This window comes from uncultured Halopseudomonas sp. (assembly GCF_963977355.1).
In the GTDB taxonomy this organism is placed as follows: Bacteria; Pseudomonadota; Gammaproteobacteria; order Pseudomonadales; family Pseudomonadaceae; genus Halopseudomonas.
The window spans coordinates 1-100,023 of sequence record NZ_CAXBOV010000017.1 but is presented as its reverse complement, the minus strand read 5'-3'; the positions used below and the strand labels follow the sequence as shown (position 1 = coordinate 100,023).

Below are 100,023 nucleotides of genomic sequence, written 5' to 3'. Positions count from 1 at the left end.
GCATCGCTTGGCGGATATCCACCCGCCAGTGGCTGGCATCGCATGCCATTACCCCAATTAAAGGAGCTCACCCCATGAATGCACAGGCCCCTGTTCCGGAGGAAAAGGCCGTGACTGCCTCCCGTGTGAGTCGTCCACGCTGGTGGGTCATTCGCGGCAGCATGAGTGGTCGCACCACTGGCATATTGGCTGCTGTCGGGCTTATTGCCCCCTTTGTGGCCTGGTGGTTGTACACCCTCATGGGTTTTGCTGACCCCCTGTTCATGCCGGGGCCGGGAGCCGTTGCCGAACGGCTCTGGCACTGGGGTACCGATGAGGGGCTGCTCAACGATACCGCCATCAGCGTATATCGGGTGATGGTCGGGTTTCTGATTTCGGCCCTGATTGCCCTGCCATTGGGACTGTATCTGGGCACCTACCGCCCGGTGCAGGCCACCCTGGAGCCATTGATCGACTTCATCCGCTATATGCCGGCGGTGGCCTTCATACCGCTGGTCATGCTCTGGGTTGGTATTGGTGAGAGTTCGAAAATCCTGATCATTTTCATAGGCACTTTTTTTCAGATGGCTCTCATGGCTGCCGAGGATGTCCGGCGCGTACCCATGGCGCAGATCGAGGCGGCGCAGACGATGGGTGCCAGCCGTAGCGAGATCATTCGTCTGGTGGTGCTGCCCTCCGCCCGCCCGGCCCTGCTGGACACCCTCCGCATTACCTGCGGTTGGGCGTGGACCTATCTGGTGGTCGCCGAACTGGTCGCATCCAACTCGGGCCTTGGTTACGCCATCCTGCGTGCCCAGCGCTACATGCATACCGACAAGATCTTTGCCGGCATTCTGCTGATTGGCCTGATCGGTTTGCTCACCGATCAGGCATTCCGCTGGATCGGTCGCCGCGCATTTCATTGGCAGAAGAGGTAAACCCATGGACCAGCCATGTATCCGTATCCGTGACGTCGGCAAGACCTTCCAGACCCGTGAACAGAACATCCAGGCGCTGTCTGAGGTCAATCTCGATGTGCGTCCCAATGAGTTCATTACCTTTGTCGGTGCCTCCGGTTGTGGCAAGTCCACACTGTTGCGCATCCTCGCCGGCCTCGAGACCCATAGCAGCGGCGAAATCCTGCTGCACGACCAACCTATTGACGGCCCCGGAGTGGACCGGGCCATGGTGTTCCAGCACTACAGCCTGTACCCCTGGCTGACGGTGATGCAGAACATCCGCTTTTGCCGCCAGCTAAAGGTGATTTCCGACACTGTCTACAGCCAGTCCGATGTCGAAACCGCCAGCGGCAGGGCTGATGCACTGCTCAGTCTGATGGGCCTGCAGCCTTTTGCTGATGCCTACCCCAGCCAGTTGTCGGGTGGCATGCAGCAGCGGGTAGCGATCGCCAGGGCACTGATGCCCAGGCCGGACATCATGCTGATGGATGAGCCCTTCGGCGCCCTCGATGCACAGACGCGGGAGGTCATGCATGACCTCATACGCCATGTGCACCGGCTGGAAAAAAGCACCATTCTGTTCGTTACCCACGATGTCGAGGAAGCTATTTACCTGGGCAGTCGGATCGTACTGATGGCGCCGCGGCCGGGACGCATCGACAGTATCTACGAGGTCCCGCTGCCGGCTGAGCGCCATCAGGATATGAAGCTCGAGCCTGCGTTTATCCAGCTCAAGCGTGAGATTCTGACCAGGATTCGTGAAACCTCAGGTGTACAGACGGATCTGGAGCAATTGCAACGCTTGACCCGTGGTGCGCAGGCCTGAGTTTCAATCCTCGGGTGTGAAATAAAAAAATATCTCGCCACCCCTAGCCAAATTCTGTCGTTAGGCTATAAATAGCGTGTTTTTTACCGTTGGAGTGGCTGGAATGAGTGACGACGATTTAGAGAATGACGAGATCGAGCGCGAGGACGATAGCGACGCCGACGATTCGAACGATACTGATGATTTGCCAGTCGCTGATCATGATGATGGCGACGATGAGGACAGTGATGCGCCCGTAGCCAAGTCGCGCAAGAAGGCTGCAGCGCAACCTGATGCAGTGGAAGGTCTGTCACTTGAAGCCAAGGAACGGGAGCGGGAAATGCTTGCTCGCCAGATGGAAGAGTTCATGGCACGCGGCGGCAAAATTCAGGAAGTCGGCGCCAACGTTGTCGCCGACCCGCCGAAGAAGCCTGAAGGCAAGTACGGCAGCCGTCCGATCTGAGGGTGTGTCCCGGGCTTCGACCCAGGCTCAGGTAGGCAGGGCTGTCAGGGTTTGTAGTTGCTCAGCCAGGCAGGTATCTCGCTCAGGCACTGCACTTCACCACTGGGCCGCGGCTGATCCGGCCAGTCCAGCATGAGGCGGTTGAACCACAGGGTGTGCAGTCCCACGCCCTGTGCACCCTGGATGTCATCCACTGGATGATCGCCGATATGCAGTGTGTGTTCAGGTTTGGCTCCAGCGCGCTCCAAGGCATGGAGAAAGGGCGCGGGATCGGGTTTGCTCAAGCCCACTTCGTCGGCTGACACAATGACACTGAAGTAGCGCTCCAGCCCCAGGCGGCGCACGTCGGCATTGCCGTTGGAGATGGTCGCCAACTGGTATTTTCTGCTTAACTCATCCAGCAAGGCTTCTGCATGGGGAAAGAACTCCAATGCATGGCGTGCCTCCAGAAACACCTCGAAGCCTCTCTGAGTCAATTCCTTCGCCTGCTCTTCCCCATAGCCCGCACGCCTTAGGCCGAGTTCCATAACTGCCACGCGAAAAGCGGTTACCCGGTGGCGCAGGTCTGGATCGGCTGCCAGCACGTCGTGACGCAAGGCTTTGCGTGCCTCACTGTCGAGCTCCTGGGTGAAACGAGGTGCATGTTCGTCAAACCAGCGTAGCAGCGTTTTTTCGGCGGCCAGGACTACCGGCATGGTTTCCCAAAGGGTGTTATCCAGATCGAAAGTCAGAAGTTGAATCATGAGTCGCTCGTTTTGCGCTTGGCGCGAGGGTGGGCCTTGTCGTAGACCTGGGCCAGATGCTGGAAATCCAGATGGGTGTAGATCTGTGTCGTGCCGATGTCCGCATGGCCGAGCAGCTCCTGCACAGCCCGCAGGTCTCCAGAGGACTCCAGCACATGACTGGCAAAGGAGTGTCGCAGCATATGCGGATGCAGATTCTGCCCGATGTTTGCGACCCCCCAGCGGCGCACGCGTAACTGAATGGCGCGGGGCGTCAGGCGTCGGCCCCGTTGGCCAATGAACAGAGCCTGCTCGGCGGTACTGCTCAACGTACGCACCTTGAGCCAGCGTTGCAGGGCTTCACGTGCCATACGCCCCACAGGCACCAGCCGCGTCTTGCTGCCCTTGCCCAGCACGCGGACCTCTCCCTGGGCCAGATCAAGCTCATGCATGTCCAGTCCAGCCAGTTCGGAAAGCCGCAAACCTGATGAGTAGAACAACTCGAGCATCGCGTGATCGCGCACCAGAAGCCAGTCGTCGTCGCTGTTGTCATTCAGTAGCTGGGCTGTGAGGTCAGCATCCAGAGCCCTCGGTAATTTGCGCGGGGAGCGTGGCGCACGTATGTCCAGTGCCGGGTTGTGCTTGCTCAGCCGTTCGCGGATCAGGTACTGATAGAAGGTGCGCACCGCACTGAGCAGGCGCTGCAGGCTGCGTCCGGATAATCCGGCCTGGTGCCGCTGGGCAACGAACAGCCTGAGGCGCGACCCGTCCATATCGGGCCAGCGGGCGATTTTTTGTGCATCGAGGAAATCGCGCAGGCCCTCCAGGTCGTGTCGATATGCTTCGAGCGTACGTGGCGAAAGCTGCCGCTCGCGCTGCAAATGGCCAAGAAAAGCCTCAAGGTCAGGCTGCAGCGTGCTCGGGTGCATCCCTACGACCTGACTTCGTCGGCTACCGGGCGCTGGCGCAGGAGTACGCGGGCCAGTGCATCGGCGATGTAGCCCAGAAACAGGGTGCCGGTAGCGTTGCGGTAATGGTTGACGTCCCGGCTCCCCAGAGCCAGCACGCCGTGCAGGCCCTGATGCTGGATAGGTGCGATCGCGGTGGAGGCAACGTTGTTGGCCTGCTCACCGAACAGAAACGCCAGTTCATTGGGGCGCAGCACACCACTCAGTGTCTTGCCACTGTCGAGCAGGTGTCCGATAGCATCACGGGCCTCGGCGTGGCTCACGGTGCGGGCATTGGGGAAGCGCTGGGCTTCGCTGAACAGGATCAGGCTGACAAAGGGCACCTGGAAGTCGTCGCGCAGACTGTCCTCGATACTGGCGATGACCTGTTCCAGGCTCTGGGCTTCCAGCAGATCGAGTATCAGGCGACGACTTTTCTCGAACAGGCGATCATTTTCCCGGGCGACATCCATAAGTTGTCCCAGGCGGTGTCGCACGTCGATATTGCGCTCGCGCAGCAGTTTGACCTGCCTTTCTACCAAGGAGACTGCCTGGCCGGACTGGTGCGGGATAATCAGATCCGGCAGCAGGTCGTCGTATTCGGCGAAGAACGCCGGATGTTGGCGCAAGTACTCGGCGACCGTATGGGCATCGAGCAGTTGAGTCGGATGTGCAGGCTTGTCGGTCATAGGCGTATCTGTCCCTCGAAAACACGGGTAGCTGGGCCGGTCATCATCACCGGTTCGCCGGGTCCGGCCCACTCGATCTGCAGGTTCCCGCCGGGCAGTTCGATGCACACCGGAGAGGTCAGGTGGCCCATGCGAATCCCCGCGACGGCCGCCGCGCAGGCGCCAGTGCCGCAAGCACGGGTTTCGCCAACGCCGCGTTCGAACACTCTCAGGCGAGCGTTGTGGCGGTCGATCAGCTGCATGAAGCCGGCATTGACCCCGTTGGGAAAGCGATTATGACGCTCGATCAGGGGGCCCAGTTGGTTCACCGGGTAGGTGTTAAGGTCGTCAACCAGGGTCACGCAATGCGGGTTGCCCATGGATACTGCGGCGACCTGCAGAATCTGATCCTCAACGGCCAGTTCGTATGTAAGCGATTCAACTTGAGCCTGGAACGGAACCTGCGCTGGCACGAACCGGGGTGGCCCCATGTCGACGGTTACCTGGCCGTCTGTCTGGACACTCAATGCGATAGGGCCGCCGGCAGTCTCGACCCGGATATCAGTCTTGGCGGTCAAGCGCTTGTCCAGTACGAAGCGGGCGAAGCAACGTGCGCCATTACCGCACTGCTCCACTTCGCTGCCGTCGGCGTTGTAGATGCGATAACGGAAATCCATATCCGGATCGCCCGGTGGTTCCACTACCAGCAACTGGTCGAAACCGATGCCGGTGTAGCGGTCACTCCACTGGCGGATGAGCCGTGGATTGAGCTGGGCATGCTGGGTGACCAGGTCAATGACCATGAAGTCGTTACCCAACCCGTGCATCTTGGTGAATCGCAGCAGCATCTCAGGCCTCGGGTAACAGAGATTCCCCAGCGAAGAGTTCGCTGAGGGTTTCACGGCGGCGGATCTGATGGCACTGGCCGCCATCGACCATTACCTCTGCGGCACGCGGGCGAGTATTGTAGTTCGAACTCATCACGAAGCCGTATGCTCCGGCCGAGCGCACGGCCAGCAGGTCTCCCTCGGCCAGGGCAAGCTCGCGGTCCTTGCCCAGGAAGTCGCCAGTCTCGCAAACTGGACCAACAATATCCCATTGCAGCGCAGCCACATCAGTACGCGGGTGCACGGCGTCGATACCCATCCAGGCACTGTACAGCGCTGGCCGAATCAGGTCGTTCATTGCCGCGTCGATAATGGCGAAATTCTTGTGTTCGGTCGGCTTGAGCAGATTCACTCGGGTCAGCAGTACGCCGGCATTGGCCACAATGGAACGCCCTGGCTCGAACAGCAGAGTCAGATCACGGTCACCCAGATGTGCTTTTACCTTGGTCAGATACTCGGCCGGTGAGGGCGGCGTTTCATCACGGTAGGTCACCCCAAGTCCGCCGCCCAGATCCAGGTGCTTAATATGTATGCCTTCTGCAGCCAGCTGGTCGACCAAGGCGAGCAAGCGGTCGAGAGCATCGACCAGGGGCGTGTCGTCGGTCAACTGGGAGCCGATGTGGCAGTCGATACCGCGGACGTCAATGTTCGGCAGCTCGGCAGCGCGCCGATAGACTTCGGGTGCGCGGGCAATATCGATTCCGAACTTGTTTTCCTTCAGACCGGTCGAGATGTACGGGTGGGTCATCGCGTCCACATCGGGGTTGACCCGCAGCGATACGGGCGCCTGTACGCCCAGTTCTGCGGCGACGGTCTGCAGGCGTTCCAGTTCGGCGGTGGATTCCACGTTGAAGCAGTGGATGCCTACCTCCAGGGCGCGGCGCATCTCTTCGGCCGTTTTGCCCAGGCCTGAAAAAACAATGCGCGACGGTTCGCCGCCTGCTGCGAGTACGCGTTCCAGCTCGCCACCTGAGACGATGTCGAAACCTGCACCCAGCCGCGCGAGTGTATTCAGCACGGCCAGGTTGGAATTGGCCTTGATAGCAAAACAGACCAGATGCGAAGTGCCGGCCAGCGCCTGATCCCAGGCCAGCCAGGCCTGTTCTATCGCGTGGCGCGAGTAGACGAAACAGGGTGTGCCGTGGCGTGCGGCAATATCAGACAATGGCAGGTCTTCGGCGTACAGTTCGCCATTGCGGTAGTCAAAAGCTGTCATGTTATAGGCTTCGTTTGCGGATATACGGGGAGGCAGCGGATGAGTCGATCAGCGCTCGGAGGGCTGCTGGATCATGGCTTCCTCGGCTTCGTTGCGTGGCTCGTCGATTTTTTCGGCGGGCATGTACAACGGGCCTTTCTGGCCGCAGCCAGCGAGAACGAAAAGTGCGAAAAGCACGACAATGGAACGCTTCATAATGAAATCCTTGTTGAATTACAGGCAATATACGGCAGTATACCCAGCCGCCCGGTCTGACGCATCCGAACCGGCGCTGGATGACCGGAGAAGAGAACAGGTATGCATGAACTGAGCGAAGAAGATTTCAACCGTCAGGTCGATTTGTTGCAGGACAGCATCGAGCACGCGCTGGACGCGAGCGATCTGGATCTGGATATGGAGGTGATCGACGGATCATTGGTGCTGATCCTTGCCGAAGGCCCGCGACTGGTGGTCGGGCGTCAGCCGGCTTCGCGGGAGATCTGGCTCACGGCGCCGGATTCGACGCGGCATTTTGGCTATTTTCCGGACCAGGGCTGGCTCCACGATAGCGATGATGAGCCCCTGGAAATAGTACTGAGCCAACTGCTCAATGAGCTGACGGGTGAAGAGCTGGAACTGGATCTGGAGGAAGAATAGGTGTCAGTAATCGGTCGCCAGCCGTCCCCCTGTGTGCGCAAGTGCTGTCTCGATGGCGAGCAGTGCCTGGGCTGCGGACGGCTGATGCCGGAAATCCTCGAATGGGCAGCAGCAACCGATGAGCGTCAGCTGCAAATAATCGACAATGCCCAGAAACGTTTCAAGAGCCGCGCTGCCCTTCTCACCCCTCGCCAGTAATCAGTTGCGTGCAATCCCCATTGCCGCGTTCAGCGCATCCTCGAGTCGTTGCCGGTAACGCAGGTAATGCACCGTCTGCATGCTGCCCGCAGGATCGACCGCAGAAAGGTCCAGGTCGGTGATATAGCATGGATAGTTTTCCGTTCCAGCACGTTGATGGAGAATGTGTCGCGCTGCCGCGCTAAACAGATCGGCGTCGTGGTCGAGTTCGGAAAATTCCTTTTGCCCGCAGAAAATGCTTACCTTCAGGCTCTGGTCATTGCCGGGCTCGGCAATCGCCTGTACCGCGTAGTAATCGGTTTCAATACCCTGGCTGGGCACACGCTGGGCCTCGAGCCGTAGCGGCAAGCCCTCAGCGGCCGGGCGTATTGCATAGAGCGACAGGGGTTCTTCGCGCAGGCTCACCTCAAGGCTCTGGTTGATCTGTCTGCGCAGCCGGATGCTATGCAGAAAACGCAGCAACGGCAGCAGTAGTGTCTGCTCGTCACGGCATGCCTGCCGGGTACGCCACAGGGCGCCAAGCTCATCCAGCACGCTTATCTCTGCCTGGCGGTCCGGTAGCAGGCGGTAAAAGACCTGGATCTCTCCGGCTCTGGCCTGCTGGAGCATCAGGGCGGTGTCCTGTCCCTGCAAGGCGAAGCGGTCCAGCGCCAGGGGGCTGTAGCTGGTGCGACCAGTGCCCAGGTAGCGCATCAGCCGCTCCCGGTCGGCCAGGTGGGTAATGTCGATCTGTCCTTCCTTGCGCTCAAGGATCTGGAAGCTGTTCTGTATCTGCAATAGAAAGCGTGACGGGGGTTCGGCGAGCAATTGCCGAGTAGCGTCCTGGAACAGCTGTTCTACCCGCTCGGCAATGGCGCTGGAGCGATTGCGGCAAAAACAGACCACCTGCAGATCCGGTCGATGCTGGTGTTCATGGGCCTTGTTCAGGTAGTCGCACAGGGCCTGGATACAGGCCTCTTCACCCTCGAAGCGGCTGACCTGCAGCTCGTTCCAGCTATTGAGAGTGACCTGGTCGATACTCAGAATCAGATTGTCGCGCAGTCCCGAGTAACCCAGGGCGTCGGTATGGCTGCTGATCAGATGCACATTCTTCTGGCTGGTGACCGGGAGCGGGTCGAGCCCCACATTTACCAAAAGCAGCGCCTGGCACGGCTGGCTGGGACGCGATAGCGCGGTTTCAGTCAGTACCGGTAGCGGCAGAGGAAATTGCTGGCGCAGACTCGCCAGGAGGTTATTCAATTCGAACTCGCTCAGCGCGCTGTCACCGGGGTGCACTGCGATACGCGTGGCCGCATCAACCAGACCGTTGCGGTGCGCCCAGGCGATCAGCTCGATCAGATGTCGGGTGTATTTGAGCGGTACATGGTCAGCCAACTCCGGTTGGCTCAAGGTGCCGCGATAGAGATGCCAGCGGCTCTGTTCCAGCCCGCCGCTGCTGCGTTGCGCCAGGGTCAGCAAGGGTTCGCTTAGATCAGGGGCGATCCCCGGGTTGATGACCTCAATCTTGCCTGCCTTGCGTTCAAAGGCAGCATATAACCGGCGGCCGAGCAGGGACAGGTCGCGGCTGTTGACCTGGTTTATCACGTCATTGCTGCGCCCGAACTGGGACAGAAACCGGTAACTGTGGGTCAGCTCGCTGACCAGTTGCTGGCGTTCGCGGGTCACTTCGCCAACCCGCCATGCCTGACGGTTATCCATCTGTTGCAGTTGCCGTGTGTCCCAGTGCCACTCACGCACCAGCTTCTCCATCAAGCTGCGCTTCCAGCCCAGGGCGCCGGTGCGCCGACTCAGACGGACGTCAGCCTTGATGTAAAGACACCGGCGCACCAGCTCGAGTCGTTCGGTTTCCTGACGTTTCAGCAGATAGCGCTCTATGCGTCGATAAAGCATGACATAGGGATCCAGCTCGTCCAGATCCAGGTGGTTGGCATATACCGCATGCTTGAAATCCAGGCTCAGGCAGCGCACATCGGGGTGTTCGCTGGCATAGACCTCGGTCAGCAACAGTTTGAGTACCGATTTGTAAGGCGACTCGATACCCTTGAAAAGCTGCCAGAGGCCGGCACCGACATACTCACCCGCTGGAATACGCGCCATATGCCCCAGATCCAGGCTTTCCTGCGCGCGGATAAAGCGTTTGTCGATCAGCTGTCGGGTGTAATCGACGTAATGCTTCTCTTCATAATCAGGGACCAGCCACCATAATGGATAGCGCCCTCCCAGCAGGATCGCAGTGCGATAGAACTCGTCCAGCAACAGGTAATGCTGGGTGCTTCCGCAGTCCTCGATACTCAGTGCGTTGTCACGGTAGCCCAAACTGAAGGTCGCAGGATTGACCAGATGAAAATGCGCCTCGCAACTCTGTGTTGCTGCCCAGTCGGTGATCAACTGACATTTTGCCGCCAGCTCAGCGACGGCCCCTGCGGCCAGGTTTGGCGAGTGGCAGACCCAGATATCCAGGTCGCTCTGATCGGACTGGGCGATAGTTCCGCCACTGCCCATCAGAAATAACGAATGGATGTCACCGGTGAAGCCGGCGGGATGCCGGCGATAGCTGAAGCTACGGGTCAACGCCTGGGCACCGTGCAATACATTGGGCTCGGGAACGTAGCCAGCAAGTCCGTGGGGAGTGGAACGGGAAACATAGCCGGGCAGGAGCGGATGGTTGACGTCAAACAGCAGAGGTATGAGTTGCAGGACATTGTACTGGCGCGAGGCTAGTGCCTGCAGCACGCGCTGCAGGCGACTGTGGTTGATTCCCATGAAGCGCTTGCGCAGGGTGGTCAGTGCCTTGCGGTCGATACCTTCGGCTATCTGCGGCTGAATTTCTCCACTCAGGGCCATGATCGCGGGTCCACTTTCAGTCGGCGCGCAGAATCGTCAGCAACGCCTGGCTGTGTTCTGCCGCATCCAGACCCAGGCTGGTCAGGTAGCCTCCATCGGGCTGAGTGGTCAGTCCGCGGGAGTGCAGACGCTCGGCAGCAGCAACGACTTCCTGTGCAGCTTCGTGGCGGTGGATCTTCAGGCCCTCCTTGGAGGTAGCCAGATTGAACTGGTTAAGCAGGTTGATTTCGGTGATCTCATCGGGTTTCAGCATTGTGTCGCTACCTCTTCTATGGATTCAGCTTCTTGTTGTTCAGTCCCCAGTCTAGCCGTAAAAGAGCGTGAAAAGCATAGGCAATCTTAGTTGTTGATGGTCACCAGGTTCTGCGCTGTCGTTGCATCGCCACTGCGTTCGCATTCACCGGGTTTATGCCACTGGATATTTTGTCGGGCCAGGGCTAAAACGGGTGCACAGAAAAACAACATTCACTCTGCAGGAGACTTTTGCATGCTCAAACTTCACGGTTTCGCCGTCAGCAACTACTTCAATATGGTCAAGCTGGCATTGCTCGAAAAGGGCGTGGATTTCGAAGTGAACGTGGTGCACCCCAGCCAGGATGAGGCGTTTCTAGCCATCAGCCCGCGCGGTAAGGTGCCCAGCCTGGAAACAGAGCACGGTTTTGTCAGCGAAACCAACGTGATTCTGGAGTACATCGAAGAAACCCAGGGCGGCAAGGCACTGCTTCCCAAGGATGCCTTCGAGCGCGCTACCGTGCGTGCGCTGACCAAGGAAATCGAGTTGTATATCGAGCTGCCTGCGCGCAGCTGTTACGCGGAAGTGTTCTTTGGTGGGAAGGTTGATCAGCAGGTGAAAGACAAGGCCAAGGCTGATCTGCTTGGTGGTATTGCTGCGCTCAAGCGCCACGCCAAGTTTGCGCCTTATGTGGCTGGCAGCGAGATGACCATAGCCGATCTGATGTTCATCTACAGTATCGATCTGGCCAGCGCCGTGGCGAAGAAACTCTTTGGTCTTGATCTGCTGGCGGACCTGCCTGAAGCGCGTGCGCTACAGGCCAAGCTGGCCGAAAACCCGAATGTGCAGAAAGTCGAAGCGGACAAGAACGCCGAGATGGCAGCGTTTATTGCTGCTGCCCGCGCCAAACGTTGATGCTGTAGCTCATCCCCGGCAGTGGCCGGGGATGAGAATCCTCAGTTCAGAGCATGTCTTTGAAGCGATCATCCTTGCGAAACACCAGGGGCTGAGAGAAGCCCGGGATGCGGATTTGCGCATCACCTAGCTGAATCTCGCTGTCGTTGATCATATTCTCGCCAAAATTGTAGATGACATCGAGCTGACCCTTGAGCGCCTTCTGATCGTAGGCCCGAGCTTCTGCGCGGGTGTTTTCCCTCCGTTCGCAGTAGTCGGCATAGGCGGCGTTGCCATAACGCTTGTGCAGCATGCGCTCGACTACGCTGGGCGCCAACACTACGCAGCTGGCATTGTTACCGCCAAAGCCCTTGGAATTGATAAAACAGACTTCCAGTGGATCGTCGGCCCTGCTCGCGTCGCGGGTGCTGATCCTCAGGTGTTCGCAGTGGACATCGTCGGCAACGGCGTCAATGGTCTTGATGCCGGGGATGATCTGATATCTGAAGGTGCCCAGCGCAGAAGCCATTTGGTCGGCACTGGCGCTGGCCAGGGAGTGCCCGACATAGGCTTTGACTGCAGTGAGCGGCAAGTCGCTGATATTGAAAGCGCCGGCCACACGGTCGAGCAACTCTGATTCCGTAACTCTGTTGGCCGGGGTGCTCGAGCCATGGGCGTGGACGAAACTGCGCTTGCGCACGCCCTCTTCGCCGACGATCTGCATGGCACTGAAAATGGCCTTGGACATGGTCAGATAGTTGCCCGGCCCCGGTGCGGAAATGGATTTCTTGAAGCCGTCCGCATTGATGAACACATCGGGCACTGCACCATGGATGTCAGCCCCCAGTTCCATCGCGAGCTCATCATCCATCAACAGGAAGAACTGCGCTGACTCGGCCAGGGTGAAGCCGCAGTTGTGACTGAAGGGGCGGCTTGCCCGGCGGAAGTCGACGTCGGGTTTGCCTTCGATATTGCGCAGTCCGTCCTCGGTCGCCAGGGCGCCCATCGCGCCATAGCCTTCGATACACTCCTGGGTGACGGGCGCCTCACCATTGCCCACCAGGACGACGCGGGCACGGCCGCTGGTGATCATTTCGGTGCCCTTCTGCAGGTTGTACAGAAAGCTCGCGCAGGCCCCGGTAATGGCGCCAGTGGTGCCGACACTGCCGAGAATGTAGGCGTTGATGAAATCCGCCGGCATGCTGTTCAGGCCCAGGGCCAGTTGTTTGGCGCTGACTCGGTTGCCCTTGAGGCGCGACTGCATCAAGCCGCCGAAACTGTTTTCGTCCAATTGGCTCATGGCGCTACTGGCGAACACGGCGATCTCGTCGGGCTGGACGCTGTCGACAATGCGTTGCCAGGGTAGTCCGCTGGAGCGAAGCGCATCGGTCGCCGCGACGATGGTCATTTGCAGGCCGCGCGGGTGGAAACGCGAGGCGTAATGCTCGGAGGGCTCAAAGCCGCTGGGCAATTGTCCTGCGGACTTCACCGGTAGCGAGCGGTAGCTATCCACCTTGATGTCACAGCCGTCGTATACCGTGACCATTACCTCGGTATCGTTCAATGGCTCGATAACCCAGTCGGTAGGTAGCGGCTCGGGGAGTTGCTTGGCAAGGGTGATAAAGGAGAAGGGTTTGCCTGCTTCACCGGTGATTGTCAGGTTTTTTTGCCAATGAGCGGCATCGACATCCAGGTGGCGTTTTTCGATACGCCTTACCAAGGTGCCTTCCAATATTTGCTCGCCAAAACGGGTCTCGATATCGGCTGGGGTCAGTGGCTGATCGTCGGTATCGAGATACTGATCGTTCTCGACACGCACCAGTTTCATCAATACCGCCAGACCGGCCAGGGTCTCCTGGCGCTCGTCGACGGGCAGGGATTCAATCACCGTGCGGCGAAATCCATGGTGGAAGGAACTGCGACCGGCGGCGTTGTAGCCACCAAATCCGACTATGACCGGCAAACGCGACATCTGGCATGACTCCTGACAGGTACCAGGCGCCTGTGCCCGCTCGCGGCGGGCAGCTCTGGCGGCAGATTGCCAACCAGGACGCTGGTGTGTTCTTCGAATGCTTATGCTGACGAGAACTGTAACCGCTGGGTCACTTTTAGACCATGGCGATTTCCTGCTGAAGGGGTGTGGCCTTCTGTTTGATGCGCCTCAGCTGGTTGCGGGCTCGAAGATCACGTACACCTTGCGAGTGCGCTCGATCACTTCCCAGCTACCGACAAAACCGGCAGGAATAACAAAGCGATCGCCCGCTTCCAGCTTGCGGCTACCGCCCTGATCGTCGTGCAGGATGGATACGCCTTCGAGTATCTCGCAGTACTCGTGTTCACTGTAGCTCACCTCCCAGTGACCCGGGACGCACTCCCAGGTGCCGCTGGAGAACTGGCCGCAAGGGCTGCTGTAGTGGTTGCATACCGATTGCGCCGGATCGCCGGAGCGTACTTTTTCGGGGGCCGGCCGGTAGTGCTCGGCCTCGGTGGGCGCGGTGGCAAAATCAATGATGTTGTTGATAGGCATGGGTATTTCTCCAGGCTATTGGCGCCGGCATCAGGCGCTGCCGACCCTGTGCCAGGGTCGGTCCGGCAAGAACAGAAAGCACTACTTCATGGTCGGGATGCTGAATTCGGCATCAGCGCGGATGCCGGTCGGCCAGCGGGAGGTGATCGCCTTGCGCTTGGTGTAGAAGCGCACACCATCGGGGCCGTGCATGTGCAGCGGACCGAACAGTGATCGCTTCCAGCCGCCGAAGCTGTGGAAGGCCATGGGTACCGGAATCGGCACATTGACGCCAACCATGCCAACCTGAATCTCGTTGCAGAACTGCCTGGCCGCGTCGCCGTCGCGGGTGAAGATCGCTGTGCCGTTGCCGTATTCGTGCTGATTGATCAGCTTCACACCAGTGGCGTAATCGGGTACGCGCACAATGCACAGCACGGGTCCAAAGATCTCTTCGCGGTAGATGGTCATGTCTGCGGTTACCCTGTCGAACAGGCAGCCGCCCATGAAAAAGCCACCTTCCAGGCCGGGCACGCTGACGTTGCGGCCATCGACCACCAGCTCGGCACCTTCGCTTACGCCCTGGTCAATATAACCACGAACCTTGTCACGGTGCTGAGCTGACACCAGCGGCCCCATCTCCATCCCGGCGCTCAGGCCATTACCAATTTTCAGCGCCTTGACCTTGGGCGCCAGTGCCGCAGCCAGGCGATCAGCGACCTCATCGCCTACTGCGACCGCGACGGAAATAGCCATGCAACGCTCGCCAGCACTGCCGTAGGCGGCGCCCATCAGGGCGTTGACGGTCTGATCCAGATCAGCATCGGGCATCACCAGCATGTGGTTCTTCGCGCCGCCCAGGGCCTGCACACGCTTGCCGTGGGCACAGCCGGTGGCGTAGATATATTCAGCAATTGGGGTTGAACCCACGAAGCTGACGGCCTGTACGTCGGGATGGGTAAGCAATACGTCGACCGCTTCCTTGTCGCCGTTGACCACGTTCATCACGCCATCGGGCAGACCGGCTTCAGTGAGCAGTTCGGCCAGGCGCATGGGCACGCTGGGATCCTTCTCCGACGGCTTCATGATGAAGGTGTTACCGCACGCGATGGCGATCGGAAACATCCACATGGGCACCATCGCCGGGAAGTTGAACGGTGCAATACCGGCGCATACGCCCAGTGGCTGATTGACCGACCAGGCATCAACACCGCCACCAACCTGCTCGGTATGCTCGCCCTTGAGCAGGTGTGGGATGCCGCAGGCAAACTCCACCACTTCCAGGCCGCGGGTCAGCTCACCCTTGGCATCGTCGAATACCTTGCCGTGTTCGCGGGTGATCAGCTCGGCCAGCTCATCGGCATGGGCCTCGACCAGCGCCTTGTACCTGAACAGCACGCGTGCACGGTTCAGGGGCGTTGTGGCTGCCCAGGCTGGCTGCGCTGCCTTGGCGACCGCGATGGCCTGTTCAACTTCGCTGACGTTGGCCAGGGAGACGCTGCCGCGCTGCTCGCCCGTAGCGGGTTCGAAGAGGGGCTGAGTGCGCTCGCTGGGGGCGGTGCGCTTGCCATTGATAAAGTGAGTCAGTTGCAGGGTCATTGGGTCACCGGTGCTATAAAAAGTATGTAGGTCGTATTTGTTCGAAACAGTGTGCTGCGGCGTGCTGTACCAGCCATTGCGGACACGCAGCAAGTACATCCCTGTAGCTCGACGGTGGCATCCCTGCCACCGACGGTCCGCCATAGCTGATCCAGCACACCCTATTAATCTCCGAGTGTGCGTCTGGCGATTATGGCGTTCGCCGAAGGACGTCACCCAGGGTATTGATGATCCGGTCGATATGGCTCTTTTCGACAATCAGCGGCGGCGCCATGGCGATGATGTCACCGCTGTTGCGTACCATCAGACCGTCCCAGAAGCAGCCCTCGAATACATCGTAGCCACGTTTTCCGGGCGCGCCGTCTCGGCTGGCAAGATGTACCGCGCCGACCATGCCGGTGTTGCGAATATCGATCACATTGGGCAGGTCTTTGAGGCTGTGCAGTCCTTCCTGCCAATAGATTTCCAGATCCCGGATACGCGTCAGCAAGCCATCGCGAGCATATATGTCCAGCGTCGCGAGCGCTGCCGCTGCTGCTACCGGGTGGCCTGAATAGGTATAGCCATGGAATAGCTCGATGATGCCGTCGGGGCCATGCATGAACGCATCCTGAATCTTGTCGCTGGCGAACACCGCGCCCATCGGGATCGCGCCATTGGTCAGGCCCTTGGCCGTGGTCATGATGTCCGGCGTGACTTCCCAGCGCTGTGAAGCGAAAGGCGAACCGACGCGGCCGAAGCCGGTGATCACCTCGTCGAATATCAGCAGGATGCCGTGCTTTTCAGTGATTTCACGCAAGCGCTTGAGGTAGCCCTGGGGCGGCAGAATGACCCCGGCGGACCCTGACATGGGTTCGACTATGACGGCAGCGATGTTCTCCGCGCCGTGCAGGTTAACCAGACGCTCGAGATGGTCGGCAAATTCGACGCCGTGTTTCGGCAGGCCACGGGTAAAGGCGTTGCGCTCCAGGTCCAGGGTGTGGGGCAAGTGGTCGACACCGGGCAGTTGTACACCAAAGGCCTTGCGGTTGTTGACCATACCGCCGACCGATATGCCGCCGAATCCGACGCCGTGATAACCCAGTTCACGACCGATTAGCCGGGTGCGAGTGCCCTCGCCGCGGGCGCGGTGGTAGGCCAGGGCAATCTTCAATGCTGTGTCCACCGACTCGGAGCCCGAGTTGGTGAAGAACACCCGGTTCAGACCCTCGGGAGCTAGCTCCACCAGTCGCTCGGCCAGTTGGAATGGCAGCGGGTGGCCCATCTGAAAGGTCGGGGCGAAATCCATTTTGGCGATCTGCTTGCTGACCGCTTCGGCGATTTCCTTGCGCCCGTGGCCGGCGTTGCAGCACCAGAGCCCGGAGGTGCCATCAATTACCTGTCGGCCTTCTACGTCTGTGTAGTACATGCCCTCAGCGCTTTCGAGCAGGCGCGGACGGTCCTTGAACTGGCGGTTGGCAGTGAAGGGCATCCAGAATTCCTCAAGACTGAGGTCCTGCTGACTGGCGGGGGTATAAATGCTGTTCATGGGGTCGTCCTGGCGTTGCTTGAGCGGAGTACTTGGCAGAGTGTAGATCGATCTTATGTCAAAAATAACAAACGAAAAACCCTGTCAGCCGCAATAAAGCCAAATTTTGTCAAATATATTGAATTTCGTTGCTAATAAGCTGGCCGGGGTGAAACCCGGCCATCTCGAGCTAGCGCCACTGGTACTGCACGCCGAGGCCCACCAGCCATTGACGGTCAGGGGCGGGTTCATAGTATCGACCGCCTGGGCCGTTAACGATCAGCGAGCCGATGTATTCCTTGTCTCCCAGGTTGTCTATGCGGACGAAGGGATCGACTGTCCAGTTGCCAAACTCATGCGTGTAACCGGCGCGCCAGTTGAACACGGCATAACCGGAGGCGCTGTTCTGATTGTCATCAGTGGCATAACGCTCGCTCAGTGACTGGGCTTCCAGCGCGGTGATAAAACCGGTCCCCGGGGGCTGCCAGCTCAGTTCGGCGAACAGACTGTGACGGGGTACGCCGGGCAGGTTCTTGCCGGAGAGGTCTTCGCCGCCGCTAGTCGTGTAGTTGTCAAAGCGAGCATCAAGCAGGGTGTAGGCCAGGTAAGCTTCGATGCCGTGGTCGAAACCCTGCTCAACGGAGAGCTCGACGCCTCGGCGGGTAGATTGGCCAGCATTGACGAAGGTGCTGCGACCGGTGCTCACCTGGTCAGGACCGGTGACGATCTCGTCTTTGACGCGGCTATGGAACAGGGCGAGGTTGATGCGCGTCTGTTCACGGCGCAGCTTCAGACCGACCTCGGCATTACGTGACTCGGCGGGCTGCAGGCCGAAATTAAGACCGCTGCCCTGTTGCTGATAGGCCAGCTCCTGGAAGGTCGGTGTTTCAAAGCCCTGACCAAGCGCCGCATAAACCGTCAATGCCGGACTCAACTGATAACTCAATCCTAGTGCGGGATTGGTCTGGCGATAGTCCACTCCGCCGCTGTCGTCCTGACCGTCGGCTAGATAATCATCCTCGGACTCGAACTCCACCCGGCTGTGGCGCAGGCCGGCGGTCAGTGTCCAGCGTGGATCGAGCTGCCAGGTACTGATCAGATAGGCTTCCTGGCTGTCGACAGTATTGAATTCGTCCCGCTGCTGAGGCCCCTTGTCGCCAAAGTCGTTGACGAAGCCGTTGCGTTGCTCGCCCTGGTAGTCGTAGGTCAGGCCCGCAGCCAGTTCAACCGGCAGACCGAACAGTTGCGTCTCGCGTTGCCAACCCAGCTCGCCGCCGCCAAAGCGACGATCCAGTTCGATAACGCCGCCGCCGGAAAATTGGCCGCCCCCGGGGAATGCAAGAAACTGCTCCACATAGCGCTCGCCGCCGTAGACCATCAGGGTTAGCTTGTCGTCATTGCCCAGGCGCCTTTGGTAATTCAATCCGGCCTGGTTGTGCCTTACGGTTTTGCGGGTATCGAAGGTCTGGGTTCCAGCTACAGCCTGACGCCGGTCTTCACGCACCTGCGCCTTGGTCAATCCTAGCGGGTCCTGGGTTTCAGGCTGGTCGAGGCTGTTGATCAACAGGGTGAGGCTGGAAGCGTCATCGATATCCCAGCCCAGGCGCAGGTTGGCAATGTCGCGGCGCGTTTCGCTATGGTCCCGGTAGCCGTCGGTTTCCAGGCGCGAAATGTTGGCGGCAATATTCAAATCGCCATGCTGACCGCCGTAGCGCAGCCTTGAGCGGCGCAGGTTATCCGGTCCTATCGCGGTACGATTTTCCAGCGTCGGGTAAAAGGCACCTTCATCGGTGAAGCCCTGGATAATGCCCCCCGAGGCATTGCCGTACAGGGTGGTCAGCGGACCGCGCAGCACTTCGATGCGTTGCATGCCGTCCAGATCGAACAGCGATGGCTGACCCTGGCCGTCCGGCATGGTCAGCGGGATGCCATCCTGTACCAGCCGCACACCTCTTACGCCGAATTGAGCCCGCGCGCCGAAGCCGCGGGAGGATATTTGCAGGTCCTGGGCGTAGTTCTGACGGTTGGCGGCAACAATGCCGGGCACTCGTTGCAGGGTTTCGGAGAGGTTGGCGCCGAGGCTTTGCGGGCTGATCTGGTTGCCGCTGACGGTGCTGCGGGCCAGGGGAACACGCGTATCCTGCTCGGCTGCCTCGCTACCGAGAACCACCTGTGCGGGTAGACTGAGGGGTGAATCCTGTGCCAGAGAGAGTGTCGGGAACAGGCAGCTTAGGGCTGTGGCGCATGCGCTCAGCTTGGTCGGGAAGGTTTTTATCATAAGGCCGCTTTTATCGTTTTTGACTGGTTCTGGCTACCGAAGATGATGCTGACGGCAGTATAGGCCTGCGCCGCGGCCGGTTTGAACTCAGACTGCCATGCAGTTCCCGGAATATTGAGTCAAGGCTTTGCCTGGGCAGTTGCGCGAGGCCCAGTTAACAAAGCGTTCGGCTATATATCGGTTGAATCGGCACCAGGTCCTATCAGGACATATATGTCTTCCTGTGCTTATCGTGCTTTTTGCCCTTGTGCAATTGAGGAGCTGGTCCTGGTTGGGGCTATTTACTTAACGATTGACCTTTAAGTGCTGGACTACTTTGATCCAAAAGTAATTCTGCGGTACTCTGGATCTGCTTTAAGCTCTTCGCGGCCCATTCTGAAACGTCTTGGGGCGCTTAAAGCAAATTATGGTTTTTAAAGATCGGCATAATTGATTACTACTGTAATATTTAGACTTTATGGCAAAATGCATTCCGTTTCGGGTGCAGCCGGGAGCCAAACATGTACATGATGCACGACCTCTATCTTTCCCTGCGCCGTCTGCAGCGGGCCAGCGAGATACACGCTAAACGCCTGGGCCGTCACAGTGGCTTGACGCCCATTCAGCTGTTGATCATGCACAGCATCAAAGCGATGGGCGAAGGCACTCTGGGCGATCTGGCGAAACGTGTCAGCGTTTCCCAGGCGACTCTCAGCACCATCATCGACCGCCTCGAGAGCCGAGAGTTGCTTCAGCGAATCCGCAGCAAGAGCGACAAGCGTAAGGTGCATCTGGCATTGACCGCCAAAGGGGTGGATGCAATCCAGTCCGAGCCTGCGTTATTGCCAGCCGAGTTCCTGGATCGATTCGGCAAGCTGGCAGATTGGGAGCAACTGATGCTGCTCGCCAGTTTGCAGCGCGTTGCGGGTCTGCTCGAAGCGGATCAACATGGTCCGGCAGAGCTGTTCGATAGCGAGACAGCGGCCTGACTCCATCGCCGGGTTCACATCGGTAACGCTCTATTGAGTCGAAATGGGCATGGAAGCCTGTTCGAATCTGTCTCCCCTGACTCTTCTGTCTCGTGGTTAATTCAATCGCCACAACGCCCACCAGCTTTTTTTTTCAGCCCTATTGCCTGTTCCCTTCGCGCGCCTTAGCATGTTTGAAATTTCAAACATCTATGTTGTAAATGCGTTACGCCTGCCGTCACGCTTTACCCTGCAAGGAGCCCACATGCAACTGCAATTCCCAGAGCTTTTCCGTCAGCAAGCCCACATCGACGGGCGTTGGTGCGAAGCTGACAACGGTACGCGTACCGAGATTTTCAACCCGGCCAACTCAGAGCGTCTGGGGAGTGTGCCAAACATGGGCGCTGCGGAAACCCGCAGGGCCATTGAGGCCGCAAGGGCAGCTCAGCCAGCGTGGCGCAAGCGCACTGCCAAGGAGCGCTCCGCAGTGTTGCGCAAGTGGTTCGAACTGATGATGACGCACCAGGAAGACCTGGCGCAGATCATGACTGCCGAGCAGGGCAAGCCACTGGCCGAGGCGCGCGGAGAGGTTGGTTATGCGGCCTCCTTTATCGAGTGGTTTGCCGAGGAAGCCAAGCGTATCTACGGTGACACCATTCCCGGCCATCAGGCGGACAAACGCATCATCGTGCAGAAAGAGCCGGTAGGCGTTACCGCAGCCATTACGCCCTGGAACTTCCCGGCCGCCATGATAACTCGCAAGGCGGCGCCCGCTCTGGCGGCCGGCTGCGCGATGGTACTCAAGCCTGCACCTCAGACTCCCTTCTCGGCATTGGCGCTGGTTGCGCTGGCCGAACAGGCCGGCCTGCCCGCTGGCTTGTTGAGCGTGGTAACGGCGGACGTTGAACAGTCCATAGCCGTCGGCGGTGAGCTGTGCGCCAATCCGATAGTACGCAAGCTGTCGTTTACCGGCTCCACTGGTGTGGGCATCAAGCTGATGGAGCAATGCGCGCCGACGCTGAAAAAGCTTTCTCTGGAACTGGGCGGTAACGCACCTTTTATCGTGTTTGATGACGCTGATCTGGATGCGGCAGTCGAAGGCGCGATGATTTCCAAATATCGCAATGCCGGACAGACCTGCGTCTGTGCTAACCGCATCTATGTGCAGGATGGCGTGTACGACGCTTTTGCCGAGAAGCTGGTTGCCGCGGTAAACAAGCTCAAGGTCGGTAATGGTGCCGACGATGGCGTGACTACTGGCCCGTTGATCAATGCGGCCGCCGTAAACAAGGTGCAGCAGCATCTTGCAGACGCCACCAGCAAGGGTGCACGCGTACTGGTCGGCGGTCAGCCCCATGAGTTGGGCGGCTTTTTCTTTGAGCCCACGGTCCTGGCGGATATCGACAGCAGCATGCTGGTGGCACGTGAGGAAACCTTCGGGCCTCTGGCACCACTGTTCCGATTCAACGACGAAGCCGATGTGGTTCGTCAGGCCAACGACACAGAATTCGGTCTGGCTGCCTATTTCTATGCCCGTGACCTGAGCCGTGCCTTCCGGGTAGCCGAGGCGCTGGAGTACGGCATGGTTGGAATCAACACGGGACTCATTTCAACCGAGGTAGCGCCATTTGGCGGGATGAAATCCTCGGGTCTGGGCCGTGAAGGTTCCAAGTACGGCATCGAAGAGTACGTGGAAATCAAGTACCTGTGCCTGGGCGGAATCTGACCCGGGATTTCATCTGACTGTGTGTGAGGTGAGTGATGAGCAAAAGCAATGAATCCTTGATGCAACGGCGGCATGCCGCGGTCGCACGGGGTGTGGGTCAGATTCATCCGGTTTTCGTCGAGCGTGCGGAAAATGCCACTGTGTGGGATGTTGAAGGGCGCCAGTACATTGATTTTGCCGGAGGTATTGCCGTGCTCAATACCGGCCACCGTCATCCCAGGGTAATGGAGGCGGTTAAGCGCCAACTTGAGCATTACACTCACACCTGTTTTCAGGTACTGGCTTATGAGCCTTACGTTGCACTGTGCGAAAAACTCAACGCGCTGGTGCCGGGCGATTTTGCCAAGAAGACCTTGCTGGTGACCACTGGCTCCGAGGCGCTGGAAAATGCCGTCAAGATCGCCCGCGCTGCCACCGGCAGGGCCGGCATAATTGCATTCACCGGTGGTTACCATGGTCGCACCATGATGACCCTGTCGATGAATGGCAAGGTCGCGCCCTATTCGTCCGGTATGGGGCTTATGCCCGGCGGTGTCTACCGCGCTCAGTTTCCCTGTCCGCTGCATGGTGTGAGCGATGCAGATGCGATTGCCAGTATCGAACGCATTTTCAAGAATGACGCCGAGCCGCGGGACATCGCTGCCATAGTGATCGAGCCGGTGCAGGGTGAGGGCGGATTTCATGTGGCCAGTCCTGCATTCATGGGGCAGTTGCGCGAGCTGTGCGACCTCCATGGCATTGTGCTGGTGGCTGATGAGGTGCAAAGCGGGGCAGGACGCACTGGTACTTTCTTTGCGATGGAGCAAAGCGGTGTTGCGCCGGACCTGACGACCTTTGCCAAATCCATTGCCGGCGGCTTCCCGCTGGCTGGGGTGTGCGGCAAGGCAGAACTGATGGATGCCATCGGCCCAGGCGGCCTGGGTGGAACCTATGCCGGCAGTCCGGTGGCCTGTGCAGCAGCCCTGGCGGTGCTGGAGGTGTTTGAAGAAGAAAATCTCCTGGCCCGCAGCCGTACGCTGGGCGACATGATCGGTTCGCGCCTGCGGGCTATTGCGCAGGACGACAAGCGGATCGCCGAGGTTCGCGGTTTGGGAGCCATGATGGCCTGCGAGCTGTTTGACGATAAATGCCGGCCGGACGCGAACCTGGCGGCACAGCTGGTCGCTCGTGCACGGGAAAAGGGGCTTATCCTGCTGTCCTGCGGTCAGTACGGCAACGTTATCCGCATACTGGTACCTCTGACCGCCACGGATCTGGAAGTGCAGCAGGGTATGGATATCATCGATGCCTGTTTCAGGGAGCTTTAAGATAAGCGGCAAGCGGATCAGGCTCTGTTTCTGACGCTTGCCGCTGCACTTCAAGCGCTAGAAGGTCGAGAGCCCGGTGAACTCCATGAAGCGATACAGTCCGTAGCGCCAGCGTGAATGGTCGGCATAATCTTCGTAGGCTTGGCTGTAAAGCTGCCCGTCGGGATTGCTCCAGTTGCGTTCGAACAGGCTGCGGGCGCGCTGCATCACCGGTGCCTGCGCGCTTGCTACTACCCGCGCGCTGGTTTCCAGATTCAGGTTGTCCAGATTGCGCCGGGTAAAATTGGCCGAGCCGATAATCATTTCGGCGCTACCATCGGTTCGCTCCAGCTGGATCCATTTACGGTGGCACTGCTCGCCGCGGGTGGCACACCAGCGCACGTGAATACCAGCCTTATGCAAGTCCCAGCCTGTCTGGCGATTGGGTATGCCGCCCTTTTCGCGTCCGAATGCATCCTTGTTCGGGTCCAGCGTCGCGCGCACCTTGACGCCGCGCTCGCTGGCGCGAACCAGCGCATCAATGGTCGGTCGATGCGCCAGATAGAAGACTTCCATATCCAGTCGGTCTCCAGCAGTAGCGCTGTCTATCAATGCCAGTAATGCATCGCGAATCTTGCCTTCCGTCATAACCTGTACCAGAGGGCCCTCAGGGTTCTCGCGTGCAGGTGGAGGCGGTGGCATTTCAATTGCTGGCCTGTGCCCAGAGAGCATCATGACCGGCACCTCCGTGGCCAACAGATCCAATGCGGCATCGCCGCGAAATACCAGAGCGTTGTTGCTGTGGCGACTGCTCGCATCATGGGGATTGGCCGAGGTGACCAGGCCTGTCCAGGTATCGCCTTCATCAACAATCAGGGTCTTTCGGTGATTGGCGCGGAAATTGAGCAGTGCCAGATAGCTGCGCAGGGTGACCTTGCCTGCGCCGACAGGGTTGGGAAGCCAGCCACCTTCGGTGCTATTACCCACATGCCGACAGCAAAGGTGCCACAGGCCGGACCAAAGCGGGTTGGATGCCGGCAAGTCGGTTAGATTCGACATCACCACGTCGACCCCTGCCGCCCTGAGTTTGTCCAGGTGGGCGGCGTTCAGGCCCCCGTAGAGGGTATTGAACGGATCGGTAATCAGTACGATGGACATATCGGGATGTTGCTGCCGCGCGGTCATCAGTGCGCCACTCAATTGCGCGGTGAGCGGTTGGTAGCTGGATTCGCCGGCAAACTCGTTGTAGAGGAACATGTCCACGACGATTAGTTGCCGCGCCTGGGCTATCAGTCGCAGAATTTCATTGAAAACCTGCTGATCACTGACTCGCTCATCCCCATTGACGACAAAGGTGCGATCATCGAGCAGCTCAAGTCCCTGGGCTTCACGAAGCGGGGCACTGACAGATAGGCCCTCCGGCATCGGCTTGTAGGCCTGGAACAGCCCCATCAGAACCCAGGCGAACAGCACGGCGAGCAGCACCCCTAGCAGCGGATGGCTATGGGTTGAGCAACCGCGATTGCCATCCACGGCGGAAGTCGGTTGATCAGTCTGCGTCGAAGGATCTGGCATCTGGAGCTCGTTATTGTTTTGTTGATGGGGCCGGCATATGAAAAGAGCTGCTAACCTGCGGGTAGCCGACGGTAGCGTGTGCCGTCACAGGCGGCAGTATAGGTTACTGGCTGAGGCCCTTGCCACCGGGGCAGGTATTTGCAGGCAGGCTTGATCAGGAGAGTTGCTTTCATGCGTTGGGGTGTTCGTCTGTTGGCAGTCCTTGTCGTGCTATTACTGGCGCTCACGTCTGCGGCGGTGTTGCTCGTGCAGCAGCGCCTGGCTGCAGCGGGTATAGACCAGCTCGACTGGGCGGGTGTCGGTTGGTCAGAGGGGGCGCTGCAGCTTGGCCGCCTTTCAGGGCGGTATACCGATGCTAGTGGTGCGCAGCTGGAGATCCACTCCCGGGGCCTGAGCCTCACCCCTGGCTGGTCCGCAGGGCCGAGCCTTGAGGCGTTCAAGGCAGAGCAATTGCAGCTCGAGTGGCAGCCGACCGCGGCACCACCGACAAGCCGCCCCCTGACGATGCCTGATGTCCAGCAATTGGCTGAGACGCTGCAATGGTTGCCATCACGCTCGCTGGCGATTGAGCAGATTGCTATCGGTGTACCCTGCGGCGCAGAGCACTGCACGCTTGACGGGGCTTTGACGATCCAGCGCCAGGCTACGGACGACTTTCTGGTTGATCTGTCGCTGCTGGCAGAGGAAGGCAGTATCCGCCTGCGGGGCAACTTGAGTAACGATACAGAGGGTTTGCAAGCGGATCTGGATTTTCGGCTCTCGGATCAGCAGGTTGCCAAGCTGCAGGCACAATGGGTGTACGGGGAGTCAGTGCCGCATTCACAGGGCGTGTTGACTGTGCCTGAGTGGCCACAGGCAGACTGGCTGCTGGCCTATGTTGAGCCCTGGCTGGGTGGAGCGCAGTTGCCCGTCGACTCCCTGCCTACCGGACTGCGTGCGGAGATGCGCTGGCGGATGGAGCCGACGCAGCGGCCTCAGACCCTTGCCGATATGCTCTCGGGGGAGGCCGAGCTCTACGCGACGGCGACGCTGGCCGAGCCATGGCAGATACCTGGTCTGGGCGAGATACAGGGCGAATTGATTCTGGACCTGCTGGGCGATGCGGGCCTCTGGCAGTTACGTGAAGGCACGGGGCTTCTGCAACTGGAGGCGTTGGCTATTCCTGCCCTGGCGACTCTGCCAGTAAACGTGCGTCCACAGGGTATCAAGGTCAATGTAAAGGCTCGGGCCGACAGCCAACTGGCCTGGACCAACAATCTGCCACTGGACGTTCAAGTGCAGGTAACGGGTCCGCTTACTGCGAAGTTGATGGGGGCCATGACCCTTGCCTCGCAACCGCAGTGGCAAGCGCAGTGGGATGCCTTGCAGCTGCGTGCAGATGCGCCGAGTTATCAACTGGATACACTGCAGCTGGAACAACTGACCTTCGATGGAGCCTTGTCCGGCCGCATGGATGCCGAGGAGTTGGCTCTCAAGCTGGGTGATAGCACGTTTGTGACGTTGGGCGGTGCGCGGGTGCAAAACATGATCGTGCTCGGTAATGTGCGTGCTGATCTTTCAGGACTCGCGCTGCATATGCCCCTGTCCGATCTGGCTGCGAGTCTGGCCAATGGTCCGCTGGGCATCACTGCCGGACGTGTTGATCATGACTTGCTCAAGTCACAGGGCTGGAAGGTGCAGGGCACGCTTGCACGCGATGAAGCCGGATTGCGCTGGGAGGGAACGGCAGCCTCTGCCAGCGGACTGGGGCTCGATCTGGCGTTCAACTGGCCAAATAGCGAGCCCTGGCGAGCTGACATAGAGCTTGAGCCTACCTTCCTGCGGGCTGGTGATCCCCTATCGGCAACCCTGGCCTTCTGGTCGAAACTGCTTACTCTCAACAATGGCCGGCTGCAGGGCCAGATCAATCTGCGGGGCAGTCCACAGCTGGAGCGAGCCAACGGTCGGCTGACGCTTGATAACGCAGCCGGCATCTATGACCGCACGGCTTTTCAGGGTCTTAGCACCGGGATCAATATCGATCTTGCGGGAGACAGACTGCAGCTCGATATGCCAGCGCTGAAGCTCGATGCCCTGGATCCGGGAATACCCATGGGCCCGCTGGGCGCCAATCTTAACTACGCTGCCCATATGGAGCGACTCGCAGCCGGACTGTTGAGGGTTGAGCAGGCGCAACTGGAGGTGCTCGGCGGTCAGATAAGGTTGGAGCCCGCCGCGCTGGACCTGACCGAAGAGCGTCATGCGTTGGTGGTGGACATCCGCGGTTTTGAGCTTGACCGTCTCTTTGAGGTTTACCCGGCAGAGGGTCTGCGCGGACGTGGCACCCTGGACGGACGCATACCCTTGTCGCTGATCGATGGCGAGCTGGTTATCGAGGAAGGGCAGCTTGGCGCCCGTGAGCCTGGCGGGTTTCTTCAGTATCGCTCGGCTAAACTCGAGGACCTGGCCGAGAGTACGCCGGGTATGCGGCAGGTAGCCCAGGCACTGGACGATTTCCATTATGATCTGCTCAAGGCCGATGTAACTTACCGCCAAGGGGGTATACTGGTATTGGGTCTGGAGTTGCAAGGGCGTAACCCGGCCTTGCAGGAGGGCCGTCCGATTCACCTGAATATTCGACTGGAAGAAGACATCCCCGCGCTGCTGGCAAGCCTGCAGCTCAGCGGCAAGGTAAGTGAAGTCATCCAGGAGCGGATCAGGCAGCGGCTGCTTCAGCGGCGAGCGGATCCATGACATTCATCATCCGAAGGAATCACCAGTATGCGATCGCATCTGTTAGCGGTTACGGCACTGACGATCGGGTTATTGGCGGGTTGCACCCCAACCGTCAAGGTCCAGGCTCCCACAGAGCCAATCAATATCAATCTGAACGTGAAAATTCAGCACGAAATTTACATCAAGGTGGATCGTGAGCTGGATGATATGTTCAGCGAATCCAGCGGCTTGTTCTAGAGGACGATGACATGCGCATGAGTTTCCGATTTCTGTTATTGGCCGCAGCGCTGGTGCTTGCTGCCCCAGCCTGGGCCTTTAGCCTCAACCAGGCGATGGGTGCGTTACCGCAAGCCAAGTCGGCCGGCCTACTGGGCGAGCGCCCGGATGGTTACGTGGGTGTGGTCACTGCTGAAGGTGATGCAGCGGAGATTGCCCGGCTGATCAACGAGGCACGTAAAGCCGAGTATCAGCGGCTTGCGACCGAGAACGGCATCAAGCTGCGGGACGTCGAGGCGATAGCTGGCAAGAAGGCACAGGAGCGTACTGAGCCAGGCCAATATATTCAGCTCAATGGTGTCTGGATGCCCAAGTAGGGGTTCAGTCGGCCGCGGGCAGCCAGTTGACGTCACCGTACCAGCCGGTGACCGGCTGGCCGCTGTCATCGCAGTCAGTCATGATTGCCAGGCCGTCGATGGTGTCTAGTTCCACACCATGCAGTTTCTTGAAATCCTCACGTACATTGCGTCGTTCGGTAAACACCCGCTGCTCGGACTGTTCTGGAGCGCCGCTGCGCAGTGCAAGCATCTGCGCCTGGCTGGCATAGGCGTTGTTCCATACTTCGCCAACGGCCTGATTGCTCGACCATACGTAATTGACTGCCTTGGTTCGCCACGCCAACAGCCCACCATCCTTTACCACGTAAAGCCGAACTGGATAGTCGTCACCGCTTTTCCGTGTTTCATCGGTGCCATTGAATACATTCTCAATCGCCCAGGACCACTCCAGAACTGGTGTCTTGCGCAAATCGACGGATTGCTCGAGATAAAGCGCTGACGCTGCGTTTCGGCATTGTGCCTGGAGCAGGGTCTGGCCGGCGTATTGACCAAGTCGGTACTCTGTCGGGTCGGCAAAGTCCCGGCGTTCCCATTTGAGCATGTCGGCCGGTGTCATGACTGGCATGGCATGGGCAAGACCGGTAAAGAGGCATGTCGACAGAAGTAGCTGCCAACCTGGCAGACGGGGAAGGTCAATCATTGCCGGACTGTTCGCTGGGTTTTTCAGGCGCACTCTTATGCGCCTTTGCTTCTTCCTCGGCGCGGAATTTCTCCCAGTCTTCCCAGTCGTGAGGGGTGCCGGCATGGGGGCGACCCGGGTGCAGGGCGCGCTCGAGTGACTTGCCGCGCAGGCTGGTATCCTTGAGGTCGTCATCGTCCCCATCTAGACCGTACTTCTTGAGAAATTCGTCCGCGCGCATTGGGTACTCCATCGGCTTGGGCTGTAACACCAGTATGCGCGCCTGGCGGATACTTGTGGGTGCAAGCTGTTTCAGGGTCTGTCCAGATCCTCGCTATCAGTTGGCGTCATCGATCAGGGATGCCAGGCGCAGTCGCTCATTTGGAGCAAACCGCTGGGAGGCCAGATCCTCAATCGCCTGTTGCTTGTCGGCTTCAGCCAGCCCGGGGTGTTCGATAATGGATCGGCGCTCGGCACTGAACTCTTCTACCCGCTGATGCCATTGCTGGCGCTGAGTATCCAGGGTTTCGAGCCGGCCGGTTGCTTCGGGGCCCACCAGTGACATGCGCAGTTCGCGGATCTGTGCCGCGTCGGCACCTTCTGATTGCAGGACCTGCGTCTGTTCGGTCAACACCTGATGGATCTGCGGCACCAGAAGGTCTTGCATATCCTCTGGCAGGCCTTGGCGAAGGCTTTCAATCATCGCGCCCTTGTCTTCAGCGGGGATGTTGGCATCGTGCATGATGGCCAGGCGCGCCAGACTGAACTGGTCAAATACCTCATCGGCCGCAAAGAATGCTTGGTGCGCCTCGGCGCTGAATATCCCGGCACGTAGCCGCTGTACTGCATCACCGCGGGCACGTAATCCATCAATGTCGGCTATTACCGGGTAGGCTTGCTCAAGCTCGACCAGCGCTGTCTTGTACTCAATGTAGTCATCCAGCAAGGCCAGAGCCTGGCTTAATGCGGGCTGTTGTAACTGGCCACGCAAATGCTGACGAATGTTGGCAGTGGCCTGATCGAAACTGACTTCGCCCACCGTAGTGTAAAAATAATCGAAAAGATGACGTATCTGTTCAGTGATCAACAGGTTTCCCTGTTGATCGACCTCTAGTAGCCCGTCCACTTCGGTTCCCTGTTGCGAGACGACCGTGGTGCCAGACGGCAGAGATTGGTCTGGCTGCGTTGCAGGTAATAGCGGCGCTGCAGGCATGGATGTCAGGGGCGCAGCGTTGGTTGCGACCTCGCTAACGGGTTCGTCAGGCGCCAGGTAATGCCAGCCGAGAAGCAAAGCAGCGACCAGAAAGGGCGCATAAATAAGGAATCGCATCGACTCTCCGCACAGTCTTGAATGATAGAGAACAGCGGCCGGCCCGGGCTGAGCCGGTCGCTATTTGCAGGCCTACAGAATTACAGGCCTGCGTTGCGCAGCCGGTTGGCGTGTTGTCGGTAGACCGATACCGGGTTGGTCTCGAAGATGCTGGTCAGGCCGAACATCTGGTTGACCTCATCAAGGTGATTCATCCGGTAGTTGTCGCGGATTACCATGCCCAAATGCGAGCTACAGCGCCCCACCAGGCCGTCATTGGCTTCAAAGCCGAAGGTCAGCGAAGTGGCCCCAAGCAGTGCATCCGAGACGTCAAACACGTTGGTCAGCGGGCTGGTGCCGCCCCATGAGTAGTACCGCACGCCATTCACCGAATAGGCACCCTGACCACAGGCACTGGTTGGCAGGCCCTGAGGGAAGCGGGCGTTGAAGCGTGCTGCCCCCGCCGAGTTCAGAGACTCCAGTGTGCCCAGGGCATTTTGTGGACTGGTTGTATTGCTGCCGGACAGGAAGTTGATCAGCGAACCCAGGCCGTTGACGATGCCGGCCAACATGGCTTCACCAGCAGAGCCTTCAGGCACATTGCGGATAAAGTCTGCTGCCTTGGAGCCCTTGTGTGGAGCGCCTACGCTGGTAACCGATGCAACCAGATCGGGCCGCACTGCCGCAACATAACGGATGGTCGGGCCACCGTGGCTATGGCCGATCAGATTGACCTTCCTTTTGCCAGTGATGGCGACGATGTCTTCCACCTGGGCAAGCAACTGCTCTCCGCGTTTCTCTGAGGTGTCGAGCTGGCTCACCGTCGTGCTGTACACGCTGGCCCCACTTCTACGCAGGGCAGAAGGAATCCCATACCAATAGTTCACACCCAGCAGCTTGTCGAAACCGAGCATGCCGTGGGTGAGCAGAATGGGGTATTTGGTCTGGGTGTAGCCCGCTGCCTGCGCCTGGCCACAAATGGCCACGGTGGCAACGATACCCAGGGCGATGGATAGCCGGGTTTTTCTGTGCATTGATTGTGTCCTGTGTCTTGAAGCATTGTTTTTCTTGTAAGCGACAACATCTGACATATCGCCAAAGCAGAATAGACACTGGGTTGAGGGAGCAGAAGATGAAGCAACCACAGATACGGTGATGACTGATTAGTGTTTTTTTTGACTTATTGGTCGTCGGCTCTGGCTCAGCACCATTCATCGAATTTATCCGATGAATGGTGATTCAGAGTATGGCTTGCAACCTCTGATGGGCCCGATCAGCGCCCCAGATAACGCTGCAACAGCGTCTCCCACTCCGGCGATTCTGTTACCCGCAATACCTGTTGGGCGATCGCCGCCCTGTTGGGGCTTTCGTTGGGTAATGCGAAAGCATAGAGCTGTTGTTCGAAAACGGCTGGCAGGATATCCAGGCGCTGGTTGCCAAGCTGTTGATTGCGATATTGCATAAGCGCTCTGTCGTAAACCACAGCATCAACTTCCTCACGCGATACAGCCTGCATGGCGGCTGTCAGATCCGGATAGACCTCGTGACGGATTCGCTCCTCCTTGAGATATCGGGCGCTGGCGGTGTTGGCAATTGTCGCCACGGTATTGCCGGGCAGATCAAGAGGCCCTTCAATTTTCCGCTGCAGGTTGCTGACTGTCAGCGAGGAGGTGATGGCGGCGGTGAAGCTGGCCACCATGATCAAGCCTGCGAACATCCATACCAGGGCAATCAAGCGTCCGGGCAGGGATGTGGGTGCCTTGTCGCCGTAGCCAACCGTAGTCATGGTGACCGCTGCCCACCAGAAGCTGGAGCCGATACCCTCGATAGTGGTACCACCGAACTGTTCAGGGTTGCGGCGGCGCTCGACCAACCACAGCAGCACACCGACAAAAAGCAGCAGCAGACCCAGACTCCCGATGAGACTGGCAAACTGCCAGCTAAATAGCGCACGGAAACTCTGCCAAAGTCCCCCGGAAGGGTTGTGAGGCACACCTATCGAGAGTCCTGTCTGGTAGAACGGATGGGTAAAATCGAAGCGTTCCTCGCGGTCAGCGGTCATGGTCAGCGCGCCCACCGCGATATCGACAGTGCCGGATTCCACACCTTCGAGAAGTTGGTCGAAGCTCAGCTCGACGAGCTCGTAATCCTGCTCCATATCCTCGGCTATGCTGCGCCACAGATCGACGCTGATGCCCTCCCAGTTTCCCTCGGCGTTGGTCATTACAAAGGGTGGGACCGGGGTGATGCCAACACGCAGCGGAGCACCGTCGCTCTGGGCATTGACGGGCAGGGAAAGACTGATCAGAAGAGTGAAAATAGCGAGCAGAAAGCGGTTATGCAGCATAGTCGGATTCCTTGTGGCTTTGCGACAGCATAGCAAACCGACCCTGACTGACCACAGCAGGTCGAAGTGTCTCGCGCACTAAGGTCGCTCTAAACACTATCGAGCCCCTGGATATGAAACAGGTGGGCGGGCACGAAAACAGTCGTCTACTTCTCGGGTAACATGATCACGGGGTTTCACCGCGCACAATCTGATAATCTCTTGCCACCGTTATATGGCCACACAGGAGCTGGATCATGCTCGAGAGCACTTTTTTGAACGGATATGGATTCTGGCTGCTGTTTGGCTTGGCTTTGCTGGCCTCCGAGTTCTTTTTTCCTGGTCTGATCGCCGCTTTTTTCGGCATTGGAGCGTTGCTGGTTGGCTTGCTGACGCTGATGGGCGTGGTGGAAACCACCGCGGCGCAGTTGATCCTCTTCATTGGTTTCAGTCTGGTGGCTCTGTTCGCTTTGCGCCGGCACTTCAAGCGCTGGCTGCAGGGAACCGAAGAAGATCTTTCTGTGGCTGATCAGGATGATGCTGGATTTATTGGCGCGCGTGTCGAGGTGATGCACGATTTCGCCGACGGGTTTGGCGATGTTTTGCTCAACGGAGCGAAATGGGACGCCGAATCAACTGAACAGCTGCGTGCGGGAGAGCATGCCTGGGTCGTTGGCCACAACGGCATTGTGCTGAAGTTGAGTCGCCAGCACCCTTGAAACCGATTGTATTGATACCCCTATTGTTATCCCCTTTCACACCCTGAGGAGCACTTTATATGGATATAACCACTATTATTTCACTGGCGATTCTCGCCCTGGTCGTCATTGCACTGGCCAAGACAGCGAGGATCGTGCCCCAGCGTTCGGCGTTCATCGTCGAGCGACTGGGCAAGTATGCCAAGACACTGGAGGCCGGTTTTCACATACTGGTGCCCTTTGTTGACCGTGTCTCTTACAAGCACACGCTCAAGGAAGAAGCCATCGACGTGCCCAGCCAGGCGTGCGTGACCAAGGACAACATTCAGGTAGTGGTCAACGGCGTGCTCTATCTGCAGGTAGTCGATGCCAAGCTGGCCAGCTACGGCATCAACGATTATCGCTATGCCGCTACGCAGCTGGCACAAACCACGTTGCGCTCGGTGGTCGGCAAGATTGAACTGGACAAGACCTTTGAGGAGCGTGAAACCATCAACACTCAGGTTGTGCTCGCGCTGGATGAAGCGGCCAAACCTTGGGGCGTGAAGGTGCTGCGTTATGAAATTGCCGATATCGAGCTGCCGGCCACCATTCTCGATGCGCTGGAAAAGCAGATGCGGGCCGAGCGGGAGCGACGCGCCGTGGTCGCCCAGTCTGAAGGCGAGCGGGAAGCCAAGATCAATGTATCCGAAGGTATGAAGCAGGAAACGATCAACCTGTCAGAAGCCGATAAGCAGCGCCAGATCAACGAGGCCGAAGGCCGTGCCCGCGAGATCGAGCTTATTGCCGAGGCAACAGCCGAGGGCCTGCGCCGCGTAGCTGAGGCGATCAATACCCAGGGTGGCAAAGACGCGGTTGCGTTGCGTGTGGCCGAGCAATACGTGCGCGAATTCGGCAAGCTGGCGAAGACCAACAACACCATGATCCTGCCGGCTGAATTGAGCAATATCGGCGCCGCGGTAGCAGCGATTACCAAGACCATGGAAACGGTCAAGTAAGCATGATCTGAATTCGCCCGTTGGGCCAGACGTGTTGAAACGAGAAGCCCCGCTATTGCGGGGCTTCTGCGTTTCAGCCTCAGGCGGCAGACGCGCTGCGCCGATCCTTGAAGCCCTCAAGTACCGACATCAATGCCGGAATGACCAACAGTACCAGGGCAGTGGAGAAGCCCAGGCCGAATGCGATAGAGGTGGCCATGGGAATAAGGAATTGCGCTTGCATCGACGTCTCGAACAACAGGGGTAGCAGGCCGCCGATGGTTGTCAGCGAGGTCAGCAGGACCGCACGCAGGCGCTGCACCACAGCTTCGTTCAAGGCTTCGTTGATGCCCAGTCCGGACTTGCGCTGGTGTTGATAGAAGGTGACTAGAATGATCGAGTTGTTGACCACGATACCTGAAAGGCCGAACAGCCCGAACAGCGACAGAATGGTCATGTTCAGGCCCATAACCCAGTGGCCGAGCAAAGCGCCGACCAGGGCCAGGGGAATGACCGCCATGACAATCAGTGGTGTACTCCAGGACGAGAATACCCAGACCAGCACGGCATACATGAGCATCAGGCCGATGATCAAACCGGTGCGCATATCCGCCAGGGTGTCGCGCTGATCGGCCGAGCGGCCTTCAAAGCTGTATCTGACGTTGTAGCTGGTGGCCAAGGCAGGCAGATTTTCCTGCAGGCTGGCCAGTACTTCGCCAGCGGTGGTCTGAGTGGGATCCAGGTCTGCGGTTACTTCCACCGCGAGCCGACCCTCGGCGTGCCGTAGCGCGTCGAAACCCTGGCGGCTATCAAATTCTGCAACCTGATTGAGGGGCACGAAACGTCCGTCGTCCAGCCGGATTGCCAGATCATTCAGGCTGGACAAGTGCTCGCGTTCTCCGCGGGGCAGTTGCACACGCACCTCTATTTCATCGGACTGTTGCTGGTAGATCTGTGCAAGACGACCGTCATAGGCTGCGCGCAGCTGGCGACCCAGACTCTGGGTGCTCAGCCCCAGGGACTGGCCATAGGGCGTCAGGCTGTAAACCAGTTGTTCGCGGCCCCATGGCATGTCGTCCTGGGTGCTGATGACCCCTTCGATACTGCCCAGCATGACCCCGACTGCTTCCGCAGCATTCTTCAGTTGGGTAGGGGTGTCGCCGGTCAGTCTTACATTCACGTCCTTGCCGGGCGGACCTGATGTTCGCTCGGTGATGACCAATTGGTCGATCCCGGCGGGCATGTTGATCCGCCCGCGCCAGGCGCGTATGAATTCGCTGTTACGTATTTCGCGATGATCCGGCGACACCAGCTCTACCAGGATAGAGCCGAGTTGATCCCCTGTGCGCCCTGCGCCAGAAGATCCGATAGCTTCGCCGCGACGAACGATCGCGTTTTCGATCACGCGTGTGTCGAATGCCTCCTCGGTGGCGTTAAGCGTTTCCTGCAGATGATCGACAAAGCGATCTACCTCTGCCCGAGGTGTGCCAGCGACGAAATTGGCGTTGGCATAGATGACCTGTGGTTCGGGGGTGGGGAAGAAGCTGAAACCGATTCGTCCGCCGCTGATCAACCCGATGGTCAGGATGATGCTCACCAGGGCGCAAGCCAGCGTGGCGCCCCGATGCCGGAGCGTGAGCTGAGAGAAACTGCGGAAACGACCTTCGCGAAAGTGGTCAAAGTGACGATCAAAACCCTGGCGGATAGCATCCACCCGACGGCCACTGCGTTGCAGCAGACTGGTCCCGGTGCTGGCGACTGCCGGCTTGAAAGCCGATCGCAGGTGGTGGGGCAGGACGACAAAGCATTCCAGCAGCGAAGCGATCAATACGCAGATCATCACCACCGGAATATCACCCAGAATATTGCCAAAGATGCCGCCCACTACCAGCAGCGGCATGAATGCAGCGACGGTGGTCAGCGATGACGCTACGACCGGCCAGAGCATCCGGTTGGCGGCGCCCTCCGAGGCATAATCAGGGTTTTCCCCGCTGCGAAAGTGCGCGTCGGCATCCTCACCAACCACGATGGCATCATCAACGATGACGCCCAGGGCCATGATCAGCGCAAACAACGAAATCATGTTGATGGAGCCACCAATCAGCCAGAAAACGCCCAGTGCGGCCAAAAATGCGGTCGGAATACCCACAGCCACCCAGAGGGCGACGCGGCCAGGCAGGAACAGATAGAGCAGCAGCAGGACCAGCACCAGCCCCCCAATCCCGTTGCTGACCAGCAGCCCAATCCGGTCGTTGATCAATTGCCAGGCCTGATCATAGACATTGATGCTGATACCGGGCGGCAGAGTGGGTTCTATTTCCTCCAGCCAGTCATTGAGTATCTGGGCCGACGCCAGCGAGTCGCCATCTTCGGCTCGCTTGAGGGCCAGTTCCACTGCGGGGTAGCCCTTGTGGTTCAGCTCTACCTGGTTGCGTCTTGCTTCCTGACGTACGTCGGCTATGTCGCCCAGGCGGACGTAATTTATTCCGCCCAACGCAACGGGGAGATTGGCGAACTCATCGGGGCCGCGCCGCTGTTCGATGGCGCGCAGCTCTCGGGCTGCATCCTGCTCGCCAGCAAGGCCGGCCGGTAGATCGCGTGATTCTGCCGCGACGCGATCGGCTATCTGATCCAGTGACATGCCCAGTTGTTGCAACTGCTGGTTGGGGACCTCAATGCTGATCTGTTGCTCGGGCAGGCCGTAGATTTCTATGCGGTCAATACCGCGGCTGAGCAGTTCACGCTCATAGCGATAGGCCAGGGAGCGCAACTCATGGTCGGTGTAGGGACCGTAGACCAGCAGAGTGGCGATGGAGTCGTAGCGAGCCACGCGCGACACTTTCGGCTCTTCGGCATCGGCAGGCAGGTTACGGAACTCGTCGACCCGTTGGCGGGTATCGTCCACCGCAACGATGGCGTTTACGTCTTCGGTGAACTCCAGAGTAATGCTGGATATGCCCTGGGCCGATGTTGAGGTCATCGACTTGAGATTTTCCAGGCTGCGCAGGCGTTGCTCGAGGGGCTGGGTGATGGCCTGTTCGACATCCTCGGCCGGGGCTCCGCTCCAGACGACCTGAACCGTCACGAAGTCCAGCGCGAAGGTCGGAAAGAACTGGATGTTCATACGCATCAGACCCAGCACGCCAGCCATCAGCATGATCAGCATGACGAGGTTGGCAGCTACCTTGTGACGTACAAAGAAGCCGATCGGGCCTGTCCTACGGCTCATTGTGCGGACTCCGTCGCACTGTCCGGGAGGGTGTCGACTTTAAGGCCCTGCATCGCGTTGGGCAGGTGGGTGGTGATGATCCGGGTGCCGGGCGCCAGTTCGGTGGCCCTTACCAGTAACCAGCGCTCTCCGTTATCCATCAGCGTCTCGCCAATGCGCTCCACTTCGATATGAGACATGCGGCCTTCTTCCAGCGCATACACTGTGTTGTTGCCATACAGTGCGCTGTAAGGCACGGCAACGCTCTCCGGAGCCGCGGGCTTGGGTACGCTGATCGCCAGCAGATTGCCCAGGCGCAGCCCGGGTGCGGGCTGGTCGAGCACGAAAAGCGCCTCCACCCCGGTGGCGTCAGCCTGTCCGGCAATGCGCTGCAGGGTCATGGTCAACTCCGAGTCTGTTTCCAGGGTTTGGGCAACCAGTTGCTCCCCCGCTGCCAGGGCTCGGGTGAAATCCATGGCGTGGATCTGCGGCAGGGTGGCGCGAAGCTCAAGACCCTCAATCGGATAGAAGTCCAGCAGGGCCTGGTTGGCGTTGACCTGATCCCCCGGTGCTACCTGCACATCAGCAACAACGCCAGCAAAGGGCGCGGTATAACGGCTGCGGGTTGCATCACGCTGCACTGCATCCAGGGTTGATTGCGCGCGCTCGACCCGGGCCTGCAGGGCGGCCTTTCGAGCTTCATGGCTTTGGATGCTGCGCTGGCGAACCGCTACGGTGAGTGCGGCACGTTCACTCAGGTCCTCAGCGCTTTCCAGTTCGGTGCGCGAAACCAGTTTACGCTCGACCAATTGTTCGACCCGGCCCAGCCCCCTGCGAGCGTTGTCCAGAATGCGCTGTTCCAGGGCCAGGGCCTTGCGGTCACTGGCATGTTCGATCTGCTCCCGGTCAAGCTGGGCAAGGGCGTCAGCCAGATCCGCCTGGGCCTGACGGATCATGGGTTCGATGTCTCTGTCGTCAAGAGCCACCAGTAATTCGCCCTGCGCTACCGTCTGCCCGTCGCGTGCCGGCAGTTGGTCGATACGGCCGGCCATAGGTGCAACCACGGTGAAGCGGCGAGGTGACTCCAGTTGGCCATACAGCGTGAGGCTCGGTTGGCGCGCCTCGGGATCTACCACCATGGTCTCGACGCGCCAGGTGCGTTCCTGCGGAGTAACCGGCTCTGGTTCCGATCGGGTAGCCTTCAGGAGAATGAAGCCGATAACGCCGACAACGATGATCAGCAGGGGAACAAGGCGCTTACGCATGGCGGGTCTCTGCGATGTATGTAGCTGCCCTGTATAGCCTGCACAGGCGGTCCACGGCAAGGGCAAGGATTGCAAAAGAGTGTTGCTCGTTCCCTGTCGGGATATGACTCGATATATGTCGGGTGGATAGGTGTTCCCGCGCAGCAATACAGGCGGTAGCTTTGACACATAAAGACAATAGTGGGGGAGAGTAATCGTGAATACCGATATGCGCTGGTTGAAGTCCTACCCGGATACCGTGAAGTGGGACGCCCCGCTGGCATTGCGGCCGGTCTGGGAGCTGCTGGAATTGGCGGTCAGGGACCATCCGGACAAGCCAGCCATCGATTTTCTCGGTCACAAGCAGACCTATCGCGAACTCGACTCACTGGTAGCGCGTTTCGCCCGTGGACTGCAGCAGCTCGGCGTGCGCCCCGGCGTGCATGTGGGCATTTATCTGCCTAACTGCCCGCACTACTTCATCGCTTTTCTCGGTGTGTTGCGTGCAGGGGGCACTGTCGTCAATTATTCCCCCCTGGACGCTGAGCGCACTCTCGCGCACAAGATCGAAGACAGTGAAACCGATATCATGGTGACCCTGGATCTGGCGGCGTTTTATCCGAAGATGGTGACGCTGCTCGATAGCACCCGGTTGAAGCAGTTGGTGGTAGGACAGCTGACCGAGTTCTGCGCGGACGCCACAGAGTCCCAGGCAGGGCAACTCGGGCCATCAGCCGAGGTTGCCTTCAACGATGCCTGTCATGCGTTCAGTGCCCTACTCGATAATGCCGGCGATTACACGGCCTATCCCATTGATGACCCCACTACTGCCCTGGCAGTACTGCAATATACCGGTGGCACAACCGGCGCACCCAAGGGCGCGATGCTGACCCATGCGAATATCACCGGCTCCTGTGCGCAGCTGGAGGCCATTCTGGATAGTTCGCTGGAGGCTGGCCAGGAACGTGTGCTGGCGGTACTGCCGCCATTTCATATTTATGCGCTGATGATCAACATGATTTTCAGCCTGCGATTGGCCTCGGAGGTCTACCTGCACCCGCGCTTCGACGCGGAAACCGTGCTGCGCGAGATCGCCGACAGCCGCATCACCACTTTTCCCGGTGTGCCTACCATGTTCATTGGTCTGCTCGCCCATCCGCTGACCAGCCAGTTGGATCTGACCTCGTTGAAAATGTGCAACTCAGGTGGCGCGCCATTGCCGATTGATGTGCAGCAGCGCTATCAGGATGTGGCTGGGTGTGCCCTGCGCGAAGGCTGGGGCATGACCGAAACCACTACCAGCGGTACCTTTACTCCCAAGGAGGCCGAACCGCATCCGGGTTCATGTGGTCTCCCGGTCCCCGGCTCGCGCATCCGCATAATGCCGCTGGATGGCACGGATCAGGAATTGCCGGTCGGCGAACGCGGTGAAGTCTGCATCGCCGGACCGAACGTGACGGCCGGCTACTGGAAGCGCCCGGATGCGACAGCTGAAGCCATGACCAAAGATGGCTTTCTTCGTACCGGCGATGTTGGCTACATGGACGAAGGCGGCTGGGTGTATATCGTGGACCGAACCAAGGACATGATTCTGTGTAGCGGCTACAACGTCTATCCGCGAACCATCGAGGAGGCTATCTACGAGCACCCATCGGTTGAAGAGGTCTCGGTGATTGGTGTCGACGATCCCTACCGTGGCCAGGCCCCCAAGGCTTTCATCAAGCTCAAGGCAGGTGCCCAGGGGTTTGATTTTGCCGAGCTGCAAGAGTTTCTCGGACCTCGCCTGGGCAAGCACGAACGGCTCCAGTCTATGGAGATTCGTGATGCGCTGCCGAGAACGCCAGTCGGTAAACTTTCCAAGAAAGAGCTGGTCGAAGAGGAGCGTCAGCGCTCAGGAGCTGCCAGCGCGGGTTGACCGCCTGGTTGTATGACACCCCTGTGCGCTGTAACCGCAGCGCCCTGTTATCCGAGTCGGCTTTATCGGATAATGCGGCCCTCAGTTCCTTGCCAGGGTGTGTCCGCTCATGTTGTTAGCTCTACTTGCCGTTGTTGCTGGTCTGATCCTGTTGGTCTGGAGTGCCGACAAGTTTGTTGACGGCGCGTCGGCGACCGCCACCCACGCGGGAATGCCGCCGTTGCTGATTGGTATGCTGATTATCGGCTTTGGCACTTCCGCTCCCGAGATGGTGGTCTCCGCGCTTGCCGCCTCCCAGGGTAATCCAGGCCTTGCGCTGGGCAACGCCTACGGATCGAACATTACCAATATCGCATTGATTATCGGGCTCGTGGCGATCATCAGCCCCATCAGTGTGCATTCACAGGTGGTTCGCAAGGAGTTACCAATCCTGCTGGTAGTGACGCTGCTGGGTGGATATCAATTGATTGATGGCAGCCTCAGCCGTAACGATGCGTGGGTGTTGCTGGGGGCGTTCTTTCTCCTGATGGGTTGGTCTATCGTTGAAGGCATGCGCGGCAAGGCAGATACGCTGGCGTCGGACTACGACACCGAGCTCAAGTCCAATGCCATGCCATTGCGTCTGGCGCTTATCTGGCTGGTAGTGGGGCTGGTACTGCTGATTATCAGCTCCAGGGTTCTGGTCTGGGGTGCGGTCTATATCGCCCAGAGCCTGGGCGTGAGTGATCTGATTATCGGTCTGACCGTTGTCGCCATTGGCACTTCCCTGCCGGAGCTGGCGTCGGCCTTGGCGGCGATTCGCAAGAATGAGCACGATCTGGCACTGGGTAACGTGATTGGCTCAGGGCTTTTCAATACCCTGGCTGTTGTTGGCATAGCGGCGGGCATCATGCCGCTGGCAGTGGAGTCGGTGGTGCTGTATCGCGACTGGGTTGTGATGTTCGCACTGACCGTGGCCCTGTTGTTGATGGCCATGACCAGGAAAAAGCATGAGGGTCGAATCAATCGGCTTGAGGGCGTCGGGCTGGTCACTGCTTACGTCGGTTACACCGGTTATCTGGCCTGGACAATCATTTCCGCGGTTTGATCGGGCCCCGAGTACTGTCGGTCGGATCCATTGGAGCTATATCAGTGTCGCCATGTATTATGGCGACAAAACCCGCAGACCATTGCCGAGACCTATGACAGAAGCCTCCCGCGCACGACCCGTACACAAACCGCGTCCTATGGTAGACCTGCTGGTCAGTATCGTAATCCCCTCGGTTATTCTGATGAAATTCAGTGGTCCCGATCAGTTGGGCGCCAATCAGGCTCTGGTGCTGGCTCTGGCGTTCCCCTTGGGCTGGGGATTGTTCGAGCTGATCCGCTATCGTAAATTCAACTTCATCGCGTTACTGGGTCTGATCAGCGTGTTTCTGACTGGTGGCATCGGACTGATGAAGCTGGACCCCCAGTGGCTGGCCATCAAGGAGGCCGCCGTGCCAGGGCTTATCGGCATTGCTGTACTGGTCTCGACCAAAACCAAATACCCGCTTATCCGCACCATTCTCTACAACCGCAAGGTGCTCAACGTTGATCTGATTCATGATCGTCTGGCTGAGCGCGGCCTGGTGGACATTTTTGAGCTGAGGCTGCTCAAAGCGACCTATTTTCTGGCCAGCACCTTCTTCTTTTCGTCTTGCATGAATTACATAGTGGCGAAATGGATTGTGGTCAGTCCCGCAGGAACGGCGGCTTTCAATGAGGAATTAGGCCGGATGACGCTGGTCAGTTACCCCATGATCGCGATTCCCACCATGATTATGATGATTCTGATCATGGTCTACCTCTGGCGCACTATCCATGGTCTGACCGGGCTGAAGATGGAAGAGATCATGGTGCAGCAGGAGAAAAGCTAGAGGTAGAGTCTGAAGCTGAAGGTGGTTCGATTGATGTAGCGCTCCGAATAGGAGCGCTACATGTCCTGGCCAGGTTTGATCTTTTCCAGTTTTCAGCTGGTTCAGATCGCTTCCAGCGCCTTACGCAGGTTCCCGACCGTCCGCTCGATATTGTGCAGTTTGTCCAGGCCGAACAGGCCGATGCGGAAGGTCTTGAAGCCAGCGGGCTCGTCGCACATCAGGGGTACACCAGCTGCAGTCTGCAGGCCGTGGGCGCCAAATGCCTTGCCGTTCTGAATGCTGTCTTCGGTGGTGTAACTGACCACCACACCCGGAGCTTCGAAGCCTTCACCGGCAACGCTCTGAAAGCCCTTCTCCTTGAGCAGAGTGCGCACTGACCGGCCCAGCTCCAGCTGTTCCTGCTTGACCTTGTCAAAGCCGTATTCGCGGGTCTCCAGCATGGTGTCGCGGAACTGCATAAGCGCATCGGTGGGCATAGTTGCGTGGTAGGCGTGACCGCCGTTCTCGTAAGCCTGCATGATGTTCAGCCACTTTTTCAGGTCGCAGGCAAAGCTGTTGCTGGTGGTACCTTCGATGCGCTCCAGCGCCAGGGGGCTAAGCATGACCAGTGCGCTGCAGGGAGACGCGCTCCAGCCCTTTTGCGGGGCGCTGATAAGCACATCCACGCCGCAGTCGCGCATGCCGACCCAGACAGTGCCAGAGGCAATACAATCAAGTACGAACAGACCACCTACCTCGTGCACTGCATCGGCTACTGCGCGCAGGTAGTCGTCAGGAAGTATTATTCCTGCGGAGGTTTCTACATGGGGTGCGAACACCAGATCAGGCTTGCTGGCGCGAATCTCTGCGACCACTTCTTCAATCGGAGCTGGGGTGAACGGGCTCTGGTCGCCTGGCTGGGTCTGCCGTGCCTTGAGTACGATCTCTTCTGAAGGCAGGCGCCCCATCTCGAATATCTGACTCCAGCGGTAACTGAACCAGCCGTTACGCAGCACCAGGCAGCGCTTGTCCTGGGCGAACTGGCGGGCGACCGCTTCCATGCCGTAGGTGCCGCCGCCGGGAACTACCACAACGCCCGCCGCCTGGTAGACATCTTTCAGGGTGCCGGAAATGTCGCGCATGACCTGCTGAAATGCGGCAGACATGTGATTGAGCGAGCGGTCAGTAAAGACCACGGAATATTCGAGCAGGCCATCGGGGTCAATGGCGGGAACCAGGCTGGACACGGATAATTTCTCCTTCGGATGCTTTGGTGGCACCGGTCGCCAGCGACCGGTGCATTTAAAGCCCCTATCCTAACCTGATTTGACGACTCATTCTCGGGTCAGGTGGAAGACGAAGTCCGTTGGCTTGCCCTTGATATCGCCCAGGCCTATGACCACGTTGTCGTTGACCTTGCGAAAGTAATCCATGATCGGCTGGGTGTCATATATGAGCGCAGCAGAAGTAACGCCGTTGTACTTGATCTCGCGCATCTGCGCGCCACCGAGCTTGTCGAACGTCTGCACCTTGCCCTCGGCATCGGTCACCAAAAGGGGTTCCACATCGGTGGTGGAGTTGAAGCGCTTGCCATACCAATTGATCGGATCGGGCATGGCGCCGCCGTCAAACTTGCCACCTTTCCAGGTCCCAAGCATGAATTCGGTATCCACCGGCTCCAGTTGCTCGAAGAGCGGCAGTAACGTTTCTGCCGGATAGGCCTCGCCGCTGGCGATCATTTCCAGCCAGCGTTGCTCGACCTCTCCAGCCATGACGGTGCTGATTGTGCCAGCGCCCAAGGTAACGCCAAGTACAAGGGCGCTGAGGGTGTTTTTCTTGTTGCACTTGCAGACTGTGCTCATTGCTTTTCTCCACGGTATGGTTGGCGTGGTACAGCAGGGCTCAGCCGGTACACAGGCTCCAGCAAGCGTCTCGAGCAGCGTCAATATCGCCTTGGTCAAGATTGATCAGGCCATCGCGTTCGGCTTTGATCAGATTGACGAAGGCACCCCATATCAAGGCCATCAATACCTCGGCGCGGATGTCCTTGCGGTAGATCCCCTGTTTCTGCAGGGATCGATAGTGTTCGAGAAGTGGCGCTCTGGTCTCGCGATCCAGGGTGCGGCTGTCATCATCCAGATAAGGACGATGATCCTGCAGCTCCATGAAGCGATACGACGCGGGTGCTTCACGGGTATAAAGCACCATCCTCTGCCACACCACCGCAAATTTATCGTAGGGCGTCAGGCTCGGTTCCAGCTCCGAGTAGAGGCGTTTGTGCAGATTGACTTTCTCTTCTCTGAACAGTTGATTTACCAACTCTTCCTTGCTGCTGAAGTATCGGTAAATTGTTCCCGTGCCCACACCAGCCTCTTCGGCCAATGCCGGCATCGGAACACCGTTGACACCACCTTCGGCAAAGACCTTCAGTGCTGCCTGCAATATGGCGGCACGTTTGTCCTTGATTCTGGGTCGAGGTACTTTGGATGCTTTCGAATAAGTATTCATTTGCCTATGTTATCCGGTATTGCCCTCCTGTACATAGTTCTCATTACTGAATGAAACGTCCGGAAAACGGTCGCTTTTGATAGTCTGCCGCTCACATTCGAATGAACGTTCATTCGAATGAGTCTAGCTAATGCCTACACGGCTGACAAGCGCTGTTTAGATTGAGATGGGAGACAAGAAAAAAGGCGCCTTTGGGCGCCTTTTGCATTCTAGGAGGATCTGCGACTGCTGATCACGGATTGCCAGGTGACGTGCTCGTCATCCTCGGGCGGCGGTGTACGGCTGCGCTTGTCGGCGCTGCGCACCAGGAACCAGGCGAGCAGGGTGAACAGCCCGACGGCAAGCAGAATGACGCTGGCAATGGCATTTATTTCCGGCTTCACACCCAGGCGTACCGCAGAGAATACTTCCATCGGCAAAGTAGTCGCGCCTGGACCCGAGACGAAGCTTGCAAGAACCAGGTCGTCCAGTGACAGGGTGAACGAAAGCAGCCAGCCGGCAGCAATAGACGGTGCAATCATCGGTACGGTGATCAGCAGAAAGGTTTTCCATGGTGGTGCACCCAGATCCATCGCAGCTTCTTCGATGGATTGGTCGAGTTCGCCCAGACGACCACTGACCACGATAGCCACATAGGCGGTACAGAAGGTGGTGTGCGCTATCCAGATGGTCATGATGCCGCGTTCGGCCGGCCAGCCCAGCAATTGTGCCATGGCAACGAACAGCAAGAGCAATGACAGACCCGTGATCACCTCGGGCATGACCAGTGGTGCGGTGACCAGGCCGGAGAACAGCGTGCGGCCGCGGAAGCGCTTGATCCGGGTCATCACGAAGGCTGCCAGTGTGCCCAGTGCAACCGCCGCGCAGGCGGTGTAGAAGGCAATCTGCAGGCTGCGTTTTACTGCATTCATCAACTGGGTGTTATCCAGCAGGCCGACATACCAGTGCACCGACCAGCCGCCCCAGACCGTCACCAGTCTTGATGCGTTGAACGAGTAGATGACCAGGATGACCATCGGGATGTAGATGAACGCGAGACCGACCCAGAGAGCCACTGTGGAAAAATCGGGACGCTTGCTCATGCGTTTTTCTCCATGGCCCGTGACTGGTTGTAATGGAAGAAAATGATCGGAATAAGCAGAATTGCCAGCATGATGATCGCCAATGCTGCGGCTACCGGCCAGTCTCGATTATTGAAGAACTCCTGCCATAGGATCTTGCCAATCATCAGGGTTTCGGGGCCGCCGAGCAGCTCGGGAATCACAAATTCGCCCACCACGGGAATGAACACCAGCATGGAGCCAGCAATGATGCCGGTCTTCGACAGCGGCACGGTGACCTTCCAGAATGCCTTGAGCCGGCCGGCACCCAGATCCATCGCCGCTTCCAGCAGGCTGTGGTCATGCTTGACCAGGTTGGCGTAGAGCGGCAGCACCATGAACGGCAGGTAGGCATAGACCACGCCGATATACACGGCGGTATTGGTGTTGAGAATTTCCAGCGGTGAGCTGATTAGTCCAGTCCACATCAGAAAGTTGTTGAGCAGTCCGTTGGTACTGAGAATGCCCATCCATGCATACACGCGGATCAGGATCGCGGTCCAGGTCGGCATCATCACCAGCAGCAGGTAAACCAGTTGCTTCTCCCGCGGAGCGCGGGCGATCGCCAGTGCCATCGGGTACCCGAGCAGCAAGCAGATAATGGTGGAGATCAACGCGACCTTCAGTGAGCCCAGATAGGCCGCAAGATACAGGGAATCCTCGGTCAGGAAGATATAGTTTCCCAGGTTGATCAGGACCGTAAGTGACTGCTCGGCATAATCGAACAGGGGACTGTAGGGCGGAATCGAGATGGCTGCCTGGGAAAAGCTGATCTTCAGCACAATGGCGAAGGGCAGCAGGAAGAACAGGAACAACCATAGGTAGGGAACGCTGATAACCCAGAATCGTCCGCGTGGCAGCAGCCGGGAGAGTGTGGTTTTCATGACTGCAAGATTACCCCGCTATCGTCATCCCAGCTGATGTAGACCTGGTCTTCCCAGGTCATGCGTGGCAGCCGGCGTTCGGAGTTGGCAAAGAAGGTCTGCACGATATGGCCGCTGGCAAGCTTGATGTAGAACACCGAATGGCCGCCCAGATAGGCAATGTCGTGGATTTCTCCATGGGCCCAGTTATATTCGGATTCGGGCTTTTCCACTGTTACCCAGACTTTCTCTGGACGCAGGGCGTAGGTGATATTCTTGTCCTGCACCCGTGTGGTGATGCCGTGGCCGATGTAAATCGGTCGATCCAGCTCCGCACACTCAATGATCGCGTGGTTTTCCATATCCGCGACCAGTTGGCCTTCGAAAATGTTCACGCTACCAATGAACTCCGCGACATGTCGGCTGGCAGGGCTCTCGTAGATATCCATCGGCGATCCCACCTGGGCAATCCAGCCCTGGTGCATGATGGCAATGCGCTGGGCCATGGTCATGGCCTCTTCCTGATCGTGGGTCACCATGATGCAGGTCACCCCCACGCGCTCGATGATCTCGACCAGTTCCAGCTGCATCTGCGAACGCAGTTTCTTGTCCAAAGCGCCCATGGGCTCGTCCAGCAGCAGCACCTTGGGACTTTTAGCCAGGGAGCGGGCCAGGGCAACGCGCTGACGCTGGCCACCGGATAACTGGTTGGGCTTGCGGCGGGCGTACTCGGTCATATGCACAAGCTTGAGCATCTCCGCCACCCGTGCACTGATCTCGGCACGGCTGAGTCGGTCCTGCTTGAGTCCGAAAGCAATGTTCTGTTCAACCGTCATATGCGGGAACAGGGCATAGGACTGGAACATCATGTTGATTGGACGTTCGTAGGGCGGTAGGTCGGTAATGTCCTGACCGTCGAGGAACACACGACCCTCACTGGGCCGCTCGAAACCGGCAAGAATGCGCAAAAGGGTCGATTTGCCCGACCCCGATCCGCCCAACAACGCGAAGATTTCACCGCGGTTGATGGTCAAGCTCACATCGTCGACGGCCAGGGCGTCGTCGAAGCGTTTGCTCACCCGATCAATGCGTACAAATTCGTCCGGCTCGGCCTTGGCCATGGCCTGTTTCATGGCTCCTGCTGCACCAACCATAGTCATCTCCGCGATTACAATTCAGTGGCCCGCCTAGCTATGCATACGGGCTGATTAATGTGGGGTATTGCCGAAAAGGGGCTGCCTGTAGCAGCCCCTTCTGGATTACTGGCCGGACTTGATCCGGTTCCAGGAACGGGTAACGGTGCGTTGCGCTGCCAGTGGCCGCGGCTCGGCAATATACAGCTTGTCCATCACTTCTTCGGTCGGGTAGATAGCTGGATCATTGAGGATTTCTTCATCGATCAGCGTATTTGCCGCCTTGTTCGGGTTGGCGTAGGCAACATAATCGGTAATTGGTGCAACTACCTCGGGCTGTAGAATGTAGTTGATAAAGGCATGGGCGTTGGCTGGGTTAGGAGCATCCTTGGGTACCGCCATCATGTCGAACCAGAGCTGGGTGCCTTCCTTGGGAATGGTGTAAGCAATGTTCACACCGTTATCCGCCTCGTCAGCGCGATCGGCAGCCTGAAATACGTCACCGGAAAAGCCCACTGCCACGCAGATATCACCGTTGGCAAGGTCGCTTATGTAGCGCGATGAGTGGAAGTAGCGCACCGAGTCACGCACGCTCATTAACAGCTCCTCGGCCTTTTTCAGGTCGTCCTTGCTGGTGCTGTTTGGGTTCAGACCCAGGTAACCCAGGGCGGATGTCATCATGTCGTCGCCTGAATCGAGCATCGAAATACCGCAGCTGGACAGCTTGCTCGCGACTTCGGGATCAAATACCAGGTCCCAGGAGTCCACGGGTGCGTCTTCGCCGAGTATGGCTTCGACCTTGTCGACGTTGTAGCCAATGCCGTTTGTACCCCACATGTAAGGTATGGCGTACTTGGTGCCCAGGCCAACGGTTTCCAGCTGAGTCAGCAGTTTGGGATCCAGGTTTGTCATGTTTGGCAATTTGCTGTGGTCCAGCTCCTGGTACACGCCTGCCTGAATCTGTTTGGCAAGGAAGTGGTTGGAGGGAACTACCACATCGAATCCCGAGCGACCTGTCAGCAGTCGGGCGTCAAGCACTTCATTCGAATCATAGACGTCGTAAGTGACGTCAATGCCAGTCTCCTTTTCGAAGTTGGCAACGGTGTCTTCGGCAATATAGTCAGACCAATTGAAGATCTTGAGCTCACCGGCATCCTGCGCGCTGACCGCGGTACTGAGCAGACCGGAAGTGGCGAGAGCCAGTAGGGTCATTTTTATTGGCATTTTCACTGGAACTGTCATGACTTCTCCTCGTGCAGACGCGAATCCAAATGGATCTGGTCTGTTATCTTGCTGGAGGCCGGCGCCCAATGACGCCGGCCGGTGGTGAATCCTTTTAGTCGTATCAACGACCGGACTTGATACGTGTCCAGGCGCGAGTACGAACCCGTTCGATATTGGCTGGCAGCTCCGCCAGTGTGAAGAGTTTATTCAAGGTTTCGTCGCTCGGATAGACACCCGGATCGTTCAGCACTTCCTCGTCGACCATGGGCAGGGAAGCCTTGTTGCCATTGGCGTAGGCGACGTAGTTGGTAACGTCTGCGATGACCTCGGGACGCAGTATGTAATCGAGAAAGACATAGGCGTTGTCCACGTTCTTGGCGTCGACGGGCATAACCATCATATCGAACCACATCGCGGCGCCTTCCTTGGGAATGGCGTACTTGACCTCTTCGCCATTGCCCGCTTCATCAGCGCGTGCTGCAGCCTGCAGGATGTCACCCGACCATCCGACTGCCACGCAAATGTCGCCGTTGGCCAGATCGGTGATGAACTTGGATGAATGGAAGTAGCGAATATGTGGACGCACGCTCTGCAGCAAGGCTTCAGCCTGCTCGTAGTCGTCCGGATTGGTGCTGTTGGGGTTCAAGCCCTGATAGAAAAGTGCAGAGGGAATAATCTCGGCCGGGGCATCGAGAAAGGCTACGCCACACTGCGAGAGTTTTTCCATGTTCTCAGGCTTGAACACCAGGTCCCAGGAGTTCACCGGTGCATCTTCGCCAAGCACGGCCTTGACCTTGGCTTCGTTATAACCGATGCCGGTGGTGCCCCATAGATAGGGAAAAGCGTACTGGTTACCCGGGTCGTTGGTTTCCAGTGCCTTGAGCAGCACCGGATCGAGATTGTCCCAGTTCTTCAGGCGGCTGCGGTCCAGGGGCATGAAAGCGCCGGCCTTGATCTGCTTGCCGAGAAACTGGTTGGACGGCACGACGATATCGAATCCGGAACTGCCGGACAGCAGCTTGGCTTCAAGCACCTCATTGCTGTCGAACACGTCATACACCACCCGGATACCGGTTTCTTCCTGGAATTTTTCCAGGGTATCCTCGGCGATGTAATCGGACCAGTTATAGACGTTGACTACGCCCTCTGCCGATGCGGTAGTACTCAAGGCCATGACGCAGGCCGCGGCTAACAATGTCTTGCTGTTGGATTTGCTCATTGCCGACTTCTCCGTTGCGTTGTTATCCATGCGGCCCGGGTCGCATTGTCGTGAGTTCCGTCAAGCCTGGCGTGGAGAGACCTCCACGCCGAGCTGCTCGGCGGTCATATCCAGGGCTTTCCAGGCCTTGGCGACCAGCTCATCGATTTCTGCCGGCTTGATGATCAGGGGGGGCGACATGATCATAGTGTCGCCGACTGCCCGCATCACCAGTCCGTTGCGTACGCACATGTCACGGCAAATACTGCCGGCCATGCCCTTTTCTGCAAAGCGCTCTCGGGTGGCCTTGTTGCTGACCAGCTCGATTGCGCCGAGCAGACCCACACCGCGTACTTCGCCCACCAGAGGATGATCCGCCAGCTGGGCAATTTTACTCTGCAAATAAGGTGCCGCTTCCTGTTTTACATAGGCGACAATTTTTTCGTCGCGCAGGATCTCCAGATTTTTCAGGCCGACGGCAGCGGCAACTGGATGACCTGAGTAGGTGTAACCGTGGAAGAACTCACCGCCATGCTCGATTAGTGTTTCAGCGACACGTTCACCCACAATTACGCCGCCCATGGGCAGGTAGCCCGAGGTCATTCCCTTGGCGATCGGCATCAGGTCGGGCTTGAGGTCATAATGCTGACTACCAAACCATTCTCCGGTGCGGCCAAAACCGCAGATGACTTCGTCGATCACCAGCAAAATGTCGTAGCGCGCGAGAATCCGCTTGATCTCCGGCCAGTAGGTATCTGGCGGGATGATTACACCGCCAGCGCCCTGGATCGGCTCCGCAATAAATGCTGCGACCTTGTCCTCGCCCAATTCCTGAATCTTCGCTTCCAGCTGCTGTGCCGCCCAAATGCCAAACTCGTCGGGCGTCATGTCGCCGCCCTCGCCAAACCAGTATGGCTGGGGAATGTGCACAATGCCTGGAATCGGCAGGTCGCCCTGTTCATGCATGACAGACATGCCGCCCAGGCTTGCGCCCGCTACCGTGGAGCCGTGGTAGCCATTGATTCGTCCGATGATGGTCTTCTTGCCGGGCTTGCCCTTGAGATCCCAGAAGCGTCGGACCATGCGCAGTACGGTGTCGTTGGATTCCGATCCCGAACCGGTGAAAAACACGTGGTTCATGTGGTCGGGGGCAATCCCGGCAATGGCCGTGGCCAGCTTGACGGCCGGTGGGTTGGCGCACTGGAAGAAGCTGTTGTAATAGGGCAGCTCGAGCATCTGCTTGTACGCTGCATCAGCCAGCTCGGTGCGGCCGTAACCGATATTCACACACCAGAGGCCAGCCATTCCATCAAGCACCTTGTTGCCGTCGCTGTCCCAGAGATAAACGCCCTCGGCGCGCTGGATAATACGTGTGCCCTTTGCACCCAGATCCTTGTGATCGGTAAAGGGGTGCAGGTAGTGGGCGTGGTCCATGGCCTGCAGTTGCGCGGTGCTATAGGGAGTCTGTGTCGTCATGTTCTGTCCTCAACCCCGGCGAGCTGTTACTGCGCTCGCCGATGCCTGTTCATGTGGAGCGCATGGCGCTCTGCGTGGCCGGCTCGTAGCTGGCTCACACGCTCAGCAGCAGGAATTCACGTTCCCAGCTGCTGATCACGCGTTTGTAGTTTTCGTGCTCGACCCGCTTTACCGCGACATAGCCGCGGCAGAATTTGCTACCGAGTACCGCCTCGACGTCGGCGCATTGCTCCATACGCTCCAGTGCCGATTCGAGGGTGAGTGGCAGGCGCAGGTTGCGTCGCTCATAGGCCCTGCCTTTGACTGGCGCAGAGGGATCCATCTTGCCCACCATGCCCAGATAGCCGCATAGCAGACTGGCTGCTATCGCGATATAGGGATTGGCGTCAGCCCCTGGCAGGCGGTTTTCCACCCGGCGGTTCTGCGCTGTGGAGTCAGGCACCCTGAGTCCTGCAGTGCGGTTTTCTTCGCCCCATTCGACGTTGACTGGAGCGGAAGTGTCGGGCAGGAAGCGGCGGAACGAGTTGACGTTGGGCGCGAACAGCGGCAAAACCTCAGGTATGTATCGCTGTAGACCGCCGATGTGGTGAAGGAATATTTCGCTCATGCTGCCATCTTCATTGGAGAAGATGTTTTTACCGGTCTTGCGGTCGACGATGCTCTGGTGCAGATGCATGGCACTGCCAGGCTCATTGGTGATCGGCTTGGCCATGAAGGTGGCAGTCATATCGTGCTTGAGCGCTGCTTCGCGCATGGTGCGCTTGAACACTAGAATCTGATCGGCCAGGTGCAATGGGTCGCCGTGACGGAAATTGATTTCCATCTGGGCGGTGCCTTCCTCATGGATCAGGGTATCCAGATCCAGGCCCTGAGCCTCACACCAGTCGTACATGTCTTCGAATAAGGGATCAAATTCATTGGCAGCATCAATAGAGAATGACTGGCGACCGGTCTCCTGGCGCCCCGAGCGACCTACCGGCGGCTGCAACGGCAAGTCGGGGTCTTCATTGCGCTTGGTCAGATAGAATTCCATCTCGGGAGCGACAAGTGGCTGCCAGCCCTTGTCCGCATACAGCTTGAGAACCTTCTTCAGAATGTTGCGCGGCGACATCTCGATCGGTTCGCCAGACTTGTCATAGCAGTCATGGATTATCTGCGCGGTCGGTTCTATGGCCCATGGCACCAGATAGATCCCGGTGAAATCAGGCTTGCAGATCATGTCGATGTCAGCGGGGTCGAGCAGGTCGTAGTAGATGTCGTCTTCGACATAGTCGCCGGTGACCGACTGCAGCAGGATGCTCTCGGGTAGACGCATGCCCTTTTCCGAGATGAATTTCATGGTGGGTGCGATCTTGCCCCGGGCAATCCCCGTCAGGTCGCTGACCATGCACTCGACTTCAGTGATCTTGTGTTCTTTAAGCCATGCTTCAATGTTATTCATAAAATCCTCAGGAGTGCCGCTCCGCTCGGGTGCGGCAAGCGTCTCCGAACGCTTTGAATAGGGATAAATAGAACGGATTATCTTTAACCTGCCATTCCGGATGCCATTGCACCCCGAGCGCGAACGCTGGAGCGTCGGTCACGGAAAAGGCCTCGATCAATCCGTCTGCTGCTGTGGCTTCAGGCCGCAATCCGGCACCCAGCCGGTCAATTCCCTGGGTATGCAGGGAGTTGACCTGTGCCGAATTGCGGCCGGCAATTCGCTGCAGCAGCCCTCCCGGTTCCAGCTTGACCTCATGTGCTGGTCCATACTGGACTTCTACGGGTTGTTCCTTGTTTTCACGATGTTCAATGTAGCCGCCTATTTCATGCAGGCGCTGATGCAGACTGCCACCAAAGGCAACGTTCATTTCCTGGAATCCCCGGCAGATGCACAGCACTGGAATCCCACGGTCGATTGCTGCCTTTATAAGGGGTAGAGTGGTGGCATCACGTTTTGGGTCATGTCGAGTACCCTCCGCGCTGGCAGGGCCCTGATAATGATGGGGTTCAACATTGGAAGGTGAGCCCGTGAACATCAGGCCGTCAACCGTATCAAGTAACTGGTCGGTAGCCTGGCGCTCACCCAGTGCCGGCATCAGGAGCGGCAAGCCGTCGGCACCATCAACGATGCCAAGAATGTATTTTTCACCTACTATATGGAACGGATGCAGGCCCAGCTGATCGGTGCAGCAGGTGATACCAATCAGTGGTTTTCGAGTAGATGACATGGTTTACAGCCTGTAGTGAATAACATACATGAATTCATTGTTGTTCGATTTTTCATACAATAGCAACAAAAAATATTTAACACAAAACACGCTTTCAGGGTTCCGATACAGGCTTCAAAAATGCCTCACAACCGTGTTTTCGGCCTTATTTGGTGCGGCATGCACCCTATTCGTGCGTCAGTGATTCTATTGACTCGCCATAGGCTTTCGGATTTACTCTCATCTTGTAGCCAACGTGATTGATATATTTTACAAACAACAGGTGATATCCCATGCAATCCCAACCCGGAGCGGACGCTGCGGTAGCCATCGCGGCACCAGTCAGTGTCCAGGAAGCTGAGGCCTTTTTGGCCGAGCATCCGGAAATCCATTTTATCGACCTCCTTATAGCCGATATGAACGGTATCGTTCGTGGCAAACGCATTGATCGCTCGGCATTGATCAAGGCGTACGAGCGAGGCATCGCGCTTCCGGCATCGATTTTCGCACTCAATATCCAGGGCACTACGGTGGAAGAGACTGGCCTGGGGCTGGAGATCGGCGATGCTGACCGGATCTGCTTGCCCATCCCGGGTACTCTGAACGTCGAGCCCTGGCAGAAGCGGCCCACCGGGCAATTGCTGATGACCATGTATGAAGTCGATCGCAAGACGCCCTTCTTCGCTGATCCGCGCTATGTGCTCCAGCGAATTGTCCAGCGTTTCAGCGATCTGGGCCTCAAGCCGGTTTCGGCGTTCGAGCTGGAGTTTTACCTGATCGATCAGGAGAACATTACCGGCCGGCCGCAGCCGCCGCGCTCGCCGATGTCAGGCAAGCGACCCAATTCTGTTCAGGTCTACTCGATGGATGATCTGGACGAGTACGCCGAGTTCCTCCAGGACGTCATCGAAGCTGCCCACGAACAGGGCATCCCCGCTGACGCCATTGTCGCGGAGTCGGCTCCTGGCCAGTTCGAAGTCAATCTGCACCATGTGGATGACCCCGTGGTGGCCTGCGATTACAACGTACTGCTAAAGCGTGTGATCAAGAGCGTAGCCTACGACCATGAAATGGATACTACCTTCATGGCCAAGCCCTACTACGATCAGGCCGGCAACGGCATGCACGTGCATATCAGCCTGGAAGACGAGCAGGGCAAGAACATATTTGCACCCAACGCCGACGGAACCCTGAGCGAAACCCTGCGCTGGGCCGTAGGTGGTTTGCTGCAGACGCTGCCTGAATATATGGCGTTCCTGTGTCCGAACGTGAACTCCTATCGCCGCTTCAGCCCCAGCTTTTTTGTGCCCTGCGCGGCAACCTGGGGTATTGATAACCGTACCGTAGCGGTTCGCGTACCTGGCGGAGAGCCTGAGGCGATGCGTATCGAACATCGTTTGGCTGGCGCAGATGCAAACCCCTATCTGCTGATGGCAGCGCTGCTGTCTGCTATCCACTACGGCATCAGCAACAAGATCGAACCGCCTGAAATGACTGAGGGCAATGCTTACGATCAGCACGAAGCATCGCTGCCAACCAACCTGCGTGACGCACTGCGCTCGTTGGAGACATCCGAGGTCATGAAGGAATACATAGGCGAGGAGTATCTCGACGTATTCGTCCTGTGCAAGGAAAGTGAGCAGGAAGAGTTCGAGCGAACCATCTCCGACCTCGAGTATATGTGGTATCTGCATACGGTCTGACACGCCCCTTCCGGCAGTACAGAAATCCCGCCCACAAGGCGGGATTTCTGTTTTCGGGGCACGGCAGGGGGATGGTTGGCAACAGTAGCGCAAGCGTTTCCGAGTGCTGAGTGGCCCGAAACCGGCCGTCTTGAGAACCTTCGTACCAGGATTCTGTGTGCTATCTTCAGCACATTGCGTACAAAAGTGCTCCCCGAATGCGAGAAACCATGAACTCTGTCAAACCCCTGCCTAAACGTCGAGCCAGTAGTCAGGAGCGGATCGATCGCATTCTTGATGCAACAGTGATACTGCTGGAGCAGCGTTCGCTCGGCGAGTTGTCGATCTATGCCATTGCTGCCCAGGCAGACATTCCCCCTTCTTCGGTTTATCACTTCTTTCCGCAGCTGGCCGATGTGCTTGCGGCTCTTGCGGAGCGTGTCTTTGCCGAGCTCGATGGTGTTCTGGGAGCCGCGCCCGAGGGCTTCGAACCAGCCAGCTGGATGCAGCTTATCGAGCGGTTGGAAGATCGCTTTCAACAGTATTACCAGTCACACCCGGCAGCCCGGGAATTGATTCTGGGTGCCCATGAGCTGGCGGGAGTACGTCAGGCCGACCGTCACCATGACAGACTTCTGGGCCAGAGCTTGCGTGCCTATCTGGCCCGTTATTACCAGTTACCGGCGTTGCCGGACGATGTCGATATTTTTGCCTTGGCAATGCAGGCGGCAGACAAGTTACTGGCGGCAGACCATCAGCAGCACGGTGAGTTGACCGAGCCGATGCGCCGGGAGGCCAAGCGCATGATGGTGGCCTACCTGGGACTATACCTGCCGCCCGTATTGCCGTCGGCCTTGCCGCGCACGGACGCAGCGGGGGTTGCCGATGGGGTTGATCACTCGACTCGCTGAATGGCGTGAGGATCGACGGCTGAGTGATCTGCAGGTAACGGAAGAGGATTGGTATCAGGCCCTTGGGGACTGGCCCGTCTATCAGCGTTTCTCTCTACCCACGCGAGCCCGATTACACGAGATGGCGCTTCGACTGTTACTGCGCAAAGTGATGGTAGGTGCAGGCGGGCTCGAACTCAGTGACCAAATGCGCCTGCGTATTGCTGGCATGGCGGTCGTTCCGGTGCTGGAGCTGGGTCTTGAATGGTATGACGGTTGGCAGACACTGGTGATTTATGCCGACGCTTTCGTGGCTGAGCACGAGTGGGTAGACGAGTACGGAGTAGCCCATGCCGAAAGCAGCGCCCTGTGCGGAGAAGCCGCGTCCAGGGGGCCGGTGGTATTGTCCCTTGAGGATATAGTCAGGACCGATGGTGCAACTGCGCATAACGTAGTCTTACATGAGCTAGCCCATACGCTGGATATGCGTCATGAGGGAGCTAACGGTGCTCCACCATTGCATCCGGGTATGGACCCTGCCGCCTGGAAGCAGGATTTATTTTCAGCTTGGGAGGATCTGGAGCGCCGGGTTGCGGCCGGCAGACCTAGCCCGGTAGATGAATATGCCCTTGAGGCTCCCGCTGAGTTTTTTGCGGTACTGACAGAAACCTTTTTTGAGCGGCCCGAGGTTCTGTTGGAGGCCTGGCCGGCGGTATTCCGGCATTTGTGTGATTTTTATCGACAGGATCCTTGTCGCGCGTAAGTGATGGGGGTCGAGAAAAGGCCAATAGGAATCGCCGAGATGGCCGATTTTTATCGTGCTCGATGTTGAAATCTAAACTCAAGAAGAAAAGTATTCTTTGTTAAGCGGATATTTATCCGGTATAAGGTTTTTATCAATCTATTCAGGAGACCGTCATGTCCCGCCTTGTCAGTGTCGCTGCTACCCAGATGAGTTGCTCTTGGGATCGCCAGGACAACATAGCCAAAGCCGAGAAGCTGGTGCGCGAAGCCGCAGCCAAAGGTGCGCAGATCATTCTGATTCAGGAGCTGTTCGAGACTCCCTATTTTTGTCAGAAGCCCAATGCAGACTATCTGCAGCTGGCCACAGAGATCGACAAGAATCCGGCAATAGCGCACTTCAAGGCGTTGGCCAAAGAGCTGGAAGTTGTACTGCCTATCAGCTTTTTCGAGCTTGCCGGGCGGGCGCGCTTCAACAGTGTTGTGATCCTCGATGCCGACGGCAGCAACCTGGGCCTGTACCGCAAGAGTCATATTCCCGATGGTCCTGGTTACCATGAAAAGTACTATTTCAATCCGGGTGATACTGGCTTCAAGGTATGGCAGACCCGTTATGCGAAGATTGGTGTAGGTATCTGCTGGGATCAGTGGTTTCCAGAGTGCGCGCGTTCGATGGCATTAATGGGTGCCGAGATTCTGTTCTATCCGACGGCGATCGGCAGCGAACCCCACGACTCGACCATCAGTTCCCGCGATCACTGGCAGCGGGTGCAGCAGGGTCATGCTGGCGCGAATCTGATGCCGCTGGTAGCCAGCAATCGCATCGGGCGTGAGGAGCAGGGCGATTACGAGATCACCTTCTATGGCTCCTCCTTCATAGCGAATCAGTTTGGTGAGAAGGTGCAGGAAGCTAACGAGACAGACGAAACGGTGCTGGTTCAGCAATTTGATCTGGATGAACTGGAGCATGTGCGCAGCGCGTGGGGCAGCTTCCGTGATCGCCGGCCGAACCTCTACGGTCCGTTGAAAACCCTTGATGGTTCCCTGGAGTCCTGATGTACACATTGCACAGCACGCCCCGCGCGGATAGCTACAGCATGCCGGCCGAATGGGCTCCGCATAGCCAGACCTGGATGATCTGGCCCGAGCGCCCGGACAACTGGCGACAGGGTGGCAAGCCGGCTCAGGCCGCTTTCGCCGAAGTAGCCAAGGCCATCGCCAGCTTCGAGCCGGTCACTGTCTGTGTATCGGCAGCGCAGTATGAGAATGCCAATCTGCAGTTGAGTCATCCGGGTATCCGGGTGATCGAGCTGAGTTCCGATGATGCCTGGGTACGAGACACCGGCCCCACCTTTGTAACCAACGGTCAGGGCGGTTTGCGCGGCGTGGACTGGACGTTCAACGCCTGGGGTGGTTTCAATGGAGGGTTGTATTGGCCCTGGCAGCGTGACGATCAGGTGGCTGACAAGATCCTGGGTATCGAGCGTTGCCCGCGTTACCGCACCGAAGGTTTTGTGCTCGAGGGCGGGTCGATTCATGTGGACGGTGAAGGCACGTTGGTGACCACTGAGGAATGCCTGCTTAACAGCAATCGCAATCCGCACCTGCTACGCGAGGAGATCGAAGTAGTGCTTGCCGATCATCTGGGCATCAGCAAAGTGATCTGGTTACCAGAGGGCCTGCATAACGACGAAACCGACGGACATGTGGACAATTTCTGCTGCTTCGTGCGTCCCGGTGAAGTCCTGCTGGCCTGGACTGATGACGAGAATGATCCCAACTATTTGCGCTGCCAGGCGGCCCTCAGGGTGCTGCAGGCCAGCCGTGATGCCCAGGGGCGTGAGTTGGTAGTGCACAAGATGCCGATCCCGGGACCCTTGCATGCGACGACCGAAGAGTGTGCGGGCGTGGACCGGGTTGCCGGCTCCCAGCCGCGGGATCCATCCATCCGCCTGGCTGGCTCCTACGTCAATTTTCTGATCGTGAACGACGGGATTATTGCACCGAGTTTTGATGATCCCCAGGATGAGCCCGCCCGGGAGTTACTGCAGCAACTGTTCCCGGACCGCCGGGTGGTGACGGTGCCCGGCCGTGAGATTCTGCTTGGCGGCGGGAACATCCATTGCATCACTCAACAGCAGCCCGCCACCTGATTCGGCGGCGGGCCCGGGTCCATGCGGATCAGCTGGCCAGCAATTCGCGACCGCGCACAACGGCGGCGAGCACCTGAGCAGGTGCGGTGCCGCCGATGTGATCGCGAGCGTTGACCGAGCCTTCCAGGGTCAGCACGTCGAACACATCCTTCTCGATCTGATCGCTGAACTGGCGTAACTCGTCCAGGCTCATTTCGGCCAGATCCTTGCCGCTTTCCACACCATACTTGACCGCATGGCCGACAATTTCGTGGCAATCGCGGAATGGCAGCCCGCGGCGCACCAGGTAGTCGGCCAGATCCGTGGCGGTAGAAAATCCGCGCAGAGCAGCCTCACGCATCGCTTCGACCTTGGGCTGGATTGCCGGGATCATGTCGGCGAAAGCGCGCAGGCAGTCGCGAAGCGTGTCCACGGCATCAAACAGTGGTTCCTTGTCTTCCTGATTGTCCTTGTTATAAGCAAGTGGCTGGCTCTTCATCAGGGTCAGCAGGCTCATCAACTGGCCATACACGCGACCGGTCTTGCCGCGCACCAGCTCAGGAACATCAGGGTTCTTCTTTTGCGGCATGATTGAGGAGCCGGTACAGAAACGGTCAGGCAATTCGATAAAATTGAATTGGGCGCTGGTCCATAGCACCAGTTCCTCAGAAAAGCGCGACATGTGCATCATTGCCAACGAGGCTGCGGCGCAGAACTCGATTGCAAAATCCCGATCGGAAACGCCGTCCAGGGAGTTGCCGGAGACAGCGTCGAACCCGAGCAGCTCGCAGGTGATGCTGCGGTCGATAGGGTAGGTGGTGCCGGCCAGTGCCGCGCTGCCCAAGGGCATACGGTTGACGCGTTTGCGGCAGTCCAGCAAGCGCTCGCGGTCGCGGCTGAGCATTTCGAACCACGCCAGCAGATGGTGACCGAAAGTCACCGGTTGAGCGGTCTGAAGATGGGTGAAGCCGGGCATGATTACATGTGCGTGGCGTTCAGCCTGATCCAGTAGCCCGGTCTGCAGACGTGTCAGCTCGATCAGAATGATATCGATTTCCTCGCGCAGCCACAGGCGAATATCGGTTGCCACCTGATCGTTGCGCGAGCGCCCGGTGTGCAGCTTCTTGCCAGTGACTCCAATCTGCGCAGTCAGCCGTGCTTCGATATTCATATGCACGTCTTCCAGGTCGACGCGCCAGTCGAACTGTCCCGCTTCGATCTCGCTCTGAATGCTGCGCAGGCCGGCAATAATGCTGTCGCGCTCTTCATCGCTGAGCACGCCGACACGGGCAAGCATGGTCGCGTGCGCGACAGAGCCCTGGATGTCCTGCTTGTACAAACGTTTGTCGAAATCAACCGAGGCAGTGAAGCGGGCCACAAAGGCATCGACGGGCTCACTGAAGCGGCCGCCCCAGGATTGGTTGGTTGTCTGATCTTGGCTCATAGGTCGGATTGTTCCGCTGGCAAAAACCCATAGCATACCACTTCATGCTTGCACGATGGCGCCCCGCTGGCGGACACTTGAGAGATGAAGAACGGACTCTGGACACTACTCGGGCAACCCTACTCGGGGGAAGATTTCTTCCTCCCCGACCTGTGCTCGTCGGTTGCGGTTTTTACCCTGGTTGTGCTGGCCGAGCTGTTGGTGCTCACCTGGGTTTTAGCGGTGCCATCAGCCAATGGTTTTGACTGGCTGAGCCTGGCCATGGCCTCTCTTTTTGTACAGTGGATCGTGCTTCTGTCAGCCGCGCTGTTATGTCGTTTGCGAAGCTGGATGCAGCGTCGCGCTTTGGGCGTCGCCATTGCCGTCTGTTTTACTGTGGTAGTGGGGCTTACCCTGATGTTCACCGTGCTCGCGGACTGGGTGCTGGAGCAGGGCATGCTGGGCGATCCGCAACTGCAGCCCGAGCAGATGCTGCGCCATGGGTTGATTGCCCTGATCATGACCGGTCTGTTGCTGCGCTATTTTTATCTGCAACAGCAGTGGCAGCGCCAGCATGACGCTGAGCTCAGGGCGCGGCTGCAGTCATTGCAGTCGCGGATTCAGCCACATTTTCTGTTCAACAGCCTTAACAGTATTGTCAGTCTGATTGCCGTCTCGCCAGCCAAGGCCGAATCGGCAGTGCTGGATTTGTCGGATCTGTTCCGTGCCAACCTGGCTGAAGCCGGCGGTGTGGCAACCTGGGAGGAGGAGCGGCACCTGTGCGAAGGTTATCTGCGCATAGAACACTATCGTCTCGGTGATCGGCTGCAGGTCGAGTGGCAATGCGACCTGCCCCCGGCCACCCCGATACCACTGCTTACCCTGCAGCCATTGCTGGAAAACGCTATCTTGCACGGGCTGCAACCGAGTCTCGCAGGTGGCGATATCCGCATTCTGGCGGGGTTGCATAACGGCATGGTCGAACTGTTGGTATCAAACAGTTGTCCACCACATACGACCAACCATCAGGGAAGTCGTATGGCATTGGAAAACATCCGTGCTCGCATGAATGTGCTTTTCGGTCCGCGAGCCAAACTGGATGCGTGGCGTGAGGGAGAGCGCTTCTTCAGCAGGCTGGTCTATCCTGTTAGTCAAACGTCCTCAATCTTGCAGAGAAGTCATTAAGGCATGAAAGTACTTGTAGCCGACGATGAACCACTGGCCCGGGAACGCTTGTCACGATTACTTGACGCGTTACCCGGTTACGAGCCCTTGCCGGAAACGGCCAGCAATGGTCAGGAGGCGCTCGACCTTGTGCAGCGCGAGCACCCTGATATTGTTCTTCTGGACATACGCATGCCCGGTCTCGATGGACTGCAGACCGCGGCAAAGCTGTGTGAAATGCCCGATGCGCCGGCCGTGATATTTTGTACTGCCCACGGCGAATACGCTTTGGATGCGTTTGCAGTCAGTGCGGTGGGGTATTTGCTGAAACCAGTGCGCAGCGAGTCTCTGGCCGACGCGCTGGCCAAGGCGCAGAAGCTTAACCGTGTGCAGTTGTGTAGCCTCGGCCGCGCGGGTACGCAGGGCGAGGGCAGCCCGGCGCGTAGTCATATCAGTGCGCGTACCCGTAAGGGCGTCGAGTTGATTCCTATCGACGAGGTGCTGTATTTCATTGCCGACCACAAGTACGTGACCTTGCGTCACACCGGCGGAGAGGTTCTGCTGGATGAGCCACTGAAGGCTCTGGAGGATGAGTTTGGCGATTACTTTGTGCGGATTCATCGCAATGCGCTGGTGTCACGGCATCGCATAGAAAGGTTGCAGCGCAGCTCTGTGGGGCATTTTCACCTGCACCTCAAAGGGCTGCCGGATGAGAATCTGACTGTCAGCCGTCGCCACGTGCCGGGATTGCGCAAACTCATGGACCACCTGTGATAATCGCCGTCGGGGAAGGTCGCGTGGATGCCTGCGGGAGCATGGCGTATCATGCGGACTGGTTTTGAGCGAGAATCCCATGAGTCGACATCTGCGTATTGCCACCCGCAAGAGTGCCCTGGCCCTGTGGCAGGCCGAATTCGTCAAGGCGCGTCTGGAACAACTCCATCCTGAGGTGACCGTCACACTGGTGCCGATGGTGAGCCGTGGCGATCAACTACTGGATTCGCCGTTAGCCAAGATTGGCGGCAAGGGCCTGTTTGTCAAAGAGCTGGAAGCAGCCATCATCAGTGATCAGGCAGACCTGGCAGTGCATTCGATGAAAGATGTACCCATGGCTTTTCCCGAAGGTCTGGGGCTGTATGTGATCTGCGAACGCGAGGATCCGCGCGACGCTTTTGTGTCCAATCATTATGAACATGTCGACAGCCTGCCCCAGGGCAGTGTTGTCGGAACCTCAAGTTTGAGGCGCCAGGCGCAGATCATGGCCAGACGGCCCGATCTGCAGGTGCGCTTCCTGCGCGGCAATGTGAATACCCGTCTGGCCAAGCTGGATGCAGGGGAATACGACGCGATCATTCTTGCTGCGGCCGGTCTTATGCGCTTGGGCTTTCATGACCGCATCCGCTATGCGATGCCACCGGAGGAAAGTCTGCCCGCGGGAGGCCAGGGTGCGGTGGGTATCGAGTGCCGCAGCGATGACGAGGAACTGCACGCACTCCTTGCACCATTGAACAATGAAGACAGTGCCCTGCGGGTGCGTGCGGAAAGAGCGCTGAATACGCACCTCAATGGTGGCTGTCAGGTACCTATTGCCTGCTACGCCGAGCGCGAGAACGGCGAGATATGGTTACGCGGTATGGTCGGGGATCCTGATGGCACCCTGTTGCTGACGGCCGAGGGTCGTGGTTCGGAAGCCAACCCGGAAGAGCTGGGTATACGTGTGGCGGAAGATCTTCTGAGCCAGGGTGCGCAGAAGATTCTTGATGCGGTCTATCTGGGGGCTGAGGGTCGGTGACACCCGCAGTGCTCCTTACCCGGCAGGCGGCTGATAATCAGCGACTGGCGGCCAAGCTCGACGCCCTGGGCATAAAGAGTTACTGCATGCCCTTGTTGCAGATTCGGCCAGAGGAGGAGAGCAGTGAGCAGCGCAGCTTGCTGTTGGATCTGGATCGTTATCAGGCGGTGATAGCGGTAAGTCCGGTGGCTGCGCGGCTTGGCCTGGAGCGGCTTGATCGATATTGGCCCCAGGTTCCAGTGGGTATCGACTGGTTCGCCGTAGGTGAAACGACCGCAGGTATATTGCGCGACGCTGATTTGCCGGCCCAGGCGCCGCAGGAGGGGCAGAACAGTGAGGCACTGCTTGCGGTGCCGCGCTGGCAAGCTCTACTGGCCACGTCGCACCTGCGGGTGATGATCTGGCGCGGTGTGGGTGGGCGAGAGCACCTTGCATCACGCATAGAGGCTGCAGGCGGCAAGGTAGACTATCTTGAGTTGTACCGCCGCCTGCCCGCCGATGATTTGCCGCAGTCAATTGCGGCTGCTTGCCAGGCCGATGTCCGTGGCATAGTGGTGCTTAGCGTACAGGCGCTTGAATACTGGCGCAGCTCGGCTGGAAAGGAATGGTTGCAGCAACGTCTCTGGCGCTGCTGGGTTCCCGGCAAACGGGTAGCTGAACGGGCTGCCGAGCTGGGCTGCGAAGACATAATAATGTGCAGCGGGGCAGATGATGAGGCGCTAATTGCCGCCATCATGGCTCACCCGCTGACAGCACAAGGGGAATAGCGTGGAACCGATCGATCCGAACAAGAACAGTGGCAAGGACACAGCCGCCGACCATAAGGCAGGCGATGACGCCATCCGACCTGAAGCACAAAAGCCTGAAGCCGGCACTACGGAGTCTGCAGGAACTCGTGTGGAACCTACTGCCGCTTCCCCTTCCAGCGCGGGTGCCAGCGCGGGTGCGCAGTCCGAAGCAACCAAGCCCAAGCCGTCCACAAACGCATCCTCGGGAGCTGCGAGCGCAGGCGGCAAGGGTAAATCAGGATCTTCCGGGTCCAAAGCATCCAAGGGTAGCGGGGGGTCTGGGCGCGGGTTGGCCGCGTTGGCGCTGGTTGTCGCTGTCGCGGCGCTGGGATTGCAGGCCTGGCAATGGCAGCGCGACAGTCAGCAGGCCGCAGTGCAGGATAGCGCGCTGAGCGGGCAGATGGAGCAATTGGCTAATAGCCAGCGCCGCGGCCAACAGTCCATGCAGGCCCGACTGGAAGGGCTTCCTGATGGCGCGCAGTGGCAGCAGATGCAGAGCCTGGCTGCCGAGCTTCAGCGTAGCCAGCGAGCCCTGAGCCAGGAACTGGATGTTATCCGTGGCGATGCACGTGCTGACTGGAAGCTGGCTGAGGCAGAGTATTTGCTCAGGCTGGCGAGTCTGCGGCTGTTGGCCGCTCAGGATGTAGAGTCAACCACTGAGCTGCTGGAAGCGGTAGACTCCATTTTGCGTGAGCAGCCTGACAGCGGCGTCTTTGCCGTGCGTGAGGCGTTGGCTCAGGTGCAAGCGGCAATCGAAGCGCTTCCCAGGATTGATCGTTCGGGTATTTATCTGCGGTTGGCGGCATTGCATGAGCAGGTCAACCGTCTGGTGCTTCTGCCTGTGCCTGAATTCGATCCAGACGCCGTCAGCGTTGAAGAAGAGTACGAAGATCGCCTATCACGCCGAACCCGTGCCGAGCGCGTGCTCATGCGCCTGGAACGCTACGTGCGAGTGGATTTCCAGCGCGGTAAAGTGATTACCCCGCTGCTTGATGAGGCGGAGATGCAACGGGTTCGCCGTACCCTGCAATTGACCATGGAGCAGGCTCAGTGGGCTGCTCTTCGGGGTGAAAGTGCCATTTATCAGGCTAGCCTGACTCAGGCCAAGAATATCCTGCAGCAGTTCTTCGAGCTGGAGAATCCGCAGGTCAAGGCAATGCAGAATCAGCTCACTGCACTGGCAGAACGGCAGGTCGATCTTGATGCGCCAGACCTTTCGGGCGTACAGCAGGATCTGGCCGCCTACATCCAGAGCCGTCGCAGCCCGACGAATAGCGGGGAGAGCGGTCAATGAGCAAAAGTTATCTCGCTGTATTGGCAATCCTGCTGGTCGCCGCTCTGCTGGGTATGGCAGTAGCAGAGGACCCGGGATATCTATTGATCGCCTGGCGCAATATGTCGATCGAGACCAGCATCTGGGTCGGTATCGCCTTTTTGCTGGCACTCTGGTTGGTGCTCTCCCTGCTGAGAGCAGTGATTCGCCTGCTCAATGTCTCCGGTCGCAGAATCAATCCATGGTCGCGGCATAATCGCCAGCGCAGAGCCAATCAGGTCACTACCCGCGGTCTCTTGGAGTTTGCCGAAGGCCACTGGGCAGAGGGAATGAGGCTCCTGAAGCGTTCGGCGCCCCATGCCGAGCAGCCATTGATCAACTATCTGGTGGCTGCCCGGGCGGCACATGAGCAGGAGGATTATGCACAGTGCGATGGCCTGTTGCGTGAAGCCTACGAGACGACCCCCCAGGCAGACGTAGCGATTGCGGTTACCCAGGCCCAGCTGCAGATCGCACGTGGCCAGTTGGAGCAAGCCCTGGCTACGTTGACGCGGCTACGCAAGGATCATCCCAAACATCTCTATGCGCTCAAGCTGATGGGCCAGCTGTATGCCAAGCTTGAGGACTGGTCACGACTGGAGCAGCTTTTGCCTGAGCTGCGTCGGCACAAGCTGCTGAGTCAGACTGATCAGGAAAGTCTGGAGCACCGGGTCTACATCGCCTTGCTTGGCGAGGCCGGCCAGCGACGGCAACGCGAGCCGGGTCAGGCCGACACGCTGACAGCGGTCTGGGAGCGCCTGCCCAAGCATCTCAGGCATGATCCTGCGCTGGTCGAGGCTTACTGCATTCAACTTCGCCAACAGGACCGCAGTGATGAGGCCGAGGCGACGTTGCGTGCAGCCCTGCGTGACGGTTTCAATGAGCGGCTGATCCATCTCTACGGCGTGGTCGAAGGCAAGGACCCGGCGCGCCAGTTGGCCGGTGCAGAGCACTGGATTGGCGACCATCCGCACAATGCGACCCTGTTGCTGGCGCTGGGTAGACTGGCCCTGCGCAACAAGTTGTGGGGTAAGGCGAGGGAGTATCTGGATGCAAGCTTCGCTAGCAAGCGGGATATTCAGACTTGCGCAGAACTCGTCAGATTGCTCGAGCACATGGGAGACCAGAAGGGCAGCCAGCAAATGCTCCGCCAGGGATTTGACCTGATGGTGCATGATCTGCCTGAATTGCCTATGCCAGAGCTCAGCTAAGCGGCGCGCTTACGCCCCCTCAGGCACGAGGGGCGTAGGCAAATACGTCAGCGTGCATCTGTGCAGCAGGCATGCCCGCGTCTACCAGGGAGTCCAGTGTCCCGTAGACCATGGCGGGTGATCCGCTAACATAGAATTCATAGTCGGCAAGATTACCCAGGTCGGCCCGGATAGCTTCATGCAGCATTCCCTGTCGACCTGACCAGTCGGGATGGTCGCTGACGATCTTGTGCAGAATCAGATTCTCCTGCATTTCCCAGCGCTGCCAGTGAGCTGTTTCATAGAGGTCATCTCCATGGCGCACGCCCCAGTAAAGATGAATCGGATAGGCAAAGCGCTGCTCAAGGCAGTGTTCGATCATGCTCTGCATCTGCGAAAAACCTGTGCCGGCAGCGATCAAAACCAGAGGGCGGTCGGGTAGTGACGCCAGGTGACAGTCGCCAAAGGGCACCTGAACGTGAGCAATACGTTCACGCTGCATCTGCTCAATCAAGGCTTCGGTGACCGGGTCCTTGGCGAGGATATGCAGCTCCAGGGTTCGTTCCTGGTGGGGTGCCGACGCAATCGAGAAAGGTGTTGCCTCACCATCGGGCCGCTTCAGCAGCAGATACTGGCCAGCGTGATAGCGCAGGGGTTTACCCGCTGGTGGGCGCAAGTCAACCTGCCAGACATCCGCGCCAATGTGCTCGCAGGCGACTACCTGGCACGCAACGCTGTGCTGTGGCAGTTCGTCGGGTGCAAGGACGTGCTCCCAGAAAAGTTCACAATCCTCCTGCGGGGTCGCCAGGCAGGTGAAGATTTCACCGCCCGTCCGGGTTTCGTCATTCTGCAGGACACTGCCCTGCAGCAGCTGCGCATTGCATATATGGCAGTTACCATTACGGCAGCTCTGGGGCGCATCGAACCGCAGCCGACGGGCAGCATCAAGAATGCGCTCGCCGGGCAGCAGGTCCAGTACATGCCCCGCTGGTTGCAGCGTTACCTTCATATTCTGCTCTCTGGCCTGATTGGTTTTGGCGTCATCAATCAATACCCAGCTCGGTCCAGATATCGTCAATTCGCTTTTTTACTGCCGGGTCCTGGGCAATGGCAACGCCCCACTCACGACTGGTCTCGCCGGGCCATTTGTTGGTTGCGTCAAGGCCCATTTTGCTGCCTAACCCGGATACCGGGGAGGCAAAATCCAGATAATCGATCGGCGTGTTGTCGATCATCACCGTGTCACGCTTGGGGTCCATCCGCGTGGTTATTGCCCAAATTACATCGTTCCAGTCGCGAATATTGATGTCGTCGTCCGTCACGATCACGAATTTGGTGTACATGAACTGACGCAGAAAACTCCATACACCGAGCATTACGCGTTTGGCATGTCCTGGATACTGCTTCTTCATGGATACAACTGCCATACGATAGGAGCAGCCCTCCGGTGGCAGATAGAAGTCAGTGATCTCCGGAAACTGCTTTTGCAGGATGGGTACGAATACCTCGTTCAGTGCCACTCCGAGTATCGCCGGCTCATCCGGTGGCCGGCCAGTATAGGTGCTGTGGTAAATCGGTTTTTCACGCTGAGTTATACGTTCGACAGTGAATACCGGAAAGCGATCCACCTCGTTGTAATAGCCGGTGTGATCGCCAAAGGGGCCTTCGTCGGCCATCTCGCTAGGATGAATGACGCCCTCGAGCACGATCTCGGCACTGGCCGGTACCTGAAGATTGGAACCACGACATTTGACCAGTTCAGTACGCTGGCCTCGCAGGAGTCCGGCGAAGGCATACTCCGAAAGGCTGTCGGGTACGGGTGTCACGGCGCCGAGAATGGTTGCCGGATCGGCGCCCAGGGCGACGGCGATGGGAAAGGGCTCTCCGGGGTGCTTGTCACACCAGTCCTTGAAGTCCAACGCACCGCCGCGGTGACTTAGCCAGCGCATGATCAGCTTGTTGCGACCGATCACCTGCTGGCGATAGATGCCCAGGTTTTGCCGTTCCTTGTTCGGTCCACGGGTAACGACCAGACCCCAGGTGATCAGTGGTCCGGCATCGCCTGGCCAGCAGGTCTGCACCGGAATCGAGGACAGATCAACGTCCTCGCCCTCCATTACGACTGCCTGGCAGGGCGCGTCCCGCACGACCTTTGGTGCCATGGAGATCACTTTCTTGAAAATGGGCAGCTTTGACCAGGCGTCCTTAAGACCCTTTGGCGGATCGGGCTCTTTGAGGAATGCCAGCAACTTGCCTATTTCGCGCAGCTCACTGACTTCATTCGCGCCCATGCCCATGGCTACCCGCTGAGGAGTGCCAAACAGGTTGCCAAGCACCGGCATGTTGTAACCGGTGGGGTTTTCGAATAACAGCGCCGGTCCACCCTTGCGCAAGGTGCGATCACATATCTCGGTCATTTCCAGGATAGGCGAAACCGGTGTCTGGATGCGCTTAAGCTCACCGCGCTGCTCCAGGCCCTTGATAAAGTCACGTAGATCGGAGTATTGCATCTCAGCTACAAGCCTCGAGCGGCAAACGGCAAGTTGTCAGTTCAAGCCTGCCGGTAGGGTGTGTGTGACGCGCATTATGCCGGTAAACCTGTTTGCGGGCGTGGCGTAAAATGCAACAAGCTGCAAGCAGCGTAGATCTGCTTGCAGCTTGGAGACTCACCACTTGCCGCAGCGGTTTAGTTCTTGCTGCGTTTCATCGACTGGAAGAACTCGTTGTTGGTCTTCGTGTCTTTCAAACGGTCGAGCAGGAACTCGATTGCGGCAATTTCGTCCATCGAGTGCAGAATCTTGCGCAAAATCCACATGCGCTGCAATTCGTCTTCACTGGTCAGCAACTCCTCGCGGCGGGTGCCTGAGCGGTTGATATTGATCGCAGGGAATACTCGCTTCTCGGCAATCTTGCGATCCAGATGGATCTCCATGTTGCCGGTGCCCTTGAATTCCTCGTAGATCACCTCGTCCATTTTCGAACCGGTGTCGACCAGCGCGGTGGCGATGATGGTTAGGCTACCGCCTTCCTCGATGTTACGCGCGGCACCAAAAAAGCGCTTGGGCTTTTCCAGTGCGTGGGCGTCGACACCACCGGTGAGCACCTTGCCGGAGCTGGGGATCACAGTGTTGTAGGCGCGCGCCAGGCGAGTGATCGAGTCGAGCAGAATGATCACATCCTGTTTGTGTTCGACCAGACGTTTGGCCTTCTCGATCACCATCTCGGCGACCTGTACATGGCGGCTCGGCGGCTCATCGAAGGTAGAGGCGACGACTTCACCGCGTACGGTGCGCTGCATCTCGGTCACTTCTTCAGGGCGTTCGTCGATCAGCAGGACGATAAGATGGCACTCGGGGTTATTGCGCGCAATGTTTGCCGCGATGTTCTGCAGCATCAGCGTTTTACCCGCCTTGGGCGGGGCTACCAGCAGGCCACGTTGGCCTTTGCCGATAGGTGCGCACAGATCGATGATCCGGGCCATCAGGTCCTCTGTCGAACCATTACCCGCTTCCATCGCCAGACGCTGGGTCGGGAACAGGGGGGTCAGGTTTTCGAACAGAATCTTGTTCTTGGTATTTTCCGGTCGATCGAAGTTGATCGAGTCGACTTTCAGCAGCGCAAAATACCGCTCACCGTCCTTCGGCGGCCGAATCTTGCCGGCGATAGTGTCGCCGGTGCGCAGATTAAAGCGGCGGATCTGGCTGGGAGACACATAGATGTCATCGGGGCCGGCCAGGTAGGAGGAATCTGCAGAGCGAAGAAACCCAAAACCGTCCTGAAGTATTTCGAGCACGCCGTCGCCGTGAATGTCTTCACCGCCTTTGGCATGTTTTTTCAGGGTTGCGAAAATCACATCTTGCTTGCGCGACCGGCCCATGTTCTCGAGGCCCATCTGTTCGGCGATTTCCAGCAGTTCGGTAATAGGTTTTTGTTTGAGTTCGGTCAGGTTCATAGAGTCGGTAGGATATAATTTTTCGGCAGGACGGGTTAGTAAGAGGCCGCCATGAAAGCATGGGGCGATGGGTTTGGCTGATATTGGAAAGCCACAATCGCAGGGTGCGACAAGGAATTGAGAAGCAAATCTAGCACTGCTGGCGGGCAACGTCCATAGTCTGGTTGCAGAAAGTCTGGACGCGGAGAATTACCCCGGCTATCGAATAACCGGGGTGAGGTTTCTCAGATGTTGCTGTCGAGGAAGGCAGAAAGCTGTGACTTCGACAGGGCACCCACCTTGGTCGCCTCGATATTGCCATCCTTGAACAGCATCAGAGTCGGAATACCACGCACACCATACTTGGGCGGGGTATCAGCATTCTCGTCGATGTTCAGTTTGGCAATTTTAAGTTTGCCCTGGTATTCCTTGGCAATCTCGTCCAGAACCGGGGCAATCATTTTGCAGGGGCCGCACCATTCGGCCCAGTAATCGACCAGCACGGGGCCGTCAGCCTTGAGCACTTCACTGTCGAAGCTGCTGTCTGTGACATGCACGATCAAATCGCTCATTAGTTTCTCCAAGGTTCTAAGACAAATCAGGATTCACTATAGCATCACCTCGGCAAACAGCGGAAGGCAGCGAGTAAGCCGTAATGAAGACTCGAGCGTGGGCAAAAGGCTGCAATGCAGTGTTAGAATCCGGGGAACTTACCCCGGAGACAGTCGCATGGTGCAAAGAGAACGATCCGATTTCCCGATGGTTGCGGCTATTGACCTTGGCTCTAACAGCTTCCACATGGTGCTGGCCAGGGTGGATCACGGCGAAATCCGCATTCTCGAGCGGCTCGGGGAGAAAGTGCAGTTGGCCGCCGGCCTGAACGAGCAGGGTGAGCTCAGCGAAGAGTCTATGCAGCGTGGTCTTGATTGCTTGCGTCGTTTCGCTCAGCTGACCAACGGCCTGCCGGACGGTGCAGTGCGCATCGTAGGTACCAATGCGCTGAGAGAGGCTCGCAACCGCGGGCAGTTCATGCGTCAGGTCAGACAGATCATCGGCCACAAGGTTGATGTCATTTCGGGTCGTGAAGAAGCTCGTTTGATCTACCTGGGGGTGGCTCACACCCAGGCTGATGATCAGGGTAAGCGCCTGGTCGTGGATATCGGTGGTGGCAGTACCGAATTCATTGTCGGTGAGCGCTTTGAATCGCTGTTGCGTGAAAGTCTGCAAATGGGCTGCGTATCCTACACGCGGGCATATTTTGCCGAAGGCAAGGTGAATGCCAGCCGTTACGCCCAGGCCTATACCACAGCGCGCCTGGAGCTGATGAATATCGAGCAGGCGATTGGCCGTATTGGCTGGCAGGAAGCGGTGGGGGCCTCTGGCACCATTCGCACCATCGGCCAATGCATGCAGGGCTCCGGGCAGAAGGAGCCTGGTCTCACGCTTGAAGGTTTGAATTGGGTCAAGCGCAGGGTTATCCGGGCCGGGCATATCGACAAGATCGACATTCCCGGCCTCAAAACGGATCGTCGTGCAACCCTGCCGGCCGGGCTGGCGATTCTGGAGGCGATCTTTGATGCCCTGGGTGTGAAGACCATGGCGCACTCCGATGGCGCGCTCCGCGAAGGCGTACTTTATGATTTGCTTGGTCGCCATCAGCACGAGGATGTGCGCGAGAGAACACTGGTTGCGCTGATGGAGCGCTGCCATGTAGATGTCGATCAGGCGCAACGTGTAGAGCAAAAGGCGCTTAGCCTGCTTGGCAAAGTGGCTGAAACCTGGGGTCTCACCGAAACCAGACACGCCGATATGCTCTGCTGGGCGGCGCGGGTCCACGAGGTGGGCCTGGATATCGCGCACAGCCAGTACCACAAGCATGGTGCATATCTTATAGAGCACGCCGACCTGGCAGGCTTCAGCCGACAGGAGCAGCAGGCGTTGGCGCAGCTGGTGCGCGGTCATCGCCGTAACTTGCCAAGCGCCGAGCGCCTGGCCGAGTTTGGTGAAGACGCAACCTATCTTGTCAGATTGTGCATGTTACTGAGACTGGCGATTCTCTATCACCACATTCGTGGCAATCAGACCATGCCGGAGCTGGCCGTTGAAGCCGGCCCCGATCATCTGCAACTACAGTTTCCTGACGGGTGGCTGGAAGCGAACCCACTGACTAACGCCGACTTTGCCCAAGAGGCCCAATTATGGGCCAAGGCCGGCTATATGTTGACGGCGCGCTGAGGCGAGCTGGAGAGTTTCTCCAGCAGGCTGCTCTGTGCACTGCGTGCCAGTTGGTTGCCTGTGGGTGAGCTGCGCACGTAGTTGCCGTCGGTTTGCAGAATCCAGCTCTGAGTGTTATCGGTCATGAACACCAGCAGCTCCTGCTTGGCGCGTGTAATCAGCTTCTTGCCCTCAAGCGGGAAGCAAGTCTCGACGCGCTTGTCCAGGTTACGTTCCATCATGTCGGCGCTGGACATCCACACCTGCTCCTGGCCGTCGTTGAGGAAATAGTAAACCCTGCTGTGCTCCAGGAAGCGGCCGATAATCGAGCGTACCGTTATGTTGTGCGACACTCCTGGCACGCCTGGCCGCAGACAGCACATGCCGCGAATGATCAGATCAATCTTCACCCCGCATTGGGATGCCTTGTAGAGTGCCTTGATGATCTTCGCATCGGTCAGGCCATTGGCCTTGGCAATAATATGCGCGGGTTTTCCGGCCTGGGCATTCAGGGTCTCGCGGTTGATCAGTTCGAGCAGGCGCTTTTTCAGAGTGAACGGCGCCTGCAGTAGCTTTTTCATGCGCAGGGTCTTGCCCATTCCTATCAGCTGGTTGAACAGCTTGTGGACGTCCTCGGTGAGGGCCAGGTCGGAACTCAGAATGCTGTAGTCGGTGTACAGACGAGCGTTGCCAGCGTGGTAGTTGCCGGTGCCCATGTGTACGTAGCGCCGGAGAATCTTGTCCTCGCGGCGCAGGATCAGCATCATCTTCGCGTGGGTCTTGAACCCGACTACGCCATAAATCACGACAGCGCCGGCCTGCTGCAGACGACTCGCCAGTTGCAGGTTGGACTCCTCGTCAAAGCGTGCACGCAGCTCGATCACCACTGTGACCTCCTTGCCGTTGCGCGCCGCGTCGACCAGTGCGTTGACGATCTCCGAATTGGCTCCGGTACGGTACAGCGTCTGCTTGATCGCCAGGACGTTGGGGTCCTGCGCGGCCTGACGCAGCAGATCGACCACCGGGCTGAAAGACTCGTAGGGATGCTGCAGCAGAATATCCTGCTTGCCGATGGCCTGGAACAAGGTGTCGTTGTTCGACAGTAACTTGGGAATACCCGGGCTGAACGAAGGGAATTGCAGATCCGGGTGATTGTCCAGGGCCGTGATCGCGAACAGCCGGGTGAGGTTTACCGGGCCGTTAACCTCATAGAGCTCGGACTCGCTGAGGCCGAACTGTTTGAGCAGGAAGTCGGTCAAGGGCTTCGGGCAGTTATCTGCTACTTCCAGTCGCACAGCATCGCCGTAACGGCGCGAGAGGAGTTCGCCTCGCAATGCCCGGGCCAGGTCATCGACCTCATCGGGATCGACAATCAGGTCGGCGTTACGGGTCAGGCGGAACTGGTAGCAACCCATCACTTTCATGCCGGGGAAAAGATCGTCGGCATGGGCGTGGATCATCGACGACAGGAAGATGAAATTGTCACCGCCATTGCACAGCTCTTCGGGCATGCGAATCAAGCGCGGCAGTGAGCGTGGTGCAGGAATGATGGCGAGGCCGGAATCGCGTCCAAAGGCATCTATACCTTCAAGCTGAACGATGAAATTCAGGCTCTTGTTTACCAGCAAAGGGAACGGATGCGTGGGATCCAGGCCAATCGGGCTGATAATCGGTGCCACTTCCTGACGGAAAAACCGTCGAATCCACAGTGTTTGCTTGTGGGTCCATTGATGCCGCCGGACAAAGCGAATGCCTTTCTCTGCCAGTTGCGGCAAAAGCATGTTGTTCAGCATGTCGTACTGGCGGCTTATCTGCTGGTGGGCGATTTCGCTTATTTTGGCCAGGACCTGCTGGGGTTGCAGGCCATCGGGGCCGGTCTGCTCACGAGCAAAGGTAATCTGCTTTTTCAGGCCGGCGACACGGATCTCGAAAAATTCGTCGATATTGCCGGAGAAGATCAGGAGAAACTTCAGCCGCTCCAGCAGGGGATAGGACTCGTCCAGGGCCTGTTCCAGCACGCGGATGTTGAATTGCAGCTGCGATAGCTCACGATGGATGTACAGCTCTGGAGCATTGATGTCAGCCAATGGTGGGGCGCTTTCGGCTGGCGCAGCAGCTGGTGCTGGGAGCTTGGGTGCACTGGCTTCGCTGTCCTGGCTGGTCGCCGCGACGGTGTTGTCCGCGGTCTCGTTTGTATCGTCACGCACGCTCTTCAACTCCTGCATGGCTACCTCGAATGATTACTTTTGTTGCTGCAACTGTTTGGCTGCAGCCTTGGCAAAATAGGTCAGGATTGCGTCGGCGCCAGCCCGCTTGATGGCTGTCAGCGATTCGAGGATGACCGCTTCGCTGAGCCATCCATTCTGTATCGCTGCGCAATGCATCGCGTACTCACCGCTTACCTGATAGACGAAGGTCGGTACGCGGAAGGTACTTTTCACCCGATATACGATATCCAGATACGGCATGCCCGGTTTGACCATGACCATGTCGGCGCCTTCGGCCAGATCCTGGGCTACCTCGTGCAAGGCCTCGTCACTGTTGGCCGGGTCCATCTGATAGTTGGCCTTGTCGGCCTTGCCAAGGTTGCCTGCAGAGCCCACAGCATCGCGGAAAGGACCGTAGTACGCGCTGGCATACTTGGCAGAGTAGGCGAGAATCCGGGTGTTTACGTACCCTGCAGCTTCCAGGGCCTGGCGCATGGCCCCGACGCGGCCATCCATCATGTCTGATGGAGCGACTATATCGGCACCTGCCTGCGCATGGGACAGTGTCTGCTTGACCAGCGCCTCTACGGTCACATCGTTCATGACGTAGCCTTGCTCATCGATGATGCCGTCCTGACCATGGGTCGTGAAAGGATCCAGGGCCACATCGGTGATCACGCCAAGATCGGGAAAACGGGCTTTCAGCGCACGGGTAGCACGCTGCGCCAATCCCTCGGGGTTGTATGCCTCGGCCGCATCCAGAGACTTGCAATGGGCTGGTGTGACCGGAAAAAGCGCAATAGCCGGGATGCCGAGCTCGACCAGCTCGGCCGCTTCTTCGAGTAGCAGGTCGATGGATACTCGCTCGACGCCTGGCATGGATGCGACGGCCTCGCGTTGACCGGAACCCTCCAGAACAAACATCGGATAAATAAGGTCGTTCACGCTGAGCTGGGTCTCGCGCACCAGCCGGCGAGAAAAGTCGTCACGGCGTGCTCGGCGCAAACGGGTATTGGGAAATTGTCGATTGGCAGAATTGAAACTCACTGGAACTCCTCAGGTTTGGATGCAGCGGCCCTCATATGTAACAGAGGTCTGCACGCTAACCTGTCTGTAAGGGACGTTATACCTCCAGATTATGACGGAATTGCGACAGTAAGCGTAATGCCATTTGGTCGGCAGGGTCGGTACCGCGATCACTGGCGAGCTCAACTCGGTTGCGACCCAGCGCCTTAGCCTGGTAGAGAGCGCCGTCAGCAGCACCAAGCAGAACGTCAAAGTCGTACCCCTGCTGATCCGAGCAGGCGACGCCCAGGCTGATACTCAGGTTGACCGGAGTGTTTTCGGAATGCCATGGCTGGCTACAGAGTCCGATCCGAATACGCTCGGCTACCTGGCTGGCGCTGTCGGTATCCAGGCCGGGCAGAATAAGTACAAACTCTTCTCCGCCGAAGCGCCCCAGAAGATCGCCAGTTCGAAGGTGCTGGCGAATCCGGCTGACCATATGACACAGCACTGCGTCGCCGGTTTGATGGCCGAATTCGTCATTGATACGTTTGAAATGGTCGGCGTCCATCATGATCAGCGTTACCGGTGCCTGCTGTTCGCAGGCCTTGGCAAGAACGTCGGATGCGCGTGCGTGCAGACTCCTGCGGTTCAATGTGCCTGTCAATGAGTCCCGTTCGGACAGTCGGTGCAACGCCATGGTGGTGCGGTAGTGGGTCATCAGGATGAAGCCGCTGGCCAGCCATATCTGTGCAACCATGGCTCCGAGCAAAGTAGCGCTCTGCAGCGGGTTATTGGCAGTTGCAGCCGTGGGTGCCATATCGGTGAGGCTGAACAGGGCGCGTATTATCAGGCCCAAACCGCAAAGCAGGGCAATGCTGCCGGTTAGCCAGTAGGCAGTGCGCAGGGGCTGGTCTGCAGCTACAAACAGCTCGCGGGCGCATAGTAGACTCATGCCGGCCAGTATCACTGAGGCAATGCCTAGTCTGGCAGTGAAGCTATCGATCTGGAATCGGAACAGCCATAGTAACGCCATCATCAGGAGGGCTGCGACGATGGGCCAGGCCTGGGGTTGGCTCTCGCTCTTGAACGCGCGGATGCCAAGCCAGGTGACACCGATGCCTAAGGTCATTAAACCGTTGGCCAGTACAATCGACAGGCTCGGGTGGACAAAATCCTGATTGACGTTGAGCAACAGCCCCAGCATCAATGCGAAGTTGCCAACTGCCCAATGTCTTAACCCTGTTTCGCTCCCCGAGTGCCAGGCAGCAACAGCCAGCAGTAGCGACATGCTCAGGGTAACCAATGAGAGTGCTACGGCTAACGACGAGAGGTCCAATTGACCGAGCATAGCGGGTATTCATCCTTGGCCGGTCAGGAACAACCGGATCCCTTGCATGCGTTGAGTTCAGCGCCTGAAGAATACCCCCGATAAGAAGGGGGGCGATAGTTGGATGTTCAGCCAATGTCCCAAGTTGTGGATGAGTTAGCACTATGCAGTTAGCTCTCCGCTAAAAACTATACAAAAAATTATATTTGTATAATAATAAAGCGCCTTTTGACTAGGCTTGTCACGGAGTTCTTGCTTGAGCACACAAGAAAAGCGTTATTCATTGACCAGGAAACTGACGGTAGGAATGTTGCTTCTGGTCTGGCTTGCCGGGCTTGCCTGGGCATTCTGGTGGTTTGAAGGGCAGTATGTGAAAGCCTTTGAGCGGCCGGCTTATTTCAGTGCGCAAAATGTTAAGCCACCCTTTCCCCCCGGCAAGGTGCAGGTATTGCACGTTTGGCAGCCTGGTTGTCCGTGCAATGGTGGGCATGAGGCTTACCTGCAAAGCATGACTGAGCGCTTTTCTGCGCAGGGCGTTCTGTTTGCCCGCGCCGGATCTACGAGCACTGAGGATTTACCTTCGGCACTTCAGAAATTGCCCCAATGGCCGATACCAAGCGAATGGAGTAATTGGCCAGGCGCGCCTGCGGTAGCGATCTGGGATGCGACGGGAAACCTCTCGTATGTCGGGCCTTATAGCGATGGCGCGCACTGCAACAGCGACAGTAGTTTTATCGAGCCAGTAATCAAATCCCTGCTTGCCGGCCGGCCGGTCAGTATCGTCACCCAGGACACGGTAGCGTGCCTGTGCGACCTGAAATGAGGTGTTTCGTATGAATACTATGCAGTCCAGTTCCCTGGCAGCCCACTACATGAAGGCCGATCGCGTCATGCTGGTGGTGCTCTGGGTTTGCCAGCTTTTTTCGTTGGGGCTGGCGGTCTGGTTCGGGACCTGGATGCAGGCGCTACTTGTCGGCGGCGGCACCCTGGCGGTAATGCACGGCCTGCATGCGATGATTGGTGGTACCCGTCTGTTTCGCTGTGCGATGGGTGCTGCGTTGATGGTAATGTCGATACTGCACATTAACCAGAGCATGGGCACGGTCGAAATGCATTTTTCGATATTCGTGTTGCTGGCTGTCCTGATTTTTTACCGTGACTGGCTGCCAATCGTGGTTGCTGCCGTGGTCATTGCGATACATCACCTGCTCTTCTTCTACCTCCAGTCACGTGCGATGGGTGTATGGCTGGCCGCGGAAGCGACCTGGGGCTTGGTGTTTGTGCATGCGGGCTATGTAGTGGCCGAGACCGCAGTGCTGGTCTATCTGGCACGCGAAAGCTACCGGGATGCGCGGGATGGCGAGATGCTCGCTTCTATTACCTCAGCAATACTGAGCAACCCCGAGGCGCTGGATCTGACGCGTCGTGCGGACGCAGACACACCGGTATTGCGCAGCTTCAACGGATTTGTCGCGCAGCTTGATGAGCTTATATCCGGCGTGCAGGGCACTTTGTCCCAGCTCAGCAGCGTGAGCGGATCCCTTGCGGAAAAGTCGGGGCAAGTACGTGAGGGTGCGGATCGCCAGGCCAGTGAAGCCCAGTACATGAGCCAGGCAATGCAGGAACTGAGTTCGGCGACATCCGATGTGGCGCGCAGTGCCGACGAAGCTGCCGGAGCTGCTCGCAACATGAATGAACATGCGCAACAGGGCAACGAGGCGATGCAGCAGATACGCCTGGAAATCAACTCGTTGAATGACGATCTTGGGGTCACCGGCAGTGCTGTGACGGGAACTGCAGATGTGGCCAATGAAATACATCAGGTCGTGGACATGATCCGCGGTGTGGCTGAGCAAACCAACCTGCTGGCGCTTAATGCGGCGATCGAAGCTGCCCGCGCTGGCGAGCACGGCCGCGGATTTGCGGTGGTAGCCGACGAAGTGCGCAATCTGTCGCAACGTACAGCCAAATCCACTGCCGAGATACAGGATCTGATTATCCGCTTGCAGCAGGCTTCCGAAAAGGCCAGTTCTGCCATGGAGCGCAGCCAGCTCTCGGTCCAGCGCTGCCTGGTATCTGCCGATACCAGTGCCGAGACATTGGCTGGCATGGTGGCAGAGTTTGGGCAGATTCTGCGTTTGAATGACATGATTGCTACCGCGACACTGGAGCAGTCCACGGTAGGTGACGATGTTTCTCATCACCTGCGTGGTGTTAGTGATGTGGCTCAAAATAATGCCACGCAGGCCATTGCCCTGGACGCTCTATCCCAAGAGCTGGATGGTTTGCGTGGCACCTTGGAAGGTCGTGCGCTGCGATTTGTGACCAGCCCTGCGAGCGCAGGTAAGGTTCGCTCCTAGCGGGTTGCCAGGAGCCGGTCGAGGGAGTTGGCGAATGCCTGCTTGTCTTTATCGTTGTAGGGCGCCGGTCCGCTGCGACCGGCCAGTCCAGCACCGCGTAGCTCATCCATCAGGTTGCGTGTGGCGAGGCGTTCACCCACATTGGATTTGTTGTACACCTCGCCGCGGGGGTTGATCGCAGTGACCTTGCGTTCAACCAGTCCGGCTGCCAAGGGAATGTCGGCAGTGACAACCAGATCGCCGGGCACCGCATGATCAATAATGTACTGGTCTGCCACGTCGGCACCGCTGGAGACCGTGACCTGGCGAATACCCGGGCCTGGAGGCAGTGCTTGTGCGCTGTTGGCAACCAGAACGAGCTCAATCTGTCGCCTTCGGGCGGCGCGCACAACTATGTCGCGAACCGGTCTAGGGCACGCATCGGCATCAATCCACAGGGTCATATCAGGCTCCGTCATCAGTCTGGATAGTGTGGCGCAAACTTGCGAGGTATGCAGCATGGATTCTCAATCACAGGTTGGAACGAAACGGAGTGTGCTGATTGCAGGGGCGAGTCGAGGTATCGGCCATGCTCTTGTTGAAGCGCTGTTGCAGCGTGATGACTTCGACTGCGTGTTCGCGGTTGCGCGAAGCTGGGAGGGCTGCTCGTTACCCTCTGATTCCCGGCTCTACCTTCTTAGTGCAGATCTGACTGACGATAGCGAGCGTGATGCCATGGCCGCTACTGTGTCGGAGCACTGCAATCAGCTCGATCTGGTCATCAATACGGTTGGCTTTTTACATGAGCCAGGCGGCCAGCAACCGGAAAAGAGTTTGCGGCAGCTCAATATGACTGCACTTCAACGCAGTTTCTCGATCAACGCCGCTGTACCGGTTCTGCTCGCTCAGGCGCTGATGCCGCTGCTACGTGGACACAGGCACTGTGTGTTTGCATCCCTGTCGGCTCGGGTAGGTTCGATTGGCGATAATCGTCTTGGCGGTTGGTATGCCTACCGCGCCAGCAAGGCTGCACAGAACATGCTCATGCGCACCTTTGCGGTCGAATGGACGCGCTTGAATCGGGAAAGTATTTGCCTGTTATTGCATCCGGGCACGACCGACACCGATCTATCAGCGCCCTTTCAGGCTAACGTGCCGGAGGGCAAGCTGTTCACTACCCAGTTTGTCGCCGAGCGGCTATTGGCGGTGATCGGTGAGCGTTCAGCAGCTGATACCGGTAACTTCTATGCCTGGGATGGTGAGCCGATACCCTGGTAGCGCCCGGGCCTATGGAGTCTCAGCCAGCCTCGGCCTGTTCAAGCGTATCCAGTTCTTCCTGGCCTTCCAGCCAGCGTTCCTCAAGCTCTTCGACTTTCTGAGTGCAGGTTGCCTGGCGAGCCAGTACCTGCTTTAACTGATCCTTGCGGTCGGCACCGTACAGATCGGTATCAGCCAGCTCGGCCTCGATCCCGGCGAGCTCTGTCTGAGCTTTGGCCAGCTCCTTTTCCAGTTTCTCGATCGCTTTTTTCATGGGAGCAAGGCGCTGCCTGCGTTCGGCTGCCTCCCGGCGCTGGGTCTTGGCGTCAGGTCGATCACCCGTCAGGCTGATGTCGCCGTTTGCGGCTTTCAGCTCTTCCTGTTGTTGCTGTCGGAAGCGTGCCAGCCATTTTGTATAGGTATCGAGATCTTCACTGTAGGTTTGCAGGCGCCCGTCGGCAACCAGCCAGAGCTCATCGGTGGTGTCCCGAATAAGAGCCCGGTCGTGGGAAACCAGCAGCATTGCACCTTCGAAGCGTTGCAGCGCCAGGGTCAGCGCGTGGCGCATCTCCATGTCCAGGTGGTTGGTTGGCTCGTCCAGCAGCAGTAGATTGGGTTTTTGCCAGGCGATCAACGCAAGGGCCAGTCGAGCTTTCTCTCCACCGGAAAAGTTCAGCACCGGTTCTTCGGTCCGCGCCCCGTGAAAATCAAAGCCGCCGAGGAAGTTGCGCAGGCTTTGCTCACGCTCCTGCGGGGCTATCCGCGCCAAATGCAGCAATGGGCTTGCCTTGGCGTCAAGACTGTCGAGCTGGTGCTGGGCGAAGTAGCCGATTGCCAGATGCTCACCCGTTTTCAACTCGCCGCCCATTAGCGGCAGTGTGCCTGCCAGGGTCTTGATCAGGGTCGATTTGCCTGCGCCATTCGGGCCCAGTACGCCGATCCGTGCGCCCGGTACAAGCTGCAGCTTAACCTGCTCGAGTATCTGCGTATCACCATAGCCGAGTACGCCCTGGTGCAGGTCGACCAGGGGACTGGACTGGTGGTCTGCCTCTCGGAAACTGAAGGAGAATGGGGAGTCGATATGCGCCGCTGTCAGCGTTTCCATCCGTTCGAGAGCCTTGATTCGGCTCTGCGCCTGCTTGGCTTTGGTCGCCTGGGCGCGAAAGCGGGCAATGTACTTCTGCATGTGCTCTCGCTCAACCTGCTGTTTCTCGAACGCAGCCTGCTGTTGCGTCAGGCGCTCGGCGCGGGTGCGCTCAAATTGTGTGTAGCCGCCGCGGTACAAGATGAGCTGCTGCCCTTCCACATGCACAATATGGCCGACCACGGCATCAAGAAAATCCTTGTCGTGGGAGATCAGGACGAGAGTCCCCTGATAGGCCTTGAGCCAGTCCTCCAGCCAGAGAATGGCATCGAGATCCAAGTGGTTGGTTGGTTCGTCAAGCAGTAGCAGATCCGATGGGCACATCAGCGCCTGGGCAAGGTTGAGACGCATCCGCCAGCCGCCTGAAAAGTCACCCACCAGCGCTGTACACTGCTCACTTGTGAAGCCCAGGCCGGCCAACAGGGTGCGGGCTCGACTGTCGGCGCTGAAGCCATCGTGGGCTTCCAGCTCTGCATACAGGGTGCCGAGGGCGTGCGCGTCATCGCGCTCCTGGGCGCTGTGCAGGCGGGCCTCGATATCCCGCAGTCGGTTGTCGCCATCGAGCACATAATCCACTGCGCGGCGCTCGAGGTTTTCGATTTCCTGCTGCATGTGGGCAATACGCCAGTCTTCGGGTAGCGAGCAACTGCCGGCGTCGGTGCCCAGCTCGCCGCGCATCAACGCAAACAGGCTCGATTTGCCTGCGCCATTGGTACCCAGCAGCCCGACTTTCTGGCCGGGGTGCAGGGTAAGGTTGGCGTTTTCCAGCAGGCGTAATGGCCCGCGCTGTAGCGTTAGAGATTCAATTTTGATCATGTCGCGAGTATATCAGCGCCCTGAGCCCCTGTGATCATCCTTTGCCTGGTAGTAAACTTGAGCCATGCTACCCCGTGAAACCGCGCTCGCCGATTACGTCACCCAGCTCTACCCCCATCCTGGGGTAGAGTCACTGCTGTTGCGGCTCCAGAACGATCAGGATCTGGATGTGCTGCTGTTGCTGGCAGCCTGTTGGCTGGGCTGCAGTGGCCGGGCGGCGGCAGTGGCAGACTGGCGTGCGATTTGTGACTGGCAAGCGCCATGGCACAGGCAGGTCATTGGCCCCTTGCGGGCTGCCCGCACGGCTGTGCGAGGGCTTGGCGGCGAGGCACAGCTCTATTCGCAGTTAAAGGAGTGTGAGCAAGCGGCGGAATGGTCGCAATTGAAACGGCTGGAGGCTGAATGCCTGAGGCTGATACCCTCTGGCGACGCTGAGCCTGACTGTCTGCAGCATCTGATCAGTTGTTGCCTGGGGCAGGGGGTGACGGTCAACGACACGCTGCGGGCGATCCTCCAGGAGCTTGCCGATCTGGCCACTGAAGTTGGCTGAGAGGTTGCCGCTGGGTTTGCTGCGCCAGATATGTTTTGCGAGGTCAGAACTCCTCGGCCTCGGACTAGTAAATAGACGCTTTAAGGCGCAGTGCCTGAGTCCCACAGGATTCAGGCACTGAGCGTATACGCGTTCTTTTTACCTAGGCGTTATTGTCTGTCTCGGTTTTTTGCTCGGCAGGTCGGGCTGCGGCGGGCTTGCGACTGCGTGGCTTGCGGGAGCGATTGGCAGGCTTGCTTGGTGGTTTGGGATTATTGCGCTTTTCGATGGCCAGGTCAGCTTGGCTCTCGATGCGTTCAAGGCCCTTGGCAATGCGCAGCGTCTGCCGCACGTCGCTCTGCAGCTGGCGGGTGTAGACCTCTGCGGCGTTGCGGGCTTCCTGAAGCTCGTTGAGGCCAGCCACCAGTGTGGCTACTTTCTGTTCGCTTTTTTCGATCGCCTTGCGCTCTGCGCCGGATGCCTGCCGCGAGGCCAGCTTTTCCTGGGCTTCGGCCAGTTTCTCCTGCAGCTTGGCGTGCTGGCGAGTCAACTTCTCCATCGCCTTGCGCGCATCCTTTTCCGCTTCGCGGCACGCGTCGGCAAGATGCTCGTTCAGCGTGCGGGTAAGCGTTTGCAGCAAGTGCAGTGGGGTTATGACGGAGGAGGATTGCTTTCCGTTGTCTTTCTCTTTGCTTGTCACATCAAGCTCCGTAGCGCTCAGCTTGCGCTGAGTATGTCCTGGTGGGCGGTATGCAATACTTCAATAAGGCAGTCTTCGAGCTCGAAGCGTTCATGGAGCAGACCGCCAAGACGCAGCAGACGGTCGTGCATCTGTTCCATGTCGTCATCCGATCCGGCTCTGCCGTAAAGATCATTGAACTCGACTGCGCTCTGCGTGATGGTTTCTATGCGGGGATATACCTGGCGCGCCAAGGCCAGACCACCCTGGTCTTCAAACGCCTCAGCTTCGCGGATCAATTGCTCATAGACTTCGAAGTGACCTGCGGATACATAATCCACAAGAATGTCGCAGAAGGACTCAAGGGTGGCGTCGCTCGCCTTGCCGGTTTCGGCAGCTTCGCGCAACTGGGTGTACTGCTTGACCAGTTGCTTGCGTTCTGCAAGCCAGCGATCAATCAGTTTATGTACACCGCCCCAACGTTCCTGGGCTGTTGTGCAGCTCTCCAGCATGATCCACCTCTACTTGCAATTGGCTGATTGGGTCGAAGCCAGGCGGCATCAATCCCTTGTGGTAGGACAGCATAGGTCAGCCTAGGTCCCGGCATCAAGGCTTGATGAAACTCAGGGTAACCTGGCCAAGCTCGACACCCCATTTTGACATCTTCGCGCGGTTTAGCATGACCTTGTCATCGATCAGATACATCCAATCATCGAAGTCGACCAGCCAGGTAGCGTCATCAACCTTGAGCTGAAGTGTATAGCGCCAGTGAAAGGCATTCCCGGATACTACTCCCACAGCTTCGCCTTCCACATCGTCGGCGGTACCGCGCCAGGTGCCGTCAGGTTGTTTCACCAGCGTCCATACACGACGCTCATTAGTGCCATCAGCATAGGTGAAGTATTCGTCGAGTACGCCAGTGTCGCCTTCCCAGCTGCCCACCATGCGCACATGGAAGCGCCTGACGACTTCGCCATTGCGTTTCTGGAACATACCCCAGGCTTCCAGGTCACCATCAAAGTAATCCTGCAGGCGCAACTCCGGCGTGTCGTTGGCGTAATGCTCCGCATCGGGGCTTGCACAGCCGGCCAGTACCAGAGCACAAACAAAAGCGATAATCAGACGCATAGGGTCTCCATTTCAGTCGGTGCTGCGAAAAAGTTGGGTCAGGCCGAACAGGCTGAATGCGATAAAGGCGAGCAGGGTGCCTTCGGCAATGCTCAGTCCGAGAAAGGTCCAATCCACCTTTGCGCAGTCGGCGGTGCCGTTGAAAAGCATGTGCATGATGTCCTGCAGGGGCAGAACGTCAATCATGTAATCCAGGCTTGGCAGGCAGGATGGTAGCTGGTCGGATGGTTGGTGCTGGAGCCAGACCTGGCGACCGGCCACGGCAGCGCCAAGAATGGCAAAGAAACTCACGCCGAGGCCGTATAGGCGAGCGGCAACGGGCCTGCGGGACGGCAGCTCTGCGCGCGGATGATGTATCAGGCCGGCCAGGCAAACGAGGCCAGCCAGAATAAGCAGTACGCGTTGGATAATGCATAACGGGCAAGGTATCAGCCCAACTACATGTTCAAGGTAGAGCGCGACACCCATCAATAAGACGCATGCGATCAGAGCAAGCAGATACAGGGGGCGGGAGGCAGGTAGGGCCATGAAGGTTCCGTCTGTTCGAGTTGGCAGGCGAAATACAGTAGATCAAGGCGTGCGGGCTGACAAGCAGGTGGCAGGATGGGGTTGTAACAACGCAGGGTAATAAGCGTGCGGGGATGGCCCCGACACGTGCCGCAATCAGAATCTCACGGCACGCGTCGCTTCAACCATAGGCGGCTGAATGCGGGACTCAGTTACTTTCGGCAGCTTCTGCCATGCGGCGCTGTTCTGCCTGGGCAAACAAGGCGTCGAAGTTGACCGGGGACAGCATCAGGGGAGGGAAACTACCGCGCAAAACCAGGTTGTCTATCGCTTCGCGCGCATAGGGGAACAGGATGTTCGGGCAGAAAGCGCCGAGGGTGTGGCGCATGCCCGCTTCATCAAGGCCGCTGATTGCGAAGATACCAGCCTGCTGGACTTCGGCAATGAAAGTTACGTCGTCTTCGCCATTGGTAACGGTGGCAGACAGACTGAGTACTACCTCGTGAACACCTTCCTGCAGCTCGCTGTGGCGGGTGTTCAGATCCAGATTGACGTGGGGATTCCACTGGGACTGAAACACCGCGGGCGCCTTGGGCGATTCGAAGGACAGATCCTTCACATAAATACGTTGCAGCGTGAACTGCACCTGAGGCTGCTGGTCTGCAGCGCCGTTGGCGCCCTGGCTGTTCTGATTTTCTTCGGCCATGATAGGTCCTTGTATTGTGGTCTTGTTAAGGGGGGCTCAGATGGAGAGCATGCCGTCGAGCTTGCCGGAGCGTTCCAGCGCTTGCAACTGATCGCAACCGCCGACATGGGTCTCGCCAATCCAGATCTGTGGCACGGAGGTCGCGCCGCCGGCCAGGCGAGTCATTGCTGCACGCACCTTTGGCTGGCCATCGACGCGAATTTCGTTGTACTTGACGCCCTTTGCGTCCAGCAATTGCTTGGCGCGGATGCAGAAAGGGCAGTAGTTGCTGCTGTAAATCGTTACTTCGGGCATGTTATTTCACCACGGGAAGACTGTCGGCGCGCCAGCTGCTCATGCCGCCACTGAGGCGGCTGACGTTGTCGTGTCCAGCTGCCTTGATCTGCTTGGCGCAGGATCCGGCGTGCTGACCGCTCGCGCAGGTAAGAATGATTGGGCGTCCCTTGTATTTGTCCAGGTCGCCCAGGCGAGTATTCAGGCTGTCGTACGGGATGTTGATCGAATCCACGATATGACCAGCGGCATAATCCTTCTTGGAACGCAGGTCGACGACCACGGCGTTCTCGCGATTGATCATGGTGGTTACCTGCTGAGTGGAAACGGTCTTGCCGGCTTTGCGGCCTTCAGTGACGATCAGCAAAGTCACCACTACCAGAAAGGCGACCGCCAGAAACGGATGATTGCCGAGAAACTCGGCGAACTGGGTAAAAAAATCGATAACGCGTTGCATGCGAGTACTTCCGGCTAAATAAAGTTCGCCAGTATACACAGCAGGCGGCGGTGGCAGAACCATCCCTGCCGAATGGTGCGCGGGGCTTGGCGTTGCAGCATGACAGGCCGGTGTCGTCGCAGTAGACTGTGAACATCGCGTCTGCCTGGGCTTTATGCGGCCCGGGCTGGTATCGGATCATTCAAATATTTGTGAGTTGCTTTCATGACAGATGCCCCCAAACCCCTGGTTCTGATGATTCTTGATGGCTTCGGCCATAGTGAATCGCCCGATTCCAACGCCATCATGGCCGCCCGCACCCCTGTATGGGACAAGCTGTGGACACAGGCCCCCCACACGCTGGTGTCCGGCTCGGGTATGGATGTGGGGCTGCCTGATGGCCAGATGGGTAATTCAGAAGTTGGTCACATGAATCTCGGTGCTGGCCGAGTGGTTTATCAGGACTTTACCCGGGTAACCAAGTCGATTGCCGATGGCGACTTCTATGAAAATCCGGCGATTTGTGAGGCGGTCGACAAGGCTGTTGCCACGAGTGGAGCGGTCCACATCATGGGGCTGCTGTCGCCCGGTGGTGTGCATAGTCACGAGGACCACCTGGTGGCAATGGTCGATTTGGCCTCACGCCGTGGAGCCGAAAAGATTTATGTGCACGCTTTCCTGGATGGTCGCGATACGCCGCCACGCAGTGCCGAACCATCCCTCCAATTGCTTGAACAGGCCTACCAGCGCCTCGGTAAGGGGCGTACTGCAACGCTGATCGGCCGTTACTTCGCGATGGATCGTGATAACCGCTGGGAGCGCGTGGAGTCGGCCTACAACCTGATCGTTGATGGTGACGCGCAGTTTGCTGCGGCGAACACCCAGGATGCTTTGCTTGCAGCCTATGAACGAGGGGAAAACGACGAGTTCGTCAAAGCCACACGCATTGGCGAGCCCGCACCGGTTGCCGACGGCGATGCGGTGGTGTTCATGAATTTTCGGGCTGATCGCGCCCGTGAGCTGAGTCGCGCTTTTGTTGAACCTGATTTCAAGGGCTTTACTCGCCAGCGTCAATTGCAGATGTCAGGTTTCGTCATGCTGACCCGGTACGCAGCCGATATTCCGGCTCCCTGCGCTTACCCACCCGCTTCGCTGGATAACGTACTTGGCGAATATCTGGCCAGTCAGGGCAAAACCCAGCTGCGGATTGCGGAAACGGAAAAATATGCCCACGTGACCTTTTTCTTCTCTGGCGGCCGCGAAGAACCTTTCGCAGGGGAAGAGCGTATTCTGGTGCCTTCACCGCAGGTGGCAACCTACGACCTGCAGCCGGAAATGAGCGCGCCAGAGGTTACAGACCGTATTGTCGAAGCAATTGATCAGCAGCGTTATGACGTGATTATAGTCAATTACGCCAACGGTGACATGGTCGGGCATACCGGTGATTTTGACGCTGCGGTCAAGGCCGTTGAGTGTCTTGATGCTTGTATAAACCGTATATGCGATTCGCTATCGCGGGTGGGTGGTGAAGCATTGATTACGGCGGACCACGGTAATGTCGAGAAAATGTCCGACCACGACACGGGGCAGGCGCACACCGCGCATACCTGCGAACCTGTGCCCTTCGTGTACGTAGGTCCTCGGCAAGTCAGTATGCGTGAGGGCGGAATACTCTCCGACGTGGCGCCGACCATGCTGACCTTGCTGGGCCTGCCCCAACCCGCTGAAATGACGGGACGCTCGATTTTGACATTGAAATCCTGAGACCTCGACATGTTCAAGCTCCGGCCGTTGCGCATACTTTCCCAGCAGTGTTGCGCCGCTGCATTACTGGCGGCACTTGTGTATGCCGCTCCCTCTGTGGGGCAAGAGACGCAAACCGACTCCCGTGAGGCAAGAGCCGAGCTGAAGCAGACCGAGGCCGAAATAGCCCGACTGAAAAAAATGCTCGAGAGCTTCGAGCAGGAGATGTCCGGCCTGGAGTCTCAGCTCAAGCGTAGCGAAAGTGAGATTGGCAGGCTGCAGCGGGAAAGCGAGCAGATCGAGCAGAAGATTCGCGAGGGTGAAACCCGCGTTCGCGGGCTGCGGGAGCAGGCCGCCAGTCTGCAGGTCGCCCTGACCGGGCAGCAGGACCAGATCGCCAAGCAGGCGCGTGCAGCGTACATGGCCGGGGAGCAGGACTACCTGAAGATGCTGCTTAATCAGGACGACCCGGCACGTATGGCGCGCATGGTGCACTATTACCAGTATATGAGCCGTGCCCGAGTGGCAGAAGTAAACCGCTATACCGATACCCTGGAGCAGATACAGCAGGCCAGCGCGCAGATCGTCGAGCAGCAGGCATTGCTCGAGGAGCGTCGTGAGCAGCTGGCGTCCAATGCCAGGGAGCTGCAGTCCCAGCAGACAGCGCGTACCGGCCTGCTTGCAAGCCTGCAGGGCAAGAGTCGCAGTCAGAATGAGAAGCTGGAAACTGCTCAGGCCGAGCGTGCAGGCCTGGAAAAGCTTATCAAGTCCATCGATGAAACCATTACCAGTATTCCCACTCCAGCTGGAAGCCTGCCTTTTGCCGGTGCCAAGGGCAAGCTGCCGTTGCCGGTCAAGGGACCGATTCAGGCGCGATATGGCAGTCAGCGAGGGGGGGATGCGCGGCTGAAATGGGATGGGCTGTTGATAGGCGCTTCACAGGGTACTGCCGTGCACGCGGTTCACGGGGGGCGGGTCGTCTTTGCCGACTGGCTGCGTGGCTCGGGGTTGCTGGTAATACTGGATCACGGTAGTGGATACCTTAGTCTTTACGGCCATAATCAGAGCGTTCTGAAGGACGTTGGCACCTGGGTGCAACCCGGTGAAGCCGTGTCAACTGTGGGCGCCAGCGGGGGGCTCAGTTCGCCCGCCTTGTATTTTGCAATTCGCCACCAGGGCCGTGCACTGGACCCTGCGGCCTGGTGTATGCTGTCTGGGTGAAGTGCCGGCGCGGCCATATACTGCAAGTGCGTTTCCTGTCCTAGTTCGTTAATAAGCCCTGTGTTGGGAGATATCAATGACCGCTGTGCGTACCTTGCTTGCCGCCTGCATCAGCCTGGCATTTGTTGTTGGGCCGGTGCAGGCCCAGGAAACATCTGCACCTGCGGCCGTGCCGGCACAGGAGCAGATTCCCTCTGCTCCTCTACCTCTCAACGAGTTACGGACCTTCGTCGAGGTGATGGAGCGTATTCGCACGGCCTATGTAGAGCCGGTCGATGATGCGACTCTGCTGGAGAACGCGATTCGTGGAATGCTCGACGGGCTCGATCCCCACTCGGCCTACCTGGAGCCAGAAGCGTTCCGTGGCCTGCAGGATGCGACCAGCGGGCAGTTTGGCGGCCTGGGTATCGAAGTGGGCCAGGAGGACGGTTTCATCAAGGTGATTTCGCCCATCGATGATACGCCTGCCGCTCGCGCAGGTATCGAAGCGGGTGACCTGATCGTCAAGATTGATGGTGAGCCGGTCAAGGGATTGACCATCATGGATGCAGTGGAAAAAATGCGCGGCGAGCCGGGCACCAGCATCACGCTTACCGTGATTCGTGACGAGGGACGTCCATTCGAGGTGGAGCTTGAGCGTGCGGTGGTCAAGGTGGCCAGTGTGCGCTCCGAGCAACTGGATCCGGGTTACGCCTACATGCGGCTCACGCAGTTCCAGGTCAACACCGGTGACGAGGTGCGCCGTGAACTGGAGAAGCTGAATTCCGCCGGCGGCCTCAAGGGGCTGGTTCTGGATCTGCGCAATAACCCCGGCGGCGTGCTGCAGGCAGCCGTGGAAGTGGCTGACAGCTTTCTGGATTCAGGCTTGATCGTCTATACCAAGGGTCGGCTGAGCAACTCGGAACTGCGCTTTTCGGCCACCAGTAATGATCCGAGTGTGGGTGTACCGATGGTGGTCCTGATTAACGGCGGCTCGGCTTCGGCTTCCGAAATTGTGGCCGGCGCACTACAGGATCATGGTCGTGCGGTCATCATGGGTACCAACACCTTCGGCAAGGGCTCAGTACAGACGGTGTTGCCGCTCAATAACGACCGTGCGCTCAAGCTCACAACCGCCCTCTACTACACCCCCGACGGCCGCTCTATTCAGGCGCAGGGTATCGAGCCGGATATCAAGGTCGAGCAGGCCAAACTGACCAGGGAAGAGGCGGAAATGGGGTTTCGCGAGGCTGATCTGGCGGGCCACCTATCCAACGAATCAGGTGTCGAGCGGCCCACCGTACGCAAGCCCGACGCACCTGAGCGCCCCCAGGATGCTGACTATCAGTTGAATCAGGCGCTCAATCTGCTCAAGGGTTTGAATATCTCCCGCGCCAGGGGCTAACGCTTCAGGAGGCGTCTCTGGTGGACAGATCAGAGACGCATTTCAATGCCGCGATCAGCCATGTACTGCTTGGCCTCGGCAATCGAATATTCGCCAAAATGAAAGATGCTCGCAGCCAGTACCGCATCGGCACCGCCTAGTTGCACACCATCAGCCAAGTGCTGCAGATTGCCGACCCCGCCGGAGGCGATTATCGGAATATGCAACCTGTCACTGATCGCTCGAGTGACCCCCAGATCGAAACCGTTCTTCATGCCGTCCTGATCCATGCTGGTCAGCAGAATTTCACCTGCGCCTAGCTCCTGCATCTTGAACGCCCACTCTACCGCGTCCAGTCCGGTCGGCTTGCGTCCGCCGTGGGTAAAGATTTCCCAGCGCGGGGTGGCACCCTCATCCGATACTCGCTTGGCATCGATAGCCACCACGATGCATTGGGAGCCGAAGCGGTCTGCTGCCTCCCCAACAAATTCGGGATTGAATACCGCTGCGGTATTGATTGATACCTTGTCGGCACCGGCGTTGAGCAGGTTGCGTATGTCCTGAATCGTGCGTACACCGCCACCGACAGTTAACGGAATGAACACCTGGCTGGCCATGCGCTCCACCGTATGCAAGGTGGTGTCCCGCTCCTGGTGGCTGGCAGTGATATCGAGGAAGGTGATTTCATCCGCACCCTGCTCGTTGTAGCGCCGCGCAACCTCGACCGGATCGCCGGCATCACGGATGTTTTCAAATTGCACACCCTTGACGACACGACCGTTGTCGACGTCCAGGCAGGGGATGATGCGTTTGGCGAGACCCATTGGAACTCCGAAAATCGATTTTGGCTTGAAGCGCTAAGCTTGAAGCCTGAATTAGTTGGTACTGATTAACCACTGCGTGCGCGGAGCTGGGCCACTATTGATAATCAGACCAGCAGGTTCAGCTGCTTCCAGCTTACGGCTTACCGCTTGAAGTCTGTTTGTCGCACAGCGCTTGCGCCTCTGCGACGTCCAGCGTGCCTTCATATATTGCACGGCCGGTAATGGCGCCGATGATGCCCGGCGCGCCAGCGTCCAGCAACGCCTGGATATCACCCAGGTGATGGATGCCGCCTGAAGCAATAACCGGGATGGAAGTGGCGTTGGCGAGCGCAGCGGTGGCTTCCAGATTGCAACCCTGCATCATGCCGTCCTTTGCTATATCGGTATAGACGATCGCCGATACGCCGTCCGCTTCAAAGCGTCGCGCCAGATCCACTGCCTGCACGCTGCTCACCTCCGCCCAGCCGTCGGTGGCTACGAAACCGTCCTTCGCGTCCAGTCCGACAATTACCTTGCCCGGGAATGCCTTGCAGGCTTCGGCAACAAATTCAGGTTGCTTGACTGCCTTGGTGCCGATGATGACGTAGCTGACGCCAGCGCGCACGTAGTGCTCGATGGTGTCCAGGGAGCGGATACCGCCGCCTATCTGAATAGGCAGGTCCGGGTAGGCGCGGGCTATAGCCGTCACAACCTCACCATTGACTGGCTTGCCCTCGAATGCGCCGTTCAGGTCAACCAGGTGCAGGCGGCGACAGCCGGCCTTTACCCACTTTGCGGCCATCGCCACAGGGTCATCGGAAAATACCGTGGCGTCGTCCATCAGACCTTGACGCAAACGGACGCAGGCGCCGTCCTTGAGATCAATAGCGGGAATGATAAGCATCGCGATAATGTCCTGATCAGTGTGGGGAAGCCGCAAGCATCAAGCCGCGAGCTTAAATCCAGTAAAGTGGCGCGGCCTGCTTGCCGCAGGTGGTTTTACCAGCGTCCGTCCCATGCCAGAAAATTCTGCAGCAATTGCAGGCCATTGGTGTGGCTTTTTTCCGGGTGAAACTGGGTGGCAAACAGGTTGTCCTGAATCAATGCGGCAGCAAAGTCGGCGCCGTAATGGCATCGGCCTGCTACATGGGTGTGACGCTGCGGCTGAGCGTGATAGCTGTGCACGAAATAGAAGCGCGCATCCTGTTCGATGCGGTGCCACATGGGGTGATCAATAGTCTGCTTGACCTGGTTCCAGCCCATGTGGGGCACCTTCAGGCGCTGCTCGCCATCGTACAGCTCATTACCAAAGAAGCTTACCTTGCCGGGGATCAGGCCGAGACCCTCCACACCGCCGTTTTCTTCGCTGTGTTCGAGCAGCATCTGCATGCCGACGCAGATCCCCATAAGGGGCTTTTCGCGCACGACATCGCGAACGACCGTGTCCAGGCCCAGCTGACGCAGCTCACTCATGCAGTCGCGGATGGCGCCCACACCTGGCAGCACAACCCGGTCGGCCGCCATGATGATTTGCGGGTCACTGGTCACCTGCACGCGGGTTGCACCCACCTGCTCCAGAGCCTTGGCGACCGAGTGCAGGTTGCCCATGCCGTAGTCGATTACTGCTACCTGACCTCCAGCCATGAGTTACAGACACCCTTTGGTAGAAGGCATCATGCCGCTCATGCGCGGATCTTCTTCTACCGCCATACGCAGCGCCCGGCCAAAGGCCTTGAAGATTGTTTCGATCTGGTGGTGAGTGTTCACGCCACGCAGGTTGTCGATATGCACAGTGGTTTGCGAGTGATTGACGAAACCCTGGAAGAACTCACCAAACAGGTCCACGTCAAAACCACCCACGCTGGCGCGGGTGAAATCCACATGCATGTGCAGTCCGGGTCGTCCGGAGAAGTCGATAACCACGCGTGACAGCGCCTCGTCCAGCGGAACGTACGCATGGCCATAGCGGCGCAGCCCTTTCTTGTCACCCACGGCCTTGGCAAACGCCATGCCCAGGGTAATACCGACGTCTTCCACCGTGTGGTGGTCATCGATATGCAGGTCGCCACGGGATTTGATGCTCATATCGATCAGCCCGTGCCGGGCGATCTGGTCAAGCATATGCTCCAGAAAGGGAACACCGATGTCGAAGTCCGACTGCCCGGTGCCATCCAGGTTGATGTCGACTCTGACCTGGGTTTCCAGAGTGTTGCGCTCGACGCTTGCCTTGCGCTCAGCCATGGCTGTTTCTCCGCTGTGTGATCTATCAAGGGTGGGCATTATACGTGTAGGCAGTGCGAGGGGCTACCGCGTACTGATTGCTTGTGTGTATGGGGTCGATGGCTCTTCTCCCCGAATCCGAGTCAGGGCAGAATAACGCAATGACCGATATGCAGACAGTGGTTGTAGGTGCCGGAGTGGTGGGCCTGGCGATAGCGCAGAGACTGGCCGCGGCCGGGCATGATGTTTTAGTGCTTGAGCAGGAAGCCTGGTCCGGGCAGCACGCGTCCAGCCGCAACAGCGAAGTGATTCACGCGGGCTTGTACTATCGGCCTGGATCGCTCAAGGCCAGGCTGTGCGTGGAGGGTCGTGATCTCTTGTACTCCTGGTGTGCAGAGCACGGGGTACCGCATCGGCGTATTGGCAAACTTCTGGTGGCGGTTGAGGAAGCAGAGGTGCCGGCTTTGCGAGCGCTGCACGCCAATGCTGCAGCCAGCGGTACGCGGCTGGAGTGGCTGGATGCTGACGAGGTGGTGCGGATCGAGCCTGAAGTAAGGGCGGTCGCAGGTCTTTATTCACCCCTGACCGGTATTGTTGATAGTCATGCGCTGATGCAATCGCTGGAGGCTTCCTTGCAGGCAGCTGGTGGGTCGGTCAGTTACCGAACGCAGGTCCAGCGGGTAGTGCCTGTTGCCGGAGGATTCTGCCTGGAGGGCACTAGCGCAGGGGAGCCATTCAGTCTGAGTTGTCGTTATCTGATCAACGCGTGCGGCGTATTTGCCCAGCAACTGGCTGCTGGCGTCCAGGATCTACCCGGTAACACCGTCCCTGCGTTGCATTTGTGTCAGGGACGCTATCTGGCCTACAGCGGGAACTCGCCGTTCAGTCACCTGGTCTATCCCATGCCTGCGGCTAATACAGCTGGCTTGGGTGTGCACGCCACACTGGATCTGGCTGGCCAGGTGCGCTTCGGGCCCGACGTAAAATATCTGCAGCAGATCGATTACAGCGTCGAAGACGGGCTGGTCGACGGCTTTGCCCGAGCTATCCAGCGCTATTGGCCAGGCTGTAAGCCGGACCGGCTGGTGCCAGGCTATGCCGGTGTGCGGGCCAAGCTCAGCGGGCCGGGCGAGGCGCCAGCCGACTTCGTCATACAGGATCATCGAGAGCATGGAATGGAGGGATTGATCCAATTGTTCGGCATAGAGTCGCCTGGCCTGACCGCAAGCCTGGCATTGGCCAGGGAAGTGGCTATGCGTCTCGACAAGCTCTACCCTATGACAAAGGGCCAGACGGCCCAAACTGCTTACAAGGAACACCCATGAAAGCGCTTGCCAAGGTCCTGGGACTGGTTGTCTTCGGCGTGCTGTTGCTCGCCGTCGCTTTGCTATTTTTCCTGACCCGAATATTCGACCCCAATGATTACAAGGACAATATTCGCGAAATCGCGCGTGAAAAAGCGAATGTCGAGCTGACTCTTGGCGGCGATATTGGTTGGTCCCTGTTCCCATGGTTGGGAATAGAGCTCGAACAGGTGGGCGTCGCGCCGGTTGATCAGCCCGACCTCGCGCTGGCCGAGGTAGGTAGTCTGGGTCTCGGGGTGGAGGTGCTGCCACTGCTGCGCCGGGAGCTGCGCTTCAGCGATGTCATCCTCAATAACGTGAGCCTCAACCTGATCAGAGATGCGGATGGCCGGGGTAACTGGGAAACGGTTGGCCCGCAGAGCAAGGAACAGGCTGAAGCTGGAGCTGGAGCTGGAGCGGATTCCGCAGGGTCAGGTGGTGATCAGGGTCAAGAGCTCGATATTGCTGTTCAGAGCGTCAATATCACCAACGCTCAAGTGCTTTACGAGGATCGGCAAACCGGCCAGAGCGTGCAATTAAGTGATGTCAATCTGGAGACTGGTGCGCTGGTTGAGGGGCAGCCATTCGATGTCGCCTTCATTGGCTTGTTGACGACTGAGCAGCCCGCCTTGCGGATGCGGATCGACCTGCAGACCGTTGCGCAGTTCGATCTCGGACTGGAGCGCTACCAGTTCGATGCCATCAATCTCAAGCTCGACGCCAGCGGTGCACCCTTTTCCGGAAGGGCCGTCTCACTGCAGTTGCAGGCCGATAGCGTCGTCGACCTGGCTGCCCAGATTGCAGAGCTCAAACAGGTTCGTCTCTCTCTGGCAGACCTGCGCGCAACGGGAACGATCAAAGCGACACAGCTGGACCAGGATATGCAATTGGTCGGCAGGCTGGATGTTGCGACATTCGATGCCCGCTCACTGATCGAAGCCCTTGGGCAGGAAGTGCCGGAAACGTCGAATCCGCGTGCCCTGGAGGCTGTGTCTCTGGGCGCGAATCTGGCAGGCTCGGCAAACAGCCTCATGCTTGAAGACCTGCAGTTAGAGGTCGATGGCAACAAGTTCGACGGCAATATGGGGTTGGTGGATTTCGAACGTCAGGCGCTGCGCTTTCGACTTGCCGGCAATCGGCTTGATCTTGATGGTTACCTGCCACCGGTTGATGAGGCAGCGGCCAAGGAGCCTGTGGGTTCAAGTGGGGGCAGCAAGTCGGAGTCCACGCCAATAGCCTGGAGCGATGAGCCAGTGCTACCGCTGGGGCTGATTGCTGGCCTGGATGTGGATGGCAGCCTGGATATGCAGGAAGTCATTCTGACCGAACAGGTTATCAGGCCCTTGAAAGTCGCTGTTCAGGCCCGCGACGGCCTGGTAAGGCTCACTCAGTTCGAGGGTGGTGTATTCAATGGCAAATTTGCTGCGACCGGGCAGCTAGATGCACGCACACGCCCGGTGACGCTGAGCGCGAAGAAAAAGCTCACAGGCATGGACTCCATGGCAATTCAGGAGGCCTATGACGTCGCACATCAGTTGCGCGGTGTCATCGACCTTGACCTGGACGTGCGCGCGACGGGCAACAGCATGCTGCAATGGATGTCCAGTCTGAATGGACAGTCCAGCTTTGATGTAAGCGATGGTGCTTTATTGGGAATCAATCTCGAGCAGAAGCTCTGTCAGGCAATTGCGCTGGTTAATCGGGAATCCCTCGGGGCCCCCGTGGGCTCGGAAAATACGCCGTTCAGCGCTCTAAAGGGCAACTTTCGCATTGTGGATGGCACCGTCGTAAATGAGAATCTGGTGGCCGATCTGCCCGGCATCACCGCCAAGAGTCGCGGCGAGATTGTCCTGCCTACGCAGCGTCTGGACTATCGTCTGGGGCTGGTACTCAAGGGTGATAACGTCGAGATGCCGGACTCCGCTTGCCGGGTCAACGAGCGTTATGTTGGCGTGGAATGGCCGATCCGCTGCAGTGGCTATTTGCACAACGCGGCGAGCAGTTGTGGGGTCGATACCGAAGCTGTTACCCAGCTTGCTGGCCAGCTGTTGGGCAACGAAGCCAAGCGCAAGCTCGGTAGCAAGATCGAAGAAAAACTGGATGAGCAGGCGCCTGCGGTTCGCGATGCGCTCCGAGGCTTGTTCGGTCAGTGAGCGAGCAAACCTTTGCCGAAGCCGTGCTGGATTGGTACGACCTGCACGGCCGCAAGGATCTGCCCTGGCAGCAGGATATGTCTCCCTACCGTGTCTGGGTATCGGAGATCATGCTGCAGCAGACCCAGGTAGCCACGGTTATTCCGTACTATGAGCGGTTCATGCGCGCAATGCCGGATGTTCAGGCGCTGGCTGCGGCTCCTGCCGATGAGGTGTTGCATCTGTGGACCGGCCTTGGCTATTACAGCAGGGCACGTAATCTGCACAAGGCGGCCAAGCGGGTGGTAGATGAATACGCCGGGGAGTTTCCCAGGGATTTGCCTGGCCTGGTTGACCTGCCCGGTATCGGGCCGTCCACGGCTGGCGCGATTGCCAGTCTGAGTATGGGGCTGCGCGCGCCGATCCTCGACGGCAACGTCAAGCGGGTGTTGGCGCGTTTTCATGCAGTGCAGGGCTGGCCGGGCGAAAAGGCGGTACATGACAGGCTGTGGGCTATAGCTGATAGCCACACCCCTCACTCTCGGGTAAACCACTACACCCAGGCAATGATGGATCTGGGAGCCACCCTCTGTACGCGTAGTAAGCCGTCCTGCCTTCTTTGCCCGCTGCAAGCCGGCTGTCAGGCGCGGATGCTTGGTACCCCAACAGCCTATCCGCATTCGCGGCCGCGCAAGGCCATTCCTGTGCGGCAGTGCCTGATGCCTCTGGTGGTCAATCCCCAAGGCGATATATGGCTGCAACGCCGGCCTGACAGTGGCCTGTGGGGAGGGCTATGGTGTCCTCCGCAAATGGACGACCTTGCACAGCTCGAAGTCCTGATTGCACGCGAAGGCTGGCAGGCTGCGGAGCCCGAGTTGCTGGAGCCTCTGCGTCACACCTTCAGCCACTTCCATCTGGATATTCAACCGCTGCTATTGAGGGTCGAGCAGGGGCATGGCGTGGCCGAGAGCGGGCAGGTCTGGTATAACCTGCGCCAACCCTCCCGTCTGGGACTGGCAGCACCGGTCAAGAAGCTGCTCCAGCGGGTCGAACTGATTATCTGAACTCATTGAGGAGGATCGCCCATGACCCGTATGGTGATGTGTCGTAAATACCAACAGGAACTGCCAGGCCTTGACCGGCCGCCTTACCCGGGTGCCAAGGGCGAAGCCATATTCAACGATGTCTCGAAGAAGGCCTGGGATGAATGGCAGGCTCACCAGACCATGCTGATCAATGAGCGCCGTCTGAACATGATGGATGCCGAGGATCGTCGCTTTCTGCAGGGGGAGATGGACAAGTTTCTCGCCGGTGAAGATTACGCCCAGGCGGATGGCTACGTACCTCCAGCCGAATGACTGTCCGGTAAGCAGCTGAAAGAATGGCAAATAATTGGTACAGCCGCTTGACAGCAAAGGCCTTAAACCGTTTAATAGCGCCCCGTTGCCCAGATAGCTCAGTTGGTAGAGCAGAGGATTGAAAATCCTCGTGTCGGCGGTTCGATTCCGTCTCTGGG

At 58.3% G+C, this 100,023-nt stretch carries 93 protein-coding genes; 40 read left to right on the top strand and 53 right to left on the bottom strand.

Annotated elements, in window-relative coordinates; genetic code table 11:
* Positions 1–74 precede the first annotated feature (74 nt).
* The 3 genes from AAC076_RS11240 (at position 75) to AAC076_RS11230 (ending at position 2,206) form a co-directional block, all read left to right on the top strand.
* Positions 75–917, top strand: coding sequence for an ABC transporter permease (locus tag AAC076_RS11240; protein ID WP_339845612.1), 843 nt, complete (start codon positions 75–77; stop codon positions 915–917).
* A 4-nt stretch (positions 918–921) separates the two neighbouring features.
* The gene (locus AAC076_RS11235) at positions 922–1,764 is read left to right on the top strand and encodes an ABC transporter ATP-binding protein (protein ID WP_339845609.1); all 843 of its coding nucleotides are present in this window, start codon (positions 922–924) and stop codon (positions 1,762–1,764) included.
* Between the two features lie 103 nt (positions 1,765–1,867).
* On the top strand, positions 1,868–2,206 hold the full coding sequence (locus tag AAC076_RS11230) for a hypothetical protein (protein ID WP_339845606.1): 339 nt from the start codon (positions 1,868–1,870) through the stop codon (positions 2,204–2,206).
* Positions 2,207–2,250: 44 nt separating this feature from the next.
* Here the strand turns inward: AAC076_RS11230 and AAC076_RS11225 are convergent, their stop codons facing one another.
* The 6 genes from AAC076_RS11225 to AAC076_RS11200 are packed head-to-tail and all read right to left on the bottom strand — an operon-like array spanning position 2,251 to position 6,841.
* Positions 2,251–2,949, bottom strand: coding sequence for an HAD family hydrolase (locus AAC076_RS11225; RefSeq protein ID WP_339845604.1), 699 nt, complete (start codon positions 2,947–2,949; stop codon positions 2,251–2,253).
* Positions 2,946–3,842, bottom strand: a complete 897-nt coding sequence (gene xerC / locus AAC076_RS11220; RefSeq protein ID WP_339845623.1) for a tyrosine recombinase XerC — start codon at positions 3,840–3,842, stop codon at positions 2,946–2,948. The genes AAC076_RS11225 and xerC overlap by 4 nt, the downstream gene beginning before the upstream one ends.
* A 17-nt stretch (positions 3,843–3,859) precedes the next feature.
* Positions 3,860–4,564 carry a DUF484 family protein gene (locus tag AAC076_RS11215; RefSeq protein ID WP_339845601.1) on the bottom strand — a complete coding sequence of 235 codons (705 nt, stop codon included), beginning with the start codon at positions 4,562–4,564 and terminating at the stop codon, positions 3,860–3,862.
* The gene (dapF, locus tag AAC076_RS11210) at positions 4,561–5,391 is read right to left on the bottom strand and encodes a diaminopimelate epimerase (RefSeq protein ID WP_339845599.1); all 831 of its coding nucleotides are present in this window, start codon (positions 5,389–5,391) and stop codon (positions 4,561–4,563) included. Before dapF ends, AAC076_RS11215 begins: the two co-directional genes overlap by 4 nt.
* A gap of 1 nt (position 5,392) precedes the next feature.
* A complete protein-coding gene (lysA, locus tag AAC076_RS11205; RefSeq protein WP_339845596.1) occupies positions 5,393–6,646 on the bottom strand; it encodes a diaminopimelate decarboxylase in 1,254 nt (417 codons plus the stop codon).
* Positions 6,647–6,694: 48 nt separating this feature from the next.
* Complete coding sequence (locus AAC076_RS11200; RefSeq protein ID WP_339845594.1) at positions 6,695–6,841, bottom strand: lipoprotein; 147 nt, start codon at positions 6,839–6,841, stop codon at positions 6,695–6,697.
* Positions 6,842–6,943: 102 nt separating this feature from the next.
* Between AAC076_RS11200 and cyaY the strand changes: the two genes are divergently transcribed.
* Positions 6,944–7,282 carry an iron donor protein CyaY gene (gene cyaY / locus AAC076_RS11195; RefSeq protein WP_339845592.1) on the top strand — a complete coding sequence of 113 codons (339 nt, stop codon included), beginning with the start codon at positions 6,944–6,946 and terminating at the stop codon, positions 7,280–7,282.
* Positions 7,283–7,480, top strand: coding sequence for a DUF1289 domain-containing protein (locus AAC076_RS11190; RefSeq protein WP_339845590.1), 198 nt, complete (start codon positions 7,283–7,285; stop codon positions 7,478–7,480).
* Here the strand turns inward: AAC076_RS11190 and AAC076_RS11185 are convergent, their stop codons facing one another.
* Positions 7,481–10,324: a class I adenylate cyclase gene (locus tag AAC076_RS11185; protein WP_339845588.1), complete on the bottom strand. Its 2,844-nt coding sequence runs from the start codon at positions 10,322–10,324 to the stop codon at positions 7,481–7,483. It lies immediately after the preceding gene.
* A 16-nt stretch (positions 10,325–10,340) separates the two neighbouring features.
* The gene (locus AAC076_RS11180) at positions 10,341–10,577 is read right to left on the bottom strand and encodes a TIGR02647 family protein (RefSeq protein ID WP_339845585.1); all 237 of its coding nucleotides are present in this window, start codon (positions 10,575–10,577) and stop codon (positions 10,341–10,343) included.
* Positions 10,578–10,811: 234 nt separating this feature from the next.
* On the opposite strand from AAC076_RS11180, the gene AAC076_RS11175 reads away from it, so the two are divergent.
* Positions 10,812–11,471 (top strand): glutathione S-transferase, encoded by a 660-nt coding sequence (locus AAC076_RS11175; protein ID WP_339845583.1) that lies wholly within the window; start codon positions 10,812–10,814, stop codon positions 11,469–11,471.
* 46 nt (positions 11,472–11,517) lie between these two features.
* Here the strand turns inward: AAC076_RS11175 and AAC076_RS11170 are convergent, their stop codons facing one another.
* The 5 genes from AAC076_RS11170 to AAC076_RS11150 all read right to left on the bottom strand — a co-directional run bounded on the left by AAC076_RS11170 (position 11,518) and on the right by AAC076_RS11150 (position 19,340).
* Positions 11,518–13,422 (bottom strand): beta-ketoacyl synthase, encoded by a 1,905-nt coding sequence (locus tag AAC076_RS11170; protein WP_339845580.1) that lies wholly within the window; start codon positions 13,420–13,422, stop codon positions 11,518–11,520.
* Between the two features lie 189 nt (positions 13,423–13,611).
* Entirely contained in the window at positions 13,612–13,977 is a 366-nt protein-coding gene (locus AAC076_RS11165; protein WP_339845578.1) for a cupin domain-containing protein, read from the bottom strand.
* 81 nt (positions 13,978–14,058) lie between these two features.
* Complete coding sequence (locus AAC076_RS11160; RefSeq protein WP_339845575.1) at positions 14,059–15,555, bottom strand: CoA-acylating methylmalonate-semialdehyde dehydrogenase; 1,497 nt, start codon at positions 15,553–15,555, stop codon at positions 14,059–14,061.
* Between the two features lie 190 nt (positions 15,556–15,745).
* Positions 15,746–17,083 carry an aspartate aminotransferase family protein gene (locus AAC076_RS11155; RefSeq protein WP_339845573.1) on the bottom strand — a complete coding sequence of 446 codons (1,338 nt, stop codon included), beginning with the start codon at positions 17,081–17,083 and terminating at the stop codon, positions 15,746–15,748.
* A 169-nt stretch (positions 17,084–17,252) separates the two neighbouring features.
* Positions 17,253–19,340 carry a TonB-dependent receptor gene (locus AAC076_RS11150; protein ID WP_339845571.1) on the bottom strand — a complete coding sequence of 696 codons (2,088 nt, stop codon included), beginning with the start codon at positions 19,338–19,340 and terminating at the stop codon, positions 17,253–17,255.
* Positions 19,341–19,840: 500 nt separating this feature from the next.
* Here AAC076_RS11150 and AAC076_RS11145 point away from each other — a divergent pair, with 500 nt between their 5' ends.
* The 3 genes from AAC076_RS11145 (at position 19,841) to gabT (ending at position 23,320) form a co-directional block, all read left to right on the top strand.
* A complete protein-coding gene (locus tag AAC076_RS11145; RefSeq protein WP_339845569.1) occupies positions 19,841–20,308 on the top strand; it encodes a MarR family transcriptional regulator in 468 nt (155 codons plus the stop codon).
* 244 nt (positions 20,309–20,552) lie between these two features.
* The gene (gabD, locus tag AAC076_RS11140) at positions 20,553–22,013 is read left to right on the top strand and encodes an NADP-dependent succinate-semialdehyde dehydrogenase (protein ID WP_339845567.1); all 1,461 of its coding nucleotides are present in this window, start codon (positions 20,553–20,555) and stop codon (positions 22,011–22,013) included.
* A 35-nt stretch (positions 22,014–22,048) separates the two neighbouring features.
* Positions 22,049–23,320 carry a 4-aminobutyrate--2-oxoglutarate transaminase gene (gene gabT, locus AAC076_RS11135; protein ID WP_339845564.1) on the top strand — a complete coding sequence of 424 codons (1,272 nt, stop codon included), beginning with the start codon at positions 22,049–22,051 and terminating at the stop codon, positions 23,318–23,320.
* Between the two features lie 57 nt (positions 23,321–23,377).
* On the opposite strand, the gene AAC076_RS11130 is transcribed toward gabT, so the two are convergent.
* On the bottom strand, positions 23,378–24,874 hold the full coding sequence (locus tag AAC076_RS11130) for a phospholipase D-like domain-containing protein (RefSeq protein ID WP_339845561.1): 1,497 nt from the start codon (positions 24,872–24,874) through the stop codon (positions 23,378–23,380).
* Between the two features lie 171 nt (positions 24,875–25,045).
* Between AAC076_RS11130 and AAC076_RS11125 the strand changes: the two genes are divergently transcribed.
* Genes AAC076_RS11125 through AAC076_RS11115 form a run of 3 tightly spaced genes read left to right on the top strand, consistent with a single transcriptional unit; the run spans position 25,046 to position 28,182 of the window.
* The gene (locus AAC076_RS11125) at positions 25,046–27,607 is read left to right on the top strand and encodes a YdbH domain-containing protein (protein ID WP_339845559.1); all 2,562 of its coding nucleotides are present in this window, start codon (positions 25,046–25,048) and stop codon (positions 27,605–27,607) included.
* Positions 27,608–27,634: 27 nt separating this feature from the next.
* Positions 27,635–27,826, top strand: a complete 192-nt coding sequence (locus AAC076_RS11120) for a YnbE family lipoprotein (RefSeq protein ID WP_339845556.1) — start codon at positions 27,635–27,637, stop codon at positions 27,824–27,826.
* 17 nt (positions 27,827–27,843) lie between these two features.
* Complete coding sequence (locus AAC076_RS11115; protein WP_339845620.1) at positions 27,844–28,182, top strand: YdbL family protein; 339 nt, start codon at positions 27,844–27,846, stop codon at positions 28,180–28,182.
* A gap of 4 nt (positions 28,183–28,186) precedes the next feature.
* Here the strand turns inward: AAC076_RS11115 and AAC076_RS11110 are convergent, their stop codons facing one another.
* The 5 genes from AAC076_RS11110 to AAC076_RS11090 all read right to left on the bottom strand — a co-directional run bounded on the left by AAC076_RS11110 (position 28,187) and on the right by AAC076_RS11090 (position 32,478).
* Positions 28,187–28,843, bottom strand: a complete 657-nt coding sequence (locus tag AAC076_RS11110) for a DUF3047 domain-containing protein (protein ID WP_339845555.1) — start codon at positions 28,841–28,843, stop codon at positions 28,187–28,189.
* Positions 28,836–29,063, bottom strand: a complete 228-nt coding sequence (locus AAC076_RS11105) for a hypothetical protein (protein WP_339845552.1) — start codon at positions 29,061–29,063, stop codon at positions 28,836–28,838. Before AAC076_RS11105 ends, AAC076_RS11110 begins: the two co-directional genes overlap by 8 nt.
* Positions 29,064–29,159: 96 nt before the next feature.
* Positions 29,160–30,152: a lipase secretion chaperone gene (locus AAC076_RS11100; protein WP_339845550.1), complete on the bottom strand. Its 993-nt coding sequence runs from the start codon at positions 30,150–30,152 to the stop codon at positions 29,160–29,162.
* An 80-nt stretch (positions 30,153–30,232) separates the two neighbouring features.
* Complete coding sequence (locus AAC076_RS11095; protein ID WP_339845548.1) at positions 30,233–31,165, bottom strand: triacylglycerol lipase; 933 nt, start codon at positions 31,163–31,165, stop codon at positions 30,233–30,235.
* Between the two features lie 239 nt (positions 31,166–31,404).
* Positions 31,405–32,478: a transporter substrate-binding domain-containing protein gene (locus AAC076_RS11090; RefSeq protein ID WP_339845545.1), complete on the bottom strand. Its 1,074-nt coding sequence runs from the start codon at positions 32,476–32,478 to the stop codon at positions 31,405–31,407.
* Positions 32,479–32,714: 236 nt separating this feature from the next.
* Between AAC076_RS11090 and AAC076_RS11085 the strand changes: the two genes are divergently transcribed.
* Positions 32,715–33,176 (top strand): NfeD family protein, encoded by a 462-nt coding sequence (locus tag AAC076_RS11085; protein ID WP_339845543.1) that lies wholly within the window; start codon positions 32,715–32,717, stop codon positions 33,174–33,176.
* Between the two features lie 59 nt (positions 33,177–33,235).
* Positions 33,236–34,153 carry a stomatin-like protein gene (locus tag AAC076_RS11080; RefSeq protein WP_339845540.1) on the top strand — a complete coding sequence of 306 codons (918 nt, stop codon included), beginning with the start codon at positions 33,236–33,238 and terminating at the stop codon, positions 34,151–34,153.
* Positions 34,154–34,232: 79 nt separating this feature from the next.
* Here the strand turns inward: AAC076_RS11080 and AAC076_RS11075 are convergent, their stop codons facing one another.
* Both AAC076_RS11075 and AAC076_RS11070 read right to left on the bottom strand, forming a co-directional pair.
* Positions 34,233–37,361: an efflux RND transporter permease subunit gene (locus tag AAC076_RS11075; RefSeq protein WP_339845538.1), complete on the bottom strand. Its 3,129-nt coding sequence runs from the start codon at positions 37,359–37,361 to the stop codon at positions 34,233–34,235.
* Positions 37,358–38,605: an HlyD family efflux transporter periplasmic adaptor subunit gene (locus tag AAC076_RS11070; RefSeq protein WP_339845536.1), complete on the bottom strand. Its 1,248-nt coding sequence runs from the start codon at positions 38,603–38,605 to the stop codon at positions 37,358–37,360. The genes AAC076_RS11075 and AAC076_RS11070 overlap by 4 nt, the downstream gene beginning before the upstream one ends.
* Positions 38,606–38,801: 196 nt before the next feature.
* Between AAC076_RS11070 and AAC076_RS11065 the strand changes: the two genes are divergently transcribed.
* The 3 genes from AAC076_RS11065 (at position 38,802) to AAC076_RS11055 (ending at position 42,397) form a co-directional block, all read left to right on the top strand.
* Positions 38,802–40,499, top strand: coding sequence for a long-chain fatty acid--CoA ligase (locus AAC076_RS11065; RefSeq protein WP_339845534.1), 1,698 nt, complete (start codon positions 38,802–38,804; stop codon positions 40,497–40,499).
* A 109-nt stretch (positions 40,500–40,608) separates the two neighbouring features.
* A complete protein-coding gene (locus AAC076_RS11060; protein WP_339845532.1) occupies positions 40,609–41,586 on the top strand; it encodes a calcium/sodium antiporter in 978 nt (325 codons plus the stop codon).
* 94 nt (positions 41,587–41,680) lie between these two features.
* Positions 41,681–42,397 carry a VC0807 family protein gene (locus AAC076_RS11055; protein ID WP_339845530.1) on the top strand — a complete coding sequence of 239 codons (717 nt, stop codon included), beginning with the start codon at positions 41,681–41,683 and terminating at the stop codon, positions 42,395–42,397.
* Between the two features lie 101 nt (positions 42,398–42,498).
* Here the strand turns inward: AAC076_RS11055 and AAC076_RS11050 are convergent, their stop codons facing one another.
* The 11 genes from AAC076_RS11050 to AAC076_RS11000 all read right to left on the bottom strand — a co-directional run bounded on the left by AAC076_RS11050 (position 42,499) and on the right by AAC076_RS11000 (position 54,088).
* Positions 42,499–43,623 carry an alanine--glyoxylate aminotransferase family protein gene (locus AAC076_RS11050; protein WP_339845527.1) on the bottom strand — a complete coding sequence of 375 codons (1,125 nt, stop codon included), beginning with the start codon at positions 43,621–43,623 and terminating at the stop codon, positions 42,499–42,501.
* An 87-nt stretch (positions 43,624–43,710) separates the two neighbouring features.
* Complete coding sequence (locus AAC076_RS11045) at positions 43,711–44,238, bottom strand: DUF4334 domain-containing protein (RefSeq protein WP_339845524.1); 528 nt, start codon at positions 44,236–44,238, stop codon at positions 43,711–43,713.
* A 40-nt stretch (positions 44,239–44,278) separates the two neighbouring features.
* Complete coding sequence (locus AAC076_RS11040; RefSeq protein ID WP_339845523.1) at positions 44,279–44,884, bottom strand: TetR/AcrR family transcriptional regulator; 606 nt, start codon at positions 44,882–44,884, stop codon at positions 44,279–44,281.
* Between the two features lie 209 nt (positions 44,885–45,093).
* Entirely contained in the window at positions 45,094–45,966 is an 873-nt protein-coding gene (locus AAC076_RS11035; RefSeq protein ID WP_339845521.1) for an ABC transporter permease subunit, read from the bottom strand.
* Positions 45,963–46,868, bottom strand: coding sequence for an ABC transporter permease subunit (locus AAC076_RS11030; protein ID WP_339845518.1), 906 nt, complete (start codon positions 46,866–46,868; stop codon positions 45,963–45,965). The genes AAC076_RS11035 and AAC076_RS11030 overlap by 4 nt, the downstream gene beginning before the upstream one ends.
* Positions 46,865–48,001 (bottom strand): polyamine ABC transporter ATP-binding protein, encoded by a 1,137-nt coding sequence (gene potA, locus AAC076_RS11025; protein WP_339845515.1) that lies wholly within the window; start codon positions 47,999–48,001, stop codon positions 46,865–46,867. Before potA ends, AAC076_RS11030 begins: the two co-directional genes overlap by 4 nt.
* A gap of 105 nt (positions 48,002–48,106) precedes the next feature.
* Positions 48,107–49,222: a polyamine ABC transporter substrate-binding protein gene (locus tag AAC076_RS11020; RefSeq protein WP_339845514.1), complete on the bottom strand. Its 1,116-nt coding sequence runs from the start codon at positions 49,220–49,222 to the stop codon at positions 48,107–48,109.
* Between the two features lie 103 nt (positions 49,223–49,325).
* Positions 49,326–50,423 (bottom strand): extracellular solute-binding protein, encoded by a 1,098-nt coding sequence (locus tag AAC076_RS11015; RefSeq protein WP_339845512.1) that lies wholly within the window; start codon positions 50,421–50,423, stop codon positions 49,326–49,328.
* A gap of 60 nt (positions 50,424–50,483) precedes the next feature.
* Positions 50,484–51,878 (bottom strand): aspartate aminotransferase family protein, encoded by a 1,395-nt coding sequence (locus tag AAC076_RS11010; protein ID WP_339845509.1) that lies wholly within the window; start codon positions 51,876–51,878, stop codon positions 50,484–50,486.
* Between the two features lie 94 nt (positions 51,879–51,972).
* Entirely contained in the window at positions 51,973–53,319 is a 1,347-nt protein-coding gene (locus AAC076_RS11005; protein WP_339845506.1) for a glutamine synthetase family protein, read from the bottom strand.
* Between the two features lie 7 nt (positions 53,320–53,326).
* The gene (locus AAC076_RS11000) at positions 53,327–54,088 is read right to left on the bottom strand and encodes a gamma-glutamyl-gamma-aminobutyrate hydrolase family protein (RefSeq protein WP_339845503.1); all 762 of its coding nucleotides are present in this window, start codon (positions 54,086–54,088) and stop codon (positions 53,327–53,329) included.
* 272 nt (positions 54,089–54,360) lie between these two features.
* Between AAC076_RS11000 and AAC076_RS10995 the strand changes: the two genes are divergently transcribed.
* The 5 genes from AAC076_RS10995 to aguA all read left to right on the top strand — a co-directional run bounded on the left by AAC076_RS10995 (position 54,361) and on the right by aguA (position 59,533).
* Positions 54,361–55,770 carry a glutamine synthetase family protein gene (locus tag AAC076_RS10995; protein WP_339845501.1) on the top strand — a complete coding sequence of 470 codons (1,410 nt, stop codon included), beginning with the start codon at positions 54,361–54,363 and terminating at the stop codon, positions 55,768–55,770.
* Between the two features lie 209 nt (positions 55,771–55,979).
* Complete coding sequence (locus tag AAC076_RS10990) at positions 55,980–56,660, top strand: TetR/AcrR family transcriptional regulator (RefSeq protein WP_339845499.1); 681 nt, start codon at positions 55,980–55,982, stop codon at positions 56,658–56,660.
* The gene (locus AAC076_RS10985; protein ID WP_339845498.1) at positions 56,635–57,402 is read left to right on the top strand and encodes a M90 family metallopeptidase; all 768 of its coding nucleotides are present in this window, start codon (positions 56,635–56,637) and stop codon (positions 57,400–57,402) included. Before AAC076_RS10990 ends, AAC076_RS10985 begins: the two co-directional genes overlap by 26 nt.
* A 155-nt stretch (positions 57,403–57,557) precedes the next feature.
* The gene (gene aguB / locus AAC076_RS10980; protein ID WP_339845496.1) at positions 57,558–58,436 is read left to right on the top strand and encodes an N-carbamoylputrescine amidase; all 879 of its coding nucleotides are present in this window, start codon (positions 57,558–57,560) and stop codon (positions 58,434–58,436) included.
* The gene (gene aguA / locus AAC076_RS10975) at positions 58,436–59,533 is read left to right on the top strand and encodes an agmatine deiminase (RefSeq protein WP_339845494.1); all 1,098 of its coding nucleotides are present in this window, start codon (positions 58,436–58,438) and stop codon (positions 59,531–59,533) included. The genes aguB and aguA overlap by 1 nt, the downstream gene beginning before the upstream one ends.
* 28 nt (positions 59,534–59,561) lie before the next feature.
* On the opposite strand, the gene argH is transcribed toward aguA, so the two are convergent.
* Positions 59,562–60,956: an argininosuccinate lyase gene (gene argH / locus AAC076_RS10970; RefSeq protein ID WP_339845492.1), complete on the bottom strand. Its 1,395-nt coding sequence runs from the start codon at positions 60,954–60,956 to the stop codon at positions 59,562–59,564.
* Between the two features lie 84 nt (positions 60,957–61,040).
* On the opposite strand from argH, the gene AAC076_RS10965 reads away from it, so the two are divergent.
* The 6 genes from AAC076_RS10965 to AAC076_RS10940 all read left to right on the top strand — a co-directional run bounded on the left by AAC076_RS10965 (position 61,041) and on the right by AAC076_RS10940 (position 67,202).
* Positions 61,041–62,120 carry a histidine kinase gene (locus AAC076_RS10965; RefSeq protein WP_339845489.1) on the top strand — a complete coding sequence of 360 codons (1,080 nt, stop codon included), beginning with the start codon at positions 61,041–61,043 and terminating at the stop codon, positions 62,118–62,120.
* A 3-nt stretch (positions 62,121–62,123) separates the two neighbouring features.
* On the top strand, positions 62,124–62,873 hold the full coding sequence (locus tag AAC076_RS10960; protein WP_339845487.1) for a LytTR family DNA-binding domain-containing protein: 750 nt from the start codon (positions 62,124–62,126) through the stop codon (positions 62,871–62,873).
* Positions 62,874–62,952: 79 nt separating this feature from the next.
* Positions 62,953–63,891, top strand: coding sequence for a hydroxymethylbilane synthase (gene hemC / locus AAC076_RS10955; RefSeq protein WP_339845485.1), 939 nt, complete (start codon positions 62,953–62,955; stop codon positions 63,889–63,891).
* Positions 63,888–64,658, top strand: coding sequence for a uroporphyrinogen-III synthase (locus AAC076_RS10950; RefSeq protein WP_339845481.1), 771 nt, complete (start codon positions 63,888–63,890; stop codon positions 64,656–64,658). The genes hemC and AAC076_RS10950 overlap by 4 nt, the downstream gene beginning before the upstream one ends.
* Before the next feature lies 1 nt (position 64,659).
* Positions 64,660–65,973, top strand: a complete 1,314-nt coding sequence (locus tag AAC076_RS10945; RefSeq protein ID WP_339845478.1) for a uroporphyrinogen-III C-methyltransferase — start codon at positions 64,660–64,662, stop codon at positions 65,971–65,973.
* Entirely contained in the window at positions 65,970–67,202 is a 1,233-nt protein-coding gene (locus tag AAC076_RS10940; protein ID WP_339845477.1) for a heme biosynthesis HemY N-terminal domain-containing protein, read from the top strand. Before AAC076_RS10945 ends, AAC076_RS10940 begins: the two co-directional genes overlap by 4 nt.
* A gap of 19 nt (positions 67,203–67,221) precedes the next feature.
* On the opposite strand, the gene AAC076_RS10935 is transcribed toward AAC076_RS10940, so the two are convergent.
* The 4 genes from AAC076_RS10935 to trxA form a co-directional block, all read right to left on the bottom strand.
* Positions 67,222–68,190, bottom strand: a complete 969-nt coding sequence (locus AAC076_RS10935) for a 2Fe-2S iron-sulfur cluster-binding protein (protein ID WP_339845617.1) — start codon at positions 68,188–68,190, stop codon at positions 67,222–67,224.
* Between the two features lie 34 nt (positions 68,191–68,224).
* Entirely contained in the window at positions 68,225–69,691 is a 1,467-nt protein-coding gene (gene ubiD, locus AAC076_RS10930) for a 4-hydroxy-3-polyprenylbenzoate decarboxylase (protein WP_339845475.1), read from the bottom strand.
* Between the two features lie 176 nt (positions 69,692–69,867).
* Positions 69,868–71,133 carry a transcription termination factor Rho gene (gene rho / locus AAC076_RS10925; RefSeq protein ID WP_150276227.1) on the bottom strand — a complete coding sequence of 422 codons (1,266 nt, stop codon included), beginning with the start codon at positions 71,131–71,133 and terminating at the stop codon, positions 69,868–69,870.
* A gap of 224 nt (positions 71,134–71,357) precedes the next feature.
* Positions 71,358–71,684, bottom strand: a complete 327-nt coding sequence (gene trxA / locus AAC076_RS10920) for a thioredoxin TrxA (protein WP_150276226.1) — start codon at positions 71,682–71,684, stop codon at positions 71,358–71,360.
* 157 nt (positions 71,685–71,841) lie between these two features.
* On the opposite strand from trxA, the gene ppx reads away from it, so the two are divergent.
* The gene (gene ppx / locus AAC076_RS10915) at positions 71,842–73,347 is read left to right on the top strand and encodes an exopolyphosphatase (protein ID WP_339845472.1); all 1,506 of its coding nucleotides are present in this window, start codon (positions 71,842–71,844) and stop codon (positions 73,345–73,347) included.
* Here ppx and ppk1 read toward each other — a convergent pair.
* The 3 genes from ppk1 to AAC076_RS10900 form a co-directional block, all read right to left on the bottom strand.
* Positions 73,326–75,551 (bottom strand): polyphosphate kinase 1, encoded by a 2,226-nt coding sequence (gene ppk1 / locus AAC076_RS10910; RefSeq protein WP_339845470.1) that lies wholly within the window; start codon positions 75,549–75,551, stop codon positions 73,326–73,328. The two genes, ppx and ppk1, sit on opposite strands and share 22 nt — an antisense overlap.
* A gap of 15 nt (positions 75,552–75,566) precedes the next feature.
* A complete protein-coding gene (gene hemB, locus AAC076_RS10905; RefSeq protein WP_339845469.1) occupies positions 75,567–76,580 on the bottom strand; it encodes a porphobilinogen synthase in 1,014 nt (337 codons plus the stop codon).
* A 76-nt stretch (positions 76,581–76,656) separates the two neighbouring features.
* On the bottom strand, positions 76,657–77,889 hold the full coding sequence (locus tag AAC076_RS10900; RefSeq protein WP_339845467.1) for a GGDEF domain-containing protein: 1,233 nt from the start codon (positions 77,887–77,889) through the stop codon (positions 76,657–76,659).
* 235 nt (positions 77,890–78,124) lie between these two features.
* Between AAC076_RS10900 and AAC076_RS10895 the strand changes: the two genes are divergently transcribed.
* Together AAC076_RS10895 and AAC076_RS10890 are read left to right on the top strand one after the other, a co-directional pair.
* Entirely contained in the window at positions 78,125–78,691 is a 567-nt protein-coding gene (locus AAC076_RS10895) for a DUF6436 domain-containing protein (RefSeq protein WP_339845465.1), read from the top strand.
* Positions 78,692–78,701: 10 nt separating this feature from the next.
* Positions 78,702–80,228 carry a methyl-accepting chemotaxis protein gene (locus AAC076_RS10890; protein WP_339845463.1) on the top strand — a complete coding sequence of 509 codons (1,527 nt, stop codon included), beginning with the start codon at positions 78,702–78,704 and terminating at the stop codon, positions 80,226–80,228.
* On the opposite strand, the gene AAC076_RS10885 is transcribed toward AAC076_RS10890, so the two are convergent.
* On the bottom strand, positions 80,225–80,671 hold the full coding sequence (locus tag AAC076_RS10885; RefSeq protein WP_339845461.1) for a YaiI/YqxD family protein: 447 nt from the start codon (positions 80,669–80,671) through the stop codon (positions 80,225–80,227). The two genes, AAC076_RS10890 and AAC076_RS10885, sit on opposite strands and share 4 nt — an antisense overlap.
* 55 nt (positions 80,672–80,726) lie before the next feature.
* Between AAC076_RS10885 and AAC076_RS10880 the strand changes: the two genes are divergently transcribed.
* Positions 80,727–81,485, top strand: a complete 759-nt coding sequence (locus tag AAC076_RS10880) for an SDR family NAD(P)-dependent oxidoreductase (protein ID WP_339845459.1) — start codon at positions 80,727–80,729, stop codon at positions 81,483–81,485.
* Between the two features lie 19 nt (positions 81,486–81,504).
* Here AAC076_RS10880 and AAC076_RS10875 read toward each other — a convergent pair whose 3' ends face one another.
* On the bottom strand, positions 81,505–83,424 hold the full coding sequence (locus AAC076_RS10875) for an ATP-binding cassette domain-containing protein (protein ID WP_339845458.1): 1,920 nt from the start codon (positions 83,422–83,424) through the stop codon (positions 81,505–81,507).
* Between the two features lie 64 nt (positions 83,425–83,488).
* On the opposite strand from AAC076_RS10875, the gene AAC076_RS10870 reads away from it, so the two are divergent.
* Complete coding sequence (locus tag AAC076_RS10870; RefSeq protein WP_339845457.1) at positions 83,489–83,974, top strand: TIGR02444 family protein; 486 nt, start codon at positions 83,489–83,491, stop codon at positions 83,972–83,974.
* A gap of 142 nt (positions 83,975–84,116) precedes the next feature.
* Here AAC076_RS10870 and AAC076_RS10865 read toward each other — a convergent pair whose 3' ends face one another.
* The 7 genes from AAC076_RS10865 to AAC076_RS10835 form a co-directional block, all read right to left on the bottom strand.
* Positions 84,117–84,653, bottom strand: coding sequence for a hypothetical protein (locus AAC076_RS10865; protein ID WP_339845454.1), 537 nt, complete (start codon positions 84,651–84,653; stop codon positions 84,117–84,119).
* Between the two features lie 17 nt (positions 84,654–84,670).
* Positions 84,671–85,144: a sigma D regulator gene (gene rsd / locus AAC076_RS10860; RefSeq protein WP_339845451.1), complete on the bottom strand. Its 474-nt coding sequence runs from the start codon at positions 85,142–85,144 to the stop codon at positions 84,671–84,673.
* A 94-nt stretch (positions 85,145–85,238) separates the two neighbouring features.
* Entirely contained in the window at positions 85,239–85,760 is a 522-nt protein-coding gene (locus tag AAC076_RS10855) for a DUF3833 domain-containing protein (protein WP_339845449.1), read from the bottom strand.
* 12 nt (positions 85,761–85,772) lie between these two features.
* Positions 85,773–86,288 carry a disulfide bond formation protein B gene (locus AAC076_RS10850; protein ID WP_339845447.1) on the bottom strand — a complete coding sequence of 172 codons (516 nt, stop codon included), beginning with the start codon at positions 86,286–86,288 and terminating at the stop codon, positions 85,773–85,775.
* 187 nt (positions 86,289–86,475) lie between these two features.
* A complete protein-coding gene (gene secB / locus AAC076_RS10845; protein ID WP_339845445.1) occupies positions 86,476–86,973 on the bottom strand; it encodes a protein-export chaperone SecB in 498 nt (165 codons plus the stop codon).
* Between the two features lie 36 nt (positions 86,974–87,009).
* Positions 87,010–87,267, bottom strand: a complete 258-nt coding sequence (grxC, locus tag AAC076_RS10840; protein ID WP_339845443.1) for a glutaredoxin 3 — start codon at positions 87,265–87,267, stop codon at positions 87,010–87,012.
* Between the two features lies 1 nt (position 87,268).
* Positions 87,269–87,703, bottom strand: a complete 435-nt coding sequence (locus AAC076_RS10835; protein ID WP_339845441.1) for a rhodanese-like domain-containing protein — start codon at positions 87,701–87,703, stop codon at positions 87,269–87,271.
* A gap of 204 nt (positions 87,704–87,907) precedes the next feature.
* Here AAC076_RS10835 and gpmI point away from each other — a divergent pair, with 204 nt between their 5' ends.
* The 3 genes from gpmI to AAC076_RS10820 all read left to right on the top strand — a co-directional run bounded on the left by gpmI (position 87,908) and on the right by AAC076_RS10820 (position 92,030).
* Positions 87,908–89,446, top strand: coding sequence for a 2,3-bisphosphoglycerate-independent phosphoglycerate mutase (gpmI, locus tag AAC076_RS10830; RefSeq protein WP_339845438.1), 1,539 nt, complete (start codon positions 87,908–87,910; stop codon positions 89,444–89,446).
* A 9-nt stretch (positions 89,447–89,455) separates the two neighbouring features.
* The gene (locus AAC076_RS10825) at positions 89,456–90,646 is read left to right on the top strand and encodes a peptidoglycan DD-metalloendopeptidase family protein (protein WP_339845435.1); all 1,191 of its coding nucleotides are present in this window, start codon (positions 89,456–89,458) and stop codon (positions 90,644–90,646) included.
* A gap of 76 nt (positions 90,647–90,722) precedes the next feature.
* On the top strand, positions 90,723–92,030 hold the full coding sequence (locus tag AAC076_RS10820) for a S41 family peptidase (protein ID WP_339845432.1): 1,308 nt from the start codon (positions 90,723–90,725) through the stop codon (positions 92,028–92,030).
* Positions 92,031–92,059: 29 nt separating this feature from the next.
* Here AAC076_RS10820 and hisF read toward each other — a convergent pair whose 3' ends face one another.
* The 4 genes from hisF to hisB all read right to left on the bottom strand — a co-directional run bounded on the left by hisF (position 92,060) and on the right by hisB (position 95,053).
* The gene (hisF, locus tag AAC076_RS10815; protein ID WP_339845430.1) at positions 92,060–92,833 is read right to left on the bottom strand and encodes an imidazole glycerol phosphate synthase subunit HisF; all 774 of its coding nucleotides are present in this window, start codon (positions 92,831–92,833) and stop codon (positions 92,060–92,062) included.
* Between the two features lie 133 nt (positions 92,834–92,966).
* Positions 92,967–93,716, bottom strand: a complete 750-nt coding sequence (gene hisA, locus AAC076_RS10810) for a 1-(5-phosphoribosyl)-5-[(5-phosphoribosylamino)methylideneamino]imidazole-4-carboxamide isomerase (protein ID WP_339845427.1) — start codon at positions 93,714–93,716, stop codon at positions 92,967–92,969.
* A gap of 95 nt (positions 93,717–93,811) precedes the next feature.
* Positions 93,812–94,456 (bottom strand): imidazole glycerol phosphate synthase subunit HisH, encoded by a 645-nt coding sequence (hisH, locus tag AAC076_RS10805; protein ID WP_339845425.1) that lies wholly within the window; start codon positions 94,454–94,456, stop codon positions 93,812–93,814.
* A 3-nt stretch (positions 94,457–94,459) separates the two neighbouring features.
* Complete coding sequence (hisB, locus tag AAC076_RS10800) at positions 94,460–95,053, bottom strand: imidazoleglycerol-phosphate dehydratase HisB (protein WP_339845423.1); 594 nt, start codon at positions 95,051–95,053, stop codon at positions 94,460–94,462.
* Between the two features lie 140 nt (positions 95,054–95,193).
* On the opposite strand from hisB, the gene AAC076_RS10795 reads away from it, so the two are divergent.
* The 4 genes from AAC076_RS10795 to AAC076_RS10780 are packed head-to-tail and all read left to right on the top strand — an operon-like array spanning position 95,194 to position 99,865.
* Positions 95,194–96,357, top strand: a complete 1,164-nt coding sequence (locus tag AAC076_RS10795) for an NAD(P)/FAD-dependent oxidoreductase (RefSeq protein WP_339845615.1) — start codon at positions 95,194–95,196, stop codon at positions 96,355–96,357.
* The gene (locus AAC076_RS10790; protein WP_339845422.1) at positions 96,354–98,528 is read left to right on the top strand and encodes an AsmA family protein; all 2,175 of its coding nucleotides are present in this window, start codon (positions 96,354–96,356) and stop codon (positions 98,526–98,528) included. The genes AAC076_RS10795 and AAC076_RS10790 overlap by 4 nt, the downstream gene beginning before the upstream one ends.
* The gene (gene mutY, locus AAC076_RS10785) at positions 98,525–99,571 is read left to right on the top strand and encodes an A/G-specific adenine glycosylase (RefSeq protein WP_339845420.1); all 1,047 of its coding nucleotides are present in this window, start codon (positions 98,525–98,527) and stop codon (positions 99,569–99,571) included. The genes AAC076_RS10790 and mutY overlap by 4 nt, the downstream gene beginning before the upstream one ends.
* 21 nt (positions 99,572–99,592) lie before the next feature.
* Entirely contained in the window at positions 99,593–99,865 is a 273-nt protein-coding gene (locus AAC076_RS10780) for an oxidative damage protection protein (protein ID WP_339845418.1), read from the top strand.
* Positions 99,866–100,023: the final 158 nt, after the last annotated feature.

Coding starts and splice junctions, on each gene's coding strand:
- AAC076_RS11240 (WP_339845612.1), top strand. CDS start 75: ATGAATGCACAGGCCCCTGTTCCGGAGGAAAAGGCCGTGACTGCCTCC.
- AAC076_RS11235 (WP_339845609.1), top strand. CDS start 922: ATGGACCAGCCATGTATCCGTATCCGTGACGTCGGCAAGACCTTCCAG.
- AAC076_RS11230 (WP_339845606.1), top strand. CDS start 1,868: ATGAGTGACGACGATTTAGAGAATGACGAGATCGAGCGCGAGGACGAT.
- AAC076_RS11225 (WP_339845604.1), bottom strand. CDS start 2,949: ATGATTCAACTTCTGACTTTCGATCTGGATAACACCCTTTGGGAAACC.
- AAC076_RS11215 (WP_339845601.1), bottom strand. CDS start 4,564: ATGACCGACAAGCCTGCACATCCGACTCAACTGCTCGATGCCCATACG.
- dapF (WP_339845599.1), bottom strand. CDS start 5,391: ATGCTGCTGCGATTCACCAAGATGCACGGGTTGGGTAACGACTTCATG.
- lysA (WP_339845596.1), bottom strand. CDS start 6,646: ATGACAGCTTTTGACTACCGCAATGGCGAACTGTACGCCGAAGACCTG.
- AAC076_RS11200 (WP_339845594.1), bottom strand. CDS start 6,841: ATGAAGCGTTCCATTGTCGTGCTTTTCGCACTTTTCGTTCTCGCTGGC.
- cyaY (WP_339845592.1), top strand. CDS start 6,944: ATGCATGAACTGAGCGAAGAAGATTTCAACCGTCAGGTCGATTTGTTG.
- AAC076_RS11185 (WP_339845588.1), bottom strand. CDS start 10,324: ATGGCCCTGAGTGGAGAAATTCAGCCGCAGATAGCCGAAGGTATCGAC.
- AAC076_RS11180 (WP_339845585.1), bottom strand. CDS start 10,577: ATGCTGAAACCCGATGAGATCACCGAAATCAACCTGCTTAACCAGTTC.
- AAC076_RS11175 (WP_339845583.1), top strand. CDS start 10,812: ATGCTCAAACTTCACGGTTTCGCCGTCAGCAACTACTTCAATATGGTC.
- AAC076_RS11170 (WP_339845580.1), bottom strand. CDS start 13,422: ATGTCGCGTTTGCCGGTCATAGTCGGATTTGGTGGCTACAACGCCGCC.
- AAC076_RS11165 (WP_339845578.1), bottom strand. CDS start 13,977: ATGCCTATCAACAACATCATTGATTTTGCCACCGCGCCCACCGAGGCC.
- AAC076_RS11160 (WP_339845575.1), bottom strand. CDS start 15,555: ATGACCCTGCAACTGACTCACTTTATCAATGGCAAGCGCACCGCCCCC.
- AAC076_RS11155 (WP_339845573.1), bottom strand. CDS start 17,083: ATGAACAGCATTTATACCCCCGCCAGTCAGCAGGACCTCAGTCTTGAG.
- AAC076_RS11150 (WP_339845571.1), bottom strand. CDS start 19,340: ATGATAAAAACCTTCCCGACCAAGCTGAGCGCATGCGCCACAGCCCTA.
- AAC076_RS11145 (WP_339845569.1), top strand. CDS start 19,841: ATGTACATGATGCACGACCTCTATCTTTCCCTGCGCCGTCTGCAGCGG.
- gabD (WP_339845567.1), top strand. CDS start 20,553: ATGCAACTGCAATTCCCAGAGCTTTTCCGTCAGCAAGCCCACATCGAC.
- gabT (WP_339845564.1), top strand. CDS start 22,049: ATGAGCAAAAGCAATGAATCCTTGATGCAACGGCGGCATGCCGCGGTC.
- AAC076_RS11130 (WP_339845561.1), bottom strand. CDS start 24,874: ATGCCAGATCCTTCGACGCAGACTGATCAACCGACTTCCGCCGTGGAT.
- AAC076_RS11125 (WP_339845559.1), top strand. CDS start 25,046: ATGCGTTGGGGTGTTCGTCTGTTGGCAGTCCTTGTCGTGCTATTACTG.
- AAC076_RS11120 (WP_339845556.1), top strand. CDS start 27,635: ATGCGATCGCATCTGTTAGCGGTTACGGCACTGACGATCGGGTTATTG.
- AAC076_RS11115 (WP_339845620.1), top strand. CDS start 27,844: ATGAGTTTCCGATTTCTGTTATTGGCCGCAGCGCTGGTGCTTGCTGCC.
- AAC076_RS11110 (WP_339845555.1), bottom strand. CDS start 28,843: ATGATTGACCTTCCCCGTCTGCCAGGTTGGCAGCTACTTCTGTCGACA.
- AAC076_RS11105 (WP_339845552.1), bottom strand. CDS start 29,063: ATGCGCGCGGACGAATTTCTCAAGAAGTACGGTCTAGATGGGGACGAT.
- AAC076_RS11100 (WP_339845550.1), bottom strand. CDS start 30,152: ATGCGATTCCTTATTTATGCGCCCTTTCTGGTCGCTGCTTTGCTTCTC.
- AAC076_RS11095 (WP_339845548.1), bottom strand. CDS start 31,165: ATGCACAGAAAAACCCGGCTATCCATCGCCCTGGGTATCGTTGCCACC.
- AAC076_RS11090 (WP_339845545.1), bottom strand. CDS start 32,478: ATGCTGCATAACCGCTTTCTGCTCGCTATTTTCACTCTTCTGATCAGT.
- AAC076_RS11085 (WP_339845543.1), top strand. CDS start 32,715: ATGCTCGAGAGCACTTTTTTGAACGGATATGGATTCTGGCTGCTGTTT.
- AAC076_RS11080 (WP_339845540.1), top strand. CDS start 33,236: ATGGATATAACCACTATTATTTCACTGGCGATTCTCGCCCTGGTCGTC.
- AAC076_RS11075 (WP_339845538.1), bottom strand. CDS start 37,361: ATGAGCCGTAGGACAGGCCCGATCGGCTTCTTTGTACGTCACAAGGTA.
- AAC076_RS11070 (WP_339845536.1), bottom strand. CDS start 38,605: ATGCGTAAGCGCCTTGTTCCCCTGCTGATCATCGTTGTCGGCGTTATC.
- AAC076_RS11060 (WP_339845532.1), top strand. CDS start 40,609: ATGTTGTTAGCTCTACTTGCCGTTGTTGCTGGTCTGATCCTGTTGGTC.
- AAC076_RS11055 (WP_339845530.1), top strand. CDS start 41,681: ATGACAGAAGCCTCCCGCGCACGACCCGTACACAAACCGCGTCCTATG.
- AAC076_RS11045 (WP_339845524.1), bottom strand. CDS start 44,238: ATGAGCACAGTCTGCAAGTGCAACAAGAAAAACACCCTCAGCGCCCTT.
- AAC076_RS11040 (WP_339845523.1), bottom strand. CDS start 44,884: ATGAATACTTATTCGAAAGCATCCAAAGTACCTCGACCCAGAATCAAG.
- AAC076_RS11035 (WP_339845521.1), bottom strand. CDS start 45,966: ATGAGCAAGCGTCCCGATTTTTCCACAGTGGCTCTCTGGGTCGGTCTC.
- AAC076_RS11030 (WP_339845518.1), bottom strand. CDS start 46,868: ATGAAAACCACACTCTCCCGGCTGCTGCCACGCGGACGATTCTGGGTT.
- potA (WP_339845515.1), bottom strand. CDS start 48,001: ATGGTTGGTGCAGCAGGAGCCATGAAACAGGCCATGGCCAAGGCCGAG.
- AAC076_RS11020 (WP_339845514.1), bottom strand. CDS start 49,222: ATGACAGTTCCAGTGAAAATGCCAATAAAAATGACCCTACTGGCTCTC.
- AAC076_RS11015 (WP_339845512.1), bottom strand. CDS start 50,423: ATGAGCAAATCCAACAGCAAGACATTGTTAGCCGCGGCCTGCGTCATG.
- AAC076_RS11010 (WP_339845509.1), bottom strand. CDS start 51,878: ATGACGACACAGACTCCCTATAGCACCGCGCAACTGCAGGCCATGGAC.
- AAC076_RS11005 (WP_339845506.1), bottom strand. CDS start 53,319: ATGAATAACATTGAAGCATGGCTTAAAGAACACAAGATCACTGAAGTC.
- AAC076_RS11000 (WP_339845503.1), bottom strand. CDS start 54,088: ATGTCATCTACTCGAAAACCACTGATTGGTATCACCTGCTGCACCGAT.
- AAC076_RS10995 (WP_339845501.1), top strand. CDS start 54,361: ATGCAATCCCAACCCGGAGCGGACGCTGCGGTAGCCATCGCGGCACCA.
- AAC076_RS10990 (WP_339845499.1), top strand. CDS start 55,980: ATGAACTCTGTCAAACCCCTGCCTAAACGTCGAGCCAGTAGTCAGGAG.
- AAC076_RS10985 (WP_339845498.1), top strand. CDS start 56,635: ATGGGGTTGATCACTCGACTCGCTGAATGGCGTGAGGATCGACGGCTG.
- aguB (WP_339845496.1), top strand. CDS start 57,558: ATGTCCCGCCTTGTCAGTGTCGCTGCTACCCAGATGAGTTGCTCTTGG.
- aguA (WP_339845494.1), top strand. CDS start 58,436: ATGTACACATTGCACAGCACGCCCCGCGCGGATAGCTACAGCATGCCG.
- argH (WP_339845492.1), bottom strand. CDS start 60,956: ATGAGCCAAGATCAGACAACCAACCAATCCTGGGGCGGCCGCTTCAGT.
- AAC076_RS10965 (WP_339845489.1), top strand. CDS start 61,041: ATGAAGAACGGACTCTGGACACTACTCGGGCAACCCTACTCGGGGGAA.
- AAC076_RS10960 (WP_339845487.1), top strand. CDS start 62,124: ATGAAAGTACTTGTAGCCGACGATGAACCACTGGCCCGGGAACGCTTG.
- hemC (WP_339845485.1), top strand. CDS start 62,953: ATGAGTCGACATCTGCGTATTGCCACCCGCAAGAGTGCCCTGGCCCTG.
- AAC076_RS10940 (WP_339845477.1), top strand. CDS start 65,970: ATGAGCAAAAGTTATCTCGCTGTATTGGCAATCCTGCTGGTCGCCGCT.
- AAC076_RS10935 (WP_339845617.1), bottom strand. CDS start 68,190: ATGAAGGTAACGCTGCAACCAGCGGGGCATGTACTGGACCTGCTGCCC.
- ubiD (WP_339845475.1), bottom strand. CDS start 69,691: ATGCAATACTCCGATCTACGTGACTTTATCAAGGGCCTGGAGCAGCGC.
- rho (WP_150276227.1), bottom strand. CDS start 71,133: ATGAACCTGACCGAACTCAAACAAAAACCTATTACCGAACTGCTGGAA.
- trxA (WP_150276226.1), bottom strand. CDS start 71,684: ATGAGCGATTTGATCGTGCATGTCACAGACAGCAGCTTCGACAGTGAA.
- ppx (WP_339845472.1), top strand. CDS start 71,842: ATGGTGCAAAGAGAACGATCCGATTTCCCGATGGTTGCGGCTATTGAC.
- ppk1 (WP_339845470.1), bottom strand. CDS start 75,551: ATGCAGGAGTTGAAGAGCGTGCGTGACGATACAAACGAGACCGCGGAC.
- AAC076_RS10900 (WP_339845467.1), bottom strand. CDS start 77,889: ATGCTCGGTCAATTGGACCTCTCGTCGTTAGCCGTAGCACTCTCATTG.
- AAC076_RS10890 (WP_339845463.1), top strand. CDS start 78,702: ATGAATACTATGCAGTCCAGTTCCCTGGCAGCCCACTACATGAAGGCC.
- AAC076_RS10885 (WP_339845461.1), bottom strand. CDS start 80,671: ATGACCCTGTGGATTGATGCCGATGCGTGCCCTAGACCGGTTCGCGAC.
- AAC076_RS10880 (WP_339845459.1), top strand. CDS start 80,727: ATGGATTCTCAATCACAGGTTGGAACGAAACGGAGTGTGCTGATTGCA.
- AAC076_RS10875 (WP_339845458.1), bottom strand. CDS start 83,424: ATGATCAAAATTGAATCTCTAACGCTACAGCGCGGGCCATTACGCCTG.
- AAC076_RS10870 (WP_339845457.1), top strand. CDS start 83,489: ATGCTACCCCGTGAAACCGCGCTCGCCGATTACGTCACCCAGCTCTAC.
- rsd (WP_339845451.1), bottom strand. CDS start 85,144: ATGCTGGAGAGCTGCACAACAGCCCAGGAACGTTGGGGCGGTGTACAT.
- AAC076_RS10855 (WP_339845449.1), bottom strand. CDS start 85,760: ATGCGTCTGATTATCGCTTTTGTTTGTGCTCTGGTACTGGCCGGCTGT.
- AAC076_RS10850 (WP_339845447.1), bottom strand. CDS start 86,288: ATGGCCCTACCTGCCTCCCGCCCCCTGTATCTGCTTGCTCTGATCGCA.
- secB (WP_339845445.1), bottom strand. CDS start 86,973: ATGGCCGAAGAAAATCAGAACAGCCAGGGCGCCAACGGCGCTGCAGAC.
- grxC (WP_339845443.1), bottom strand. CDS start 87,267: ATGCCCGAAGTAACGATTTACAGCAGCAACTACTGCCCTTTCTGCATC.
- AAC076_RS10835 (WP_339845441.1), bottom strand. CDS start 87,703: ATGCAACGCGTTATCGATTTTTTTACCCAGTTCGCCGAGTTTCTCGGC.
- gpmI (WP_339845438.1), top strand. CDS start 87,908: ATGACAGATGCCCCCAAACCCCTGGTTCTGATGATTCTTGATGGCTTC.
- AAC076_RS10825 (WP_339845435.1), top strand. CDS start 89,456: ATGTTCAAGCTCCGGCCGTTGCGCATACTTTCCCAGCAGTGTTGCGCC.
- AAC076_RS10820 (WP_339845432.1), top strand. CDS start 90,723: ATGACCGCTGTGCGTACCTTGCTTGCCGCCTGCATCAGCCTGGCATTT.
- hisF (WP_339845430.1), bottom strand. CDS start 92,833: ATGGGTCTCGCCAAACGCATCATCCCCTGCCTGGACGTCGACAACGGT.
- hisA (WP_339845427.1), bottom strand. CDS start 93,716: ATGCTTATCATTCCCGCTATTGATCTCAAGGACGGCGCCTGCGTCCGT.
- hisH (WP_339845425.1), bottom strand. CDS start 94,456: ATGGCTGGAGGTCAGGTAGCAGTAATCGACTACGGCATGGGCAACCTG.
- hisB (WP_339845423.1), bottom strand. CDS start 95,053: ATGGCTGAGCGCAAGGCAAGCGTCGAGCGCAACACTCTGGAAACCCAG.
- AAC076_RS10795 (WP_339845615.1), top strand. CDS start 95,194: ATGACCGATATGCAGACAGTGGTTGTAGGTGCCGGAGTGGTGGGCCTG.
- AAC076_RS10790 (WP_339845422.1), top strand. CDS start 96,354: ATGAAAGCGCTTGCCAAGGTCCTGGGACTGGTTGTCTTCGGCGTGCTG.
- AAC076_RS10780 (WP_339845418.1), top strand. CDS start 99,593: ATGACCCGTATGGTGATGTGTCGTAAATACCAACAGGAACTGCCAGGC.